The sequence below is a fragment of the Stenotrophomonas sp. ZAC14A_NAIMI4_1 genome (assembly GCF_003086915.1).
Taxonomy (GTDB): domain Bacteria; phylum Pseudomonadota; class Gammaproteobacteria; order Xanthomonadales; family Xanthomonadaceae; genus Stenotrophomonas.
The window spans coordinates 2,635,148-2,748,852 of record NZ_CP026002.1 but is presented as its reverse complement, the minus strand read 5'-3'; the positions used below and the strand labels follow the sequence as shown (position 1 = coordinate 2,748,852).

The window sequence follows — 113,705 nt, the reverse complement described above, 5'->3', positions numbered from 1 at the left end:
AACTGGGATGGACTCGAAGGTCTCCGGGCCGCAACTCGATCATCCCGTCGCGATTGGACTGCTTGATGACCGACCATTGTTTGAGCTCGACGATGATGACGTTCACTGAGCCGTCATCGGCGTGGCCGGTCAGGAGAACGTCAATACGCTTCCGCGACTGAGGCAGGACGAACTCAACCGCAACGCCGATGTCACCGGGAATGGACGGGTGGTTCAGCGCACGTGCGACGTATCTCAGTGATTCACGCCAAGAGCGGATTTCGGACTCACCCACATGGCCCTTGGTGGCCGCCTTGTAGCTGGCGAGGATGACTTCCTCGATCTCCTCGTCGTTGCAATGGCGAAGGAAGGCGTCCTTGTCTGCCTGATAGACGATCATGGCTGAGACAGCTTGTTGTACTTGGTGCTGACGCCCCGCGAAAGATCAACCGGGTACTTGGCGGCATTCATGGCCAGCTTGCTGCTGACAGCTTCATTGAGGTCGATGCCGAGCACGTCCGACAGCCGGATGAGATACAGGGCTACGTCGGCGATCTCTTCTCGAACGGCCTTGGCAGTGGCTTCAGAGGAGGCGGCATTGAACGAGTCGGCCTCCGTCATCCACTGAAAGACCTCGTTCAGCTCTCCAACTTCGCCGGAGAGAGCCATGACGAGGTTCTTCGGGGAATGGAACTGTGCCCAATCACGGGCTTCAGCGAATTCCCGGAGCGCTTGGGCAGCGCCCCGAACCTCGATGAGAGGGTGTTCCATGGCATGGCCCTATACGACAAAATTTGGCCAATTCTACCCATGGAATAGGGGCGCAAGCGACATATGACCCTTGGCACTCAGGCAAAGCGCCCCTGCGCGACATGAGCGCTCCGAGAGCCTTGCCTGGCCCGGGGCTCACCCGGCCCAGTCCCCATCAACGAGCAAAGCTGGAAGCCGGCGCCATGCCGACCGCTCCGAAATGGATCTACAGCGGCTACCAGATGACGGTGATCAGCAACCAGGAAGAAGAGCAGGCCAAGCCGATGCTGGGCGGCGGTGAGATGAAGTTCTACCCGCAGACGGCGTTGGAGCGGGCGGGTGCGCGCTTCAGCAGCAACACCACGCCGTGGACCGGCCACGTGGTGGTGGACCGCGAGCTGATCACCGGCCAGAACCCGGCTTCGGCGCTGGAAGTGGGGCAGCGGTTGGTCGAGCGGCTGAAGTAAGGCGGCTTTTTCATCGCATGTGGCCCGTGGCACCATGGCGCACCGGCTTCGTCCTTGGCACGGGGCCGGCGCGCGTGGCGTGGATCAGTCGTCCCACGCGAGCGGGTGGTCGCCGATGCTGAATGTTGATCCAGGAGTTCTGTGTGCCGAGCACACTGGCAGTTGTTGTGAAAACCGTGGCCGCCGCTGCCCTTGCGGCACTCCCGTTGGTGACCATCTGGTTGATCCATCGGCGTGCGTCAAGGAGAGCCCGCTCCACGTTGGAATCAGGGGGCCGTTTGAATCCCCCCCGCCGGATCTCCGATACCTCCATGACCTTGGTGATGGTGGATGGGAAAGAGGATCGCGAGCACTACTTCTTCGATACTGAATCCTTCTACATGCGGCGGGGGCCCACGCCCACGGCGGTTCCGCTCTCGCAGATCACCTCAGTCACCCGAACATCCGATGTCATCTACGGGCGCTATGTCTGGCAGGTGTGCTTCAGCAAGGCGGCGGAAACAAAGTGCGTCACGTTCACCAACAACCTGACCTTGTTCAACCGCGACTTCCTGCTCTTCCGGGAGGCGGTGCGGAAGGCCAATCCGCTCGCGACCGTTGACCGGGCGGGCCTGCGGTTCTAGCTGCGGGCCGGCGACAGGCAGAGCATCCACGCGTGGCGTGGATCTACACTTGGGCCTCCGTCCTAAGGAATCTCGGCCATGTTCTCTGGAAAAGTCGCGGTGATTACCGGCTCCACCAGCGGTATCGGTCTTGGCATCGCCACGGCGCTGGCGCGGCAGGGGGCCGACATCGTGCTGAATGGCTTCGGTGACGCGCAGGACATCGAACGCATCCGCTCCAGTCTGGAGGCCGAGTTTGGGGTGCGGGTCGCGCACGATGGCGCCGACCTATCCCGTGGCGAGGCGGTGCGGGAGATGATCGCCCGTGCCGTTGCCACGATGGGGCGCATCGACATCCTGGTGAACAACGCGGGCATCCAGCACACCGCGTCGATCGAGGAATTCCCTGTCGAGAAGTGGGATGCCATTCTGGCGCTCAATCTATCGGCGGTGTTCCATGCAACGGCGGCGGCCCTGCCGCACATGAAGCAACAGGGATGGGGGCGCATCATCAACATCGCGTCGGCGCACGGGTTGGTGGGTTCGGTGAACAAGTCGGCCTATGTGGCGGCCAAGCATGGCGTGGTCGGGTTTACCAAGGTGGCCGCGCTGGAAAACGCGGGCACGGGCATTACGGCCAACGCCATCTGCCCGGGGTGGGTGCGGACCCCGCTGGTGGAGAAGCAGATCACCGCGCTGGCGGAGCGGGAGGGAACCGACCAGGAAGCCGCCGCGCGTGAGCTGTTGGCCGAGAAGCAGCCTTCGTTGCAGTTTGTGACGCCGGAGCAGCTGGGTGACATGGCGGTGTTTCTGGCATCGGACGCCGCCGCGCAGATGACGGGCACGGCGCTGCCGATGGATGGCGGTTGGACCGCGCGCTAAGCGTGGCTGCACGGGACGTTAGATTTTCCGCCGGGCATGGCCCGGCGCTACCGGGTGGGGTGGTGGTAGCGCGGGGCCGTGCCCTGCGAGCGCGCAGCGCGGTGGTTTTGATTTTCCGCCGGGCATAGCGCGGCGACGAGTCAGGCCGGCCTGACTTCCCTGCACACCAGTTCGGCCAGCTCGCGACACGCGAAGAACAGGCCCTCCACCACGCCCTCATCCAGATGCCGGCGGGGCGTGGCCATGGTCTTGCAGCGGTTGGCGGCATGCAGCATCTCCACCGCAGTAAGGATGCCTACGGCCGCACGGTCGATGCGCGCGAGGGACTGACGTCGGCCGTCGGACAGGTTTTCCTCCGGCCAGAGCATTCCGTCGGAGCCTTCGCCATCGCGGATGCGGGTGAGGCAGCCCTGGAAGGTGCTGAGATCGGAGGTGGGGTTTTCGTCGTCGTTGACGGTGCCAACAGCATGGAGCGGCGGGTTCTTGCGAGTGGTCATGGCAGTAGCTTCCGTGGCTGTGCTTAACAGCGCCACCGCGCGGAAGCGTGGTGGCGGACGGTGCGTGGCTGCAAACCGGGTAGAGAAACGCCATAGACCGGTGGGTGCGAAGACCCCCACGCACCGCCCGCCATAATGGCAGACGGATTGCCCGCCGGTACCGGTTTCCGGGCGGTACCGGCGGGCAAGCGCAAACTACAGGCGTATCTCTGAAACGGGTTTGCAGACCCGGCCACCCTTTTTCGGTGGCGCGCCATGTTGTCTACGCATGCACGTTCGGTTCAATGAGAAAAATCCGAAGATTTCGGACGAATCGAGCGCGAGCCGCAAATTGTTGCATGCAACTCAGATGGCACATGCGACAAGAGAAGACGCTAGCTCGCCACCTCAGTGGCAGAGTCGACGTCTGGTGACGTAAGCGGCTCGCGAGGGCAAGCAGCGTGTGACGTTTTGCGCTTACGAATAGTTGTATGAAACATTTCAACTGATTGCGTGGATAGCGGACAGCAAAGGCAAACGTGACGTATCCGGCCGATTTCGCGTGCCGGATACGTCATCGGTCTTTCATTCAGCCGCTGCGCTCACCGGGCATGGCCCGGCGCTACCGCGTCCTGGCCATCATCAGAAGCAGCGATCGTCGAGGCCGACTTCATCGCAGCTCTCAGGCGCGCTGCAGCCTCCGCAGCCACGTATCCCACGACTCAAGGCGAACGCGCGGTGAGGTATTCAGCTCGTAGTCCTGCCGCTTTCGGCTTTCTTCCCGATCGTTTTGAGTGCGTCCGCCGATTACAATCGAGCGGATATTGATGTCCTTGTCCGGGTCAACCTGAAGTAGCCCCACCGGACCCAGAAATGCGTTGTAAAGCGGACTGCCGCGCTCCGCTTCCAGCCGGATGCGGTGCAGCTCGCGACGGACGCTGTCGTAGTTCCGGTAGACGACACCTACGCGATCCCGGAGCTGGCCTGCCGCCTCCTGCACCTTGTGGTTGAATGCCTGATAGTGGTTGCTGTTGAGCAGATTGAAATCAGCACCCTTCACCTCGATCAGGATGACATCCATGCGAGAGCGTCCGGTGAACACCGCGAAGTCCACATAGCCGTCGCCGAAGGGGAGCTCTGAAAAACAGATGTACTCCCCTTCGGGGGAGCTCAGACCCTCAGCCATTATGGAAAGGTCCTGCTTGAGCAGTCGCTGGAGCTCGCGCTCGCCACTTCCTGCTTGTACCAGCGCATCTACCGACGCGGCGGAGATCATTCCATCGGAAATCTCCAGCTGCCGCTTCGTGACGTGTGGTGGTTCCGGCCACGGGGATCCGTCAAATGGCCTTCTCGCCAGCCGCAGTGCTTCAGCCGTTCTCACGATGCGCTTGTTGCTGCCTGTGCGCTCTTCAAGTTCATCTGCGCTGCAGCCAAGTGCCGCGATGGCGGCATCTTTCGACAGTGGCTTCCTGTGCGTGCCGCGAGACACATCTACTTGGTCGAAGGTGTCAGTTGTCGCATCGGCCTTTTCGTCGTGCTCGATGTAGATGCTTGCACCGAGGGCCAAGCCACTTTCCTGGACGCGCTTGATGATCGTCTCGATGGCATTCGTGACCGATGCCCCGTCATTGCACTCGCCCAGGTCTGTAATGAGTACGCGCGGGCAACCCTCTACGGCGAATACGCGAAGGCGGCACATTCCCGTCGATTTCGGATGGTTGTCGCCTGCGTAGTTCAGTACCGTGTCTATGACTTTCATACTGATGTCGTGTGCTCTTCCAACGGGGAACTAGACGATAGTGTTGGTTCGCAGCGCTGACAATTGGGAAAAGTCCTGGAGAACAGCAAGCCCGCGTTGGAGAGAAGTTGTTGCTGTGCAGCGTTGATCATTCGCCTTTTCGTTACCGCGTTTTTTTCGGGTGGATGGGATGCGTCGCCGCACCGCCTGACCCATCCGGACGATTTCGCGTGCCGGATGGATCATGGGGGGCTTTGCCGCTGCGTTCGCCGGGCAGGGCCCGGCGCTACCGGTGGGTTGGTCGGGCGCGGCTGGATTTCCCTTACAGATTCGCATCCAGGAACGCGCGGATCACCGGGCCAATCTCGTGCACGTGGCTTTCCAACGCGAAGTGCCCGGTGTCATAGAACCGCACCTCCGCCTTCGGCAGATCGCGCTTGAACGCCTCGGCGCCGGCCGGAATGAAGATCGCATCATTGCGCCCCCACACTGCCAGCAGCGGCGGCTGGCGGTCGCGGAAGTACTTCTGCAGCTGCGGGTACATCACCACGTTGGTGCGGTAATCCAGCATCAGGTCCAGCTGGATATCCAGATTGCCCGGGCGCGCCAGGCGCTCGTTGTCCAGCGTGTAGGTTTCCGGCGCGATGCGCATCGCATCCGGCGCGCCATGGGTGTACTGCCACTGGATGCTTTCCGGGGTGAACATGCCGCGCAGAGCATCGCGGTTGGCCGCGGTCGGCGCGCTCCAGTAGCGCTTGATCGGCTCCCACAGCTCGCCCAGGCCTTCTTCATAGGCGTTGCCGTTCTGCGAAACGATGGCGGTGATGCGTTCCGGGTGCTGGGTGGCCAGGCGCCAGCCGACCGGTGCGCCGTAGTCGAACACCTGGATGGCGTATTGATCGATGCCGACGACTTCGGTGAAGCGGTCGATGGTGTTGGCCAGGTTGGCGAAGGTGTAGGCGTACTTCTCGCGCGGCGGCGCTTCGGTGAAGCCGAAGCCGGGCAGGTCCGGTGCGATCACGTGGTAGCGGTCGGCCAGCATCGGGATCAGTTCGCGGTACATGAAGGACGAGGAGGGCAGGCCGTGCAGCAACAGCACGGTGGGCGCCTTGGGGTTGCCGGCTTCGCGGTAGAACACGCGCACGTCGTCCACCTGGGCATAGTGGAAGGTGACCGCCGGCGCGGCGGCGTGGGCGGAAGCAACGGCGAGGGCACCGGCAAGGCCGGCTGCCAGACGGGCAGGGGTGTTCATGGTGTGGGCTCCTCAGGCGACCTGCTGGAAGGCGTGGCTGCTGCCGCGCGAGATCTTGCCCTGGTCGAACAGGCGCAGGATCGGGAAGTCGACGTCGTTGCGGCCGACCTTCCAGAGGTAGTTGGTGATGAAGTTCAGCGCCAGGTGGCCGAACACTTCCACGATGTCCTCATCGCCCCAGCCGGCGGCGCGCACGGCCTGCAGTTCTTCGTCGGTCACGTCGCCCTTGTGGCGCACCAGCAGCAGCACGAAGTCGAGCAGGGCCTGTTCCTTCGGGTCGGTGGACTTGCCGTGGCGGGCCAGCTCGATGTCTTCCTCGGTGAGCTTCTGCAGCTTGGCGATGGCGGCCAGCAGGGAGATGCAGTACTCGCAGCCGTTTTCTTCGCCGATGGCCAGGCCGATCTTGCGCGCCAGCTGCTTGCTGAAGCGGCCGTCGGTGAGGTTCTGGAACAGCGCCAGGTAGCTGTTCATGGTGGCCGGGGAGTTGGCCAGCGCGGTCATGATGATGGGCAGCTTGCCGAACTTGGCCTTGGTCTGCTCCAGCAGCGGCTGCTGGGCCGGGGTGGCGGTTTCGGGGGTGACGAGGGCGAGACGGGACATGGGTGACTCCTTGAGGGGCTTAGTTCAAATGTACCGAACGGTCGGTACGGAATGAATTGAATCCGAACGATCGGTCCGCGTCAAGCTTGAATTGTACCGAACGGTCGGTTATCGTTCAGGCAGGAGGTGACCCATGCCCCAGGTCAGGAAAATTGATGACGCGGCCCTGCTGGACCGCTTGGCGCTGACGTTCAAGGACGTCGGCTATGAAGGTGCGTCGCTGGCGGTGATTGCCGAGGCGACGGGCCTGAAGAAATCCAGCCTTTACCACCGCTTCCCGAACGGGAAGGAGGAGATGGCGCAGGAAGTGCTCGCCCAGGTGGGGCGCGTGCTGGATGCGGAGATCTTCCCGGTGCTGGCCGGCGATGCGCCGGTGGCGGACAAGCTGGCGCGTTTTGTTACGGCGATGGACGCGATGTACGACCACGGCCGGCAATCGTGCCTGTTGAACATGCTCTCGCCGCCGCGTGGCGTGCAGAACGGCTGTGGCGATGCGATTTCCTCGACCTTCCACCGGCTGCAGGAGGCGCTGGCGGGTGTGGCGCGGCAGCACGGTGTGGGTGATGACGAGGCCGAGCTGCTGGCCGAGCAGATGCTGGTGGAGCTGCATGGCGCGCTGGTGGTGGCACGCGGGATGGATGCGCCGGCGGTGTTTTCGCGGGCGATTGCGCGATTGCCGCGGATTATTCTGGACGCGGTGTGATCCGCCGGGCATGGCCCGGCGCTACCGGAAGGGTATGGCTGTCGAAGGCGCCTGGGGCTAAGGGCCGTAGAGCTTTTCGGGGTCTATTCCGGCCAGGGCCAACACGCGATCGCGCCGCACCTGCTGTACCCATGCCGCGAACAGCTGGGCATTGGTGAACATGTCGGTGTTGCCACACGCGGGGCAGGTCAGCTGCACGTCAGGGCCCATCTGCCGCATGCCACCCGGATCGGAATAGCGCGATTCGTCTCCGCAGTTTGGGCACTTGCAGTTCAGGGCCTCTACGCGGTCGACGGTTCCATCGATGCGCAGCAAAGGGCGGATCCTGAGGATCCGGAACGCGGAAGACGGGGTCATGTGTCGTGCCTGTGATGGGCTAGACACGGGGGGCGAAGAATTCGCACCGCAGAGGAGCCAGATGGGTCCACCATACAGGAAGCGTTGCGCAGCAGGCTCAGATGCACGTCGCACGCTCAACGGCGGGCCACCCTTCGTACAGGTACCTTGTGGCGCGCGCAGGGGACGTCGCCTGCGCCGGATTTCGCTAAGCTGGCCGCATCACACTGGGGCGGGCACGCGTCCATGGACCTGATCCGACTGCTTCGATCGCTTGAGGAGTTCCTCTACGAGCTGGTGGGCTGGCTGGTGTTCTACCCGCGCACGCTGTGGCGGGTGCTGGTGCGGCCGGGGGAGGTGGCGCGTTACACGCGGCGCGAGTTTGCCAAGGATCCGGAACACCGCTTCGCCGATGCGATCAGCCCGGTGCTGATGCTGATCCTGTCGGTGGTGCTGGCGCACGCGCTGGAGATGGCGATGCGCACGGCGCCGCTGTCCCTGTCCGGGCCGCTGGGCAAGTTGCTGTTCTCAAGCGAGCAGGGCCTGCTGCTGACCCGCTCGGCGGTGTTCTGCATCTTTGCGCTGGGCGCGGCGCTGAGTACGTTGTGGCGGCAGCGCCTGCCGATCAACCGCGACACCCTGCGCGAGCCGTTTTCCATCCAGGCGTTCCTGGCGTGCCCGTTCGTGCTGCTGCTGGCGGTTTCGCAGGCGGTGGGTGGGGAAGCGAAAGGCTGGGGCGCGGCCATCGGGGTGGCGGCCGTGGTGTGGTACCTGTGGGCGCGCACGCGCACGTTCGTGGCGTTGAATGACGTGGGTTATCTGCCTGCGGCGGGGTTCGTGCTGGCATCGTTCCTGCTGACCTCGGCGCTGGTGTTGGCGCTGGGGTTTGCGATCGTGATGTAGGCGGTGTCCTGTGGGCTGTAGAGCCGAGCCCATGCTCGGCTCCGTGATGCCGGACGGGGTACGTGTTGCCAGCCATGGGCTGGCACTACTGGGTGGGGCGCGCCGGAGCAGCCGAGCGTTGGCTCGGCTCTACATGGGCGATGCCTGGTTACGCCGCAATCAACAACATCGGGTCGATCAGCGGAATCTCGCGCTTGTCGGGCATGGCGATGCTCTGGCTGCAGAACACATACCCCAGCGGATTGTCGGCCCGTAGCTGCTTGCGTGGCACGCTCTCGATGTCGCCCACTTCATCCACGGCCAGGCCGATCACATCCACCCCGGCGCGCACCAGCGCCATGGCCGGGCAGGTGTAGGTAAACGGTGTCAGCCCGCTGAGGCGGCGCAGATCGGCAACGCACACTGCCTTGTCGCGCACGGTAAGGGTTGGGCGGCCTTCGATGATCGGGCGGTCGAAGGTTTCCGGGCCGCGTATCTCGACCGTGGCCTGCACATCCACGGCAAACCACTGTTCACCGGCCCGTACGGCCAGGTATTCAAAAAAACGACGTGACGGCGAAGCCGGTTGTCCGGCGGAAGGAGAAGACGGCTGCAAGAGAATTCCAGTGGAAGGGGCACTGCTGCGGCGGCGCCATCATGCCGTCTTGGCGAGCTCAACAGTGTAAGCAGATGATGAACATCCGAAATCCTGTTCAGCCAGCACTCGGCTCAGGCCGTAACGTACGGCACCGTCTGCAGCGCAGCCAGATCGGTGGCACTGATCGGGCGCGACAGCGCAAAGCCCTGGATTTCGTCGCAGCCATACGCCTGCAGCAGGGCCACCTGCTCGAACGTTTCCGCCCCTTCGCCCACGGTGTTGTAACCCAGGCCATGGGCCAGGCTGATGACCGCCTGCACCTTCAACTGCGCGCGGGTATCGGTAGGCAGGTCGTCGATCATCGACTTGTCCAGCTTGATCGTGTGGATGGGCAGTTCGGTGAGATAGCCGAAGTTGCTGTAGCCACTGCCGAAATCATCGATGGCCACGCGCACACCGGCTGCGGCCAGCTGTTTCAGCTGTTCACCGGGCAGCGAATCGGCGCGCAGCCATTCGCCCTCGGTAATCTCGATCTCCACGTCGGTGCAGGACAGGCCCTTGCACAGCAGCGTGGCAATGAAGGCGTCGGCCATGCCCTTGCGGGCGACGTCGCGCGCTGAGAGGTTGATGGACAAAGTGAGCGACAGCCCCTCGCGACGCCATTGCGCCAGCTGGTCGAAGGCGTGCTCCAGCACCCAGGTGGTAACCCCGCCCATCAGCGCGGTGCGTTCGAATACGGGAATGAATTCAGCCGGGCTGACTGCGCCCAGCCGCGGATGGTTCCAGCGCAGCAGCACCTCCGCCGCAACCGGGGTGAGGTCTTCGGCGCGGAAACGCGGCTGGTAGACCAGATGGAACTGGTTGTGCTGCAGGGCCTGCTGGCCGTCGGTGGCGAGTTGATAGCTGCGCTGCAGCTTTTCATCGCGGATGGGCGAGTACCAGCAACAGGGCACCTGCCCGGCGAGGGCCGAGTGCGTACCAATCATCATCTTGCGCAGCACATCATCGGCGCTGTCGCGGCCCAGCGTGGCCTCGCACAGGCCGGCATGGAACTGCGGCGCCAGCGGTATGGCGGCAGCCATGAGTGGGCGGATGAGATCGTCATGCAGCAGGTGCACCAGGCGCTCGATGGCATCGCGGTCGGGCAGTTCGACCACGAAGGCGAAACGCGTGGTTTCCACGTGGTAGACCTGGGCCACGCCGTCCAGCGCCAGGTTGAGGCGCACGCCCGCACGGCGGATGAGCGCCTCCAGTGGCAGCATGCCCAGCACCTGGCCGGCCTCGTTGGCCCGCAGCAGGTCCAGCACGTCGATCATGACCCCATAGCACGGCTGCCCCGGCGTGCGCAGGGAACGCGCGGCATAGTCGATGGCGAACTGGTGGCGGTTGGGCAGGCCGCTGACCGGATCGCGACGGCCGCTGAGTGTGCGCAGCTCCAGTTCGTTCATCACCGCCATGCCCAGTGTCTGCAGCTGGCGGCGATCATCGGCGGAGAACTGCCGGGGCACGGTGTCCATCACGCACAGCGCACCGATGGCCACGCCGTTGGCGGCGATGAGCGGGGTGCCCGCATAGAAACGCAGGTGCGGCGGCCCGGCCACCAGCGGCAGGCTGGAAAAGCGCGGGTCTACCTGCAGGTCACTGACCACCAGGCCGGCGGTGGAGCCGATGGTGTGGGCGCAGATGGAATCGCGGATGTGCGATTCGTGCATCGCCAGCCCCTTGCGCGAGATCAGCCGCTGGCGGTCGACTTCGATGAGCGAGACGAAGGCCACTGGCGCGTGGAAGGTGCGTGCGGCCAGATCGGTGAGGCGATCCAGCGAGGCCCCGGCAACGTCATCCAGGACGTCCAGGCTGCCCAGCGTCGACATGCGTTCTTCGGTACGGGTCGGGGCCATGTGCTTTTTCCGGTTGAACGGGAGCGCGAGAGCCGGTCGGGGGTGCAGCAGGCAATGGGGTGTGATGGCAGGGTTGCAGGTACGCGGCGGCGATGCCGTGTAGATGCGGCAAACAGCGCGTCAAGACGGCGGTGGAGGCTGCTGGCTGCGCTTGCGGTAGAGCACGCTCTGGTTGCGGCCGCCGTGCTTGGCGCGGTACAGCGCCTTGTCGGCCTGGCGGATGGCCAGATCGGGGTTGGACTGGGTTTCCGGGTAGTGGCTGACCCCGGCAGAAATCGTGACGTGCCCGACCTTGGCAAAGGCCTGCGCTTCGATGGCGGCGCGCAGGCGTTCGGCCACCTGCAGCGCGGTATCGGCGCTGACCTCGGGCAGCAGCGCCAGGAATTCCTCGCCACCAAGACGGCACAGCACGTCCTGCGGGCGGGCATTGGCGCGCATGCTCTGGGCGACGCCGGCGATGACCTGGTCACCGGCGTCGTGGCCGTGGCGGTCATTGACGTCCTTGAAGTGGTCCACATCGAGGGTGATGACGCCGAACGGCACGCCGGAGGCCGTGAGGGCGCTGAGCGCGCGTTCCAGCCCGCGCCGGTTGAGCAGCTGGGTGAGGGGATCGGTGAGTGCGGCCAGGTCGAGCTTGCCGATGCGATCGCTGAGGTTGCGAAAACTGACCAGCACGGCCTGCTTCAGCTGCGCGGCCTCGAAGTACCAGGAATTGACCGCCTTGACCTGGGAAATGGCGGCGCCGACATCGCCTTCCTGCGCGTGCTGCGCGAGCTGCTGCAGCGGCGAGGCGATGCGGCGCGAGCACAGCCAGATCAGCAGCAGCGAGAGCAGGCCCAGCGGTGCGGCGTTGCGCAGCACGGTGGCGAACAGGCTGCCCATGGGCGCGGTGGCGGCATCGATGGGGCGCTGGGCGACGATGCCCCAGCCGGCAGCGGGTACCGGTGCGAAGCCGGCCAGCATGTGCACGCCGCGGCTGTTGTGCGAATGCAGGGCACCGGCGCTTCCCTGGCTGAGCGCTTCGACAGCGGCGTTGCGGGTGGCGGGCTGGCCGACCCGGTCCGGTTCGGGGTGGTAGAGCAGGGTGCCATCGCGGCTGACCACGTACAGGTACGAGCCATCCTCGTAGGGGTGCGTGCCGAGCAGGGAATGCAGGACGTTCGGGTCGCGCAGGTGGATGGAGGCGGTGATGTAGCCGGCGTAGCCGCCGTCGGCATCGAATACCGGGTGGGAGAGGGTGACGACCAGATTGCCGGTGTGGGCGATGAAGGGATCGCTGACCATCGGCAGCCGCTGCTGCAGTGCCTTGCGGTTGGCGACGCTGGTGAGCGCCTTGCCCTGCAGTTCCGGCAGGGCGGGTGAGGTGCCGACCACCACGCCTTGGGCATCCACCGCGATGACGCTGTTGAAGGCATCGGTCTGCAGCTTGATGCGTTCCACTTCATCATCGTGCGCCGCCGGCTGGTCGAGCCCGCGGCTGAGGCGCTCGGCCCCGACCGCGAGCTGCTGCTGCGCGTTCAGCACGAAATGCTGGGTGGACTGGGCCAGCGAGTGCGCGTAGACCCGGTTGGCTTCCAGGCTCTTTTCGATGAGCTGCTGGCGCTGCACCTGGTAGCTGGCCCACAGCGTATTGCCCAGCATGACCAGCGCCGACAGCGTGGCAAGCGCGAGGATCAGCCGCTGCAGGTTCACCTGCCTGATCGATGCATTCACGCCTGCGCCTCCCTGGCGGCTGGTAGGGGCTCAGGATATAACCGAGGGGGCAGGGGAACCGTGCGCGCGGTCTTCACGCGGCAGCCGGTGGACCTGACCCCGTGCCGACCAACGGTCGGCACCCACCAACCGGTTCAACCATCCGTGCTGCTGCTCAGGGCTTCCCACTGGTCAATGCTGGCGCCCAGGTCCTGCAGCTTGCCGCGCACCAGCTGCACGGCATCGCTGCCCAGCAGCAGGTGGGCGGGTGGCGCGGGGCCGTCGATCAGCTGCAGCATGGCCTGCGCGGCCTTGGCCGGGTCGCCCAGCTGCTGGCCGCTCTTGGCTTCGCGCGCGCTGCGGATGGGATCGAACAGCGCGTCGTAATCCTCGATGGCGCGGGGCGAGCGCACCATCGAGCGGCCGGCCCAATCGGTGCGGAACGAACCGGGCGCGACGGCGGTGACATGGATGCCGAAACCGGCGACTTCCTTGGCCAGCACTTCGCTGATGCCTTCCAGCGCGAACTTGCTGCCGCAGTACCAGGCAATGCCGGGCAGGGTGATGAAGCCGCCCATGGAGGTGATGTTGAGGATGTGGCCGCGGCGGCGCGCGCGCATGTGCGGCAGCACGGCCTTGATGAGTGCGGCAGGCCCGAACACGTTCACTTCGAACTGCTGGCGCAGCTCGGCGAGGGTCGATTCCTCCAGCACGCCTTCGTGGCCGTAGCCGGCATTGTTGACCAGCACGTCGATGGCGCCGATGTCGGCTTCGATGTGGGTGACCAGGGCGGTGATGGCGTCGGCATCGGTGACCTCGAGCAGGCGGGCGAACGCGCGGCCCGGGGCGAGGGCTTCGAAGTCATGACGGGCGGTTTCGTTGCGCACGGTGCCGACGACGCGCTGGCCGGCCAGCAGGGCGTGCTCGGCCAGCGCACGGCCGAAGCCGCTGCTGACGCCGGTGATGAGGAAGAGGCGGGACGTGGTCATGGGGGCGGCTCTCGGTTGGGAGCTTGCACGTTAATTCTTGCACTGCGAGCATCCCAGGCCTAGGCTTCGGCCATTCTTGCCTATTCCTATGAGCTGCCCATGCTTTCTGCGGAACAGACGATGCAGGCGCGCATGGTGGACCTGTTGCGGGCCCTCGCCACGGACGAGGGCTACACGCTGACGGCCCTGCCTGGCGTGCGCCTGCTGCGCTCGAACCGACCGCTGGCGCGGACGCCGGTGCTGTACGACCCGGGCATCGTGATCGTCTGCCAAGGCGTGAAGCGTGGTTACCTGGGTGGGCAGGTGTACCAGTACGACGCGCAGCACTACCTCGCAGTGTCGGTGCCGGTGCCGTTCACCATGGAAACCGAGGCGACGGCCGACGCGCCGCTGCTGGCGATCTACCTGCACCTGGACCTGCAGCTGGCCGCGGACCTGGTGCTGGAGCTGGAGGCGCACGCGGCCCATGCCCCGGCATCGGCGCAGAGCATGATGGCCAGCCCGATGCAGGCGGCGATGCAGGCGACCGTGCTGCGCCTGCTGGAAGCGCTGGGCGATCCGCTGGAAGCGGTGGTGCTGGGCCCGGCGCTGGTGCGGGAGCTGTATTTCCGTGTTCTGACCGGGGCGCAGGGCGGTGCGATGCGTGAGGCGCTGGCGATGCGCGGGCGCTTCGGGCGCATCGGCAGGGTGCTGCGGCATATCCATGCGGCCTACGCGACGGCGCTGGATGTGGAGGCGCTGGCGGTGGAGGCGGAGATGAGCGTGCCGACCTTCCACGACCATTTCCGTGCCATCACCGGTACGTCGCCGATGCAGTACGTGAAGTCCACCCGGCTGCACCAGGCGCGGCTGCTGATGCTGCGGCAGGGCATGACCGCCGAGGCGGCCGCACTGGGCGTGGGCTATGCCAGCCCGTCGCAGTTCAATCGCGAGTTCAAGCGGCTGTTCGGGTTGCCACCGGCGGCCGAGGTGGCACGGATGCGGCGCAGCTTCGCGCTGCCGCCGGCGCCGGTGGACGCGGTGTATGTGTCATCGCATTGAACGCGGGGTAGAGCGATGGGCCTGCACAGCGGCGGCGCGGAGGTGGCCGGCGGCGCGCAGGATGTCGAGGATCTGCGTGGCAATGCCTTCCTCATCCCCCGTTGCATCGATCACATGGCAACGCTGCGGATCCCGCCTGGCCGCTTCCAGCAGACCGCGGCGGATGCGGCCGAAGTTGCGGTGGGCTTCGGCGGGGTCGGTATGCCTTGCCGAGTCACCTTCATCACGACGCCGCATTGCCGCCTCTGCATCCAGATCCAGGATGAAGGTGATGTCGGGACGCGTCTGGCCGATGACATGGCTGGAAACGACATCGAAGAACGGCTCGGCCACGCGGTTCTCGAAGACCTGGAAGGCGAAGGTCGAATCAACGAACCTGTCGCAAACGACCCAAATGCCAGCATCAAGCGCGGGTCGAACCACACTGCGCACATGGTCGTAACGTGCGGCCGACACGAGCAGCGCCTCTTCGTAAGCGTCGAGCGCCCGCTCGCGCTGTTCTACGAGGATCTGGCGTATTTCCCCGCCAATATGGCCTCCGTCCGGTTCTTTGGCGGCGACGACCTGGATGTCGCGTTCGTCCAGCGCTGCTACCAGACGCCTGGCCTGCGTCGTCTTTCCACTGCCGTCTATGCCTTCAAACGTGACAAAAGCCATCGTGTCTGCCCTATAAATCGTTAACGACGGTTTTGAGCATGGCATGAAGCAATCCGCGACAGTGGTGTTTGTATCGGCAGGCATGTCCTCGCCAAAGAAGCGCGACCATGCGCTGGCGCGGCGGCAGCTGTATCTGAACTACGGTGTGCTTTCGCTGGCCACCACGCTGCATGGGGCTGGATACGACACATCTGTGGTGCATGGCGAACATGCAGCGCCCGAAAGCGTGGTTGCAGGGTTGCTGGAATCGGGCCGGCTGCCGTCGGTCTATCCATTGATGCTCTCTCTGCCCAGCTTCCATGCGCTGTCCTGGGCGCGCACGTTCTGCGCGCTGGTCCGGCGCGCGCTGCCGGCGTGCCGCATCATCGTGGGCGGGCGCTGGGTGGTGGGCCCGGACCCCGCGTGGATGCGCAGCAAGCTGCCCGAGGCCGAGCTGTTCGTGCCTGGGCTTGCAGAGCCCTACATCGAGGCGCTGTTGACGGGAGCGCCGATCATGGGCCGCCCGCGCGTGCCGCGCCCCGACCGGCCGCTGCATCACCCGCTGGTGGACGGCTACCTGCGCTACCAACCCAGCGTGGAGGCGTCGCGTGGGTGCGGCATGGGCTGCGGCTTCTGCGAGGAGCGTGACATCCCGGTGGACAAGCTCGGCCCGGCCGAACGGATGTGGGCAAACATGAAGGCCGTGCAGGCGCAGTATGCGGGTGGCGACATCCGGCCGTACCTGCAGGCCTCGATGTTCCTGCCCACCGCGCGCTGGGCGAATGCACTGGCCGAGTGCGTGCAGCGCGACACCGTACGGATTCCATGGCGGACCGAGAGCCGGGTGGATGTGCTGACCGAGAACACCATCGCCGGGCTGGCGGCGGCAGGCATGAAGGTGCTGGACCTCGGCCTGGAGACGGCTTCGCCGCAGCAGATCGTGGCCATGAAGAAATCGCCGCAGCCGGAGCGCTACCTGGAGCGTGCATCGCGGCTGCTGAAAGCGTGTTCGCAGGCAGGCGTGCACGCCAAGGTGAATGTCCTGATCTATGGCGGGGAAACCGCCCGGACCCTGGGCGAGACACGGCAGTGGCTGGATGAGCATGCGGCGCACATTGCTGGTGTTTCAGCGGGGCCGGTGGTGGCCTACGGGCCGCCCAGGACCGCCGATCCGTTTCTGCGCGAACTGGAAGCACTGGGCGCGCGGCCCATTGATGCGGGCAGTGCGCAGGAGACCGGCATCAGCCGCATCCATCCAAGCCGCGAGATCGATGCCATCGACGCGGAGCGGTTGAGCCTGCTGTTGTCGCGTCGCTACATGGATGCAGACCAGTATTTCCGGCTCAAGCAGTTCTCGTATTACCCACGGGACTATGGGAGGAACGACTTCGATCACGACATGGCCCGCTCGGATCCGGACAGGTTGCCCTTCCGGACCGCGGGCGACGCGCCAGCAATGAACCAGAAAACGAGGAGGTGAGTGTGGACACGAGCAAGACCATCAAGGACCCCATCCACGGGGCAGTGAAGTTTGAAAGCGCGGCCGAGCTGGAGCTGAAGAAGCTGCTTTCGGACCCTTATTTCCAGCGGCTGCGACGGGTGAAGCAGCTGGGCTTCTCCGACCACGTGTTTCCCTCCGCCACGCATTCGAGGTTCGCGCACTCGCTGGGCGTGTACGGTGTCGCCAAGCGGCTGTTGGCAGTGGTGGAGCCGAGGGGCGGAAGCGAGGACTGGACGCGGAAGGGAAAAGCCTGCCTCGCGGCGGCGCTGCTGCACGATGTGGGGCACGGCATGTTCAGCCATGCCTTTGAGAATGCGATGGAAAAATTCATCGAGACCCACCCCGAGGTAGGTGAGCAGTTCAAGGACGCGGTCAGTCACGAGAAGCTGAGCCGTCGTATCGTGACCGAAACCACCGTGGCGGAGGTGCTGGAGCGTATCGGCGGCAAGGGCTTCCCCGAAGAAGTGGCCGCCATGATCGAGAAGCAGGACACGGACTGCATCTACACCTCCATCGTCTCCAGCCAGTTGGACGCAGACCGCCTCGACTACGCAAAGCGCGATCCCTACTTCGCGGGGGTGTCCTCCGGCGGCATCGATCTCGACTGGCTGGTGGATCACCTGCGCGTGGGGTCGCATGTTTCCGGCCAGTTCTTCTACGTCGACAGCAAGGCGTTCATCTCGATCGAGCAGTTCATGGTGACCGTGTTCCAGCTCTATCCCACCCTGTACCTGCATCACCGCACGCGTGGGTTCGAGCACATGTTCTCCAGGCTGATGGTGCGCGTGTTCGAACTGATCGGCGAGGGCGCTCCCGAGAAAGCGGGCTTGAGCGACGCCCATCCATTGGTGGATTTCTTCCGCGAACCGGGAAACCTTGAGCACACCCTGGTGCTGGATGACTCGCTGTTCTGGGGCTCGTTGCATCTGTTCCTGGCGGCACCGGATAGGACGGTCAGCCAGCTGGCCAAGCGCTTCGCCGAACGGCGTTCGTACCCCAGGCATGATGTCTGGCGCATCGCCGAAGCCGTCGCGGTGGGGCATCGTGGATACATGGCGCTGTCGGCCAGTGATCGCGTCGGTGTCCTGGACCGCGCCTGTGAAGCGGCCTGTGCGGCAGTCACGGGTGACGCTGGCATCTGGGAGGACTCTTGCGACTACGACAGCTATCCACGCAAGCTGTACACGGAAAAGCGTGTCGACGGTGGCCATCCGCAACAGATCAACGTGGAGCACGGCGGCGTGATTGTGGACATCGCATCGGTGTCACCCATCGTTGCCAGCGCTGCAGCGTTCACCATCCATCGCATCTACTACGACAACGAAGTGGCGGGGCTGGGAGAGCGGCTGCGCTCGGCCATCATCGAGCGGCTTGAGACTGCGGTCGCCGCGCAGATCGAAGGGGTCGGTTCACTCAGCACCCCACCAGCCGATCCGCACTGAGCGCACCGCGGTGCTGGCTGCGGTATTCCGTCGGGCTGGCATCGACCAGCCCGCGGAAATGCCGACGGAAGGATTCCTGTGAGCCGAACCCGGCCTGTTCGGCCACCCACTGCAGCGGGCGGTCGGTGGATTCCAGCAGTTCGCGGGCAAACGCCACGCGCTCGCGGATGAGCCAGTCGATGGGGGACAGGCCGGTGGCTTCAAGGAACTGCCGCTGCAGCGTGCGTTGGCTCAGCGCAGCCTGTTCGGCCAGGCTGGCCAGCGAATGGGTCTCGCGCAGGTTGTGGCGCATCCATTCCATCAGCCTGGCCAGCCGCGTGGGCTCGCCATTGGGAATGGCCCGGCTGACGCGCTGGCTGCGCTCGGCATCACGCCATGGCGCCAGCACCAGGCGTTCGGCCACCAGGTTGGCCACGCGCGCCCCGTAATCCTTGCGCACCATGTGCAGCATCATGTCCATGCCGGTGGCCGAGCCTGCGGAAGTGATGATGTCGCCGGTATCGACGTACAGCACGTCCTCGCGCACGTGGATGCGCGGGAAGTCACACGCCAGCGCCTCGGTCAGCCGCCAGTGCGTGGTGGCCTGGCGGCCATCGAGCAGGCCAGCCCAGGCCAGCACGAACGCGCCTGAGCAGATGGAGGTGATGCGTGCGCCACGCGCGTGGGCGCGGATGAGCGCATCCAGCAGCGCTTGCGGTGGCCGTTCACTGGGCTCGCGCCAGCCGGGGATGACGATGATGTCGGCGTCATCGACGGCATCGAGCGTGCAGGGCAGCTGCACCTGTGCACCGCCGAGCATGCGCAGCGCACCAGGCTCGCCGGCGCAGAGCTGGGTGCGGTACCAGGCCACGCCCAGTTCCGGGCGGATGGGCGCGAACAGGCCGACCGCGCAGCCGAACTCGAACAGCCCCTGGCCGTGGCAGGCCACGATGGCGACGGTGGGCGCGGTCGGGTCGATGCTCATGGCCTGATGCTACCGAGGTGGTTGCGGTGGGCGCAGCGGCGCGCGGGCATGTGGTGATGCCAGTGGGGTATATGGAAGGGGTCGGATCCCGTCCGCAGGAGGGGCTCCGACCCCGCAGGCGCCCCGCGCGCGCGAACCGGGGTCAGAGCCCTTTCCTGCGGAAAGGAATCCGACCCCTTGCGTAAGGTCATTACCAGCGGTCATGTGGCTGGCCGGATATGACGGCTGGGTGACGCGATATCCGCTGTTGCGGCGCTGGCCGGGGTCTTTGAATGGAGGTGTGTCTCCGGCCCACCCCCACGAGCCCCCATGCCTGCCGCCCATTCGCCTGTCCTGAACACCCTCGCTGTCCTGATTGCAGCCACGCTGGCTGCAGCCACCACCCATGCCGCCGAAGCGGATGGCCCCGCAGACGCAGCGACGGCCACGTCCGCCAACCTCGCCGCGTCCACGCTGGATGCCGTCGTGGTGACCGGTTCGCGGAGCAGTACGCGCACCGTCAAGAACAGCTCCACGCCCATCGACGTGATCTCGGCGGAAGACCTGGCCGCCACCGGCCAGGCGAACCTGCTCGAAGCGCTGCAGCGCAGCCTGCCGTCGCTGAGCCAGATCGGTGGCTACCAGAGCGACCAGGAAAGCCTGATCCGCGGCTACCAGCTGCGCAACCTGTCGCCGGGCTACACGCTGGTGCTGGTGAATGGGAAGCGCCGCAATGCCAGCGCCTACGTCAGCGGTGCCAACGGTGGCGGTTACCCCGGCCATGCCTGGGCCGACCTCGCGCTGATTCCGGTGGCGGCCATCGACCATGTGGAAGTGCTGCGTGATGGTGCCTCGGCCATCTACGGTTCTGATGCCATCACCGGCGTGGTCAATGTCATCCTGAAATCGCAGGCGCACGGTGGCGATGTTTCGGTGGAAAGCGGACAGAGCATCGATGGCGACGGCACGCGCACCAGCGTGCGCGCGAACGTCGGCCTGCCGTGGGGTGAGGATGGTTTCGTGAACCTGTCCGGTGAAACCACGCGCCAGCACCACGCCATCCGCACGCGGCGCTACATCGACGGCTACCTGAGCTACCCGGCGGTGGCTGCCAACGGCAACCTGGTCGCGCTGCGGCCGAACAACCAGCTTCCGGCCGGGGCGACGCCGAACCCGGCCGAGGCCACACGTGATGCCGAGGCCAACACCATCCTCAGCTCGCCTTCGTACTCGCTGAAGGCCTTTGCGCTGAACGCCGGCCATGGCCTGGGTGAGAACGCGCAGTTCTACGCCACCGCCACGGCCAGCGACCGCAGTGCACAGGCAATCCAGAACTTCCGCCTGCCGGCCACCATCTTCACCACCTACAAGGCGCCGAGCGTGCTGAGCGTCTGGCCCGATGGCTTCCTGCCCGTGCTGGAAACCAAGGAAAAGCAGTACACCGGCAGTGCCGGGGTGAAGGGCCAGCTGGCGGGCTGGGATTACGACGCCAGCCTGACCGGTAACCGCAGCACGGTACGCACATATACGCGCAACTCGGCCAACTTCTCGCTGCCGTATCCGGGTTCGCCCACCGACTTCTATGACGGCAAGCTGGACTACCAGCAGGGCATCGCCAACCTCGACCTGCGCCGGGGCTTCGACGTGGCGGCATTCGCTTCGCCGCTGGAGGTAAGCGCCGGCGCCGAGTACCAGCACGAGCAGTACGAGCGCGGGGCAGGGCAGTGGGAGTCCTACACCGGCTTCGGCGCGGCGGCCTTTGTCGGCTACTCGACCGCCGATGCGGTGAAGGCCACGCGCAACAGCAAGGCGGTTTACGTGGGGGCGGCCAGCAATATCACCTCGCGCTGGTACCTGGATGCGGCCGCGCGCTGGGAAGATCATTCGGATTTCGGCAGCGTGTCGACCGGGCGGCTGACCACGCGCTTTGATTTCACCGATGCGCTGGGCGTGCGCGCAACGGTCAGCAACGGCTTCCATGCGCCCAGCCTGGGCGCGCAGTTCTACCAGGCCACCGGCAGTTGCCCGTGCGGTACCACGCTGGTGGCGCAGGTTTCATCACCGGCGGCCATCGCGCTCGGCGCAACGCCGTTGAAGCCGGAGAAGGCTACCAACTACAGCCTCGGTGTGACCTGGGAGCCGAGCCCCGCGTTCCATCTGGCGGTGGATGCCTACCAGATCGACATCCGTGGACAGCTGGGCCAGTCCAGCCAGATCGGCTACAACGCGCAGGACCCGGCACGCATCACCGACAACAGCGGTACGGTGCTGACCGCTGCGCAGAAGAACACCATCGATACCCTGCTGGGCACGGCCGGCATCAACATCCTGCCCGGTGATGCCTTCTATGCCAGCTACTTCACCAACGTGGGCGATACCCGCACGCGCGGCGTGGAACTGACCCTGGAAGCGAACCAGGACACGGCGTGGGGCAAGCTGCGCTGGACGTACGCGGCCAACGTGGGCCGCACCACCATCCAGAAGGTCAGCGCCATTCCCGGCGCGCTGCAGGGGCTGCCGAACATCAACCTGCTGACGAAATCCAGCGAGTACGCGCTGCGCTTCCGCACGCCCAGCTACACGCAGGTGGCGGGTCTGGGCTGGCAGAACGGGCGCTGGCGCTCGAACCTGGACTTCACCTACTTCGGCCCGATCAAGCGCCTGAACAACGGCGTGGAATACAAGCAGCCGCCGGTGCTGGTGACCAATCTGTCCGGCGGGGTCGAACTGGGCAGCGGCTGGAGTGCGGTGCTGGGCATCAACAACGTGTTCGACAAGCGCACCCGCAAGGTGCCCGAGTACGCGCGCAGCGCTACCGACGTAGCCAGCATCGAGACCACCTGGGATACCGGCGATGTGCTGAGCACGGTGGGCGCGTTCTGGTACGGGCGGGTCAATTACCGGTTCTGATTCAAGGGCAGTCGAGCATGGCTCGACTCTACAGAAGCGCGGCAGTCGAGCATGGCTCGACGCTACAGAGGAGCATTGCATGTCATCTGCATTGAACGTGGTTGCATTGATTGGTTCGCCGACGAGCTCGGCGACGTCGCGGACGCTGCTGCTGGTGCGGCACCTGCTGGAGGCACTGCAGCAGCGGCTGCATGCCGGCGTGACGCTGGTCGAGCTGGCGCCGATCGCGCGCTCGCTGGGGCAGTCGCTGTCGCGTGCGGAAGCGTCGCCGGAGGTGGAGCAGGCGCTGGCCACGGTGGAATCGGCCGATCTGCTGGTGGTGGCCGCGCCGGTGTATCGCGGTTCCTATCCGGGGCTGTTCAAGCACCTGGTGGATTTCATCGAGCTGGACGCGCTGGTGGACACGCCGGTGCTGCTGGCCGCCACCGGCGGCAGCGAGCGCCATGCCCTGGTGATCGACCACCAGCTGCGTCCGTTGTTCAGCTTCCTGCAGGCACACACGCTGCCGATCGGGGTGTATGCCACGCCGGCCGACTTCGCGGGTGCGCAGGTCAACAGCACGGCGCTGCAGGCGCGCATCGAGCTGGCCGCCGAGCGTGCAGCCGGTCATCTGGCGGTGCAGGCGGTCCTTGCACCGGCACCGCTGCGGCGGATCGCGTGAGCGCCGAACGCGCGGCATAACCGGCGGGATTCTGCTTATGGCCAAGGCGCATCTGCATGGCCGGATGTGACCGCCGATTGTCGCGCGATGGCGCAGAGGCAGCGCCGGTCTTCTCTAGCATCGAACACGAAGCGGCAATGCATTGCCGGACCTGATGAGGACGATACCGTGGCTGTAGACGCAACGCCCAAACCCATCCTGTTCCTGCTCGACCGCGAGTTCGAGGACGGCCAGTTGCCGGGACAGCGGTTCTTCTGCCGCCACAGCCTGTTGCTGGAAGGCGCGCTGTCGAGCATCGGTGGCCTGGACGCCCAGCTGGACGTGCGCCGCATTGGCTTTGCCCGGCCGCGCCGCGAGGTGATCGCGGAGATCGGCGAACAGGACCAGTCGTTGCCCAAGCTGGTGCTGCCGCAGGGCGTGCACAGCGAGCACGCCACTGGCGCGCACCACGAGCGGCAGTACGTCTCCGGTGCCGAACCGATCCTGGCAGCGCTGAACGGCCTGCTAGGCATTCCCGTGGCCCATCCCTGAGCGAGGACGCGCACATGAGCTACCTGACCAGCGTATTGGACAAGAGCCCCGTGGCCGACGGTGGCACGCCCGAGCAGGCGCTGCGCAACAGCCTGCAGCTGGCGCAGCGCGCCGAGCAGCTGGGTTACCACCGCTACTGGTTTGCCGAACACCACGCCGCACCCACCCTGGCCAGCCCGGCGCCGGAAGTGCTGGCAGCCTGGGCGCTGGCGCAGACCCGGCGCATCCGTATCGGCAGCGGCGGGGTGATGCTGCGCCACTACGCGCCGTACAAAGTGGCCGAGAACTTCAACCTGCTGGCGGCGCTGGCACCGGGCCGCGTGGATCTGGGCGTGGGCAAGGCGCCGGGCGGTCTGCCCGCGTCCACGGCCGCGCTGGCGGCGGGCCGGCCGGCCTTCGCGGATTTCGCCCAGCAGCTGCGCGACCTGGAAGGGTATCTGTCGGGAACGCGCGATGACGCACAGGCGCGGCCGCTGCCGCAGGCCACAGCGGAGCGGTTCCTGCTGGGCGCCAGCCCGCAGAGCGCGCGACAGGCGGCCGAGCTCGGTTGGCGCTTCGTCTATGCCGCGCACTTCGATGGCGACCCCTCCCATATCGAGGCCGCCTTTAATGCCTACCGCGCGCTGTCGACGCAGGCACCGCTGCTGGCCACCGTGGCCTTCGCCGCGCCGACCAGCGAAGCCGCTGCACGCCATATCGGTGCGCTGCGCGTCTACAAGCTGCACCTCGGCCCGGGGCAGACGGTGAACCTGCCCAGCCCCGAGGCCGCGGCCGAGTACGCGCGGCAGGTTGGGGTGAGCGACTTCCGCATCGAGGAAACCCGGCCCAGCGTGCTGTCCGGCGATGCCGCGCACGTCCGCGGCGAACTAGACGCACTGCACCGGCGCTTCGGCGTGGGTGAATTCATCCTCGATGCCCCCGTGGCCGACCTGGATGCCCGCCTGACATCCCTTGAACTGCTGTCGCCCGCGCCACGCGCGGCGGTGGCCTGACCTGCAGGAGCGACCCCCATGAGCACCACCCCGCGCCACATTCCGTTCGGCATCATGCTGCAGGGCCCCGGCAGCCACATGCATGCCTGGAAACACCCTTCCAACCCGGCCGACGCCAGCGTCAACCTGCAGTTCTACATCGACATCGCGCGCACCGCCGAGGACAACGGCATCGCTTTCGGTTTCGTGGCCGATGGCCTGTACATCAACGAAAAGTCGATCCCGCATTTCCTCAACCGCTTCGAACCGATCTCGCTGCTGTCGGCGCTGGCCACGGCAACGAAGAAGATCGGCCTGGCCGGTACCCTGTCCACCTCCTACAGCGATCCATTCACCGTGGCCCGCCAGTTCGCCTCGCTGGATCTGCTCAGCGGCGGCCGCGCGGGCTGGAACGTGGTGACCTCGCCGCTGGAAGGGTCGGGCCGCAACTACGGCCGCCCGCACCCGGAACACGCGCTGCGCTACCAGATCGCCGATGAGTACCTGGACGTGGTGCAGGGCCTGTGGGATTCCTGGGACGACGATGCGTTCGTGCGCGAGCGCGACAGCGGCACCTTCTTCGCCCCCGAAAAATTCCGGCGCCTGGACCACAAGGGAAAGTTCTTCCAGGTGGAAGGCCCGTTGAACATCCAGCGGTCGCCGCAGGGGCAGCCGGTGATCTTCCAGGCCGGCTCGTCCGACGATGGCATCGCCTTGGCCGGCAAGTACGCCGATGCGGTGTTCACCCATTCGCCCTCCCTGGACGAGACGCGGGCGTTCACCCAGAAGGTCAAGAACTCCGCCATCGCCCACGGGCGCAGCGGCAACGACGTGAAGATCTTCCCGGGCATCGGCCCGATCGTCGGCCACACGGCGGCCGAGGCCGAGGCCAAATACCAGGCCATCGCAGCGCTGGCGAGCCTGGAGGACGCACTGGCCTACCTGGGCCGCTTCTTCGACCACCATGACTTCAGCCAGTACGATCCGGATGCGCCGTTCCCCGAACTGGGCGACATTGGCAGCAACTCCTTCCGCTCCACCACCGACCGAATCAAGCAGGACGCGCGCGAGCAGGGCCTGACCCTGCGCCAGGTGGCGCTGCAGGCGGTCAGCCCGCGGCCGAACTTCATCGGCACCCCGCCGCACGTGGCCGACGAACTGATCCGCTGGTTCGACGCGGGTGCCAGCGATGGGTTCATCCTGGGTTTCGCCGCGCAACGCGAAGGGCTGGATGACTTCGTGCGGCTGGTGCTGCCGATCCTGCAGGCGCGCGGCTACCACCAGCGCGAACTGGAAGGGCAGACCCTGCGTGACCATCTCGGCCTGCCGCGCAAGGCCAGCCGCCATGCGACCGACGCCGAGCCGGCGCGGAAGGTGGGGTAAGACGATGAGCGGAGACACATCGGTAGCGCCGGGCCATTCCCGGCCGAACTCGCCGGCAACAGGCGTACTGCCCGAAATCGCGGCACGCGCCGAAGCGGCCATCGCCTTGCGGCACGACCTGCATCGCCACCCCGAACTGGCGTTCGAAGAACACCGCACCAGCGCCCGCGTGGCCGAGCTGCTGCAGCAGTGGGGCTATGCGGTGACCACCGGCATCGGTGGCACCGGCGTGGTGGGTACGCTGCAGCGCGGGCAGGGCAGCCGCCGGCTGGGCCTGCGTGCGGACATCGATGCGCTGCCGATCCGGGAAGACTCCGGCCTGGCCTACGCCAGCCAGAATGAAGGCCTCATGCACGCCTGCGGGCATGATGGCCACACCGCCATCCTGCTGTCGGCCGCGCATTACCTGGCCCACCACGGGCGCATCGATGGCACGCTGCAGCTGGTGTTCCAGCCGGCCGAAGAGACCGGGTCGGGTGCCTCGAAGATGATCGAGGACGGCCTGTTCGAGCGTTTCCCGGTGGATGCGATCTATGGCCTGCACAACTGGCCGGGCGTGCCCGTGGGTCATTTTGGTTTCGTCGATGGACCGGCGATGGCGTCGGTGGACTGGGCGCGGTTGAAGGTGATCGGCAAGGGTGGCCACGGCGCCGAGCCGCAGGGCAGCGTCGATCCGATCCTGGTGGCGGCGCACATCATTACTGCGCTGCAGAGCGTGGTGTCACGCAACGTTGACCCGCGACAGATGGGCGTGGTCACCGTGGGCTCGATCCACGGCGGGAAGGCGGCCAACGTGATTCCCGATGTGGTGGAACTGACGCTGACCGTACGCGCCTACCTGCCGGAGGTGCGCGATACCCTGCGCCGCCGGGTGACCGACATCGCCGAGCAGACCGCCGCAGCGTTTGGTGGACGTGCAGAGATCGAGTTCCCGCGCGGCTTCCCCAGCGTCATCAACCACCCGCAGCAGACCGCCTACATCCGCGAGGTCGCGCTGCAGGCGTTCGGCGCTGGGCAGGTCGTTCCCGAATTTGCACCGCGCACCGCCAGCGAGGATTTCGCTTTCCTGCTGCAGGCGCGTCCAGGCAGTTTCGTGTTCGTCGGCAATGGTGACAGTGCGCCGCTGCACAGCCCGCGGTATGTGTTCAACGACGCTGCGATCGCGCCCGCCGCCAGCCTGTGGGCGCGCCTGGCCGAGCACTACCTTTTGGAGGACGCGGCATGAGCGTGCTGTACGACAACGAGCGTTTCCTCTACACCTCGGTGGATGACCCGCTGGCGCGGCCCCTGTTCGATGGCCTGGAACAGGAATACGACAGCCGCTATGCCGACGTGCGACGTCGCATCGGCGGCAGTGCCCGCGAAGAACTGCAGCGCTATCCGGCACAGGCCTTCGCCGCGCCGGTGGGCGCCTTCCTGCTGCTGCTGCGCGATGGCGTGGCGATCTCCGGCGGCGCCTTCATGCCGCACCGCGATGCGCACACCGCCGAGTTCAAGCGCATCTGGACGCTGCCCGGCCTGCGTCGCCAGGGCATCGCCCGCCGCGTGCTGCAGGAACTGGAAGACCAGGCCGCACGCCAGGGCTATCGCCGCGTGTTCCTCACCACCGGCTTCCGCCAGCCCGAGGCGGTGGGCCTGTACCTGGGCCATGGCTACACCGCGCTGTTCGATCTGCAGGCGGACCCGGAAACCATCGCCCATCTGCCGTTCGAGAAGCACCTGCACGCGGCGGCACCATTGCCGCACGCCGACGCGGCCGTGCGGCACGGAGTCCCTGCATGAGCATGCCCTCGACCGCCCTGGACGGCATTGCTGCCCGTCCGACCACGGTACCCTCAACGGCGTTGAAGATCGTTCCGGCGCGCCATCCGCTGCAGACCGTCGGCACGGTGCTGGCGCTGGCACTGATCCTGATCGCGCTGCAGTCGGTGCTGGGCAACCCACGCTGGGGCTGGGGCACGTTCGCCGAATGGTTCTTCGCGCGCCCGGTGCTGGAAGGGCTTGGCCGCACCTTGCTGCTGACTGCGCTGGGCACGGGCCTGGGCTTCGCTCTGGGCACGCTGCTGGCGCTGGCGCGGGTGTCAGGCTCGCCGTTGCTGTCGGCGGTGTCATGGGGCTATGTGTGGCTGTTCCGCTCGATCCCGCTGCTGGTGCTGTTGCTGCTGCTGAACAACCTCGGCTACCTGTACAGCACCATTGAACTGGGCGTGCCGTTCACCGGCATCAGCCTGTTCTCGTACCCGACCACCCAGCTGATCGGGGTGTTCACTGCCGCGGTACTGGGCCTGACCTTGAACCAGGCAGCGTTCTCGGCCGAAGTGATCCGTGGCGGCATCCTCTCGGTCGACCATGGCCAGTACGAAGCTGCGGCCGCGCTGGGCCTGCCGCGCGGCCGCCAGGTCCGCCGCATCATCCTGCCGCAGGCGATGCGCTCGATCCTGCCGGCCGCCTTCAATGATGTGATCGGGCTGGCCAAGAGCACCTCGGTGGTCTACGTGCTGGCGCTGCCCGAACTGTTCTACACCGTGCAGGTGATTTACCGCCGCAACCTGGAGGTGGTGCCGCTGCTGATGGTGGCCACGGTCTGGTACCTGGTCATCCTCACCGTGCTTTCGCTGCTGCAGCGGCGCGTGGAGCAGCGCTTTGCGCGCGGCCAGCTGCAGCGTGAGCGCAGTGTCTCCCGCGTGTCTTCACCGCCACGGCCCGTTGTGCAGCGCGTTGCGCCCGTGGCCAGCCGCCCGCGCATCGCCGCCCAGGTCGAGGCCGGGCAGGGCGCATCGGTCGTGCTGCAGGGCGTGGGCAAGGCCTTCGGTGAACAGCCCGTGCTGGAAGACGTGAGCCTGGAATTGCGCGCCGGCAGCGTGACCGTGCTGATCGGTCCTTCCGGAGCGGGAAAGTCGACCCTGCTGCGGCTGATCAATCACCTGGAACGTGCCGACAGTGGCTTCGTGACGGTCGGTGGCCAGCTGATCGGCTACCGCCGCGACGGTGACACCCTGTACGAACTGCCCGAGCGTGAGATCCGCCGCCGTCGTGCCGAGGTCGGCATGGTGTTCCAGGGTTTCAACCTGTTCCCGCACCTGACGGCGCTGGAGAACATCATCGAGGCACCGATCGCGGTGCGTGGCCTGCCGCGTGCGCAGGCCGAACAGCAGGCGCGTGATCTGCTGCAGCGCGTTGGCCTGGCAGACAAGGCGGACGCTTTCCCACGGCAGCTGTCCGGTGGCCAGCAGCAGCGCATCGCCATTGCCCGCGCACTGGCATTGCAGCCGAAAGTACTGCTGTTCGATGAGCCGACCTCGGCACTGGACCCTGAGCTGGTGGCCGAAGTGCTGAGCGTGATCGAAGAGCTGGCCCGCTCGGGCACCACCCTGGTGATCGTGACCCATGAACTGAGCTTCGCCCGCCGCGTCGCCGATACCGTGGTGATGATGGACCAGGGCCGGGTGATCGAGCAGGGCAATCCCGAGGCGCTGTTTGAACGGCCGCGCCAGCAACGTACCGCCGATTTCCTGGCCAAGACCCTGTAGTTCCCCAAGGAGCACCATGAGCCCTGCAGCATCGCGCCGTCCCTCGCGCAGTACCCTGTTGATCGGCGCCGTGCTGGTCATCGGCATTGCCGGCATCGTCTATTCGCGCGTGCAGGCGCCAGCCGCCGCGCCCGGCGCCAGCGTGACCCTGGCCGGTGCCGATGCGCCTGCCCTGATTGGCACGCCAGACCCGAAGGCGCAGTCGCTGATTCCCGCCAACTACCGTTTCGTAACTCCCGGCACGCTGACCGTCGCGACCCACCCGGCACAGCTGCCGCTGGCTGATTACGGTGCTGACAGCAAGCAGGTGGTGGGCGTGGAGCCGGACATCGCCAAGCTGATTGCCGATGGCCTGGGCTTGAAGCTGGTGCTGGTTCCAGTGGCGTGGGCCGACTGGCCGCTGGGGCTGGAATCAGGCAAGTACGATGCGGTGCTGTCCAACGTGACGGTCACTGAAGAGCGCAAGAAGAAGTTCGATTTCTCCAGCTACCGCTTCGACCTGCTGGGCATCTACACGCGCGCCGATGGACCGATCCGCAAGATCGAGAGGCCGGCCGACGTGGCCGGGCTGAAGGTGGTGGTCGGCGCCAGCACCAACCAGGACCAGATCCTGCGGCACTGGGACCAGCAGAACATCGCGGCGGGCCTGAAACCCGTGGAGTACCAGTACTTCGATGATGCGGTGGTGGGGCGGTTGGCGGTGATCACCGGCCGTGCCGATGTCTCGTTCGAGCCGAACGCCACCGGTGCCTACTCGGCACGTGATGGCAAGGTGCGGCGGGTGGGCCTGTTCCCCGGCGGCTGGCCGGATGCTGCGGCGATTTCGGCGACCACGCGCAAGGGTAGTGGGTTGGCCGATGCGATCACCGCCGCGTTGAACACGCAGATCCGCAGCGGTACCTATGCGCAGGCGCTGGCACGCTGGAACCTGGCCGAGGAGGCCGTACCGCAATCGCAGACCAATCCGCCGGGGTTGCCCAATCTCTGACGCGGGGCCATGCCCGGTGGTTTTCACCAACGCGCCTCCAACGTCCTGAACGGCTTCGCCACGCGCACACCGTCGGCATCGAAGCCGCTGACCAGCCTGCCATCCACCTGTACCGCCTTTGGCATCGTGCGGTCTGGCCACCAGACCTTCACTGCCGTCCCACGGTGCAGACCCTCACCCAGCGTGATCGTCAGCACGCCGTCGCGCTGCCGCGCCTGCATCTGCAACGTGCCGTACGCCGTTGGCAGGCGCTCCACCGCCAGCCCGTCACCGGCCACCCACGACGGCGGCGTGCCCGGCAGCAGTGACAGCGCATCGTCGTCTTCGCGCATCAGCATGCCGAACAGCGTGCGACCGTACTCGGCACCGATCCAGGTGTGTGGCATGTCGCCCAGGTAGCGCGGGAAGCGAAGGCGGGAATGCACGACTTCGGCCAATACCTGCCACTCAAGCGGGCGCCGATCGTGCAGCAGTCCCTGCAGCAGTTCATCGGCCGCTTCTGGCTGGCCCAGATGCACATAGCTCAACACGTTGCGGATTTCATAGGGCGTATAGGCGTACAGCGCGCCGGGCTGGTTGCGCTTGCGCACGTCGTCCAGATAGCGCGCGAACGTAGTCCTCAACGCTTCAGCCGGCAGCACGCTCTGCGCCCCGGTCGGGTCCAGTGCGATCGATACGCCGGTGGGATCGCCATCACCGAGGTCGGCCGAAGATGGAATGAAGTCGATGCCCTTCCACGCCATCGTCGCGCGGATCGAGGCATGCAGCGCGTCGTACAGCAGCCTGTACTGCTCGCGTGCCCACGCGGCTGTTTCATGATCGCCCAGTGCTTCGGCCAGCCATGCACCGTCGTGCCAGCCCTTCAGGCCCCAGTAGTCGTCCCAGTAGCTGTGGGTAGGCGAGGGGTAGCCCTCGTGGCTGATGGATGGAGCGAGGATCCCTGCGAACCGTTCCGGCGCGGGCTGGTCGGCCTTGTAGCCCGGCACCAGCGTGCGCTCGCGCAGTTCCTGCAGGAAGCGCAGCGCTGCTTTCACTTTCGGCAGGTACTCACGCACCGATTCCGGCCCACCATCCAGGCGCGCGACATCGGCAACCAGTGCAACGTACTGGCCCTGGCTGTCGTACTCGATGTCCGAACCGAAGCCGGTGTTGACGCTGCCATCGTCGTTGAGAATCGGCGAGACCAGGCCATTGGCATGCACGCCGTGCGTGCTGTACCAGGCCAGGTAGTCGCGTGCGACGGCTGCTTCGCCCATGCGCAGCAGCACTGCCGAAGTGGCCATGCCGTCGCGGATGAAGGATCGGTTGTAGTTGCGCGGACCGGGTTGCATGGCCGGACCGGTCTGGTTGATCAGCATGTAGGCGGCCTGTGCGCGCAGCATGTCGACCAATGAGGGGTCGGGCAGGCGCAGGCCGACCGTGCCCAGCCGTGCCTGCCAGTCTGCCGATGCCTGCGTGGCCAGCGTCTCGAACGCCGCATTGGCATCGCGTGGGAGCCTGGCCAGGTCCAGCGCTGGTGCCTCGGGCAGCATGCCATTCGCATCCGCTGCGGCAGTACCCAAGGGGAACGCGACCACGATGGCATCGCTGGCGCCGGGCGCGAGCGAGACGTGGTAGTTGAGCGCGGCTGCGGCAAGCCCCTGGTCATCCTGCGCCTGCTGCGCGGCAGGCAGTTGGCCAGCAGCGATGGTGGCGGTGATCTCCGTTGCGCCGTCCTTGCCGAAAGGCGCCACGCCGGACGCCGCTACCGGCGTGAGCGACTGCAGCAGCGTGCGGCCATTGACGCGCACGGTGTGTCCGTCGACGGCCACCTCGCGGATCGGCGAGAGCCCACCGTTCTGCCATGGTGGATTCATCTGCATCGGGCGCACGACCAGGCTCAGCGTGCCGTCGATCGGGGTGCTGCCGGTGTTGTGCAGGCGATGGCGCAGGAAGGTCACCGGCTGCCCATCGCGTTCGATGGCGAACACTTCACTGCGCAGCTCCAGGCCAGGCTGCGGCACCCAGGTGACGGACGGCATCGGCTTCCAGCCATCGCGCAGGGCATGCTGCATCGCCTGGCCGGCGGCGCCCGCGGTATGGCCGTCGGCATTGCGCCAGAGGGGCTGCACCAGCGGCGCGCCCTTGAATGCCTCCAGATTGCCATGCTCGTCGAAGATGGATTTCTGCCTTCCCCCGTGGATGCCGGCTGCGGTCCAGTAGGTCTGCTGCATCTGCAGCGAGGCGGGGAACAACGCGTGCTGGGCGCCGCTGGCGGTGATCTGGTACTGCTTCATCGGCGTCATCACGGCTTTCGGGCCGAGCAGCCGCAGCCGCGCAATCTGCGGTGCAGCGCCGTCCACGCTCAGCCGGAACGCGCGCAGCGGCTGCGCTGTGCCGGCGGTCAGCCAGCTCTGCCGATGGTGGGCTGCCTGCTCATCGTGTGCGAGTTCCTGCCAGTGGCCGTGTGCATCCTGCGCCTGCAGGCGGGCAGGGCCGCGCGCGCCATCGGCCCAGTCGACCACCAGGCCAGCGGTGGATTGGGCCTGCGGCAGCGTGATCTCGAGCACATGGGAACCGCCTTTTCCGCGAGGGATCGCCACGGCGCTGCCGCCTTGCCAGAGTGCGGCTGACTGCGTTGCATCGACACCGCCGATGCGTGCACTGAGCGTGCCGTCCAGCGGCTCCATCTCGAAGATGGAGACGCCCCAGTCGGACGTGCGTTGCGGGCTGGCCAGCCGCAGGTAGCGCGCCTGCCGTGGCGAAAAGTACAGGGTTTCCACATCGCCCAGCGAGTCGGCCATGGTGTATGCGGTCTGCCACTGCGTGCCGTCCACCGAGGTCTGCAGCGAGTAGCCCTCAGGATTGGAGACATCCCAGGTCAGGCGCGCGCCCGCCAGCAGTGCGGGTGCGCCCAGGTCGATCTGGAACCAATGGCCGGGGCTGAAGGCGCCGCCGGTCACGGTCTTCGGGTCGCCGTCGATCAGGTGGCCGATTGCCATGGCCGGCACCTGCTGCGAGGAACTGCTGGCCTGCCATTGGCTGCGCGGGGGAAGGTTCTGGGCCTGGGCGGACGCTGCCAGCGCGGCGAGCAGCAGGGCAGTGGCGGGGCGGCACAGGAAAGGAGGGCGGGAGACCTTGGAGCGTTCGGCGCACAACGTCATTGCGGGCAACCTCGCGGGTTCGGCCGTAAGCGGGCGAGGGATACGCTAGCAAGGGATGTAAGCGGTTACATGACGCGCTGCAATAGCTCTGCGGGGTTGGAGCGGCGTGGCTCAAGGAATCTGCATGCGGGTCCATTCCGGAGCGTTGACGTGTGTGGCTCTGGACGCATGGATGGGACCGGCTATCGTCAGATCGGGTATTGGATTTCATTGGGTTGTCAGTTGACAACTCGCCCACGCCATGTGCAGACTGTGGAGAACAGGGAATGTCTCGAGCGCGTCATCCCGACAAGGACATCGAAGCGGCATTGCAGTTCGCGGAGGATCGAGGGTGGAGGCTTCGCGTGGCAGGCGGCCATGCGTGGGGCCGGATGTATTGCCCCTTCAACGACACCGATTGCCGATGCGGAGAGTTCTGCATCGTGAGCATCTGGAGCACACCCCGCAGTGCAAGCAATCATGCAAGGGCCTTGCGGCGCGTAGTCGAGAACTGCAGCCGTGAACAATGAAATCAGGCTTCGTCAGAAGCGAGGTGATCAATCATGGAATTCAACTTCACGCTGAAGTACCGCTTGCCGGATACCTGCGATGAAATCGATGTCCTCGAGCAGCGCTTGGCTGAAGCCGGGTGTGACGATGCACTTGTGGGCATCGGTCTGCCTGGACGATTTGCGCTTGCGTTCTGCCGTGAGGCGGGCAGCGCGGGGGCTGCCCTGCGTTCGGCGCTGGATGACGCGCAGCGGGCGGTGCCTGGTGCCGAGCTGGTCGAAGTGAGCCCCGACCTGGTGGGGCTCACCGACGTTGCAGACCTGCTGGGAATGTCGCGGCAGAACATGCGCAAGCTGATGCTTGCCAACCCGCAGTCGTTTCCGTCCCCGGTCCATGAGGGGTCGACCTCGATCTGGCATCTCGCCGACATTCTCGGTTGGCTGCGGGCGCGGGGCAGCGCGAAGGTCACCACGGAGATGACCGAACTCGCCGCCGCCGCGCTGCAGCTCAATCTTGCGCGGGAAGGGCGCAGGCTGCAGCCGAAGGCGTAGCGCCGGCCTGGATCGACGCCCACCGCGTTACCGCTGCACCTGCTCCCACCAGCGTGAGCCGGCGTGCGGCGCCTGCATGTCCAAGGCCTCGCCCATGATCGGCGTGGTCACAGCGACGTTCCTGGCCGCCGCCAGTGCGGTGATCCGCTCGAACGGCTGCTGCCATTCGTGCAGGGCAAGATCGAAGGTGCCGTTGTGGATCGGCAGCAGCCACTTGCCACGCAGGTCCAGGTGCGCCTGCAGGGTCTGTTCGGGCTGCATGTGCACGAACGCCCAGCGCTTGTCGTAGGCACCCGTCTCGATCATCGTCAGGTCAAACGGACCGTACTTCTCGCCGATCGCCTTGAAGCCATCGAAGTAGCCGGTATCGCCGCTGAAGAAGATGCGGAAGTCGTCATCCTGGATGACCCACGACGCCCACAGGCTGCGGTCACTGTCGCCGAGGCCGCGACCGGAGAAGTGCTGGCCCGGGGTGGCGGTCAGGCGCAGGCCATTGGCCTCGGTCGACTGCCACCAGTCCAGCTGTTCGACCTTGGCCGCATCCACGCCCCAGGCAATCAGCTGGTCGCCCACGCCCAGCGGCGCGATGAAGCGAGTGGTCTTGCCGGCCAGCTGCATGACCGCTGCATGGTCGAGATGGTCGTAGTGGTTGTGCGAGAGGATCACCCCGGCGATCGGCGGCAGGTTCTCGATGCTGATCGGCGGCGCATGGAAGCGCGCCGGACCCATCCACTGCACCGGCGAGGCACGCTCGGAGAACACCGGGTCGGTCAGCCAGTACTGGCCGCGCAGCTTCAACAGTAGGGTAGAGTGGCCAAGCCGGAACAGGCTGCGATCGGGCGCGGCATCCAGCGCTGCACGGTCCAGTGCCTGCACCGGGATGGGCGCCGTCGGCACGGTGCCCTTGGGCCGGTTGAACAGGAACGTCCACCACAGCTCGGCGCCGACGCGCAGGCCCATCGCCGGTTTCGGCAGGGCGTTGCGGAACTTGCCATCGCTGTACTGCGGTGAATCGGGGAAGTCGGGGAGGAACCAGGACTTGCAGAAGGTATAGGCAGTCACGGCAAGAGTTCCGAACAGGAGGACAAGGAGCAGGCGCTTCATCGGTGACGTCCGCTGGGTACACTGCACAGTGTAGTTTCCGATTTCAGGAAAGTACACCGACCGGTGTAAAATGTGCGCATCCGTTCAGTTTCCTGGTTCCCGCCATGCCCCGTGCCCCGCAACGCCTGACCGACCGCAAACGCGAAGCCATCGTGCGCGCGGCGGTGGAGGAGTTCCGCAGCGCCGGCTACGAGGCGACCAGCATGGACCGCATCGCCACAGCCGCAGGCGTCTCCAAGCGCACCGTCTACAACCATTTCCCCAGCAAGGAAGAACTCTTCGGCCACATCCTGGAAGAACTCTGGGAAAGCAGCATGGCCGCTGTCGTACTTCCCTACCGCGCCGATCTGCCGCTGGACGTGCAGCTCCTGCAGTTGCTGGGGCAGAAGCTGGAACTGCTGGGCGATGCCAACTTCATCGATCTGGCCCGCGTGGCGATGGCCGAGATCATCCACTCGCCGGAGCGCGCGCAGGCCATCGTCTGCCGCATGGGCGAGAAGGAAGGCGGGGTGAGCGCGTGGATCCGCGCGGCCGTCGCCGATGGGCGCCTGCGTGAGGTCGATCCGGAATTCGCCGACCACCAGTTGCAGGGCCTGGTGAAGGGCTTCGCATTCTGGCCGCAGGTGACCATGGGCCAGCCGCCGTTGGGGCCGGCGGAAAGGCGCAAGGTCGCCGAGTCGGCGGTGGCGATGTTCCTGGGCTTCTACGCGCGCTGAGCTGGGCCAGCGGCTGCGACATAACAGCGCATCGCTGTGCAATGACGCAATGTTGTGACGCGATTACCTGCGACCCAGCCTGGCCATCTGCGAAACTCAGGGCAGATACCACGGCCAGCTCGCCCATGTCCTTCGCGTCGTCGCAGCAGATCCATGAAGTACTGCGGCAGTCCTACGGGATCACCGCCACCGCCGTGGTGCCTCGCGCGGTGGGCGCCGATGCCAATGCGGGCGTGTTCCGCATCGACGCGCGCGGCAGTCACTGGTGGTTGAAGAGCCGCAGCTATCAGGTGGCGCCGGAAGTGTGGGAGGGCCTGCACTGGATGCGCGGCACGCTGGGCATCGAGGAAATCGTTGCACCCTGGCCGGCGGTGACCGGTGGCGCGTCGGTGCAGCGTTGGGGCCTGCAGTTCACTCTGTTCCCGTATATCGAAGGGCAATCCGGCTTTGAAGCGCCACTGAGTGCGCGCCAGTGGCAGCGCCTGGGTGAAGTGCTGCGCCGCCTGCATACGGCGGACCTGCCGGCGGCGTTGGCCGAGGGCCTGCCGCGGCAGCCGCTGTCATGCGATGCACTGCATGAGGCCGGACGATGGCTGCAGCAACCGACGACACTGCCGACCGCACAGGACCGCTGGGGCCGGGCCTTTCACGCGGTGTGGGAGCGACATCGTGCACGCATCGCTACGCTGCACGACCGTGCGCAGGGCCTGCAGCAGGCCCTTGCCGGCCGCGTCCCGTGCCTGCGCCTGTGCCATACCGATCTGCACGCGGGAAACGTGTTGATGGGTCACGACGGAGCACTGCACCTGATCGACTGGGACGGCCTTTCGCTGGCGCCCCGCGAACGCGACCTGATGTTTGTCGGCGCGGCGGTGGGCGGCCGTTGGGGGCGTGAGCGCCCGCAGGGGTTTGCCGATGGTTACGGCGATGACCTGGGCGATCCGCAGTGGATTGCCTGGTACCGGCACGTGCGCATCCTGCAGGATCTGGTGGAGTTCCAGCAGATGCTGATGGGGGCGGGGGGCGACTATCGGCCACCGCAGCAGCGGCGGCAGGCGCTGCATCATCTGGGCGAGTTGTTTGCGCCGGGGAATGTGTTCTGCGCGGCCGAACGGGCCTACAGCGCGGTGTAAGGGTGTTCGGCAGGGCTGCGCCCTGCACCTGCTCAATGCAACGTCAACGTCAAAAGCTGGGTTCCTGGGGGATGGCGGGCTGGGTCCGGTGGCAGGGGACGCCGTGAACCCGTCCATGGGGGCTTGGTCGCGCCATCCATGGCGCTCACACCCCTGCCACCGGACCCAGCCCGCCTTCGACAGTTTCCTGCGATCTTTTAAAGCCTGCTGCTGATGGTGGGTGCCGACCGTTGGTCGGCACGGGGTCGGATCCGGAATCAATTTCGATATCTGACAGATTTCATCCACGCATGGCGTGGATCTACTGGGAGGGCGTTCTGCTTTGGTAGGTGTCGACCTTGGTCGACACGGATGAATTCATTCGATATCTGACAGATGTGCCGACCAACGGTCGGCACCCACCAACCGTCACCAGGGAACTGTCGGGGGCGGGGCGGTGTGGGTGGGCAGGACCGTTGGCGCCATGGATGGCGCCATCGAGCCCCCATGGACGGGTTTACGGCGTGTCCTGCCCAGCCACACCGCCCCGCACATCCAGCAGAAACCCAGAGCCGCTCTGGCTTTTGAAGTTGACGTTGATTCTGCAGGTGCAGGGCTGCAAGCCCTGCCCAACAACCCCTTACTCAGCCGGCTTGGCCGCCGCCGTCGCTGCCACGCTCGCGGCGCGCCGTGCCAACACCGCCTCACGGTGCGCGATGTACGCATTCGCCGCCAGGATGATGCCCGCACCAATCAGCGTCCAACGATCCACGCTCTCGTCAAACAGCAGCCACCCGCACAACGTCACCAGCGGCAGCTGCAGGAAGCTGATCGGGGTCAGGGCCGACACTTCGCCCAGGCGCAACGCGCGCGTCCACAGCAGCTGGCCGACCGTACCCATCACGCCGGTCGCCACCAGCCATACCCAGGCCAGCCCGGTGGGCCAGACCCAGACGAACATCGCCGGCACCAGCGACAACGGTACCCAGAACACGTAGGTGTACAGCACCACCGTGTCGGCGCTGTCCACGCGGGTCAGCTGCTTGATCTGGATGGCCACCAGCGAACTGAGCAGCGCCGCGGCCACCGCGATCAGGCTGCCCGCAGAGAAACCCGCAGTGCCCGGCCGGACGATCACCAGCACGCCGATGAAACCCACCACGACGGCAGCCCAGCGGCGCACGCGCACGGTTTCGCCCAGCCACAGCACGGCGGCAATGGTGACGAACAACGGCGTGGAATAGGACAGCGACACCGCCTGCGCCAGTGGCAGGTGGCCGAGGGCCCAGAACGCGCACAGCATCGAGCCCAGGCCGATCGCACTGCGTACGAAGTAGCGCGGCAGCTGCTGGGTCTTCAGCGGTGCGCGGCCCGGGCGCAGCAGCATCGGCAACAGCGCCAGCAGGCCGAAGGCGTTGCGGAAGAACGCCACTTCCTGCGTCGGCACGTAGCGGGTGGCGTAGCGGATGGCCACGGCCATCAAGCCGAAGGCCATCGTGCTGGCGAGCATCAGCAGCGCCGCCCGCGCCGGGGTGGCGAGCGGCGGCCGGGTGCTGGCGTTCACCACTGGGCGCCGAGCAGGCGCGGCTCCGGTTCAATCGGCACGCCGAACTTCTCAAGCACCGATGCGGAAATGCGCCGGGCCAGGGCCAGCAGCTCGGCGCCGCTGGCGTTGCCATGGTTGACCAGCACCAGGGCATGGCTGGGGGCCACGCCGGCGTCGCCGTCGCGGAAGCCCTTCCAGCCGCAGGATTCGATCATCCAGGCTGCCGAGACCTTGCGCTGGTCATCGCGTTCGGCCGGGAACACCGGCAGCTCGGGGAAGTGCTGCTGCAGCACCTCCACCTGTTCCAGTGGCAGCACCGGGTTCTTGAAGAAACTGCCGGCATTGCCGAGCACGTCCGGGTCGGGCAGCTTGCGGCGACGGATGGCGATGACCGCGTTGGCCACGTCCACGGCGCTGGGCAGCTCCACGCCCTGTGCCTGCAGTTCCTCGCGGATGCCGGCGTAATCCATGCGCAGGTCGTGCAGCAGCGGCAGCTTCAGTTCGATGGCGGTGATCAGGTAGCGGTCCGGCTGCTGCTTGAACACGCTGTCGCGGTAGGCAAAGCCGCATTGTTCGTTGTCCAGCCGCACCCAGGCCTGCTCCTGGCAGTCCCAGGCTTCCACGGTCTGGATGAACTCGCCGACCTGTGCGCCATAGGCGCCGATGTTCTGGATGGGCGCGGCACCGGCGGTGCCGGGGATCAGTGCGAGATTTTCCAGGCCGGACAGGCCCTCCTGCAGCGACCACATCACCAGGCCATGCCAGGACACGCCCGCACCGGCGCGGATCACCGCGTGGTCGGCACGGTGTTCCAGGAAGCTGATGTCGCGGTTGCCGAACACCAGCACCGTGCCCGGCAGGTCATCGGCGATCAGCACGTTGCTGCCGCTGCCCAGCACCAGCAGCGGGCCAGTGGCGACGCTGGGCAGGGCCAGCACGTCGGGCAGCAGGGTGGGGTCGTGCAGTTCCAGCAGCTGCGCCGCCTCGGCGCGCACGTGGAAGGTGTTCAACGCCTGCAGCGGGGCATTCGAGGTGAGGGTCCAGCGCAGCGGTGCGGCGGAGGTGTCGTGGCTGTCCATGGGCGCGCTCACAGCGGCGCCACCGCGCCACGGCTGGGCGCTTCGCGGCGGCGACGGATCGCTTCCACGCAATCGGACACCAGCGACGGGCCGCGGTAGATCAGGCCGCTGTAGCACTGCACCAGGGCGGCGCCGGCGGCCATCTTGGCCACCGCGTCGGCACCAGAGAGGATGCCGCCCACGCCGACCAGGGGCACCGACTCGGGCAGGCGCGCGCGCAGGCGACGCAGCACCAGGGTCGACTGGTCCAGCACCGGCGCACCGGACAGGCCGCCGGCCTCGCTGGCCAGCGGATCGCCGGCGATGCCACTGCGATCGATGGTGGTGTTGGTGGCGATCACGCCGTCCACCTGCAGTTCGCCCAGCACGCGGGCGGCGGCGTCGATGTCGCGCTCGCTCAGGTCCGGCGCCACCTTCACCAGCATCGGCACGCGGCGACCATGCTGCGCAGCCAGGGCTTCCTGACGGTCACGCAGCTGGCTGACCAGTTGGCGCAGCGCGGTCTCTTCCTGCAGTTCGCGCAGCCCGGCGGTATTGGGCGAGGAGATGTTGACGGTGATGTAGTCCGCCAACGGGTACACCTTGTCCAGGCAGGTGATGTAGTCATCGACCGCCTGCTCGTTGGGGGTGTCCTTGTTCTTGCCGATGTTGATGCCCAGCAGGCCGCGGCGGTTGCGCGCGCGCTCGACGTTGCGCACCAGCGCATCGACACCGGCATTGTTGAAGCCCATGCGGTTGATGATGGCCTGGTGTGCCGGCAGCCGGAACAGGCGCGGCTTGGGATTGCCGTCCTGCGGGCGCGGGGTGATGGTGCCGATCTCGACGAAGCCGAAGCCCAGCGCGAACAGTGCATCGATGTGCTCGCCGTTCTTGTCCAGGCCGGCGGCCAGGCCGACCGGATTGGGGAAGGTCAGCCCGAACACGGTGCTCGGCATCGGCGCGATGCGTGCGGCCAGCAGCGGCGTGGTGCCGGTGCGGTAGGCCAGGTCCAGTGCGGACAGGCCGAGGCCGTGGGCGCGCTCGGCGTCGAGCGAGAACAGGAAGGGGCGGGCAAGCGAATACATGCGTCGGTTCAGTCCAGCGTGCCGAGGAAGGCTCGGGTTCGATATTCAAAGGCGACCTGTCCATCCACCGCATGGGCGTTGAACAGGTCCTGCAGCGCGGCCAGCATCGGCGCATGGCGCGGGTGTCCCGGCTGCGGTGCGTAGGAAGAAGACAGCAGGCGCCCGCGCAGGGCGTCGAAGTCCAGGTGCTGCAGATTGGGCAGCTCGATCATCCCGCGCAGGCCAGGGCCGAACCAGGCCTGCATGGTGGCATCGTCCTGGTAGCGTTCGGCCACAGCGGTGTAATCGGTACCGTAGTCCAGCAGCAGCTGCTCGTAGCCGATGAGGAACGGGCTGGCATCGAGCAGGCGCGAGTTCCAGTAGACCAGCGCCATGCCACCGGGGCGCAGGATGCGCTGCCATTCGGCGCGCACGGCCACGGTGTCGAACCAGTGGAAGGCCTGGGCGGCACTGACCAGGTCGACGCTGGCATCGGCCAGCCCGGTCGCTTCGGCGCGGCCATCGACGGCGCTGAACTGCGGGTACTGCGGCGCCAGCCACTGTTCGGCAGCGGCGCGCATGGCGGCATTGGGTTCGACCGCGAGCACAGGATGGCCCGCGGCCAGGAAGGCACGACTGGAAATGCCGGTGCCGGCGCCGATGTCGGCAACCCGGGCAGAGGCGGGCACCGCCATCGGGCCGTGCAGCCAGTCCATCAGCGCAGCCGGGTAATCCGGGCGGTAGCGCACATAGTCGGCGACCCGGCTGCTGAAGCGTTCAGTGCTGTCTGACGCGCTCATGGCCGTCAGTTCGACATCGCGGCCAGCCAGGCCAGGCCGCCGAAGAACAGGACGATGACCAGCAGGCCCAGGCCCAGCATGATCACGTTCAACCAGCCCAGGATCAGGCCGGTGAGGGCCAGGCCGTCGCCTTCCAGCTCGGTGGGGCGGCGGCGGATCTCGCCGCGCGCCATGTGCCCGGTGATGATGGCGACGAGGCTGGCTACGAAAGGCAGCACGGTCCAGCTGGCGATGCCCAGCACCAGGCTGAGGACGGCCAGGGCACTTGTCTGTCGGGGTGCCACGCTCATGGGGGTCCTCCTTGGCAGTGCGCACATGATAGTGCCTGCGGGCCGCCAAGCCCATGGGCAGCAGCGCGGCGGCCTGGGTAGGCGTCGACCTTGGTCGACGAAGAGCGCCAACCAAGGTTGGCAGCTACCCGCGCGGAAAACTCAGCCCATCAGCACCTGGCCACCATCCACGTTGAGCACATGCCCGGTGATCCAGCGCGCCAGCGGCGAACACAGGAAGAGCGCGGCATCGGCGATCTCGCGCGGGTGGCCGAAGCGGCCGAACGGGATCCGGGCCAGGGTCGCGTGGTACAGGTCGGGATCTTTCACGCGGCGACGGTCCCACAGGCCGTCGGCAAACTCGATCGAGCCAGGCGCGATGGCGTTGACCCGGATGCGGTCCGCTGCCAGGGCCAGCGCCTGCGACGTGGTGTAGTGCGAGAGCGCGGCCTTGGCCGCCGCATAGGGGGCACCGCCGGGGCGCGGCTGCTGGGCGGCGATCGAGGACAGGTTGAGGATGCAGGCATCGGCCGAAGCCCGCAGCCAGGGCAGCGCGAGGCGCGAGGCACGCACGGCGGCCATCAGGTCGATCTGCAGGCTTGCCGCCCAGCCATCCTCGTCATCGGCCATGCCATAGCCGGTGGCGTTGTTGACCAGCACGTCAATGCCGCCGAGTGCGTCGGCGGCGGCCTGCAGCCAGCCGCCGATCTGGCCGGTGTCGGCCAGATCAGTGGTGAATACGTGCAGGGGCGTGCCGTGTGCCTGGGCATCGGCCTGCAGTGCCTGCAGCCCGGGCAGGCCGCGTGCGCAGACCGACACCGCTGCACCGGCGCCGGCAAATGCCAGCGCCAGTTCACGGCCGATTCCCTTGCTGCCGCCGGCGATGAGCACGCGGCGGCCGCTGAAGTCGAGGGTCGGAGCCCCTGCGGGGATCCGACCCTGGGCAGGGGTCAGATCCCCGCAGGGGATCCGACCTGCAGCCATGTCCGGCATATTCGCCATTACAGGTCGAACTTGATTCCCTGGGCCAGCGGCAGCGAGTCCGAATAGTTGATGGTGTTGGTCTGGCGGCGCATGTAGACCTTCCATGCATCCGAACCCGACTCGCGACCACCGCCGGTGTCCTTCTCGCCACCGAAGGCGCCACCGATCTCCGCACCGGACGTGCCGATGTTGATGTTGGCGATGCCACAGTCGCTGCCGGCAGCCGAGAGGAACTTCTCGGCGGTCTTCAGGTTCTGGGTGAAGATCGAGGACGACAGGCCCTGCGGCACGCCGTTCTGCATGTCGATGGCCTCATCGATGCTGTCGTACGGCATGACGTACAGGATCGGCGCGAAGGTTTCGTGCTGGACCACCGCGTCGCTGTTCTTCAGGCCCGACACGATGGCCGGCAGCACGAAGTTGCCGGCACGATCGATGCGGGTGCCACCGGTTTCGATGGTGCCGCCGGCGGCCTTGGCCTGGGCGATGGCATCAAGGAACTGCTGCACGGCGCCGTCACTGTTCAGCGGGCCCATCAGGTTGGCGGCATCGGTCGGGTCGCCGATCTTGCCTTCCACCTGCTTGTAGGCCTTGACCAGGGTGGCCAGCACGTCGGCGTAGATGGAGCGGTGCACGATCAGGCGGCGGGTGGTGGTGCAGCGCTGGCCGGCGGTGCCGACGGCGCCGAACACGATGCCCGGCACGGCCAGCTTCAGGTCGGCGGTCTCGTCCAGGATGATGGCGTTGTTGCCACCCAGTTCCAGCAGGCAGCGGCCCAGGCGGCGGGCGACCTTCTCATTGACCGTGCGGCCGACCTGGGTCGAGCCGGTGAAGCTGATCAGCGGCACGCGACGGTCGTCCACCATCTTCTCCGACAGGGCGGTGCCGGCGTCGTTGACCAGGAAGAAGATGTCCGGGAAGCCAGCTTCGCGCAGTGCGTCATTGCAGATGCGCATGGAGGCGATGGCGGTCAGCGGGGTCTTGTTGGACGGCTTCCAGATGCAGATGTCGCCGCAGATGGCGGCCAGGAAGGCGTTCCAGCTCCACACCGCGACCGGGAAGTTGAAGGCCGAGATGATGCCGACCAGGCCCAGCGGGTGGTACTGCTCGTACATGCGGTGGCCGGGGCGCTCCGAATGCATGGTGTAGCCGTACAGCATGCGGCTCTGGCCCACGGCGAAATCGGCGATGTCGATCATCTCCTGCACTTCGCCGTCGCCTTCGGGCTTGCTCTTGCCCATTTCCAGGGCAACCAGCGAACCCAGGGCGTCCTTGTGCTTGCGCAGCGCTTCGCCGCACAGGCGCACAGCTTCACCGCGGCGCGGGGCCGGGGTGGTGCGCCAGGTCTTGTAGGCCTCCTGCGCACGGGTAATGACCGTCTCGTACTCGGCCTCGGTGGTGGCGCGGACCTGCGCGATCGGCTCGCCGGTGGTCGGGTTGACCGGGGTGATCAGCTCACCGCCGGTGGCGCTGGACCATTCCCCGTTGCCCAGGTAGGTGCCAGCGTTGATCGCGTCCAGACCAAGGGACTTGAGCAGCTCGGAAGACATGCAGACTCCTGTGTTTCGTTACGTAGTTGGTGCCGCCGCGGGCAGGTGGGGGACGCGGCGGACTGAGCCGGCGATGGTAGCAGAGGGATGTGGCCGGGCTTGGTGCAGTGCGGGGTGGGGACGCCAAAGGCTTGACGGGCCTGCGTCACGATTTCAGAACGGGCCTGGCGAGGCGAAACTGATAAAAATCAGTGCCCTATGTCTCGCTTGCTGTGCGGATCGCGTCAAATGATTGCCAGATGGCGGCTATCTTTTGTGACGGAGTTCGGACACAATCGGGGCGAAGTCAATCAAACCGCAATCAAATGTGTGCACCGGCTGGGGAGATCGGTGCTGCTGGGGATCATGTCCGGATCCGCGGAATCGTCTGAGGAGATGTTTTGTGCTACATGGATCCGTAGAAGGCCTTTCCAGCCACCCCAGCCGGGCGCGCCGCCGCGTAGAGGCCCGCGCTGCACTTGAACTGGCATTGCGCCTGGGCGACCTTGCAGTCGTCCCGCTCACCGCCGTTCTCTCTCATCTCATGTTTTATGGTTCGGCCGTGCCGGACCCGTCCCAGCGTGTCGTATTCGGCGCGCTGCTGCTGAGTGCGATGGTCTGCTTCATGATCGCGCCCGTGTACCGCAACTGGCGCGCACGCGGCCTGATCACCGATCTGTGGGTGCTGTTCCTGGCCTGGTCCGCGTCCTTCGCACTGTTCTCGGTCTATGCGGTGCTTGTCGACATGGCCGGTTCCGTGCCTACGCGCTGGCTGCTCGGCTGGTTCGGTGCGGGACTGATGCTGATGATCGGCACGCGCGTGGCGCTGCGGGTGCAGTTGCATCGACTGCGTTCGCGCGGCCTGGATCGCGAGCGCGTGCTGCTGGTCGGCCTGCGCTCTTCCGGGCTGAAGCTGCACCGCCTGCTGCGCGGCAAGCCCGAGCTGGGCAAGGAAGTGATCGGCTACTTCTCCGCCAAGGGCGATCTGGCGGTCCGTCGCGGTGGCGACGCGCCCCGTTGCCTGGGTGCGCTGGGTGACCTGCCGCGTTACATGGACCAGCATCGCGGTGAATTCGACCAATTGTGGGTGTCGATGACCCCGGGCGACGCCGGTGACATGAAGGCGATGCTGAAGCAGATCGAGCGCTTCCCGGTGCCGGTGCGGCTCATTCCCGACACCACCGGCTGGGGCACGCTGAATCCGGGCGTGCACCAGGTCGGCAACGTGCCGATGATCGGTGTGCGTCAGGGGTTGTCGGACCACAATTTCCGCCTGGCCAAGCGCGTGGAGGACATTCTCGTCGCCGGGCTGGCAGTGATTGCACTGGCGCCGGTGTTTGCGGTGCTGGCGATCGGTGTGAAGCTGAGCTCGCCTGGTCCGGTGCTGTTCCGCCAGCGCCGCCATGGCCTGGGCGGCAAGGAATTCTCGATGCTGAAGTTCCGCTCGATGCGGGTTCATGCGGAAGGTTCCTCGGACAAGATCACCCAGGCCACCCGCAACGATCCGCGTGTCACCCGCTTTGGCGCCTTCCTGCGCCGCAGCAGCCTGGATGAGCTGCCGCAGTTCTTCAATGTGCTGGGTGGCAGCATGTCGGTGGTGGGGCCGCGGCCGCACGCCGTGCAGCACAACAACCATTACGAGCGCCTGATCGACCGTTACATGCACCGCCACTACGTGAAGCCAGGCATCACCGGCTGGGCGCAGGTGCACGGGCTGCGCGGGGAGACCCCCGAACTGCGCTCGATGAAGAAGCGCGTGCAGTACGACATCGATTACATCCGCCGCTGGAGTCCGACCCTGGATGTGCGCATCATTGTGATGACGGCCTTCAAGGTGCTGGGCCAGAAATCGGCATACTAGGCACTGAGGCTGTTGCCGGCGACGCGCCGGCCGCGCCCGCGTGGAAGCGCCCGGTCTGCAGCAGCGGCCGGGCGCTGCGTTTCATGTACCGAAGAACTGATGGAAGCCGTTGTCCGTGTTCAAGAATATTCTGGTTGTGTGTGTCGGCAACATCTGCCGTAGTCCGTCGGCTGAAGTGATGCTGCGTGAGGCAGTGCAGGGCAAGGGCATCACGGTGTCCTCGGCCGGCCTGGGGGCCCTGGTCAACCATGGCGTGGATGCGACCGCACAGGCGCTGTTGACCGAACATGGCCTGGATGGCAGCAGCCATCGTGCGCGGCAGATCGACCGCAGCATCCTGGGGGCCTCGGATCTGGTGCTGGTGATGGAGCGCAAGCATGTCCATCGCATCATCGAGATCGCGCCGGAGGCGTCGGGCAAGACCTTCCTGCTGGGCAAGTGGCAGTCCGACCGCGAGATTCCCGATCCCTATCGCCAGCAAAGGGCGGCATTCGAACACGTCTACACGCTGATGGATGAAGGCGTGAAGAGCTGGGTCCGCTACCTTTGAGTGCCCGCGCCTGCTGAAGGCGCGCTGCAGGCAGAAAGCCGGGAGCCGTCAGGCCCCCGGCTTTTTTCATTCGCCGACGTTGCGCAGGTTGTCGTAGAAGAAGCGCTCGTCGCGGTCACCGGTCATGCCGTACAGGCCGTACTTGCGGCCGAGCATGGCGCCACCGTCGCGGATCAGCGGGTTCCAGTTGAAGGCTGCACGGCCGCGCGTGGAGCGTGGCAGGAAGCCGTCGAGCGGAATGCTGAAGTAGATGCCCTTGTCGAAGCTGCCTTCGCCGAAGTCGCGTGCCGAGACATTGGTCTTGGTCGCATAGGCGCCCATGGTTACGCCGTTGTCGAACACGCGGGCCAGGTCCAGGGTGGCACCCTTGTCGCCGGCCAGGTACTGGCCGACCGACAGCGAGCCGATGACGCGCTGCTGGGCGTCGAACGCATAGTAGAACGTGGCATGGCCGGTGGTGATGCGATAGTCGCGCAGGCCAAAGTGCTGGTCGTAGTCGCGCTGCTGCACCCGGTTGAGGTTGGCGCCCACAGCCCAGCGCTCGCCGCTGGGGCGATACAGCAGTTCGCCGCCGACGCCGGCATACATCCACTCCAGGTAACCGGCGTAGGCAATGCCATACAGGTCCGGCGCCAGTCGCCCGGCTATATTGGCCTGCAGGTTGGGCAGCATCACGTCGGAGGTGGTCAGGTACTGGCGGATGTCGGTGCGCACGCGCGGCAGGCGGCTGGGCGCGTTGTACCTGAACTTGTGGTAGTTGTTGGTGATATCGGCGCTGACGGTGCCGGTCAGCCAGATGTTGTCGCGCAGGAACAGGCTGCCCGTGTAGTTGGCTGCGACCTGGTACAGGATGAAGCCATCGGGGCCGCCCAGGTTCTGCCGGTAGCCGACGTTGAAACCGCCGCCGAAGGGGCTGCGCTTGGGCTTGTACAGCGTCTCCCGCGCGCGCGCGTCGGGTGCCTGCAGTTCCGTGCTCCGGCGCAGGACGTCTTCGCTGACCGTGCCATCCAGGTAGCCGGCGAATGCTTCGCGGTTGATCGACAGATCGGCGATCGGCATGCCCACGCGGGTGGTGCGCAGGGTGAACCAGTCGTAGTCATCGCCGGTCGCATTGGCAAGGATGCGCGTGGCGCGCCCCAGGCCCTTGGCGGCATGCAGGTAGCGGGTCTGGTACCCGTCGATGTACAGCTCGTCGCCGCGGCGCGAAATACGCTCGACACGGAAGCCGGCATTGCGCTGCAGTTCGGCGGTGACCGCTGCCCAGTCGGTGCTGGTGGCGGTTGCGGCACCGGCACCGGAGACGTCGCTGCTGGCGACGGCTGCGCGCTGGTCGGCGATGGCGGCCGCGGGCAGCAGCCGCTGCGGCGGCGGGTCGAACGGCTTCGGTGCTGCAGGCGTGTTGCCCGGGTTGCCGCGCAGGGTGAGCGAGAACATCGCCGCGTCACCACGCTCCCAGGCGGCGGTCAGCTCGACATTCCGGTTCGGGACATAGACCAGGCCCACGTTGATGGGCGTGCGCTGGCGCAGGTTGTTGTCGCGCGGTTCGCGGCGATAGTCGTTGCCGTCGTACTCGACCTTCAGCAGCAGCTCGTCCATCGGCGTCTGGTAGGTAATGCCACCGAAAATGCCGACCGGGCCCTTGAACATGTTGCTGAGGCCGAACTTGCCGGCTTCGGTCGTGCTGCTGATGGCGCCGCGTCGCCGGTTCTTGAACCGGTCATCAATCAGGCCCAGCGGATTGGAGAAGTCTCCCCGGTTGCCGATGTAGCCGGTGGCCAGGCCGATCGATGCGTCGATGGGGCCAAAATTCTTGTTGGCGACCAGATATTCGCTCGAGAAGAAGCCGGTGCCGCCGAAGTCGCGCACGCCGAAGGCCACTTCCGGCAGCATGCGCGACTCTTCCCACAGCCGCAGCTTGAAGTCGATCGACTTGTCCTTGTAGTGCTGGTTGCCGGCATAGCTGCGCCCGTAATACAGGTTGTTGACGTTGATGTAGCGGAAGGAGGCTTCCAGCCACGGGAACGGCTGCAATGTCAGGTTATAGCGCGCGTACGGAGCGTTGTAGGACGCTGTGAAGCTCAGGTCGCCATCGTCGGCCATCCGCGCGGTCGGCGTCTGCAGCAGGCCGATGCCGCCCCACTCGTTGGCAGTGGGCGGCGGCGCTTCCTGGGCATGCAGTGCACAGGACAGCGACAGGGCGAGCGCGCTCAGCGCGAAACGGGCGGGGCGCGCCAGGCGCGCGCGCGTGCAGGGCTGGGTCATCACGGGCTGACAGGCTGGGTGGCGATGAACGCGGCGAAGTCGCTGTTGAACAGCGGATCGAGGCGCTTGAGGAGCGGGGCGCGCAGCGGCACGAACAGCGTGCCGCCGGCAGCAATGGCCTGGGGATCGGCGCGATTCCACAGGGCGATACCCAGCTGCTGGACCCGCCCGTCGGGCTGGATCACGAAGATGTCATTGCGGTCGGCGAGTGCGCTGGGCCGGCAGTCACGCAGGTAGTCGCGTGCATCGCGCTGCGGGACGTGGGGCAGGACGCAGGCTTGCCCGACCGCGCCCATCACGGTGATCGTGCGCGGCTGCTGCGGGAAGCGCAGCGTATCGCCGTTGGCGAGCACCGGATTGTTCGCGGGCTGGACCTGGATCAGGCGCGCGGAACTGGCGATGGGCATGCGCCCGGTGGCCGGATGTGCGTCGAGCCACGCCTGCAACGTCTGCGCCAAGGCCGAAAGCTGTGTGTCGCTGGCCTCTGCCAGCTGCCCGGCACCGTACTGCAGGCCGGCGCGAAGACGCACCTGGTCTTCCATGGCCTGCGGGCGCTCGAAGCTGGTGCCCAGCAGGTAGGCGTCAGCGCTTGGGCGGGCCAGCAGCAGGGCGTCGGCGAGGCGCGCGTTGGCCGGCAGCTCACGCGTGCCAGCCGCCGCGGCCGCGCCTTCGATGCGCACCTCGGTCGCCTGGGCGGCGCTGGCTGCAAACAACGCGGCGATGATCACCGGGCCGGAAAGTCGAAACGTCATGGCTCAGTCCTTGGCCGGGCGATAGGGTTTGAGCTGGGTCAGCTCCGCCACACGGCCGGGCGCCAGATGCTGGCGGCTCTTCCAGATGAAGCCGGTGGCCGGATCGGCCCAGTAGACGTTGCGGCCGTGCATGCCGCCCTGCAGTTGTTCGTCGTAACGCTGCAGGGTGCGGCGCGTGCCGAGGATGTTCACCTCCTCCAGTGCGCCACGGCTCAGGGTGCCGGTCACGGCCACGTCGACCTGGTACGCAGGAACCCAGTCATAGCGACGCTGTACCTTCACCGGCGTGGTCACGCTGCGCAGGTCGTCGAACGGCGAGGGGCCGTCGATGCGCGCGTGCCACTGCTGCCCCAGCCCGCTGCCTCCCAGCAGCAGGCCGTGGCGGTCCAGCTCGAACACGGCGTGCGCGCCGGCGTACCACTGCTGGCGGCCACCATCGACGTAGCCCAGCACGGCGACGGCCACGATGTCAGGTGTGTCCACCTGCAGCTGCGGGAAGCGGTTGCTGGCCACGCCCTCGGCGGTGGCCTGGGCCGGGCGATGGGTGATCAGCCGGAAGGTTTCTGCCGTGGACCGGCTGCCGGTGGTGCAGCCGGTGAACAGCAGGGCGGCGACGACGGCGGGAAGCAGCGCGGCAAGCGCGCGGTGTGCCGGCCGCTGGCTGGCCGCGTCCATGCGCGCCATATCAGTTGTCCCTGACTTCGGTTCCGGTACGCGCTGCGTTGTACAGGATGCTGGTGAACGGCAGCAGCTGGTTCACGAAGCGGTTCCAGCGGCTGACGCCGGCGGCGCCGACGAACACCACGTCGCCCGGCTGCAGGTGGAACTGGCTGCCGGCGGCGAATGCGGTGGGCGAGCGCGCCTCCAGCTGGTAGACCATGGACGGCTCCTGCAGCAGGTCGGTGCTGCCGCGGATGACGTACACGGCGTTGCCGTTGGCGGTCTGCTGCAGGAGGCCGCGTGCACGGCCCAGTGCCTGGTTCAGCGAGACGTCGCCGGTGCGGAAGCTGTAGGCGCCCGGCAGGTTCACCTCGCCCACCACGAAGATCTCCTTGCGATCCAGGTAGGGCACGAAGATGGAGTCGCCATCCTTGAGGAACAGCTGGCGGCCGCCGAACTGACGGGCCAGGGATTCCAGGTTGATGGTGTAGGTGGTGCCGTCACGGCTGAGCTGGATGCCCGACAGGTCTGCCTGGGCACTGTTCAGTCCCGCCTGGCTGATGGCGTCGGCAAGGGTCAGTGGCGAGGTGCCCAGTGCGATGGGCGAGGATCGCTCGGCAGCGCCGGTCACCCAGACGCGCTGGCTGCCGTAGGTCAGGACAGACACATCCACCTGCGGCGATTCCACGTACTGGGCCAGGCGGCGGCTGATCTCTTCGCGGATTTCCACCGGCGACTTGCCCGAGGCCTTGATCTTGCCGATATAGGGGTAGAACAACGTGCCATCGCTCTGCACCAGGCGACCGGCGAGGGCGCCTGCCTGCTGCGAGCCTGCCGGCACGGTCAGCTCCGGGTGATCCCAGACGGTGACATAGAGAATGTCGCCGATGCCGACCTTGTAGGGTTCCGGCTGGTAGTCGAACAGTGCGTTCGGCAGCGATTTCTGCGCCCGCGCGGCATTCTCCTGGGCGATCAGCTTCGGAGTGATGGTGACGATTTCCAGCTGCCCGTCACCGCTGTGGCGGTCAATGGCAACGTCGCCACGGCGCAGGTGCTGGCCCGGTGCAAGCGCGCAGCCGGACAGTGCCAGTGCGGTGAGTGCAGCGGCAAGAAGACGATGGGTGGTGTTGTTCATGAGAATGGGATTCTGGCAGGCATAAAAAACCCCCGCCGGGTCGCGCCCGGCGAGGGCCTGTGTGGTACGCAGTGCGCCGATCAGCCGCCGGTGCCGCCCGTACCACCCGTGCCACCGGTACCGCCGGTGCCACCCGTGCCGCCGGTGCCGGGGCCGCCCGGGCCCGGGCCACCCGGATCGGTGCCGCCGCCGCCATCGTTGCTGCCGCTGGTGCTGTCGCCACCAACGCTGTAAGCCACGGCAGCCGCAGCAACAGCAATCACGGTGGTACCAACCACTGCAGCAGTCGAGACGCCCGCAGCTTCTGCGCCGGCGACTTCAGCGGCGGCTGCTTCCGAGGAGGTTTCTGCGCCGGTGGTAGCCTGCGCTTCCTGCGCGAAACTCATCATCGGGGAGGCGGAAAAGGCCGCCAGTGCCACAACTGCGATCGTCTTCTTGAACATGGGGAGGCCTGCTCCGTCAGGGAAAATTCCACCTGTATGTTCGGTGGATGAACCTTGGCTGTCAAGGTTTAGGGCACGCCATCTCATTGATGGCGTTTGATTGGCGACGAATAACTGCGCAGGTCGTCACGTTCCAGCGCCCGCTCGCGCCCGGACAGCGCCTTCGCGGTGGCCTTCACCATGTCATGCGTATGCAGGTCAGCCATCAGTATCGGCACGGTCGCGCCAGCGACAATGGCCAGCAGCGCAGCGTGCATGCGCGCGGCGACTGCGCCCGCCGGCACCCGAATGCCACGCAGCACCCAGGCGGACGCGGTCATGCCCAGGCCGAGTCCGACGATGATCTCCGACAGCGAATGCGCCCCAAGCGGAACTCTGGACCAGGCGATCGCCACGGCGAGTGCGGCACCCGCGATGGCCCAGGCCCATGGGCGCGGGCTGCGGCCGCTGGCCAGCAGCCAGAACACCGCTGGATAGAGCGTGCTGGACATCGCGGCATGGCCGGAAATGCCGGTGAAATCCAGCGACTCCACGCCCAGCCCCCAGCCCATGAAGGCGATCTTGCTGGCCAGCGTGGCGCTGGCCACCACCGCGATGGCCACTGCCCAGCGCCACAGCAGGCGGCGATGCGTGGACGGGACGAACAGTGCCAGGACGAAGGCAAGGGGAAGCAGGGCGCGACTGTCGCCGATGGCGGACAGGCTCTCCCAGAGGATCATCATGTGGCGGCGGTGCGGGGGCGGGGTGGGGCGGACAGGATAGCGGCGTTGGCTGTTTCGGCGGCTGCCCGTGGCTTGGTCCATTCAGCAAGAAGCGGTATCCTTGCGTGCTGCCAATGGCCCCGTAGCTCAGCTGGATAGAGCGTCCCCCTCCTAAGGGGAAGGTCGCCCGTTCGAATCGGGCCGGGGTCACCAGAATCAATGAGTTGCGTCATTTTCTTCGGGGTGGGCAGCTCTGTTTTGCTGTGAATAGGCCGATTTCTGGCACAGTTGGCACAGTTCAAGAGAGCTGCGCTGATCATGGAAGAACCTGAGAGCTTGGACCTCTACTGCTGCTTGTCGTCTCTCCGTGTGGGAGACCAGGCGTTCGACTTGGGCCATGGGTTGTCGATCAGCCCGAGTTACACCCACGTCATGTCTAGCTCAATGGTTGCCCTTGAACGACCTTCAGCACCGGGTCGGCATCATCCTGGTCCTTGGGTTGCGACCGGGAGCGGCTTCGCTTTCGATTCCGAGGCAGTTCTTTTTATCCCCGCCGGCTACAGGCGTACGAAATCTGACTCCGGAGCCATCGCACGCTACATTGCGGGGCTGCTGCGACTGTGGGTCGATCCTCGGATTCGTTGGACTCTGGTGTCCCACATTCATCCTCACAAGATTGAATGGGCGCCTGAGAAGGAGAGGGTGCACGTTGCTTCTGCTGTCGAGGTGCAGCCTTGGTACTTCGAACTCCATCCGGCGACTGAAAGGGATGCTCTGAAAGATTTGGAGTGGATTCGAGATCATTGGGAGGCCGCAATCGATCTGACTGAATCGAGTGCATCATTCAGCTTAGCGCTGGACGCAATTTCCAATGTTCAATTGATTCACAGCACTGCCCTCGGACTTGTCTCTGTGTGGGGCGCACTTGAAGCTCTCTTCACTGGGGCAAATAGCGAGCTCAGGTTTCGCGTATCAGTGATGATCGCTGCATACCTGAAACCGCCCGGGCCCGAGAGAATCGCCCAGCATAAGCGAGTCATGAAGCTCTATGACGCGAGGTCCGCCGCAGCCCACGGGTCTCCAAAGCATTCCTCGGAGGACTTGCTGGCATCTCTTGAGCTGCTGCGCAAAGTCATCATAAGGATGATCGAATCCAGGCGTGTACCGACCAAGGAAGAGCTCGAAAGCCTTCTGTTTGGTGCATAGGACCAGTCAGTACATGAGCTTTGAGATGGCGCCTGCAGGTGCTCACCCACGCCTGCCAGTTCCGAATCCTTCTTGAACCGGTCCCACACGGTGGCCTTGTCTACCGTGACGATAACCAGAAGATGAGGCGTAGTGGCTGGTAGCCGACTGCTGGCCAGGCCGCTGCAGAACGGTCAAGGGTCGTGAAGGATCCTGGACCGATGTAACGCAGTGTCCCCGCTCGCGCGGGGACGTGTATGGCTGAGGTGCGAACTACTGGCAGACGTACTCTTCGGAGCTGTCGTAGAACCTGTCGTAGAAGTCATCAGGCATGTGGCCGGAGCCGAAGTACACGAGTTCTCTACGGTAGAGGTGGCTTACGCCATAGACACCTGGCGAGCTACAGCTCGCCGGCATTGCACCTTCGTAGGTTTGACCATTGAAGGTGTGGTGTTTCTCCTCGCAGGAGTAGCCACCACCAACGCCTTGGGGGTCCGTCCTGCAGGTGCCGCCGTAGCCCTTCATTTCTTGGAAGCCGGTGTAAGCGTCAGTTGGGCACGAGCCAAAGCCTTCCGGACCCCAATCGCCATACGTGTAGACGCCGCTGGGGCCATCCACCCCTCCTTGGCAAAAGTTTGTATAGGCCACCGGATAAGGCTGGATGGTTTCCGAGTCAACCCACAGAACGCGTCCCGTTGGCACCCACTGACCTGCTACGGCGCTCTGGGCGAAGCCAACCGACAACAGAGCGAGTGATACGCTCAGCACGAAGCGACGCGGCGTGGGGCGGGCAGTCCTGCAATCATTTTGCATTGAATTCACTTCCATCTCTCCATGAGTAAGGTAGTGCTGCACTGCTCCCGCACAGTCGCAATCTCCCCCTGAAGGGCGCAATCGGAGAGTCACCCAGAAGGCTGTAGGGAAAGCCCTAAAGGGACGAGCGATGTGACACACGTCGAAAAGCGATTTGCTCAGGGCTCTTTGACCGACCCGGGAGCAGCAGCAGGCCGGGCGGTTGGAAGAAGCAGCGGCAAGGTCGCCCGTTCGAATCGGGCCGGGGTCACCACGCTTCCGGCGTGGCTCACGCACATCGCGCCGCCGGTCCCCGCATTCATCCGCATCCCATTGCCGGAAATGCGCATCACCCTGCAGAACGGGAACCCTGTTTGCGCTTACGGTGACCCTGCAGCACAGGTTGGCCGTCTTTTCCACGGCAGTAGCCTGCCCGCATTCCTGTCGGCTGGAGTATCCCGTGGACCTGTTGCTCGCCATCGGTGAGGTAGCGCTGGTGTTCGCCTGCCTGCTCGGCCTGGTGCATGTCGCAGACCGGGTCTGGCGCCGCCGGAAGCGCTGAAGGCGGCAGGGCAGGGCTGTCTTCCGGCGGAAATGAATTCGCGCTATCGTCCGAAAATCGTGATGAACATCACACTTGGGGTGTGCCCATGCAAGCACGTCGTTTTCGGTATGCGTACAGGAAAGTCCGCGAGTGGCATGTAGGGGCGGTGCGGGCCGGTTGGCTGGCCCTGCGCTACGGCTTGACCGGTGACACCGGGCGCTTCAATTCGCACGGGGGCTGGCGGGTCAGCCGTCTGCGGGTGGACCGCGAGCGCGACGAAGCGAGCTGAGCGCTCACGTCGCGGCTGCGCTGCATGCACGTGCATTGCACGAGCGCTGCAGCAGGGTGGATGCACATTCCCCACTCTGGATGCGTGCAATGAATACCCCAGGCACTCCCAAGCCCAGCTTTCGCCAGCGGCACGGTCTGTGGATCGTGGCGGGGGTCGCGGCGGTCATCGCCCTGATCCTGGTCACCCAGTACTGGTAACGCTTGGCCGGCCTTTGTAGAGTCGGGCATGCTCGACCCTGCAGGGCCAGATTCCAGCGGAGCGCATGATGCCCTTGCCCGATGTGCTTGCTACGGTGGCCGGTGAGCTGATCCTGGTGCCGGTCACCCTGTTGCCGATCATCAATCCGCTCAGCACGGCGTCGATCTTCGTGTCGACCGTGGGCGGCCGACGGCAGGTGGCCAAGCGCCTGGCCCGTCAGATTGCCTTCAACAGTTTCATCGTGATCGTGGTGGCGATGCTGGTCGGCACTTACGTGCTGTCGCTGTTCGGCATCTCGCTGCCAGTGGTGCGCATCGGTGGCGGCCTGCTGGTGGCGGCCGCGGGGTGGCGCATGCTGGGGGCGCGCGTGGACGATCCGCCCAGCGCGGCGGAGGAGCAGGCCTCGGCGATGGCCGACCCCGAGCTGCAGCGCAAGAGCTTCTTTCCACTCACGTTCCCGCTCACCACCGGGCCGGGCACGATTGCCGCCTGTATCACCCTGGGCACCCATGTCGAATCAGTGACGCCGCTGCACCTGCTGTCGGGCGTGGTTGTTGCCGTGGGCGGGGCACTGCTGGTGGTGTCGGTGATCTACCTGATCCTGCGCAATTCGATCGTGCTGGTTGCCCGGCTGGGGCCGACCGGTGCGGTGGTCATGCAGCAGCTGGTAGCGTTCGTGCTGCTGTGCATCGGCATCCAGCTGATGTGGACCGGCTGGGTGGACCTGAACCAGCAGACCTTCGGGGGATGATCCCGGGCCTGGCTGCGTGGATGCTTCAGCTCTGTTGCAGCAATTCCACCAGCTGGCGCAGCCGGTAAGGCTTGGGCAGGAACTCCACCTGATCGGGCAGCGGCGGCAGCTGCGAGCGTGCATAGCCGGACGACAGGATCATCCGCGCGTGCGGCTGGTCGCGCGCCACGTGTTCGCTCAGCTCGATGCCGGACATGCCATTGGGCATGCTGACGTCGCTGAACACCACGTCGAAGCGCTCCCCGCCCTGCATCAGGGCGACGGCTTCGTGGCCGTCGGACGTGGTTGCCACATCGATGCCGAAATCGCGCAGCGCCAAGCCGATCATCTCGCGCAGATCGGACTGGTCCTCCACCATCAATACGCGGAGCGTGTCATCAGTCATGGGCAGGGTCCTCCATTGCGGGTAGCAGCAGGCTGACCGTGGTGCCGACACCGGGCGTGGTGGACACATCAACGAAGCCGCCGCTCTGGGTAGTAAAACCGAACACCTGGCTCAGGCCCAGACCGCTGCCCTTGCCGATGTCCTTGGTCGTAAAGAAGGGCTCGGTGGCCCGTTCAGCGATGTCCGGGGCCATGCCATGGCCCTCGTCGCAGACGCTTAGTGTCACATATCGACGCTGCAGCGCGGTGTCCGCGTCCGGATCCAGGCGGTGCTCCAGCGCGGTGGCCACCAGGACGCGGCCACCGTCCAGGGTGGCGTCGGCGGCATTGGCCACCAGGTTGGCAAGCGCGGTCTGCAGCTGCAGCGGGTCGGTGCTGAGCAGGGGGAGGCCCGGGGCCAGCTCGGCTTCCACGGTTACGCCGGGTGGGCAGGCGCTGCGCAGGCCGGGCAGCCATTGCCTGATCTGCTGGTTGATGTCCAGCGGCTCGCGGATCAGGGTCTGGCCGGTGCTGAAGGCCAGCAGCTGCCGGGTCAGCAGCGAGCCACGGTCGGTCGCGGCCTGTGCGGTGGCCAGCAGCTCGGCGGCGCGGGCATCGCTGCCAAGCCGCAGCGACAGCAGGTCCAGTGCGTTGCCAACCGTGGTCAGCAGGTTGTTGAACTCGTGGGAGAGGCCGCGGCTGAGCCGGCCCACGGTCTCGAACTGCTGGGTCTGGCGCAGGGCCCGCTGGGCATCGCGCAGCAGGCGCTGGGCCTGCCAGTGCTCGGTGATGTCGCGGGTGATCTTGACGAAGCCGAGCAGCTCGCCGTTCTCGCGCACCGCTTCAATGACGATGCTGGCCCTGAACGATGAGCCGTCGCGGCGCACCCGCCAGCCCTCGCTGGCCACATGGCCGTTCTGTGCGGCCAGGTGCAGCAGCCGCTGCGGTTCGCCTGCATCGCGTTCATCGGCCAGGTAGAAGCGGCTGAAGTGGGTGCCGATGACTTCGTCGGCACGGTAGCCCTTGATCCGTTCGGCGCCCGGGTTCCAGCTGCAGACGATGCCCTGGGGGTCAAGCAGGTACAGGGCATGGTCACGAACGCTGTCGATCAGCAATCGCAGTTGGCGGGACGTGTCCGTCAGCACGGAAGGCGTAGAAGCAAGAGCGTCCACGTAGAAATCAGTTATACCCCTGTAAGGGATGCGACCGTAGGCAGGCAAGCGTGAAGGATTTGTGCACGCGGTGCGTGTGCCATTGGTCGTATGCGGCTGAATGCGACAGGGAGTAACATCATCGACCTTTCGTGCTCTGGAACCGACCCGCATGCGTCCTGGTGCAACAACGCGTGACCGCTGGATCTGGGTGGCTGCCGCCGTGCTGCTGGCTGCGACCATCGGAATGGAGCTGGTGGTTCCGCTGGGCTATGCGGTGTGGCTGCTGTACTTCATGGCTATTGGCGTCACCGTGTTCCAGCGCAGTGCGCGGGCACCGTTCGTGGTGGCGGTGATCGCCTGCGGCCTGTTGGCCATCGGCTACAACGTCGCCCCGGCCAGCACCAACTCCTCGTTCTCGTTCGTCAACCGCACCATTGGCGGCGTCGGTTTCCTGATGATCGCGCTTATCGTCTCGCGCGCCATTACCGCGCGGCGCGAGGCCATGCGGGCGCTGTGGCTGCAGGAAGCGGAAAACGCCGTGTCGATGAGCCTGCGCGGCGACCTGGGCCCGGAGCAGATTGCCGATGCGGCGATGACCAGCCTGGCCGGCCAGCTGCAGGCCGACGTGGGCGTGATGTATCGCATCGAGGGTGGCCGGCTGCAGTTGACCGGCGGCGTCTCGCTGCCCAGCGGGCTGCCGTCCTCGGTCACGTTGCAGGACGGCCTGCTTGGCCAGACCGCACGCGACCAGCAGATCCGCCACGTGCAGGGCGACGACCAGCATGCGTTGCAGCTGCAATCCAGCCTGGGCCAGGTAACGGTGCGCGAGCGCATCCTGGCGCCGATCAGCAGCGACGGCACAGTGGTGGGCGTGGTCGAGCTGGGCCGTTCGCAGGCAGCGGGCCAGCGCACCCTGGATGCGGAGCTGCTGGAACGTTGTGGCGACACGCTCGGCATGGCGTTGCGCGCCTCGTTGCTGCGCGCGCAGCTGGTCGTGCTGCTGGAAGAATCGCAGCGGCAGGGAGAGGAACTGCAGGCGCAGCAGGAAGAGCTGCGGGTGGCCAATGAGGAGCTGGAAGAGCAGAGCCGCAGCCTGATGCAGTCGCAGGGCCACCTGGAGCAACAGCAGGCCGAACTGGAACAGAGCAACGTGCAGCTGGAAGAGCGCACCCACGAGCTGGAGGCGCAGAAGCAGGCGCTGCTGGTGGCGCAGGGCCAGCTGGTACGCAACAGCAACGAGCTGGCCGCGACCTCGCGCTACAAGTCCGAGTTCCTGGCCAACATGTCGCACGAGCTGCGCACGCCGCTGAACAGCTCGCTGATCCTGGCCAAGCTGCTGGCCGACAACAAGGACGGCACGCTGACCGAGGAACAGGTCAAGTACGCCCGCGCGATCCTGTCGTCCAACAACGACCTGCTGGCGCTGATCAACGACATCCTCGACCTGTCGCGTATCGAAGCCGGCCATGTCGAACTGGCCGACGAAGTGGTGGTGGTCGACAGCGTGCTGCAGCGCCTGCGCGAGACGTTCGAGCCGATGGCGCGGCAGAAGGGCCTGGCCCTGCAGATCGAAGCCGATGCGTTGGCGCCCACGCAGCTGGTGGCCGACAACCAGCGCATGCAGCAGATCCTGAAGAACCTGCTGGCCAACGCGCTGAAGTTCACCGAACACGGCAAGGTCAGCCTGCATGTGCGCGCCGCCGGCAATGGACGCATCCGCTTTGAAGTCTGTGATTCGGGTATCGGCATCGCCCGTGACCAGCTGCAGGTGATCTTCGAAGCGTTCCGCCAGGCCGACGGCAGCACCCGCCGCCGCTACGGTGGCACCGGGCTGGGCCTGTCGATCTCGCGCGACCTGGCCGTGCGCATGGGGGGCGACATCCAGGTGGACAGCGAGCCGGGCCGCGGCAGCTGCTTCATCCTGGAACTGCCGCTGCAGGGCGCGCCGGCCAGCGAAGTGCCGGCAGAGCAGGGCGAGAGGGCGCCGGTGCTGATGGCGTCGGTGCAGAACGTGGCCGCTGCCGCGCCTCTGGCCATGGCCGCCGCACCGGCGATGGCCAGCGCCAGCGGCAGCGTCGCCGATGATCGCAGCCGTCGCCAGCGTGCCGGACGGCTGATCCTGGCGGTGGAAGACGATGCCAGCTTCGCCGAGGCGCTGGTGTCGCTGGCGCACGAACTTGATTTCGACTGCGTGGTGGCAACGACGGCGGAAGAGGCGTTGACGCTGGCCAGCGAACTGCGCCCGAACGGCATCCTGCTGGATATCGGCCTGCCGGACGTATCCGGCTTGAGCGTGCTCGAACGCCTCAAGCGCAACCCGGAAACCCGCCATATTCCGGTGCATGTGGTATCGGCCATGGACCGCAGCCAGGTCGCACGCGAGCTCGGCGCGATTGGTTATGCGGTGAAGCCGGCGACCCGCGAGCGGCTGGCCGCAGCCATCGAGCAGCTGGAACAGACCAGCCAGCGCGACGTGCGCCGCCTGCTGATCGTCGAGGATGACAGCGACCTGCGCCGCAACCTGGAGCTGCTGCTGGGCCGCGACCAGCTGCAGATCGTCGCGGTAGGTACCCTGGCCGCCGCAGTGGAGCAGCTGAGCACGGTCACGTTCGACTGCATGGTGATGGACCTGTCGCTGCCCGATGGCAGCGGTTACGACCTGCTGGAACACATGGCCGGCAATGATGAGGTCGGCTTCCCGCCGGTGATCGTCTACACCGGCCGCGCGCTCAGCCGCGAGGAAGAGCAGCGCCTGCGCCGCTATTCCAAGAGCATCATCATCAAGGGCGCTCGCTCGCCCGAACGCCTGCTCGACGAGGTGACGCTGTTCCTGCACAGCGTCGAGGCCAGCCTGCCGAGCGACCAGCAGCGCCTGCTGCGCGAGGCCCGCCGCCGCGACACCGTGCTCGATGGCCGCACCGTGCTGTTGGCCGAGGACGACGTGCGCAACATCTTCGCCCTCTCCAGCGTGCTCGAACCGCTGGGCGTGACGCTGGAGATCGCGCGCAACGGGCAGGAGGCGGTCGACCGCCTGGCCCAGCGCGAGGTCGACCTGGTGCTGATGGACATCATGATGCCGGAGAAGGATGGCCTGACCGCAATGCGCGAGATCCGGGCACAGCGCCACCTGCAGGACCTGCCGATCATCGCGCTGACCGCCAAGGCCATGCCTGATGACCGCGAGCGCTGCCTGCAGGCCGGTGCCAACGACTACATCGCCAAGCCCATCGACGTGGACAAGCTGGTGTCGCTGTGCCGGGTCTGGTGCTCGCGCCAATGAACGAACAGGCGCTGTTCGACCTGGAGCTGAAGGTCCTGCTGGAGGCGCTTTACCAGCGCTACCACTACGATTTCCGCAGCTATGCGGTGTCTTCGCTGCGGCGGCGCATCCGCCAGGCGATGCAGCGCTACGACTGCGAGCGCCTGGTTGACCTGCAGCACCGCCTGCTGCACGAGCCGGACCTGTTCGCCCAGGCGATGCAGTTCTTCACCGTGCAGGTCTCGGAGATGTTCCGCGACCCGGCCTACTTCAAGCAGCTGCGCGAGCAGGTGGTGCCGGTGCTGCGCACCTACCCGTCGGTGAAGCTGTGGGTGGCCGGTTGCAGTACCGGTGAAGAGGTCTGGTCGCTGGCCATCTTGCTGCACGAGGAAGGACTGCTGGAGCGCAGCATCGTCTACGCCACCGACATCAATCCGGCGGCGCTGGCCACGGCCGAAGCCGGCGCCTACAGCATCGACCGCCTGGCGCAGTTCAGCCGCAACTACCTGGCTGCCGGTGGCACCGGCTCGCTGTCGGACTATTACGCGACCGCCTACGACGGTGCGGTGTTCGACCGCCAGCTGCGCCGCAATGTGGTGTTTGCCGACCACAGCCTGGCCACCGACACGGTGTTTTCCGAAGTGCACCTGGTGTCCTGCCGCAACGTGCTGATCTATTTCAACCGCGACCTGCAGGACCGCGCGGTGGGCCTGTTCCGCGAGGCGCTGGTGCATCGTGGCTTCCTCGGCCTGGGCAGCAAGGAGTCGCTGCAGTTCGGTCGCCACCATGATGCGTTCGAAGCCTGCTCGCGCGAGCACCGGCTGTACCGGAAGGTGGTGTGATGACCGCCCCGCGCCCGCACCTGCTGGTGGTCGGTGCCTCTGCCGGCGGCGTGGCGGCACTGCAGGCGCTGCTGGGCGCGTTGCCGGCCGGCCTGCCGATACCGGTGCTGGTGGTGCTGCACCTGCCGCGCGACCGCAGCAGCCGCATCGCCGAGGTGCTGGCGCCGTACTGCGCGCTGGATGTGCGCGAAGCCGAGGACAAGCAGCCGTTGCAGGCTGCGACGGTGACCTTCGCCGCCCCCGACTACCACCTGCTTGTGGAAGACGCGCAGACCATCGCACTGTCGATGGATGAGCCGGTGCTGTTTTCGCGCCCGGCCATCGATCCGCTGTTTGAGTCTGCCGCGGCCATTTTCGGGCCGCAGCTGCTGGCGGTGCTGCTGACCGGCGCCAGCAGCGATGGCAGTGAAGGCGTGGCTGCGGTGCGATCGGCCGGTGGCCGCGCCTGGCTGCAATGCCCCGAGGAGGCTGAAGCATCGATGATGCCGGCCTCCGCCCTGCAGCACGCCGGCGCTGACGCCGTGCTGCCTCTTGAATTGATGTGCCGTCGCTTGAAGGAGTTGTTCGCATGAACCTGCTGCCACCGGACCCTGCGCAGTCGCAGACCCCGGTCAACCTGCTGATCGTCGATGACGTGCCGCAGAACCTGGTGGCCATGCAGGCGCTGCTGCGCCGCGAGGGCGTCAACCTGCTGCTGGCTGGTTCGGGCGCGCAGGCGCTGGAACTGCTGCTGGAACACGAGGTGGCGCTGGCGCTGCTGGACGTGCACATGCCGGAGATCGATGGCTTCACCCTTGCCGAGCTGATGCGTGGCTCGCAGCGCAGCCGCGATGTGCCGATCATCTTCCTGACCGCTTCGCCGGATGACCCGGTGCGCGCGTTCAAGGGCTACGAAAGCGGTGCGGTTGATTTCCTGCACAAGCCGGTGGCGCCGCAGGTGATCCTGAGCAAGGTCAATGTCTTCATCGAGCTCTACCAGCAGCGCCAGCTGCTGAAGTCGCGCAACGACGCGCTGGAGCGCGCATTGAAGTTGAACGAGACGATGGCGGCGGTGCTGACCCACGACCTGCGCACGCCGCTGTCGGCCATCCTGTTGTGCGCCGACAAGCTGTCGCTGGAGCTGCCGCCGGGCAACACCAGCGCGCAGCAGACCCTGCAGCACCTGGAAGCCAGCACCGTGCGCATGGCGCGCATGGTCGAGCAGCTGCTCGATTTCTCGCGCATCCGCAGCGGTGGCCTGCGCCTGGAAGCCAGTGCCTGCGACATGGAGGAGCTGGCCCGTGCCGTGATCGCCGAGGCCGGCAGCGCGCACGGCAGCGATCGCATCGCGTTCGATGCAAACGGTGATGCCACGCTGCACGGCGACATGGATCGCCTTGGGCAGGTGGTGGCCAACCTGGTAGGCAACGCCATCACCCATGGTGGCAAGGACGTGGTGCGCGTTGCCGTCGATGGCAGCGATACGCGTGTGGTGACGCTGCGCGTGCGCAATGCCGGGCATATCGAGGAAGCGCTGCTGCCGCGCTTGTTCGAGCCGTTCAAGGCGAGCTTCCACCAGAGCAAGGGGCTCGGCCTTGGCCTGTACATCGTCGACCAGTTCGTTGCTGCTCATGGCGGACGCCTGAGTGCGCGCAACGAGCAGGGCCAGGTGGTGTTCGAAGCGGTGCTGCCGCGCCACGCCGATACCCGCATTGGCCGTTAACTGAATTCTTCAGGCAGCGCCGGAGCGAACTGAGACGGGCTCGTCCGTAGCTGCTACCGTGGCGACTCACGTTGCCAAGGATGCTTCATGCCATTACGCGCCATTGCCTACGTCAGCCAGGCCCGGCCGGACCTTTCCGCCGAACGCCTGCAGACGTTGGTGAACGATGCCACCCGGTTCAACCGGATGGCCGGGGTGACGGGCGTGTTGCTGCACGATGGACAGGGTTTCCTGCAGTACATTGAAGGCCCGCCCGATGGCATCGACTCGGTGTACGAGCGCATCCTGCAGGCAGGCAGCCATGTGGACATCGTCGAACTGGCGCGCGGGCGACTGGGCCAGCGCCAGTTCCCGTACTGGTCGATGCGCGCGTTGCCGGTCGATGCGTTGAAGCTGCGCCAACTGGCCACCAGTGACTGGTCCGGGTTCTCGCGCACCGTGGAGGGCGATCCTGCGGTGCCGACCGCGGTGGATCTGTTGAGCGCCATCGTGCAACCGGTGCTCAGCACCGGGTAGCGTCGAGCTTCACTTCGCTGTCACCCGTAGCGGGTTCCCATCGGGCTTCCTGGGGAAGGGAGCACGTCATGAAGCGGATGAAATGGCAGGGCAGGGCGGCGCTGGCCATGGTGCTGGCGGCAGCAACGGTGCCGGCGTGGGCCTGCACGCGCGCGGTCTATCTGGGCGACAACGGCGATGTGATCACCGCCCGCTCGATGGACTGGAAGGTGGACGTGGCCACCAACCTCTATGTCCTGCCACGTGGCATCGCGCGCACCGGCCAGGCCGGGCCGAAATCGGCGAAATGGACCGCGCGCTACGGCAGCGTGGTCGCCACCGGCTACGACGTGTCCACCACCGACGGCATGAACGAGAAGGGCCTGGTCGCCAACCTGCTGTGGCTGGTCGAATCGGAGTACCCGCAGCAGCGCGGCAACAAGCCGGGGCTGGCCATCTCGCTGTGGGCGCAGTACGTGCTGGACAATTTCGGCAGCGTGGCCGAGGCGGTGGCTGCGCTGGAGCGCGAGCCGTTCGCCATCGTCACCGACAAGGTGCCCGGCGAGGATCGCCAGGCCACCCTGCATCTGTCGCTGTCCGATGCAAGCGGCGACAGTGCGATCGTCGAATACATCGGTGGCCGCCAGGTCATCCACCATGACCGCCGCTACCAGGTCATGACCAACTCGCCGATCTTCGACCAGCAGCTGGCGCTCAATGCGTACTGGAAGGAGATCGGCGGTACGGTGATGCTGCCGGGCACCAATCGCTCGGCAGATCGCTTCGCGCGCGCGTCGTTCTACATCAACGCCATTCCCAAGGCCGAAGACCCGGTGGAGGCGCTGGCCAGTGTGTTCAGTGTGATCCGCAACGTATCGGTTCCCTTCGGCATCACCACGCCGGATCAGCCGAACATCTCGTCCACCCGCTGGCGCACGGTGGCCGACCACAAACGCCGCCTGTATTTCTTCGAATCGGCGCTGACGCCCAATACGTTCTGGGTGGATCTGAACAAGGTCGATTTCGGCGGCCAGGTCCTCAAGCTCGACCTCGGCCCGGACCAGCGCAACACCTTCGCCGGTGATGCGCTGTCCCGGTTCGTACCGAGCAAGCCGTTCGCTTTCCTCGGCACCGACGGCTAGGGCGCGCGCTTGCTGTCCTTCGGATAGACCGCCAGGATGTCGCAGCCTGGACGGGCAAAGCTGGGGGTGTAGGAGCGCCCGTCTCCTTCGATTCCTGACGGCATCAGGACGATGCGATCGCGGGGATTGCCGCAGATCAGGCCGTTCTGCAGGCCGGACTGGAAGTCCACGTCAGTGGCACCGGCAAGGATCGAGCAGCTGCTGGCCAGTTCCAGGTGGTAATAGCGGTGGCCACCGTTGCGGCGAGGGTTGGTTTCCACCATCACGCCTTCCGGGGTCTCACTCCAGCCGCGCACATTGCGGGTAGCGAAACAGACCGCGGACGAGGTCTGGAAGGTGTGCGGGGTATCGCCGCTGCGGCCGCCCCGGCCTTTCGCGGTCACGTTCACGCCGGGCAGGGTGGCCGCGTACTGGCGGCTGCTTTCGTGGGCAATGGCCGCGAAGCTGCGGTTGTCGATCGGCGTGACCGCGCTGACCGCGCAGGTGCGGCCGTCGACCACCACCTGTTCGCCGGCCTTGCCGCAGGCCCAGCCCTGAGGCGCTTCCAGCCTGAGGGTGTCCGCCTCGTTCACGCCTGGGCAGGCGGCGGAGAAATCAATGCGGAAGGCGCGGCCCTGTCCATCGGCAACGGCGATCGCGCCGGGCGTGTCCTGCTCCACCTGTTGTACATCGCGTGCGTCCAGGCAGTCCGGTGCGGGTGGTGTGCGCGCTTCCTGCGCGTGCAGCGGCGCGAGGGTCGTGCTGGCGAGGGCCAGTGCAATCAACTGCGGTCGGATATTCATCATGCAATCCATGCCGGGTGAACATGCCCGAACATAGCACGCGGTCCTGTCCCGCTTGATGACCGCGTTGCAGGCGGGCCTGCGCACGCGCACACTGCCGCCATGGGCGCCATCTTCCACCTCCGGCACTACGGCCAGTCAACGGGCCTGGACCGCCACGACTACGCGCAGTGGGTCCTGCCACTGCAGGGCGAGCTGCAGTTCGAGCTGGAAGGTCGAGGTGGCCGGCTGGATCTGCTGCAGGGCGCATTCGTGGCCGCCGGCGAGGCGCACGACCAGATGGCGCACGGGCCGAACGGTTTCGTGATCGTCGATTGCGGCCCGGGCGTGCTCGATGACCTGACCCAGGAACACCTGTGGCGGCAGCGCTGGCTGCACCTGCCGCTGTCGCTTCGCCAGCGCCTGGCCCAGGTGAACGGCGGTGGTGCCATGCCTGGGCTGCTGCCCGAATTGCTGCGCGTGTTTGCCCCGGCCGGCAGTGGTGCGCGGCTGCAGGGGCTGTGCGCGGCCGTGCACGCCGAGCCCGGGCAGGGGTGGCCGGTGGCGCGCATGGCGTCCTTTGTCGGCGTCAGCGAAAGCCGGCTGCATGCACTGTTCCAGCGCGAATTCGGGGTCAGCCCGCAGGCCTGGCTCAGCGCGGGCCGGCTGCGCTGGGCCAAGCATGCGTTGCTGACCAGTGCGGCGACGATCAGCGATATCGCGCTGGCGGCGGGCTATTCCGAGCAGAGTGCACTGACCCGTGCGCTGCGCCGCGAGACCGGCCTGACCCCGAGCGCCTGGCGGCGCGGTGAAGCGCTTCTGTAGAGTCGAGCTTGCTCGACTGATTTACCGCCGCGTTTGTAGAGTCGAGCCATGCTCGACTGAACGCAGTCGAGCAAGCTCGACTCTACGAACAGATTGGGCAGTAGCCTCGGTCAAGACGCCGTGCCGGTCGCCACCTACACTGCGCGGCCAGTTCCCTCCCCCGAAGCAACTGACATGCGCAACAACCCGATGGCCCTGGGCATCGCCAATGGCGTTGCCGCTGGCGCGCTGTGGGGCGTGGTCTTCCTCGCCCCCGCCGTGCTGCATTCCTTCAACGCGCTGCAACTGTCCGCCGGCCGCTACCTGGTCTACGGACTGATCGCGGTGATCCTGCTGCTGCCGCGCTGGAAGCGGTTGGCGCCGCAACTGGGGCGCGCCGAATGGATCGGCCTGCTCTGGCTCAGCCTGGCCGGCAACCTGGTCTACTTCCTGCTGCTGGCCACGGCCGTGCAGTGGGCCGGTGGCGCGGCGGCCTCGCTCATCGTCGGCCTGATACCGGTGGTGGTGACCCTGGTGGGCGTGCGCGAAAAGGGCGCCGTGCCGCTCAAGCAATTGCTGCCCGCATTGGGCTTGTGCGTGCTGGGCGTGGCTTTGGTGGGCTGGGAGTCGCTGATGTCCGAGCATCTGGCCACGCCCTGGCGGCAGCGCCTGATCGGCCTGCTGTGCGCCTTCGGTGCGCTGTTCTCCTGGGCGCTGTACTCGGTCGGCAACAGCCGCTGGCTGGCCCGCCGCGCCGATCTGTCCAGCCATGACTGGTCGCTGCTGACCGGCGTCACCACCGGTGGCCTGTCGCTGCTGCTGGTGCCGATGGCGTTCATCGGCCAGACCGCGGGCCACACGCCTGCGCAGTGGACCCTGTTCTGGGTGATCAGTGCCGGCGTTGCGGTCATCGCTTCGATCATCGGCAACGCGTTCTGGAACCGCGCCAGCCGCCTGCTGCCGCTGACCCTGACCGGGCAGATGATCGTGTTCGAAACGCTGTTCGCGCTGCTCTATGCCTTTGCGTGGCAGTGGCGGTGGCCGAGCCTGCTGGAGGCGCTGGCGATCGTGTTCCTGGTTGCCGGTGTCCTGTTGTGCGCGCACGCCCACCGCGCACCACGTGCAATCGCCGAACATGCCGGCTGATTGCCAGCGTCAAGCGCTCTGATGCGTGCTTCGTCTCAATTGCAACCAAATGGCTGCACGTTGGGCGATGATCGAAACAAACGATTTTTGCATCGCAGCACTTGACAGGGCCCCGGCGCACGGTGTTTTCTGTGCGCCATGGTCTTCGATGCCGCCCTCGCCAGCCTGATTGCCCCCGCCACCGCGGGCGGTTCGACTGCGCAGGTCACCATCACCACCATTATTATCACCACCGCCACCACTGCCCTGGTGCGGCCCGTCGTCTTCGTGTAACTCCCGAAAACAACGGCCCCGCACCATCCAGGTGACGGGGAGACCCAACACCTGCATGCGACGGGGCCTCCTACCGAGGTCTGCATGTCTTCCCACGCCCCCGCCCATCCCGCTGCCCCGGCCGACCTGGCCGCACCGTCCACTGTCGTGCACAAGTTCGGTGGCACCTCGGTGGCCAGCGCCGAACGCTACCGCCATGTGGCCGGCCTGCTGCTGGCGCGGGCCGAGCCGCTGCAGGTAACCGTCGTTTCGGCGATGAAGGGTGTCACCGATGCGCTGATCGAGCTGGCCCAGCTGGCGGCGCGTGGCGACGCCGGCTGGCGCGAAGCCTGGCATGCGCTGCGCGCGCGCCACCGTGGCGCCGCCGTGGCCCTGCTCGGCGAGCAGGTGGGCGAGACCGTTGAATGGATCGACGTGCGGTTCGACCAGCTGGCCGAAGTGCTGGGTGCGCTGGCGGTGATCGGCGAACTGCCGCGCGAGGTGCTGGACCGCGTGCAGGGGCTGGGCGAAGTGTTCTCCGCGCAGTTGCTGGGCACGCACCTGCAGGCGCTCGGCGAGGACTGTGCAGTGCTGGACGCGCGCGATGTGCTGGTGGTCGGGCACGGCGAGCTGGGCGTGGACGTGGACTGGGAGGCCAGTGCCGATCGCCTGGCGAAATGGCGCCTGCAGCACCCGCAGTCGCGCGTGGTCGCCACCGGCTTCGTCGCCCGTGACCGCGAGAATCGCATCACCACGCTGGGCCGCAATGGCAGCGACTACTCCGGCGCGATCTTCGCCGCGCTGTTCAACGCCGATGAGCTGCATATCTGGACCGACGTCGACGGCGTCCTCTCGGCCGACCCGCGGCTGGTGCCGGAGGCAGTCCAGCTGGAGGCGCTGAGCTACGACGAGGCCTGCGAGCTGGCCTACTTCGGGGCCAAAGTCGTGCACCCGCAGACGATGTCGCCCGCCATCCGCCTCGGCCTGCCGATCTTCATCCGCAACACCTTCCACCCGGCGCACCCGGGTACGCGCATCAGTGCCCAGCGCTCGCCGCGCGGGCCGGTGAAGGGCCTGACCCTGAGCCCCGATCTGGCCCTGCTGAATCTGGAAGGCACCGGCCTGATGGGCGTGCCCGGCACGGCCGAGCGGGTCTTCTCGGCACTGCGCCAGGCGCAGGTGTCGGTGGTGATGATCTCGCAGGGGTCGTCCGAACATTCGATCTGCTGCGTGGTGCGGGCCGGTGAAGCTTCGCGAGGCCGTGAGGCGCTGCTGCAGGCCTTTGCCCACGAACTGGCGGTGGGCCAGGTGCAGCGCGTGCAGGTCGGCGAGGGCGTCAGCGTGCTGGCTGCCGTCGGTGATGGCATGGCCGGTCAGCCCGGCGTGGCCGCGCGCCTGTTCGAGGCCCTCGGCCGTGCCCAGGTGAACATCCTGGCGATCGCCCAGGGCTCGTCCGAGCGCAACATCTCGGTGGCCGTGGCCAGTGTCGATGCAACGCGTGCCCTGCGTGCCGCGCATGCCGGCTTCTGGCTGTCGCCGCAGACGTTCGCGGTGGGGGTGATCGGGCCGGGCAATGTCGGCGCCGCGCTGCTGGACCAGTTGCTGGCCGCGCGCCCGCAGCTGCTGGCCAAGGCCAACGTCGATCTGCGCCTGCGTGCGCTGGCCTCGCGCTCGCGCATGCGCCTGGAAGCCGATGTCCTGCACGCCGACTGGCGGCAGGCGCTGCACGACAATGGCCAGGCCAGCGACCTGGACGCGTTCACCGAACACCTGCTGGCCGCGCACCTGCCGCATGCAGTGGTGATCGACTGCAGTGGCAGCGCCGAAGTGGCCGAGCGCTACGAGGGCTGGCTGGCGGCTGGCATTCATGTGGTCACTCCCAACAAACAGGCCGGCTCGGGTCCGCTGTCGCGCTACCAGCGCATCCATGCCGCTGCCGCCGCCAGTGGCGCGCGCTTCCGCTACGAGGCCACCGTCGGTGCCGGGCTGCCGGTGATCACCACGCTGCGCGACCTGGTCGACACCGGCGATGAAGTGCTCGCCGTGGAAGGCATCTTCTCCGGCACGCTGGCCTGGCTGTTCAACCGCTTCGATGGCAGCCAGCCGTTCTCCGAGCTGGTGGCGCAGGCACGTTCGATGGGCTACACCGAGCCGGACCCGCGCGACGATCTGTCCGGCGTGGACGTGGCCCGCAAGCTGGTGATCCTCGCCCGCGAGGCCGGCCATGCGCTCAGCCTGGAGCAGGTGCAGGTGGAAAGCCTGGTGCCGGCGTTGCTGCGCGATGGCAGCGTGGATGACTTCATGGCCCGCCTGGGCGAATCCGATGCCAGCCTGCTGCAGCGCCTCGAGGATGCGCGGGCGCGTGGTGCGGTGCTGCGCTATGTCGCCCGGCTCGGCGCAGACGGTGCGTCGGTGGGGCTGCAGGAGCTGCCGGCGGACCACACCTTTGCCAACCTGCGCCTGACCGACAACGTCGTGCAGTTCCGCACGCGCCGTTACTGCGACAACCCGCTGGTGGTGCAGGGGCCGGGCGCCGGGCCGGAAGTCACTGCTGCCGGTGTGTTTGCCGACCTGCTGCGCGTGGCGGCCGGCGAGGGGGCGCGGCTGTGATTGCACGCGCATTCGCCCCCGCGTCGGTGGCCAACGTGGCGGTGGGCTTCGACATCCTCGGCCATGCGATCGCCGGTATCGGCGATACCGTGACGGTGCGCCGCATCGATGAACCGACCGTGCGCATCGACGCCATCCGCGGCAGCGTGGTGGACCTGCCGCTGGACGCGCCGGGCAATACGGCCGGCGCGGCGCTGATCTCCCTGCGCGAGGGTCTGGGCCTTTCGTATGGCTTCGCCATCGAGATCGACAAGGGCATCCCGTTTGGCTCGGGCATGGGCGGTTCGGCGGCCTCGTGCGTGGCTGCACTGGTGGCCGCCAACGCGCTGCTGGACACGCCGCTGCCAACCGAGGCGCTGTATCCACACGCACTGGATGGCGAGGCAGTGGCCAGCGGCGGCCGCCACGGTGACAACGTCGGCCCGCTGCTGCTGGGCGGGCTGGCGCTGTGTACGGCCGATCGCCTGGTGTCGATTCCGGTCCCCGCCCACTGGCACAGCCTGCTGGTGCATCCGCATGCCGTGCTCGAAACCCGGCGCGCGCGGGCGGCACTGCAGGGCAGCTATGCGCTGGCCGAGTTCGTGGCGCAGAGCGCCAACCTGGCGCTGGTGCTCAGTGGTTGCCATCGCGCCGATGCGGCCCTGGTGCGTGCCGGCCTGCGTGACGTGCTGGTGGAGCCGCGCAGGGCCGCGCTGATCGCTGGTTTCGAGGCCGCGCGCGATGCTGCGCTGGCAGCCAATGCGATGGGCGCGGGCATCTCCGGTGCCGGCCCGAGTGTGTTTGCGTGGTTTGAAGAGGCCGACCAGGCCCATGCCGCAGTGGCGCCCGTTCGTGCGGCCTTCGCCGCCGCCGGTTTCGACAGCGATGCCTGGGTTTCCCCGCTGGACGCTGCTGGAGCGCGACTGTGCTGAATCCTTCCCCCTTGCTGGATACCGAGCTCATGCAATTCGTTTCGACCCGTGGTCACGCGCCCGCTGTTGGGCTGAGCGCCGCCATTGCCGCCGGCCTGGCGCCGGATGGCGGCTTGTACGTGCCTGACGTGCTGCCGCCGCCGCGCGACCTGCATGCCGGTGCGACCCTGGCCGACACCGCGACCGAGTTGCTGGCGCCGTTCTTCGAAGGCGACCCGCTGCAGGCGGCATTGCCAGAGATCTGCCGCGACGCCTTCGATTTCCCGGTGCCGCTGCGTCCGCTGGGCCGCGACGGCGACCATGTGCTGGAGCTGTTCCATGGCCCGACCGCCGCCTTCAAGGACATCGGTGCGCGCTTCCTGGCCGGCATGCTGTCGCGCCTGCAGGCGGGCAAGGCCCGTGACCTGACCATTGTCGTGGCGACGTCGGGCGATACCGGTGCTGCCGTTGCGGCGGCGTTTCACCGGCAGCCGGGCGTGCGGGTGGTGGTGCTGTATCCCGATGGCCGTGTTTCACCGCGGCAGGCGCACCAGCTGGGCTGCTTCGGCGACAACATCCAGGCGCTGCGCGTGGCAGGTTCGTTCGACGACTGCCAGGCGATGGTCAAGCAGGCACTGGCCGATACGGACCTGCAGGCACAGGTGCCGCTGAGTTCGGCCAACAGCATCAGCCTGGGCCGGCTGCTGCCGCAGATGAGTTACTACGCGCATGCTGCGCTGACCCATCACGCGCGCACGCGGCGCCGCCTCAACCTGGTGGTGCCGACCGGCAACCTGGGCAATGCGATGGCGGCCGTGCTGGCGCGTGCGCTGGGCGTGCCGATCGGGCAGATCGTGCTGGCCACCAATGCCAATGCGGTGCTGCCGGCGTACTTCAATGGTGGCGCGTACCAGCCGCAGGCCAGCGTCGCGACCGTCGCCAACGCGATGGATGTGGGGGCGCCGAGCAACTTCGAGCGCCTGCGCTGGCTGTATGCCGATGACGATGCCGAACTGCGTGCCGCGTTCCGGGCATTCGCGGTGGACGACGTGACCATCCGCGCGACCATTGCCAGTGCGCATGCCAGCAGCGGCGAACTGTTCTGCCCACACACCGCCACTGCGGTGAAGGTGCTGCAGGATCTGCGCGCGCGCGGTGCCAAGGGGGACTGGGCGGTCGTGTCCACCGCGCACCCGGCCAAGTTCGAGGCAGTGGTGGAGCCGCTGATCGGCGAAGCCGTGGCTGTGCCGCCGGCGCTGGCGGCGCTGCTGCAGCGGCCGGCGCATGCCGAACCGTTGGCGGCCGATTACGACGCCCTGCGCGAGGTGTTGCTGCGTCGGTAGCGCCGGGCCACGCCCGGCGGGTAGTGCCGGCCGCTGGCCGGCAACGCCGTGAACTGCGAAACGGTCAGGCCAGGCCTTCGCCCGCCAGCTCGCGCAGCCCGTCCTCGTCGAGGATCTCCACCACGCTCAGATGGGGCAGGGCGATCAGGCCCTGCTGGCGCAGCTTGGTGAAGGTGCGGCTGACCGTTTCCATGGTCAGGCCCAGGTGGTCGGCGATATCGCCGCGGCCCATCGGCAGCGACACGCGCAGGCCATCGCCACCCAGCTTGGCCTCGCGTGCAGCCAGGCGCAGCAGGAAGTCGGCCAGCTTTTCCGCCGGCTGCAGGCGGGCCAGTGCCAGCGCGGCGTCCTGCGCGGCATCCAGTTCCTGGCAGGCGCGCTGCAGCAGTTTGCGCTCCAGGTGCGGGTAGCGCCCGCGCAGTGCCTTCATCTGCGGCAGGGCCACGCGGCAGACGCGGCTGTCGGCGATGGCTTCGATATCGTGGCGATGGTGGTCGCTGCCGCTCAGGCCCAGGTAGTCGCCGGGCAGCACGAAACCGTTGATCTGGCGGCGGCCATCGGCCAGCGTGCGCACCAGCCGCAGCGCGCCGGCCGTCAATGTATAGACATGCTGGCGCTCTTCGCCGGTGCGGGCCAGGGTTGCGCCGATGGCCACCTGCTGCGACACCGTCACCTGTTCCAGCGCCTGCACTTCATCGGGCGACAGCGCCGAGCAGACCGCCAGGTGGCGGACCGAGCAGTGCAGGCAGTCCAGCGTGGTGCAGGACGGCGCGGCGGAGTCGTGGGCGGCGGACGGGGCGCCGGAAGGCCGGGACATGGTGCGGGGGCGTATCACGGGCGGGAGGGGGCTTTATGATACTTCATGCGGCCTTATGGCCCCTGATCGGCGGCTGAGCGATGCGGGGCGGTAGAATGTCGCCCCCTCCCACGTCCCCGTTCCTGCAGGAGTTCCGCCCGTGATCAAGCCCCGTACCCCGCCCGGCACCCTTGAACTGTTGCCGCGCGAGCAGGTTGCGTTCCAGCGCATGCTGGACGTCATCCGCCGCAACTACGAGCGCTTCGGGTTCCTGCCGGTTGAAACGCCGGTGTTCGAGCTGTCCGACGTGCTGCTGACCAAGTCCGGTGGCGAGACCGAGCGCCAGGTGTACTTCGTGCAGTCCACCGGCGCGCTGGCCAATGCCGCTGAATCGGGTGACCGTTCGCTGCCGGAGATGGCGCTGCGCTTCGACCTGACCGTGCCGCTGGCGCGTTACGTGGCCGAGCACGAGCACGAGCTGACCTTCCCGTTCCGCCGCTACCAGATGCAGCGCGTGTACCGTGGCGAGCGTGCCCAGCGCGGCCGTTTCCGCGAGTTCTACCAGTGCGACATCGACGTGATCGGCAAGGACAGCCTGAGCGTGCGCTATGACGCTGAAGTGCTGGCCGTCATCCACGCCGTGTTCTCCGAGCTGCGCATCGGTGATTTCAGCATCCAGTTGAACAACCGCAAGCTGATGCGTGGTTTCTTCGAAAGCCTGGGCGTGGCGGAGGGCGAGCGCCAGCTGGCCGTGCTGCGCGAGGTGGACAAGCTGGACAAGCGCGGCGCCGATTACGTGCGCGAGACGCTGGTGGGCGAGGGCTTCGACATTCCGGCCGAACAGGTCGAGAAGATCCTGGCGTTCGTTGCTGTGCGTTCGAAGGGCCATGACGATGCGCTGGCGCAGCTGTCTGCGCTGGAAGTGGGCGCGGCATCGTCGGAAACCCTGCGCACCGGCGTTGCCGAACTGCGCGAAGTGCTGCAGCTGGTGCAGGCGCTGGGCGTGCCGGAAACCGCGTACTGCCTGAACTTCTCCATCGCCCGTGGCCTGGATTACTACACCGGCACCGTCTACGAGACCACGCTGACCGACCACCCGCAGATCGGCTCGATCTGTTCGGGCGGCCGTTATGAAGACCTGGCCAGCCACTACAGCAAGTCCAAGCTTCCGGGCGTGGGCATCTCCATCGGCCTGTCGCGCCTGTTCTGGCAGCTGCGCGAAGCCGGCCTGATCGATGGCATCGAAGCCAGCAGCGTGCAGGCACTGGTGGCATTGATGGACGAGCAGGGCATGGCGCAGTCGCTGGACATTGCCCGCCGCCTGCGCAGTGGTGGCATCAACACCGAAGTGCAGATGGAGCCGAAGAAGATCGGCAAGCAGTTCCAGTACGCGGCCAAGGCCGGCATCCGCTTCGTGGTCCTGGCTGGCGAAGACGAACTCGCCCGTGGCGTGGTGGCGGTGAAGGACCTGGTGCGCGAGCAGCAGTTCGAAGTTTCCCGCGATGATCTGGCCAGCACCCTGCAGGTCGAGCTGGAACAGTCCAAGGTCATGGCGTGATACGGGCCGCCGCAGGGGCGCTGAGCGTGCTCCTGCTGGCGGGTTGCCAGAGTGATCCCGCGCTGCATAGCGCCCGGATCGGGAAGGCGCAGTACCGGTTGCAGGTCGATCGTTGCCATGTGATCGACCGCGCGCAGCTTGAGGCGGACTTGCGGGCCCTGGCCTCGGGGGCGTGTCCTGCAGGCGCAGGGGCGTTGGAGAACATCCAGCCCCTGCCGAGCCGGCAGGGCAGCCTGTTCGGGGAGTGCCTGCGGCGCGGCGCGCTGCAGGCGGAGGTCCGCTGCCAGCCCTGAGCGGCGCCAGCGGCGTGATTTCAACGTAGAACGCCCACCTCCCGGTGGGCGTTTTCGTTTCCGGGAAGGCAGTCGAGCATGGCTCGACTCTACAAAAGCCGGATTCGGCCCCGCCATCCCTCGGTAACCCAGCTTCTACCGCTGAGGCTGCCGGCCAGCGGCCGGCACTACCGGGGGTTCAGGGATTCCACGATTTGACGCACTGCGCAAGAATGCGCTAATGTACTAACACGCTATTACATTGATGCAAGAAATCCGCCCGTGAAAGCCCGCCCCGACATCACCGCCAAAGACCCGCAGGCCGACCTGGAAGCCTTGGCCCAGGCCTTTGCTGCCCTGCGCGAACCGGCCCAGGTCGAGGCCTTCCTGCGTGACCTCTGCACCCCGGCCGAGCTGGAAGCCATGGCCGACCGCTGGAAAGTGGTGCCGCTGCTGCAGCAGGGCGTGCCTTACCGCGAGATCCACGAACGCACCGGCGTCAGCGTGACCACCACCGGACGGGTCGCACGCACGCTTGAGCATGGCCATCGAGGCTATGCCGCTGCCATCGACCGCCTTGCTTCGCGCTGACCCGCGCCCCGTACCGAACTTCGAGACCTCCCCCATGAGTGCAACCCAGGCAGCGCCGGCGCGAGACCGGCTGCGTATCGCCATCCAGAAGAGTGGCCGTCTGGCCGAACCCGCCCGCAACCTGCTCAGCGCCTGCGGCCTGAGCTGGCGCGAGAGCCGCGACAAGCTGTTCTGCTTCGGCGAATCGCTGCCGGTGGACCTGCTGCTGGTGCGCGACGACGACATTCCCGGCCTGATCGCCGATGGCGTCTGCGACCTTGGCATCGTCGGCCGCAACGAACTGGACGAACAGGCCGCCGCGCGCCGCCAGATCGGCCTGCCCGACGCCTACCAGGCCCTGCGCGGGCTCGGCTTCGGCCAGTGCCGGCTGATGCTGGCCGTGCCCGAGGAATGGCAGTGGGAAGGTCCGGCGCAGCTGGCCGGCACCCGCATCGCCACGAGCTACCCGGCCATCCTCAAGCAGTGGCTGGCCGAGCAGGGCGTGGACGCACAGGTGGTCGAGCTCTCCGGTTCGGTGGAAATCGCCCCGCGCCTGGGCACCGCCGAACTGATCTGCGACCTCGTGTCCAGCGGCGCCACCCTGCGTGCCAACCAGCTCACCCCGGTGCACAACCTGCTGGACAGTGAAGCCGTGCTGGCCGGTGCGGTGCGCGTGCCCGACGACGCACGTGCCGGGCTGCGCAGCATGCTGCTGCGGCGCCTGGACGGGGTGGTGCAGAAGCAGGACCGCAAGCTGCTGATGTTCCGTGCCAGCGAAGACCGCGTGGATGCGTTGGCGCAACTGCTGGCCGATGCCGAACCGTTGGTGCGTTTGCCTGCAGATGGCGGTGCACTGCGCCTGCAGACCATGTGCCCGGGCCCGTTGACCTGGCAGCGCATGGAAGAACTGGAGCGCGCCGGCGCACAGGGCCTGATGGTATTGAGCGTGGAGCGGTCGCTGGCATGAATCGTCTGATCTGGTCGCAACTTGATGAAGCCGCGCGCAGCGCGGCGCTGACCCGCCCGGTGCAGACCGTGGCACAGCAGACCCGCGATGCCGTGGCCGCGCTGATCGCACAGGTGCGCGCGCAGGGGGACGAGGCGCTGCGCGCCATCACCGCCCGTTTTGATCGGGTCGAACTGTCGTCGTTTGAAGTCAGCGACGCCGAATTTGCCGCCGCCGAAGCCGCCGTTCCGGCCGAGCTGCGCCAGGCCATGGTCGAAGCCGCCGAGCGCATCACGCGCTTCCACGAGGCGGGCATGGGCAAGGGATATTCGGTGGAAACCGCGCCCGGCGTCGTCTGCGAACGCATGCTGCGGCCGATCGGCCGCGTCGGCCTGTACGTGCCGGCCGGCAGTGCGCCGCTGCCGTCCACCGCGCTGATGCTGGGCGTGCCGGCGCAACTGGCCGGCTGCCCGCAGGTCGTGCTGTGCACGCCGCCGCGCACCGATGGCACGGCCGATCCGGCGGTGCTGGTGGCTGCGCGCCTGACCGGCGTGCAGCGCGTGTTCAAGCTGGGCGGTGCCCAGGCCATCGCTGCGATGGCCTACGGTACGGCCAGTATTCCGGCCTGCGACAAGCTGTTCGGGCCGGGCAACAGCTTCGTCACCGAAGCCAAGCAGCAGGTCGCACAGGACGGCGCCGCCGCCATCGACATGCCGGCCGGTCCTTCGGAAGTGCTGGTCATCGCCGATGCCGGTGCCAATCCGGCGTTCGTGGCGGCTGACCTGCTGTCGCAGGCCGAGCACGGCCCGGATTCGCAGGTGCTGCTGCTGACCGACGATGCCGCGATGGTCGCTGCGGTCGAGGCCGAAGTGGAGCGCCAGGTCGCGCTGCTGCCGCGCCAGGACATCGCACGCCAGGCCTTGTCGGCCTCGCGCCTGATCCAGGTGGATGCGCTGGCGGATGCCTTCGCGATCAGCAACCGCTACGCCCCCGAGCACCTGATCCTGGCCCTGCGCGCGCCGCGCGACTGGCTGGGCCAGGTGCAGGCCGCCGGCTCGGTGTTCCTTGGCGATTACACCCCCGAGGCACTGGGCGACTACTGCAGCGGCACCAACCACGTGCTGCCCACTGCCGGTGCCGCACGCGCCTACAGCGGCGTCAGCGTCGCCAGCTTCCAGAACCTGATCAGCGTGCAGAGCGCCAGCGCCGCTGGCCTGGCCGCGATCGGCGGATGCGCGCGCATCATCGCCAGCGCCGAAGGCCTCGACGCACACGAACGTGCGGTGGCTCTGCGCATGGAGGCCGCGGCATGAGCGCCGGCATCGAAGACGTGCTGGCGCTGGTGCGCCCGGACCTGCAGGCGTTTGCCGGCTACAGTTCGGCACGCAGCGCCGCCGTGCAGGGCGAGGTCTGGTTGAACGCCAATGAATCGGCCTGGGCCAACCCGGCTGATGCTGCTGGCAGCAGCCGGCGCTACCCCGAGCCGCAGCCGCTGGCGCTGCGCGAAGGCCTGGCGGCGCTGTATGGCGTGCAGCCGCAGCAGTTGCTGGTCGGCCGTGGCAGCGACGAGGCCATCGATCTGCTGGTGCGCGCCCTGTGCGTGCCGGGTCGCGATGGCGTGCTGGTGACCTCGCCGGTGTTCGGCATGTATGCCGTCTGCGCGCGCCTGCAGGGTGCGCCGTTGATCGACGTGCCGCTGGTCGATGGCGAGGACGGCCTGCGCGCCGATCTCGATGCGGTCATCCGCACGGCACGGGAGCAGGCTGCGAGGCTGGTCTTCCTGTGCGCGCCCTCCAACCCGGCGGGCAGCGACATCAGCCTGGCCGAGATCGAACGCGTGGCGACTGCACTCCGTGGGCAGGCGCTGGTGGTGGTTGACGAGGCCTACGTCGAGTACGCGCAGCGTGCCTCGGCGACCACGCTGCTGGACGCGCATGCCAATCTGGCAGTGCTGCGTACCTTGTCCAAAGCGCACGCACTGGCAGCGGCACGCATCGGCACCCTCATTGCCGCGCCGGAGCTGATCGCCGTGCTGCGCCGTTGCCAGGCGCCATATCCGGTGCCGACGCCGTGTGCCGAGCTGGCCGTGCAGGCGCTGCAACCGGCCGCCCTGGCGCGTACCGCCGAGCGCGTGGCCACGGTCATCGCCGAGCGCGAGCGCCTGTCTGCCGCCTTGCCGGACCTGCCCGGCGTGCGCCGCGTGTACCGCTCGTCCGGCAATTACCTGCTGGTCCGCTTTGCCGATGCGCAGGCCGCCTTCGATGCGCTGCTGGCTGCCGGAGTGGTGGTGCGTGACCAGCGCGCCGCGCCGCAGCTGGGCGATGCGCTGCGCATCAGCATCGGCAGCCCCGAAGAGAACGACCGCGTGCTCGCGGCCCTGTCGGCCCGGAGGGCTGCTGCATGACCCCCATCCTGTTCATCGACCGCGACGGTACCCTCATCGAGGAGCCGGCCGACTTCCAGATCGACGCCTACGAGAAGCTGCGCTTCGTGCCGCACGTGATCCCGGCGCTGCTGAAGCTGCGCGACGCCGGTTACCAGTTCGTGATCGTCACCAACCAGGATGGCCTGGGCAGCGAAAGCTATCCGCGCGCCAGTTTCGACGGCCCCAATGACCTGATGCTGCAGATCTTCGAAAGCCAGGGCATCCGCTTCCGTGACGTCCTGGTGGACTGCAGCTGGCCGCAGGACAACGCGCCCACCCGCAAGCCGGGCATCGGCCTGATGACCGCCTACCTGCAGGACCGCAGCATCGACTGGGCGCGTTCGGGCATGGTCGGCGACCGCATCACCGATCTGCAGTTCGCCGACAACCTCAACATCCGCGGCTTCCAGCTGCGCACCGAGCAGTTCGGTGGCGAATGGGACTGGGCGGGCATCGCCCACGCGCTGGCCGACGCACCGCGTACCGCCGTGGTCCAGCGCAACACGAAGGAAACGAAGATCCGCGTCGAACTGGACCTGGACCGTGCTGGCGATGCCCACATCTCCACGGGCCTGCCGTTCTTCGACCACATGCTGGAACAGATCGGCAAGCACGGCGGCTTCGCCCTGGACATCCAGGCCGAGGGCGACCTGCACATCGACGAGCACCACACCATCGAAGACACCGGGCTGGCCCTCGGCCAGGCGCTGCGCGAGGCGCTGGGTGACAAGCGCGGCATCGGCCGCTACGGCTTCACCCTGCCGATGGACGAGACGCTGGCCAGCGCCGCGCTGGATTTCAGCGGCCGGCCGTACTTCGTGTTCGAAGGCGAGTTCAAGCGCGAGCGGGTGGGTGACATGCCGACCGAACTGGTGCCGCACTTCTTCCGTTCGCTGTGCGATGCAAGCGGGCTCAATCTCAACCTGCAGGTGCGTGGCGACAACGACCACCACAAGGTGGAAGCCTGCTTCAAGGCGCTGGCGCGCGCACTGCGCCCGGCCCTGGCCCGGCAGGGCACCGCGCTGCCGACCACCAAGGGGGCGCTGTGACTGAAGTCGCTCTGATCGATGCCGGCGGTGCCAATCTCGGTTCGGTGCGTTACGCACTCGAGCGGTTGGGCGCGAGCGTGCGCCTGGTGCGCGATGCCGATGGCCTGGCCGGCGCGCAGCGGGTGATCCTGCCGGGCGTCGGTGCCGCCGCACCGGGCATGCAGCGCCTGCATGCACAGGGGCTGGTCGAGCCGCTGCGCCGCCTGGAGGTGCCGCTGATGGGCATCTGCCTGGGCATGCAGCTGCTGTTTGAACGTTCAGAGGAAGCCGGCGTGGACGCCCTGGGATTGATTCCCGGCGTGGTCCGCAAGCTGGTGCCGGCCTGTGGCATCCGCGTGCCGCATATGGGCTGGAACCGGCTGCTGGCGCTGCGCGCCTCGCTGCTGCTGCAGGGCGTGCCGGACCGATCCAGTGCCTATTTCGTGCACAGCTACGCCGCGCCGCTGAACGCCCATACCGTGGCCGCCTGCGACCATGGTGGCCTGTTCACTGCCGTGATCGAGCAGGGCCGCTACTTCGGCGCCCAGTTCCACCCCGAGCGTTCCGGCGATACCGGTTCGCTGATGCTGCGCAATTTCCTTGAGGGCACTGCTGCATGAGTTTCACCGTCTACCCCGCACTGGATATCCGCGAAGGCCGCGTGGTGCGGCTGCGCCAGGGCGACTACGCGCAGGAAACCTCCTACGGCGACGACCCGCTGCCGCGTGCGCAGGCCTTTGCCGCGCAGGGCGCGCAGTGGATGCACCTGGTCGACCTGGACGCTGCGCGTGCCGGTGGCTACACCCTGGCGCCGCTGCTGGCGGCGATCCGCCAGCACACGCCCCTGCAGGTGCAGACCGGTGGCGGGGTGCGTGGCCGTGACGACGTGGCACGCATCCTCGATGCCGGCGCCAACCGCGTGGTGGTCGGCTCGCTGGCCGTACGCCGCCCCGATGAAGTGCTGGGCTGGCTGGACGAGTTCGGCGCCGAGCGCATCACCGTTGCCCTGGATGCCCGCCAGGACGCACAGGGCCAGTGGCAGCTGCCGGTCCACGGCTGGACCGAGAACGCCGGTGTGACCCTCGATGACCTGGCCCAGCGCTACGCGCGGGCCGGCATGCGCCACCTGCTGTGCACCGACATCGCCCGCGACGGCATGCTGGCCGGCCCCAACATCAGCCTCTACACGCACCTGTCGGCGCTGCTGCCGGGCGTGGCGGTGCAGGCCTCCGGTGGCATCCGTGACGTGGCCGACGTGGCCGAAGCACGCGCTGCCGGCTGTGGCGGTGCCATCCTCGGCAAGGCGCTGCTGGAACAGCGCATGGACCTGGGCGAGGCACTGGCATGTTGAGCCGTCGCATCATTCCCTGCCTGGACGTGCGCGATGGCCGCGTGGTCAAGGGCGTGCGGTTCCGCGACCACGTCGACATGGGCGACATCGCCGAGCTGGCCCAGCGCTACCGCGACCAGGGGGCCGACGAGCTGGTGTTCTATGACATCGGCGCCAGCCCCGAGGCACGCTCGGTGGACGTGGCCTGGATCGAGCGCATCGCGCGCCTGATCGACATCCCGTTCTGCGTGGCCGGCGGCATCGACAGCGTTGAAACCGCGCGCCGGGTGCTGTTCGCCGGTGCGGACAAGGTGTCGATCAATTCGCCCGCACTGGGGCGCCCCGAGCTGATCAGCGAGCTGGCCGGCGAATTCGGCGTGCAGTGCGTGGTGGTCGGCGTCGACTCGGTGCGCGAGGCCGACGGCCAGTGGCGCGTGCGCCGCTTCACCGGCGACCCGAGCAAGACCCAGGCCGTGCCGCTGCGCACCCTGGACTGGATCGCCGAGGCGCAGCGCCGCGGTGCCGGCGAGATCGTACTGAACTGCATGGACAGCGATGGCGTGCGCCGTGGCTACGATGTTGAACAGCTGCGCCAGGCGCGGGCCGTGTGCAACGTCCCGCTCATCGCCTCCGGTGGTGCCGGTGCGATGGAGCACTTCGCACAGGCCTTCGACCAGGCCGACGTGGACGGTGCGCTGGCCGCCAGCGTGTTCCACAGCGGTGCCATTGCCATTGCGGATTTGAAGCGCTACCTGCGCGAACAGCAGATCGAGGTTCGAGATGTCTATTGAAGTACGCCCGTCGCCGCAGGCGCTGGAATCGCTGGACTGGGCCAAGGGCGATGGCCTGCTGCCAGCGGTGGTACAGGATGCCGACACCCTGCAGGTGCTGATGCTGGGCTATGTCAACGCCGAGTCGCTGCACATCACCCAGGTCACCGGGCACATGACCTTCTACAGCCGCAGCAAGCAGCGCCTGTGGACCAAGGGCGAGCAGTCCGGCCACGTGCTGGCGGTGCAGTCGATCAGCGTGGACTGCGATGCCGACACCGTGCTGGTGCTGGCCCGTCCGGCCGGCCCGACCTGCCACACCGGTGCCGAAAGCTGCTTCGATGGCGCGCCGAAGGACTTCCTGGGCGGCCTGGGCCAGCTGGTGGCAGTGCGCGAAGCACAGCGCCCGCAAGGCAGCTACACCACGTCGTTGTTCGAAGGTGGTATCCGCCGGATCGCGCAGAAGGTGGGCGAGGAGGGCGTGGAAACCGCGCTGGCTGCCGTCGCCCAGGATGACGAGGCCCTGCTGGGCGAGTCGGCCGACCTGCTGTACCACCTGCTGGTGCTGCTGCGCGCGCGTGGGCTGTCGCTGGATGATGCGCGGGCGGTACTGGAAATGCGCCATCGTTGAGCGGTAGTGCCGGCCGCTGGCCGGCAACCACCGGGCGACACCGCGTGCGCGATGTCATCAACGGAATCTACAATGGGCGGTCTTTCTTCCCCGGACCGCCCCCATGAAACTGCCCGCCGCCTGGCTGTGCTGCCTGTTGCTGACTTCGCCGGCCTGGGCCGCCGACACGGTGGTCAGCGGCAAGGTCTATCTTGAACGCGACGGCAAGCCCGGCCGCGGCGCGACCGACCCGGGCCTGGCCGGCGTGCAGGTCTCCAATGGCGAAACCATCGTCAAGACCGCCGCCGATGGCAGCTACAGCCTGCCGGTGCGCGACGGGCAGACGGTGTTCGTGATCAAGCCGGATACGTACTCGTTCCCGAAGGCGGCCGATGGCCTGCCCACGTTCTGGCGCCACTACCGCCCGGATGGGTCGCCGGCGCTGAAGTACGGTGGCATCGCCGCCACCGGGGCAGTGGACCGCAACTGGGATTTCGCCCTGCAGTCCGACCGCCATGACAGCCGCCGCGGCTTCCAGATGCTGGTGTTCACCGATTCGCAGACGGCCACCCTGAAGGACATCGGTTACTACCAGCAGTCCATCGTGGCACCGCTGGTGGGCCAGACCAAGGCGCGCCTGGGCACCACCCTGGGCGACATCGTCAACGACGACCTGGGCCTGTACCCGGCCATCAACAAGGTCACCACCCAGCTGGGCGTGCCGTGGTTCCATGTGCCGGGCAACCATGACCTGGATTTCGACGCCGCCAACGACGACCACTCGCTGGACAGCTGGCGCAACATCTACGGCCCGGACACCTATGCGGTGGAGGAGGGCGGCGCCAGCTTCGTGTTCCTGGATGACGTGGTATACGACCCCAACGCCAAGCCGAAGTACGTCGGTGGCCTGCGCGAAGACCAGTTCGCCTTCCTCGCCGGCTACCTGAAGGGCCTGCACAAGGACCGCCTGCTGGTGCTGGGTATGCACATCCCGTTGTTCGATGCCGCACCCGGTCGCGAGACGTTCCGCCATGCCGACCGCCAGCGCCTGTTCGACCTGCTCAAGGATTTCCGCAACGTGCTGGTGCTGAGCGGCCACAGCCACACCCAGCAGCACGTCTACCACGGCAAAGCCGAGGGCTGGCAGGGTGAGAAGCCGCTGCATGAGTACAACGTCGGTGCCAACTGTGGCGCGTTCTGGTCGGGCGTGAAGAACGCGGCGGGCGTGCCGGACAGCACCATGAGCGATGGCACGCCGAAGGGCTATGCGCTGCTGGACGTGGCCGGCAACGGCAGCTATCGCCTGCAGTACCGCGTGGCCGGTGCCCCGGCCAGCGACCAGATCGGCCTGCATGCGCCGAAGGTGCTGCGCCAGGGCGCCTACCCGGCGTGGGGCGTGTACGCCAACGTCTACATGGGCGAGGACACCAGCGTGGTCGAGTTCCGTGTCGACGGCGGCGCGTGGCAGCCGATGAAACAGGTCAGCCAGCCGGATCCGCGCCTGCTGGTCGAGAACGTGGCCGATGACACGGCCGATGCGCTGCGCGGCTATGATCGATCGCCGGAGGCCACCGCATCGCCGCACCTGTGGCGTGGCGCCCTGCCGACCAGCCTCGAGGTGGGCAGCCACAAGGTGGAGGTGCGCTCGACCCAGCCTGACGGTGCGGTGTTCACCGCCACCACCCGTTACAGCCTGCAGGCGGCGCAGCCCTGATGCGGCCCGGGCCGGGTGCAGGATCGACTGCACCCGGTCCCACAGCGTTGGCAAAGCGCGGTCAATGCCTGAGAATCGACACGATTCAATCGATTCAAGCAGGCCAGTGTGAACGTTGCAGCAGCGTCCCCGGTTATTCCCGATCTGGCCAGCAACACCGCTGGCAACAGTGCCATCCGCGGCGGTGACTCGCGCAGCCTGGTGGTGGCCGATGTCGGCGGCACCTTTGCCCGCCTGGCGCTGGCCGAGACCATGCCGGGCCAGACCCCGCGGCTTGGCAGCTACCGCACCTACGCCTGTGCCGATCATCCGAGCCTGGCCGCGATCCTGGCCGATTTCACCGCCAGCCTGGCGCAACCGGTCGGTACGGCCGTGGTGGCCATCGCCGGACTGCTCGATGGCGATGTGCTGATCAACGCCAACCTGCCGTGGACGGTCTCGCTGTCCACCACGCGGGCGCAGTCCGGCCTGCAGGAACTGCAGCTGATCAACGATTTCGAGGCAGTGGCGCTGGCCATTCCCTACCTGCAGGCCGACACGCTGGTGCCGTTGAACGGTGATGCGGACCCGGCGCAGGCGTTCCCCGCGCTGGTGCTGGGCGCAGGCACCGGCCTGGGCGCTGCGCTGCGCTTTGCCGATGGCGAGCGCCCGGTGCTGGCCAGCGAGATCGGCCACGCCGCACTGGGCGCCGGAAATGCGCTGGAACTGCAGGTGCTGGGCCAGCTGCTGCAGCGCTGGCCGCATGTGGACAACGAGCGCGTGCTGTCCGGCAGTGGCCTGATGAACCTTTACCCGTGCCTGTGCGAGCTGCGGGGCGTGACGCCGCAGTGGACCAGCACCGAGGCCCTGATCGGTGCGGCCCGCAGCGGCGAGGATGCACTGGCGGTGGATACCCTGCAGGTCTTCTGCGCGTGGCTGGGCAGCCTGGCCGGTGATGCGGCCATCGCCGTGGGTGCGCGCTCGGTGTACCTGGCCGGTGGCATCTCTGCCCATGTGCAGGATTTCCTTGCCGATGGCCGCTTCCGCGAGCGCTTCCTCAACAAGGGTGTATTGACCGACGTGCTGCGGCAGGTGCCGGTGTGGCGCGTCGAGCATGGCCAGCTGGGCGTGCTGGGCGCAGCCGTCTGGCACGCCGCGCGCAGGCCGGCATAGCAACCAAGAAGGCGGCTGGCAGCCTGCCGGCGGCGGATCGGACGACGGAGGCGAACATGGTGGATCGCAGGCAGTTCCTGCAGGCCGGAGCACTGGCCGCAGGCATGGCGGCAATGCCGGGCGTGCAGGCACGCACGCAGGGCGGAGCGAAGGTCGTTTCAACCTGGGATTTCGGCGTCCCCGCCAACCAGGCGGCGTGGAAGGTGCTGGGCGACGGCGGCAGCGCACTGGATGCGGTGGAAGCCGGCGCACGCTGGGCCGAGAGCGAGCTGTGCAACCCCACCGTCGGCCATTGCGGCAATCCTGATCGCGACGGCGTGCTGAGCCTGGACGCCAGCATCATGGATGGCGACGGCCGCTGCGGTGCGGTTGCCGCGCTGGTGGACATCCTGCACCCGGTGTCGGTGGCCCGCAAAGTGATGGAGAACAGCCCGCACGTGCTGCTGGTGGGCGAGGGCGCGCAGCAGTTCGCGGTGCAGCAGGGTTTCGAGCGCCAGCACCTGCTCACCCCGCAGGCCGAGGCGGCCTGGCGCGAGTGGCTGAAGACCGAGAAGTACCAGCCGCAGATCAACGCCGAACGCCGCGGCCTCCCTGGCAACAGCGACAACCACGACACCATCGGCATGCTGGCGCTGGACGCCAGGGGCAACCTCGCCGGCGCCTGCACCACCAGCGGCATGGCCTGGAAGCTGCACGGGCGGGTCGGCGACAGCCCGATCATCGGTGCCGGCCTTTACGTGGACAACGAGGTGGGCGCGGCCACGGCCTCGGGCGTGGGTGAAGAGATGATCCGCAATGCCGCCTCGTTCCTGGTGGTCGAGCTGATGCGCCAGGGACGCACGCCTGCACAGGCCTGCCGCGAGGCGATAGACCGGGTGGTGCGCAAGCGCCCTGAGGCAAGCAGAACGCTGCAGGTCTGCTTCCTGGCAATGAACAAGCAGGGCGAGGTGGGCGCGTACGCGCTGCATCGCGGCTTCGTCTACGCGGTGTGCGATGCGCAGCGCCACGATGACCTGCGCGATTCGCCGTCGATCTACACGAGCACCCAGGCGTGAGCGCGCGCCTGGGGTTGGAGATCGCCAGCAACTCGGTGGCCTCGGCGCTTGCCGCGCAGGCCGGTGGTGCAGACCGCATCGAACTGTTCGACAACCTTGCCGAGGGCGGCACCACGCCGTCGTTTGCCAGCATCGCCATGGCCCGCGAGCGGCTGACCATTCCGCTGTTCGTGCTGGTGCGCCCGCGGGCCGGTGATTTCCATTACGACGCACTGGAAACCGAGCTGATGCTGCGTGACATCGCCCAGTGCCGGGCGCTCGGCTGCGATGGCGTGGTGGTTGGCGCACTGGATGCGCAGGGCGATATCGACCTGCCGTTGTGCCGTGAGCTGGTGCAGGCCGCCGGGCCGCTGCAGGTCACCTTCCACCGCGCGTTCGATGCGACCCGTGATCTGTCCACGGCGCTGGAGCAGGTGGTCGGCCTGGGTTGCCAGCGGGTGCTGACGTCGGGCGGGCAGGTCAGCGCCGAGGCGGGCGGCAAGGTGCTGGCCTCGCTGGTGGACCAGGCCGCGGGCCGCATCAGTGTGATGGCGGGCGCGGGCCTGGTCCCGTCCAACGTGGCTGCCGTGGCCCGGCAGACCGGCTGCACCGAACTGCACGCCTCGGCCAAGGGCCTGCGTCGCTCGGACATGCAGTTCCAGAACCCGGTGCTGCGCGGGCTTGACCCGGATTGGAGCCAGACCAGCACCGCGACGGTGGCGGCGTTGCGCAAGGCGCTGGACGCCGCGCGGTAACCCGCTTTTCATGTAGCGTCGAGCCATGCTCGACGGCTGTTCGACGACCGGTCGCGCGTGGCTCGACGCTGCAAAAAGCAGTCGAGCATGGCTCGACTACAAAAAGCAGTCGAGCATGGCTCGACTCTACATGTCGTGCGCCGGTCGAGCACAACAAAAAACGGCAGCCACCTGTAAAAGCGTGGCTGCCGTGGAGGACCGTTGTGCGGAACCTTAGAACTTGTAGGTGGCGCCGAAGTAGATCTGTCGGCCCGAGTACAGGTTGGAGATCAGGCGGGACTGGGTGTCGCTGCCCAGGTAGATGCGCTGCTCGGACTTGGTGGCGTTGAGCACCGAGGCGGTGAAGGTCAGCGCTTCGGTGAAGTTGTAGGCCACGTTCAGGTCCAGCTGGTCGTACGGTTCGGTGTACTGGGTCATGCCGTTGACCAGGCCGCCGACCACTTCACCACGACGGTTGTACGAGGCACGGGCCAGGAACCGGTCGGTTTCGTAGAACACCGTCAGGTTGGCCTGGTTCTTGGCGCTGCCCACCAGCGGCGATGCGCCGAGATTCTCGCCATTGAGCTCGATCGAGGCCAGGTTGGTGTCGTTGTAGGTGTAGTTGGCCTGCACGCCCAGGCCGAAATCGAAGGTGTACTGGCCGTACACTTCCACGCCCTGCGACACCGCGTCACGGCCGTTGGCCTGGGTGCTGTAGTTCTGCACCGTCACCATCTCTCCGCCGACTTCCATCTGCACGTCACGCACGATCGGCACGGTGAAGTTGCTGATGTCCTTGCGGAACAGGCCGACGCCGGCGACCGCGCCCGGCATGAAGTACCACTCCACGCCGAGGTCGTACTGGGTGGCCTTGAAGGCTTCGAGGTTCTTGTTGCTGCCGCTGCCTGCCCAGCCTTCGGTCGGTGCACCGCCCGCAACGCGGCGGTCATTGACGTACTCCGGGCTGTAGTAGCTCAGGCTGCCCGGTGCGGCGATGCTGGTGTAGCTCGGGCGAGCCACGACCTTCGACGCTGCACCACGCAGGATCAGGTTGTCGGTGATGTCCCAGGCGATGTTGAAGCTGGGCAGCACGTCGGTATAGGTGCGGTCCGAGCCGATCAGCTCGAAGCTCTTCTCGCGGGCCAGGTTGTCGGGCAGGCGCACGAAACCACTTTCGCAGCCGTAGGTGGGGTAGGCCGCTGCCGCCGGATCATCGCAGGACATCGGTGCGCCGGAGGCGTTGTCCAGGAAGTAGTCGTTGAAGCGTTCGATGGAATCGCTGGACTGGGCGAACTGCTCGGTACGCACCACGCGCACGCCGACGTTGCCGCGCAGGCGTTCGGTACGGAAGTTGGCCTGGAAGTAGCCCGAGTAGATCTTCTCGTTGACGTTGTAGACGAAGTCGTCCTCGACGCGGTTGTACGACTGGCCGTAGGTATTGTTCAGGTGGTCGATGTAGGCCGGGAAGTTGATGCCCGGGAACACGTTCGCGTTGAAGCCACCGGCGATGCCGCTGATCGGGTTGGACAGGAAGAAGCCCGGCTGGGCGATGCCGGCCGTGTTGTCACAGCCCGCCTGGTAGCGGCTGTCGTAGTCGGTCGGGTCGGCGCCCTGGCACACCCAGTAGGTGTTGCCGGTGTTGCGGTGGACCTTGCCGTCACGGTACTTGGCGCCGAACTGGATCGAGTCCAGCCAGCCGCTTTCGAACATCTTGGTGACGTCGGCCTGGAAGTGGTTCTGCTTGACTTCGGTCTGCATCCACGACGAATCGGTCGAGCCGGTGTCGACCTCGGCGATGCCATTCATCAGCACCTCCTGCAGGTTCGGCGAGACGGTCAGCGTCGGCGTGCCGGTCAGGTCCCATGCGGTGTACTGGTTGCCGGACTCCCACACGCCGTTGACGCGGCGGCGCGGCTTGGCCGACATGCGGAAGTTCATCGATGGGCCACCCTCGGACCAGGTGCGGCCACCGCTGAAGGAGGCCTTCCACAGCGGGCTGATGTCCCAGTCGATGGTCAGGTCGGCCGTCTGCGACAGCGCCTTTTCGCGGCTGTAGCCACCGGTCAGCTGCGGGGTCGGAATGGTGCAGTCGTCCGGTCCCCAGCCACCCGGGGCCAGGCCGGCGGCGGCGGCTTCGTCTTCGCTGCAGTAGTAGGCCTTGCCCGGCAGCTTCTCGAACTGCGCACCGGTGACCACCGTGCCGCTGGGATCGAAGGTCAGGCCGTTGAGCAGGCGCCCGCCGGCCCAGTTGCCGTCACCGTTGTAGCGCGCCATGTTCCATTCGGGAACCTTCAGCATGTTCTGCGAATAGTCGCCGTCCAGCTGGAAGCGGAAGTAGTTGGCGGTCAGGGTCAGGTTGTCGATCGGCTTGAACTGGAACGTCAGCTGGCCGCCCTTGCGCTCGCGCTTCTCTTCCTTCACGGCGAAGTTCACCGAGGTGGGCATGAAGAAGTCGCTGTAGTTGTGGCCGAACTGGTCGTTGAAGCCGGAGTTGCCCCACCAGTAGTTGATGCCGCCCTGGGTGAGGGCGTTGCCGTTGACATCACGCGCGTCGACGTCGGTGCCGTACCACTGGTAGTTCTCGGTGCTCACTTCCATGGTGCGGCTGGTGCGCTTCTGCTGGGTCACGCCGACCAGCACGCCGAAGCGCTCGTCCTTGCTGTGCCAGGAGTACAGCGCCGACGCCTGCGGGTCGACGTCCTGGTGGGTATCGGACGAGACGCCCTCCAGGGTGACGTAGCCGGAGTTGGATTCCATTTCCAGCGGGCGGCGGGTGTGCAGGATGACCGTGCCGCCGATGCCGCCTTCGTCGATGCGTGCTTCCGGCGACTTGAACAGCTCTGCGCTGGACAGCATGTTCGACGGCAGCAGGGTGTAGTTGAACGAACGGCTGGCCTCGTCATTGGTTTCGGAGGTGGCGATGTAGTTGCCGTTCAACTGGGTCAGGGTGAGATCCGGGTCGAGGCCACGCACGCTGACGCTCTTGCCTTCGCCGCCGTCGCGGGTGATGACCACGCCCGGCACGCGCTGCAGCGAATCGGCGACGTTCTTGTCAGGGAACTTGCCAACGTCTTCGGCGGTGATGACTTCAACCACGGCATTGGCGTCGCGCTTCTGCTGCAGGCTCTTCTCGATGGCGTAGCGGTAGCCGGTGACCTGGACGCTGTCCAGGGTGGTGGCATCACTGCTGCCGGTGGTCGGCTGTGCGGTGGCCTGCTGGGCAGCGGCGCCGAGGGGCGCGACGGCTGCGGCCAGTGCCAGCGCGACGGCGAGCGACAACGTGTCGCGGCCGTGCGTACGAGTTGAATGCTTGATTGCCATCTCTCCCTCTCTCCTGGATTGATCCGGTGACTGACGCGGAACTTGAATCGATCTAATGTGTGATGCCGATTTTGCTTGAGCCGCGCGGTCGCCTGGTGCGCCGCGCTGGTGCTCGGGTACGTACTTGTTCCGGTCCCCAACGCCGGGCCACCCCCTGAATCCGCTTGGATCGATCTAAGCGATGGCGGGGCGATTTTTAGCATGGCTGGAGGGGTTGCGCATGCTGCTGCGCAATATTGCAGTGACGTGTCTGCCGAATGATGATTCGCTGAAATGCACTGGAATCGTTTACATGCGCAAAAGGGGAGGGTGGTTCGGCAGGGCTTGCAGCCCTGCACCTGCTTCAAACAACGTCAACATCAAAAGCGGCTCTGGGTTGCTGCTGGTTGGGCGGCGCGGTGTGGGCTGGCAGGACACGCCGTAAACCCGTCCATGGGGGCTCGATGGCGCCATCCATGGCGCCAACGGTCCTGCCAGCCCACACCGCACCACCCCCGACAGGTTCACGCGGCTGTTGGTGGGTGCCGACCGTTGGTCGGCACATCCATCAAATATCGAAATTCATCTGGGGTCAGAGCCCGTTGCGTAGCAACGGGATCCGACCCCGAGCTCTGACAGATCGCAGAGAACTGTCGAAGGCGGGGTGGGTCCGGTTGAGGGGGTGTGAGCGCCATGGATGGCGCGACCAAGCCCCCATGGACGGGTTCACGGCGTCCCCCTCAACCGGACCCACCCCGCCAGCCCACAGGAAATCAGCCTTTGACGTTGACGTTGCCCTGGCTCGCAGCAGGTGCAGGGCTGCAAGCCCTGCCACGAAAACCCCCTTTTTTGCTGCGGCGCAGAATGCATGGATGGGCGCTCCCTGCTTTACTTCAATCGATCTAAATCCGCCGGGGTGCGGATTTGTACCGATGGAAACGAGGAGTTCGGCCCACCGTGGCCGGCGCCCCGCTGCCGCCCTGCCGCCAAGGAGTCCTGTCCGTGACCAGGTTGTCCCGCCGTCTGTCCGCCCGCCGCTCGCCGGCACTGTCCCATCGCCCGCTGGCGCGTATCGCCTGCCTGCTGGCATTGGCCGTCACGCCCTGGCTGCAGGCCGCACCGGCCGCGCTGGAGCGCGAGGTCAATACCTTCATCGGCAGCAAGGATGACGGCAACACCTTCCCCGGCGCCTCGGCCCCCTTCGGCCTGATCCAGGTCAGCCCGATCGGCAGCCACTATTCCGGCTGGCGCTACGACGACGAAAAGATCCGCGGCTTCGGCCATTCGTTCCTGTCCGGCGCCGGCTGCTGGGAGCAGGGCGGCCAGGTCTCGATCCTGCCGGTCACCGGCAGCATCGGTCCGGGCGGCGATTTCGATACCGGCAACCCCAAGCAGTTCGACCACAAGGCCTACGCCTCGGCCTACACGCATGATGGCGAGGTCGGCCAGGCCGGCTACTACAAGGTGCGGCTGACCAGCTACGGCGGCATCGACGCCGAAGCCACCGCACGTACCCGCGCCGCAGCCGAGCGCTACACCTTCAGCCAGCGCAGTGGCGACGGCCACGTCATGATCAACGTCGGCCAGGCCAACGAGCGCCACTCGGTCATCGGCAGCGTGGTCGATGTGGTCGGCGACCGCGTGGTGGAAGGCAAGCTGGTCACCAAGAGCTTCTGCGGTGGCCACCAGTACACCACGTGGTTCCGCGTCGAGTTCGACCGTCCGTTCAAGGCGCATGGCACCTGGGGCGAAACCGGTGGCCTGCCCAACGCGCGGCACAGCATGGAAGGCGAGCAGAAGCCGAATGGCGCCTGGCTCACCTTCGACCTGGCCAAGGGCCAGTCGGTCACTGCGGTGAGTGCGATCTCACACGTCGATGCCGAAGGCGCACGTACCAACCTGCGCGCCGAGGGCATGCAGGGTGGGGCGCTGATCGCTTTCGACAGGATGCGTTCGCTGTCCCAGCAGGCCTGGCGCGAACAGCTGGCGCGGGTGCGCGTGCAGGGCGGCAACGGCGATGACCGCACCGTCTTCTACAGCGCGATGTACCACGCGCTGCTGCAGCCGCTCACCGGCAGCGATGCCGATGGCCGCTACCGTGGCTACGACGATGGCATCCACCGCGCCGATGGCTGGACCTACTACGAGTACTTCTCGCTGTGGGATACCTACCGTGCGCAGAACCAGTGGCTGGCGCTGACCCGCCCGGACGTGGCCCGCGACATCGGCCGCACCCTGCTGGCCATCGACGAGCAGGGCGGCTGGCTGCCGCGCTGGGGCTACGCCAACTTCGAAACCAACATCATGACCGGCGACCCGGTCACGCCCTTCATGGTCGACCTGTGGCGCTTCGGTGCGCTCAAGGGCCGTGAATCGCAGGCCTGGGATGCGCTGCGCCGCAATGCCTTCGGTACGCCGCCGCTGAACTCGCGCATGGCCGGCCGTTCGGGCAACCCGACCTATCTGGACAAGGGCTACGTGGTCTATGACCGCGCGTTCCCGTCCAAGGGCATGGACGTCGATCCGCACCACGGCGGTTCGGCAACGCTGGAGTACGCCGTTGCCGATTGCGCGCTGTCGCAGATGGCCGATGGCCTGGGCCATGCCCAGGATGCGGTGACGCTGCGCGAGCGCGGCCGCAACTGGCGCAAGGTGTGGGACCCGCAGGTGCGTGATGCCGAGACCGGCTTCACCGGCTTCCCGCGCCCGCGCACCGAAGACGGGCAGTGGTACACCCCGGCCGATGGCCACTACAGCCCGCGCTCGCACCACGGGTTCCATGAAGGCACCGCGTGGCAGTACCAGTGGCTGGCGCAGCAGGACGTGCCGGGCCTGGTGGACGCGATGGACGGCCGCGAACAGGCCGGCCGCCGCCTGGATGCGTTCTTCGCGATGGACGCGCTGCAGGCCGACCCGCTCAACGCCGCCCGCAAGGAGTGGGTGGTCGGCCCGTACAGCTATTACAACCAGTTCCGCTACAACCCCAACAACGAGCCGGACCTGCACTCGCCGTGGCTGTACACGCTGATCGGCCAGCCGTGGAAGACCGCCGCCGTGGTGCGTGCCGCGCAGCAGCTGTTCACCAATGCGCCCAACGGCGTGACCGGCAACGATGACCTGGGCACGATGTCGGCCTGGTACCTGTTCAGCGCTATCGGCGTGTACCCGGCGGTGCCGGGGAGCGGCGAGTTCCTGCTGCACACCCCGCGCTTTGCCAAGGTGGAAGTGGACATGGGCAACGGCCGCACCCTGCGCATCGACGCACCGGGCGCCGACGGCCGCCGCCTGCAGTACGTGCAGGGCGTGCAGGTCGATGGCCAGGCCCATGCGCCGGTGTGGCTGGACTGGAACCGCCTGCAGCAGGGCCCGCGCGTGCGTTTCGCCCTCGACGGCCAGGCGCCGACGCAGGGCTGGGGCACCGCGGTGGCCGATCTGCCGGTCTCCTGGTGCGCCGCACCAGGCAGCCAGCTGCGATGATCGGCGCTGTGCCGTTCGAGGCAACCCAGCGAACGGCACGGCACGACAGCGTCACGATCCATTAGGCTTGAGGCTCCAGCGGAGTCCGGGAAGACGATGAACGACAACGGCGGCAGTTCCAGCAAGCGTTCCGGCAAGGCGGTGACGGTGACCGACATCGCCCGTGCCATCGGCGTTTCGCGCGCGACCGTGTCGCTGGTGCTGCGTGGCAGCCCGCTGGTCAACGTCGATACCCGGGCCAAGGTCGAGGCCGAACTGCGCCGCCAGCGCTATGTCTACAACCGTGCCGCGGCCAACCTGCGCCGGCGCACTTCGTCGAGCATCGCGCTGGTCATCAACGATCTGTCCAACCCGTTCTTCGCTGAATTCGCCTCCGGGGTGGACGAGGCGCTGGGCGGTCGCGGCTACGTCACCCTGCTGGGCAGCACCGGCGAATCGCCCGAGCGCCAGCAGGCCGTGCTGTCCACGCTGATGGAACACACCCCGGCCGGGTTGATCCTGTCGCCGGCCGAGGGCAGCGATGCCACCCTGGTACGCCAGGCGCTGGGCGCCAACGCCAACGTGCTGCTGTTCAACCGCGAACTGGACGGTGCCGACTGGGACTTCCTGACCCTGGACAACCAGCACGGCGCTTACCTGGCCACCCGCCACCTGATCGAGCGCGGCCATCGCCAGATCGCGTTCTTCGGTGGCCATGCCGATTCCAGCTCGTGCCACCAGCGTCGCGCCGGTTTCCAGCAGGCGCTCGCCGAGGCCGGGCTGACGCTGCCGCCAGGCTGGATGATCGAATCGGCGCCGAACCGCCTGGAAGCCGCTGCGCGCACCGACGAACTGTTCGTCGATGGCCACCGGCCGAGTGCAGCGGTCTGCTACAACGACACGGTCGCGCTGGGGCTGATGCTGGGCCTGAACTCGCGCGGCATCCGCCCCGGTGGCGATTTCGCGGTCACCGGGTTCGATGACATTTCCGAAGCCTCCGTGGCGGTGCCGCCGCTGACCACCCTCACCGCCGACCCGCGCGAACGTGGCCGGCAGGCGGCCGCACTGCTGCTGCAGCGCCTGGATGACCCGGATGCGCCGCCGCAGCGCACGGTCGCCCCGGTGCAGCTGCGCATCCGCGAAAGCAGCGCCGCCCGGCCCAACTGATTCCCTTCAACGCACACTCCTTCCACGCAACAACGACCTTCCGCGCATCGAGGCGCGAACCGCATGCCGATCTCCGCAACGCCCCGCCCATCGGGTTCCCCCGGCAACGCACCGGCCGTCACCAACGGCAAGGCACTGGCCGTGGTCACCACCATCTTCTTCATGTGGGGCTTCCTTACCTGCCTCAATGACATCCTGATCCCGCACCTGAAGGCAGTGTTCGAGCTGAACTACGCCAAGGCGATGCTGGTGCAGTTCACCTTCTTCGGCACCTACTTCCTGATGTCGCTGCCGGCAGGCCGCCTGGTGGCGGCGCTGGGTTACAAGAAGGGCATCGTGGCCGGCCTGGTGATCGCCGGCATCGGCGCGCTGGGCTTCTGGCCGGCGGCAGAGCTGCGCGAATATGGCGCCTTCCTGGGTGCGTTGTTCGTGCTGGCCACCGGCATCACCGTGCTGCAGGTCGCCGCCAACCCCTATGTGGCGCTGCTGGGTCCGGAACAGACCAGCTCCAGCCGCCTGACCCTGGCCCAGGCGCTGAATTCGCTGGGCACGGCCATCGCGCCGATCTTCGGCGGCATGCTGATCCTGTCCAACACGGTCAAGAGCGCCGATGAACTGAAAGCGCTGCCGGTTGCCGAACAGCTGGCCTACCGCACCGCCGAAGCACAGGCCGTGCAGGGCCCGTACGTGGGCCTGGCGGTGGCGCTGGTGCTGCTGGCGCTGTTCGTGTTCCTGTTCCGCCTGCCGGCGCTGAGCGATGCGACCGAACAGGCCGACCAGGGCCATCACCACAGCTACTTCGATGCACTGCGCAAGCGCCACCTGCTGCTGGGCGTGCTGGGCATCTTCTTCTACGTCGGCGCGGAAGTGTCGATCGGCAGCTTCCTGGTCAACTACCTCTCGATGCCGAGCATCGGCGGTTTCAGCGAACAGCAGGCGACCCATTACGTGTCGGCTTACTGGACGATGGCGATGATCGGCCGCTTTGCCGGCTCGGCCCTGCTGGCGCGCTTCTCGCCCAGCCGCCTGCTGGCGATCTTCGCGCTGGTCAACGTGGGCCTGCTGGCAACGACGATGATGACCTCCGGCAGCGTCGCGCTGTACTCGGTGGTGGCGATCGGCCTGTTCAACTCGATCATGTTCCCGACCATCTTCGCGCTCAGCATCGAGCGCCTGGGCCCGCTGACCAACAAGGGCTCCAGCCTGCTGATCATGGCCATCGTCGGCGGTGCCGTGGTGCCGTACCTGCAGGGCGTTCTGGCTGACCACATCGGGGTCCAGGCCAGCTTCATCCTGCCGCTGCTGTGCTATGGCTACATCATTTTCTACGGTCTGGTCGGCGCTCGTACGCCGGCCTCCGCAACGCAGGGAGGCTGAGTCCAGAATGGGTGCCATTGTCTGCTTCGGCGAAATTTTGATCGATCTACTAGCGCAGCCGCCGGCTTCGGCCGACACCCCGCGCGCGTTCCTGCAGTACGCCGGCGGTGCGCCGGCCAACGTGGCCGTGGCTGCCGCGCGGCTGGGTGCGAAGACCCAGTTCGTGGGCATGCTCGGCCGCGACATGTTCGGTGACTTCCTGGCCGAGAGCCTGGTCGAGCACGGCGTCGGTACCGACTACATCGTGCGTACCGATGCGGCCAAGACCGCGCTGGCCTTCGTCGCGCTGGATGCCGCAGGTGAGCGCAGCTTCAGCTTCTACCGCCCGCCGGCGGCCGACCTGCTGTTCCGTGACAGCGATTTCCAGGCCGCGTGCCTGGACAACGCGCAGTGCTTCCACGTCTGTTCCAACAGCCTCACCGAAGCGGCCATCGCCGAGGCGACCTTCGCCGGCATGGACCGCGCCCGCGCCGCCGGCGCGGTGGTCAGCCTGGACCTCAACCTGCGCCCGGCGCTGTGGCCGGCCGATGTCGATCCGACGCCGTGGCTGTGGCAGGCGCTGGAGCGCGCCGACCTGGTCAAGCTCTCGCGCGAGGAACTGGACTTCCTGGCCGCGCCGCACGGTGCCGAGGGCGACCAGATCGTCCTGCAGCGCCTGCTGGCTGCGCAGGCACGCTGGGTCATCGTCACCGATGGCGCCGCCACGCTGCACTGGTACACCCGTGAGCAGCAGGGCCAGGTCACCAGCTTCAACGTGGCCACGGTCGATACCACCGCCGCCGGCGATGCCTTCGTCGGTGGCGTGCTGGTCGGCCTGCTGGAGCGGGGCGGGGCCGGTGCGGGCTTCGCCGCGTTCTGCCAGGACCCGCAGGCCATCGCTGCCACGCTGCGCTTCGGCGCTGCGGTCGGCGCACTGGCTGTTACCCGCAAGGGCGCGTTCGCCGCGATGCCCTCGCTCGATGAAGTGCAGCAGCTGCTGCAGGCACAGGACCTTCCCGCATGAGCACCTCGCCCGATTTCCGTTCGCCCGCGTTCCTGCGCACACACATCGCCGACACCCTGGCGTTCTACCACCCGCGCTGCATCGATCCGAACGGCGGTTTCTTCCACTACTTCCGTGATGACGGCAGCATCTACGATGCCAGCCACCGCCACCTGGTGAGCAGCACGCGTTTCGTCTTCAACTACGCGATGGCCTACCGCGAATTCGGCAATGCCGAGTACCGCGAGGCGGTCGAGCATGGCGTGCGCTACCTGCGCGAGGTGCACCGCAACCCGGCCACCGGCGGCTATGCCTGGACCCTGCGCGATGGCAAGGTCGAGGACGACATGAACCACTGCTACGGCGTGGCCTTCGTGCTGCTGGCCTACAGCTGTGCGCTGAAGGCCGGCGTCGAGCAGGCCCGCGCGTGGATGGACGAAACCTGGCAGCTGCTGGAAGCACGCTTCTGGGAGCCGCAGCACGGCCTGTACAAGGACGAAGCCGATGGCCAGTGGAACTTCACCGGCTACCGCGGGCAGAACGCCAACATGCACATGTGCGAGGCGATGCTGGCCGCGTTCGAGGCCAGTGGCGAGCAGCGCTATGTCGAGCGCGCGCTGCAGCTGGCCGACAACATGACCCGCCGCCAGGCCGCCAAGGCCGGCGGGCTGGTCTGGGAACACTATGACGTGAACTGGGAGATCGACTGGGATTACAACCTGGACAATCCGAAGCACCTGTTCCGCCCGTGGGGTTTCCAGCCCGGCCACCAGACCGAGTGGGCCAAGCTGCTGCTGATCCTTGACCGCCACGTGCAGGCCGACTGGCTGGTGCCGACCGCGCAGCATCTGTTCGACGTGGCCGTCGAGCGCAGCTGGGACGTGGCACGCGGTGGCCTGTACTACGGTTTCGCGCCGGAATCGCGCCGCCAGCCGGGCATGGACGGCGCGCCGATCGGCGGCGACAGCTTCGTCTGCGACGACGACAAGTACTTCTGGGTGCAGGCTGAGACGCTGGCCACCGCGGCGCTGATGGCCAAGCGCACCGGCGATGACCGCTACTGGCAGTGGTACGAGCGCATCTGGGCGTATTCGTGGGAGCACTTCGTCGACCACCAGTACGGCGCCTGGTTCCGCATCCTTGATGCCGACAACCGCAAGTACAGCGACGAGAAGAGCCCGGCCGGCAAGGTGGATTACCACACCATGGGCGCGTGCTACGAAGTGTTGAACGTCGTTCGTTGATGAAGGTTCGCCGGGCATGGCCCGGCGCCACCGGATGCCACCAGGAGCATCACGTGCATCGTCTTTCCCTCGTTGTCCGTCTGCTCCTGCTGCTGGTCGTGGCGGCTGCATTCCCTGCCGCCGCCGCGCCGTTGCAGGCGCAGTGGGAATTCCGCCTGCTGCCGGGCGATGCTCAAGGTGCCGCCCACCCCGGGCTTCAGCAGTGGCGTGCGGCCACGGTGCCTGGCAGCGTGCACACCGACCTGCTCGCCCACGACCTGATCCGCGATCCCTACGTGGGCGCGGCCGAGGCGGAGCTGCAATGGATCGGCCTGGCCAGTTGGGAGTACCGCGCACGCTTCGACGTGGATGCGGCAACCCTGGCCAAGCCCAATGCCGAACTGCGCTTCGACGGGCTGGACACCTACGCCGAGGTCACCCTCAACGGCAAGCCGTTGCTGCGCGCGGACAATGCACACCGCGCCTGGCACGCGCGGGTGGAAGGGCGCCTGCAGGCCACGGGCAATGAACTGCTGATCGTGTTCCGCTCGCCCATCCGCACGCTGCTGCCCAGCGTACAGGCGATGCCGCACAGGATCGCCGGCAACTATCCCTCGCCCTATGGTGATGAGCCGAAGGACGCGATGGTCGGCAACTTCGCACGCAAGCCGGCCTATCACTTCGGCTGGGACTGGGGCCCGCGCTATGTCACCGCCGGGGTCTGGCGTGGCGTGGACCTGCAGGCCTGGGATACGCACCGGCTGACTGACCTGGCCGTGCGCACCGATGCACTGGACAGCCGGCAGGCGAAGCTGGCGGTGCTGCTGCAGGTGGAGCAGGGCAATGCCGCCGGTTCTGCCGTGGTGGATGTGGACGTGCGCGACCCCGAGGGCCGCAGCGTGGCCCAGGTACAGCGTACGGTGCTGCTGAAACCGGGCGCGAACACTGTCGAGATTCCCGTTGAACTGGCTGATCCGCGGCGCTGGTGGCCGGTGGGCCATGGCGCGCAGGACCGCTACAGCGTGCAGGCACGCCTGGAGGGCGGGCGTTCCGCTGAGCTGGCGCGCGAACAGCGCATTGGCCTGCGCACCGTCGAGCTGCGCCGCGAGGAAGATGGCAAGGGTGGCCAGGGTTTCGCCTTTGTCATCAACGGCGTGGAGATCTTCGCCAAGGGCGCCAACGTCATTCCGTTCGATGCGTTCCCCGCCCGCGTTGATCCCGCGCGGCTGCGCCAGGTGGTGACCGCCGCGCGCGACGCCAACATGAACATGCTGCGCAACTGGGGCGGTGGCTACTACGAGGACGACGCGTTCTTCGACATCGCCGACGAGCTGGGCCTGCTGGTCTGGCAGGACTTCATGTTCGGCGGCGGCATGCAGCCCGGCTACGATCCCGCGTTCCGGGCCAGCGTGGTGGCCGAGGCGCGCGACAACGTTCGCCGCCTGCGGCACCACCCCAGCATCGTGCTGTGGTGTGGCAACAACGAGGAAGAAACCGCCTGGAAGGACTGGGGCCACGGCCGTGACCTGAAGGCGGCCGACCCGGCATTCGCAGTGAAGGTATGGCAGGGCTATGTGGACCTGTTCGGCCATGATCTGCGCCAGGTCGTGGGTGAGGAGGGCCTGGGCGTGCCGTACTGGTCCAGCTCGCCCAGCAACGACCTGGACGAGAAGGCCAACGACTCCACCCGGGGCGACAAGCACTATTGGCAGGTCTGGGGCAATCCGGCGCTGCCGGTGCAGGCGTACCTGCATGAGACCCCGCGCTTCATGTCCGAGTACGGCCTGCAGGCCTGGCCGGCGGTGGCGACGGTGGACCAGATCGCGAGCCGTGACGAGCAGGGCATCGACAGTCCGGTGATCCGTGCCCACCAGAAGTTCATGGCAGGCGAGGGCAACAGCCGGCTGCTGCACTACATCGCGCTGGGCTATGGCACGCCGAAGGACTTCGAGGATTTCGTCTACCTCAGCCAGGTGATGCAGGCCGATGGCATTGCCCTGGCGGCATTGCACCACCGCGCATCGCGGCCGTACACGATGGGTTCGCTGTACTGGCAGCTCAACGACGTGTGGCCGGGTGCATCGTGGTCCAGCGTCGATTACTACGGGCGCTGGAAGGCGCTTCATTTCGCCGCACGGCGCTTCTTCGCGCCGGTGACCGTGGCAGCGCTGCGTGATGAGGGCAGCACGCGGGTGCGGCTGATCAACGATGGTGCGGCGGTGCAGGCGGGCTGGCGGCTGCGGGTGATGGACGTGGACGGCAAGGTACTGCGCCGCCGCGACGTACCGGTGAGCCTGGCCGCGGCGGGCGTCACCCGCGTGGGTGACTTCGCCGATGCCGAATTGCTGGCAGGCGCAGACCCCAAGCGCACCGTGGCGGTGTTCGAGCTGCTGCAGGAGGGCAAGGTGAGTGCACGCCAGGTGGTCGGCTTCGTGGAGGCCAAGGACCAGGTACTGCCGCGACAGGCTTTGAAGGCGGTGCTGGCCATCGACGGCGACCATTACCGGTTGCGGCTGCAGAGCGCGGCCTACGTGCGCGCGGCGTGGATCGACTTCGGCGCGCTGGACGTGCAGGTGGAAGACAACCTGCTGGACCTGTTGCCGGGAGAGACCCGTGACATCGCCGTACGCGGCCCGGTGGACCTGGCGACGCTGCGCGAAGCACTGAAGATCAAGACCCTCAACGATCGTTGAGGGCCGCACCGCTCTGGTAGGTGCCAACCTTGGTTGGCACACCCAGAACTGCCAACCAAGGTTGGCAACTACCAAAGCCGGTGCCCGTTAGCGCCGGGACCGGCCCGTTGCTGTGGTAGGTGCCAACCTTGGTTGGCACGCTCTTGCCCCACGCAGCGAACGCCAACCAAGGTTGGCATCTACCGGAGCGCGTGCCCGGTAGCGCCGGGCCATGCCCGGCGAGCGCAGCGGGCCGCGCTTACAGCTGGATCTGCTGGAAATGCTCGACGCGGTCGTGGCCGTTGGTGGCCTGGCCGGTGCGCGGCATCGGGTAGTCCTCCAGGCGGTCGATCAGGCGCGTCTGCAGGCCAGCCTCGCGGGCGGCATCCAGTTCTTCCACCACGTCCGACAGGAACAGGATCTCACCGGCCGGCACGCCGATCGCCTGCACGATGTTGCGATAGCTGTCCGCCTCGCGCTTGCCGCCGATCTCGGTATCGAACCAGCCCGACACCAGCGGGCTCAGGTCGCCTGCATCGCTGAAGCCGAAGAACAGCTTCTGCGCCGGCACCGAGCCGGAGGAGTACACGTACAGCGGCAGGCCCGAGGCATGCCAGCCCTTCAGCACCGGCGCCACTTCCGGGTAGAAGTGCGCGGTGTAATCGCCGCGACGGTAGCCGGCATCCCAGATCAGGCCCTGCAGGGCCTTCAGCGCCGTGTGCTTGCGGTCCTGGTCGATCCACCCCTGCAGCGTCTCGGCTACCAGGCTGTCCTGGCAGGCGCCACCGATCTCGGTGGCCACCGCATCCAGCCAGCGGCGCACCTCCGGCTGCTGGCCGTGTTCGGCCACGAAGGCCGGCAGGGCCTGGCGGGCATAGGGGAACAGCACGTTCTTGACGAACGAGATGCTGCTGGTGGTGCCTTCGATGTCGGTCAGGATGACGCGGGGCTGCATGGATCAGGACGCCTGGGTGGGAACGTAACGGGGGAATTTCTGCGCGATGTCGGTGCCGGTGAAGTGACCGACCCAGCCGTCCGGCTCGGTGAAGAAGCGGATGGCCACGAAGCTCGGCTCATCGCCCATGTCGAACCAGTGGGTGGTGCCGTCGGGCACGGCGATCAGGTCATCCTTCACGCACTCGATCTCGTACACCTTGTCACCCACGTGCAGGGTGAACAGGCCCGATCCTGCAACGAAGAAGCGCACCTCGTCTTCCTTGTGGAAGTGTTCGTCGAGGAACTTCTTGCGCAGTTCGGCGCGGTTCGGGTTGTCCGGGGCGATCGACGCCACGTCCACGCTCTTGAAGCCGCGCTCGGCGACCAGTCGGTCGATGTCCGCACGGTAGGCGGCGAACACTTCGTCCTGGCTGGCGCCCGGGGCGACCGGCGCGGTGGCCTGCCAGCGCTCGAAGGTGACGCCGATCTTCTGCAGCTCGGCCGCGATGATCGCGCCGTCCTGGGAATCCAGCAGCGGTGATTCGGGATGGGTGTCGTCGTAGATGCGCAGTCGGCTCATGGCGGCAGCTTGAACGTCTCGGGGGGAAGACAGGGTAACAGGGTGGTGAAGGGCGGCAGATTCCGGATTGGAATCTGCACCCCGGCGCCGGTTCAGCCGCGCAGCTTGCGCAGTTCCAGCTCGCAGTGGAACAGGAACTCGAAGGCTTCCATGTGGCGGCGCGCTTCGGCCATGTCGCGGCCCCAGGCATACAGGCCGTGGCCGTCGATCAGGTAGCCCCACAGCGGCTGGGTATCGAGCAGGGCATCGACCTGCGCCGAGAGCACGTTCATGTCCTGGGTATTGGCGAACACCGGCACGTCGATGGCCATTTCGTGGGTGCTGTTGCCGGCGAAGGCCTTCAGCAGCTCGTAGCCTTCCAGGCGGATGTGGCCCTGCGGCGCGTACAGGCGCGAGGCGATGGTCTGCACCGGTGAATGGGTGTGCAGCACGCAGCCGATTTCCGGGAAGCGGCGGTACAGCTGGGTGTGCAGCAGGGTCTCGGCGGACGGGCGCAGCGGGCGGCCGACGGCGAGGCCGTCGAAGTCCACCACCATGATGTCGTCCTCGATGAGGCGGCCCTTGTCCTTGCCCGAGACCGTGATTGCGGCGTGGCGGTCGTCCAGGCGGTGGGAGAAGTTGCTGCTGGTGGCCGGGGTCCAGCCGGCGTGGGCCAGTTCGCGGACGTTGTCGATCAGCAGCTGGGCCAGTTCGCTCAGGCGCGCGGTGTCGTAGGGGAAGGTGGGGGCGTTCATGCGGTCGATTTTACTGGATTCGGCCAACGGCTGAGCCCCTCGTGGCGGGATGGTCGGGTTGATTCCTTGGGTGGGCCGGCCGGGGTGGGCTGGCGGGACACGCCGTGAACCCATCCATGAGGGCTCGTAGGCGCCATCCATGGCGCCTGCGGTCCCGCCAGCCCACCCCGGCCGGCCACGGACAGGTTCCGTGCGCGCCAGCCACGGAGTGAAGAAGGAAAGGCTGAAGCGGGTCGCGGCGCTGCGCTTGCTCGGAGCGGAGCATGGCTCCGCTCTACAGAAGATTCATTCCCCAGATGGACTTCATCCACGCATGGCGTGGATCTACCGGACGTGCCGGGAGAGTGTCGAAGGCGGGGAGGGGTGAGGTTGCGGGGGCGTGAGCCGCATGGATGCGGCGACCGAGCTTACAGGGACGTACTTGCAGCGTCCCCCGCAATCTCACCCCTCCCCGCCAACCCCTCAACCCAGCTTTTGCCGTTGCTCCGGCTCCAGCGGGTGCAGGGCCGCAGGCCCTGCAATACAAAAAACCCTTACTGGCCCCGCAGGCGGCTGTGCTTGAAGCCGTAGCAGAAATAGATCACGAACCCGACGAACGTCCACACACCCATCAGCATCCAGTTGTGCATCGTCATCGCCGACAGCAGCGCCATGCAGCTCAGCACGCCCAGGGTGCAGATCAGCCACGCCATCGGCATGCGGAATGGACGCGGCAGGTCCGGCTGGGTGCGGCGCAGGATCAGCACGCCCGCACACACGGCCGCAAACGCGATCAGGGTGCCCATCGAGGTCAGTTCACCCAGGATGTCCAGCGGGAACAGCGCCGCCAGCAGGGCGATGCCGATGCCGGTGATGACCGTGTTGATGTGCGGGGTGCGGTACTTCGGGTGGATCTTGGTGAACACCGGCGGCAGCAGGCCGTCGCGCCCCATGATCATGAAGATGCGCGGCTGGCCGATGATCATCACCAGCACCACCGAGGACAGGCCGACCAGGGCGCCGACCTCGACCACCCAGCGCAGCCAGCCCAGCTGCGGGTGCGCCGCCACGGCGGTCACCACCGGTTCGTCGGTGCCCAGCAGCTGGTACGGCACCAGGCCGGTCATGACGGCGGCCATGGCGATGTACAGCACCGTGCAGATCACCAGCGACAGCATCATGCCGATCGGCATGTCGCGCTGCGGGTTCTTCGATTCCTGCGCCGCCACCGACACTGCCTCGAAGCCGATGTAGGCGAAGAACACCATGGCCGCGCCGCGCAGCACGCCTTCCATGCCGTACTTGCCCGGGCCTTCGTTGGCCGGGATGAACGGGGTCCAGTTGCTGGTGTCCATGTACTTCCAGCCGACCACGATGACCAGCACGATCAGGCCGGTCTTCAGCACGACCATCGCCATGTTCATCGCCGAGGACTTGCTGATGCCGACGTAGCACAGCCAGGTCAGCAGCAATACCAGGATGGCGGCGGGCAGGTTGGCGATGGCGCCGGTGGGGCGCAGCTGCGCGTCCAGTGGTGCACTGACCAGCGCCGCTGGCAGGTGGATGTCGAACTGGCTGAGCAGGCTGAGGAAGTAGCCGGTCCAGCTGACCGCCACCGCCGAGGCCGATACGCCGTACTCGAGCACCAGCATCCAGCCGATGAACCAGGCCGAGAGCTCGCCGAAGGTGGCGTAGGTGTAGGTGTAGGCGCTGCCGGACACCGGCACCATCGAGGCGAACTCGGCATAGGCCAGCGCGCAGAAGGCGCAGCAGACCGCGGCCAGCACGAAGGACAGCATGATGGCCGGGCCGGCATGGTTGGCCGCGGCCTGGCCGGTGATGACGAAGATGCCGCCGCCGATGACCGCGCCGATGCCCAGTGCGGTCAGGCCCCAGGGGCCGAGGTGGCGGCGCAGGCTCAGGCCGTTGGCGTCTTCATGGGCGGCATGCGGGTGCTTGGTGGCCCACAGTTGCTTGAACATGTGTGTCGATCTTTTCGAAGCGCGCCGCGGATGGCGCGCGGGGAGAAACGGACGGGCCGGCGCGAGGCCGGCCCGTAGGCACATCAGGGAGACTTGGCCAGCTTGCTGTTGCGGATGCCGTAGCCGAGGTAGATCACCAGGCCGAGCAGGGTCCAGCCGACGAACAGGTGCCAATGCACCACGAACGCCTGCCAGAACAGGAACAGGCAGGTGGCCGCGCCCAGCGGGCAGATGATCCACACCGCCGGCACGCGGAACGGGCGGTGCAGCTCCGGCTTGCTGTAGCGCAGGACCAGCACGCCGATGCAGACGGTGGCGAAGGCCAGCAGGGTGCCCATCGAGACCAGTTCACCCAGCACGTTCAGCGGCACCAGGCCGGCCAGTGCAGCGGCGATCACGCCGACCACGATCGTGGCCCAGTACGGGGTACGGAAGCGGGCGTGGACCTTGCCGAAGAACTTCGGCAGCAGGCCGTCGCGCGAGATCGTGTAGGCGATGCGGGTCTGGCCCATCATCATCACCAGGATCACCGAGGACAGGCCGGCGATGGCGCCGATCTCGACGGCGGTCTTCAGCCACGCCAGCTGCGGGAAGCCTTCCAGCGCGGTGGCGACCGGCTTGTCGGTGCCCAGCAGGTGGTACGGCATCATGCCGGTCAGCACCGCGCAGACGATGATGTAGACGATGGTGCACACGGCCAGCGAGCCGAGCAGGCCGATCGGCATGTTGCGCTGCGGGTCCTTGGTTTCGCCGGCGGCGGTGGAAACCGCGTCGAAGCCGATGTAGGCGAAGAACACGATGGTCGCGGCGCGGAAGATGCCGCTCCAGCCGAACTCGCCCGGCCCGGTGTTTTCAGGAATGAAGGGGTGCCAGTTGCCCGGATCGATGTGCGCCGCGCCGATGCCGATGAACAGGCAGATGACGGTGACCTTGATGGCCACGATGATCGCGTTGACGAAGGCGGACTGGGTGACGCCGACATACAGCAGGCCCGACACCGCCGCGATGATCAGCACCGCCGGCAGGTTGAACAGCTTGCCGGAGGCGACGAACTCGCTGCCGGTCCAGGCGATCGGCGCTGCACTGAGCGCGTCCGGGAACGGCATGTTCAGCGTGCTGGTGACGAAGCTGATCAGGTAGGCCGACCAGCCCACCGCGACCGAGGCCGAGGCGAACAGGTATTCCAGCACCAGGCACCAGCCGATGAACCAGGCCATGCCTTCGCCGAGGGTGGCGTAGGAGTACGAGTAGGCGCTGCCGGAGACCGGCATCATCGCCGCGAACTCGGCGTAGCACAGGCCCGCCAGCGCACAGGCGAAGCCGGCGATGACGAACGAGAGCATGACCGCCGGGCCGGCGTGGTTGGCCGCGGCCTGGCCGGTCAGCACGAAGATGCCTGCGCCGATCACCGCACCGATGCCGAGCATGATGAGGTGTTTCGCCGTGAGGGTCCGTTTCAACGTGGCTTCGCCGTCCAGGCTGCCTTCGATGGGTTCGCCAGCATCGACGTGCCCGGCCGGTTGGACCGGCTTGACCCTCAACAGTGCTTTCAGCATGCAGAACTTTCCTGATGATCGGATTGGGGCCGCCGATGCGTTGCCGGCGGCCTGGAATGGTGAAGGCCGCGCGAACGGCCCGCTGTACCTTAGCCAAAGCTGAAGCCACCGCACAAGCGCAATCGCAACAATGACCGGCGATAATGGGCAGTATTTTTCCGATTGCCCCGCATTCATGAATCAACCTGCCGAATCCCTTGCCGCGCTTGATGTTCAGCTGCGTGGCCTGCTGCATGACTACGCCCGCCGGGAGCCATCCCACGACGCGCTGGCTGCCGAATTCAGCACATTGATTGACGATCCGCAGGATCCTTTCTGTCGTGAACGTCTGGCCGGGCACTTCACGGCCAGCTGCTGGCTGGTCAGTGCCGACGGCCAGCGCCTGCTGCTGACCCACCATCGCAAGCTGCAGCGTTGGCTGCAGCTGGGCGGCCATGCCGATGGCGACCGCGACCTGGGGCGGGTGGCGCTGAAGGAAGCGGAAGAGGAATCCGGCCTGGCCGGCCTGGTGCTGGATGATCCGGCCATCTTCGACCTGGACAAGCATTGGATTCCCGAACGCACCGACGTGCCGGGGCACTGGCACTACGACGTGCGTTTCGTGATCCGTGCCGTGGGGGGCGAGGCGTTCGTGCTCAGCGAGGAATCGCTCGACCTGGCCTGGCGCCCGGTGGCCGAGGTTGCCGAAGATCCGGAATCGGACGCATCAATGCAGCGCATGGCCCGCCGGTGGTTGGCGCGCTGATGTTTTCCGACGCCTGTGCGGCATTTATTGCGGCTCATGCCTGTGGTGAGGCGAAGCAGAGTGCGGCACTCGCGATGATCAGGGCTGCATTGCCAGTCATCACATCCATCGAGTGGGAGCGCGTGCCATCGCGCCTGGAGGTCCCCGGGGTTGGGCGGGAGCGGCTGGTGCAGGAGTTGAGCGCCATTGCAGATGCTGTTGGTTTGCCAAGCGAGGCTGCGTTGACGGTTGTCCAGGTGGATGGGGCGGTACCTTCGCTGGGTAGCCGCCTGCAGGACTGGCTGGTTCATGCCGAGGAGCTGGATTTCGCCGATACGCTGTTCCTGTCGATGGAAGACAGGGTTCTGATCCATTGGTCCTTCTACAAGGATCTTTACGCCGTAAGGTTCTGAGGTTTCTCATCCACGCATGGCGTGGATCTACTGCGGGATCGCGCGAAACGCCAGTAGATCCACGCCATGCGTGGATGGCGCGATGCCGGAAGCAATCCGCCGGGCCATGCCCGGCGAACATTCGATCAATACAGAATGCGGGTGCGCAGGGTGCCCGGAATGGCAGCCAGTTCGTCACGCACCGCGCCGGCCTGTTCCTCGCTGGCGGTGATGTCGATGACCACGTAGCCCACCTTCGGGTCGGTGCGCAGGAACTGGCCGTCGATGTTGACGTTGTGGCGCGAGAAGATCTCGTTGACCTTGGACAGCACGCCCGGCACGTTCTGGTGGATGTGCAGCAGGCGCAGGCTGTCGGCGTGCTCTGGCAGGGTCACTTCCGGGAAGTTGACCGCCGACAGGGTGCTGCCGTTGTCGCTGTAGCGCACCAGCTTGGCCGCCACTTCAATGCCGATGTTGTCCTGCGCTTCCAGGGTGCTGCCGCCCACGTGCGGGGTCAGGATGACGTTGTCGTGGCGGGTCAGCGGCGATTCGAAGATATCGCCATTGCCCTTGGGCTCGACCGGGAACACGTCCAGGGCCGCGCCGCCGATATGCCCGCTGGCAAGGGCCGCGTCCAGTGCGTCGATATCGACCACGGTACCGCGCGCGGCATTGATCACGTGCGCGCCACGGCGCGTCTTCGCCAGCTCGGTGGCGCCGATCATCCACTGCGTGGACGGGGTTTCCGGCACGTGCAGGGTGACGATGTCGGCGCGCGCCAGCAGGTCGTCCAAGCTGGCGGCGGCACGGGCATTGCCCAGCGACAGCTTGGTTTCCACGTCGTGGAAGATCACCTGCATGCCCAGCGACTCGGCCAGCACGCCGACCTGGGTGCCGATGTGGCCGTAGCCGATGATGCCCAGCGTCTTGCCACGCACCTCGTGGCTGCCGCTGGCCGACTTCGACCAGCCGCCACGATGGCACTCGGCGTTCTTCTGCGGGATGCCGCGGGTCAGCATGATCGCTTCGGCGATGACCAGCTCGGCCACGCTGCGGGTATTGGAATAGGGGGCGTTGAACACCGGGATGCCGGCCAGCTCGGCCGCGTCCAGGTCGACCTGGTTGGTGCCGATGCAGAAGCAGCCCACCGCGATCAGGCGCTTGGCCTCGGCCAGCACCTCGGCGCTGAGCTGGGTGCGCGAGCGGATGCCGACGATGTGTGCCTCGGCGATGCGGGCCTTCAGTTCGTCCTCGGGCAGCGCCTTGCTGTGCGCTTCGATCTGGCTGTAGCCGGCGGCGCTGAACACCTCCACGGCGGTCTGGCTGACCCCCTCCAGCAACAGCACGCGGATATCCTGCTTCGGGAACGAGGTCTTCTTCGGCGACATGGTGCGGCACGGCCAGTGGGACAGGGGCTGACCACTATGCCAGATCGGCGGGGCCATGGTGCAGTGCGGAAATAGTTGCATCCGTAGCCATTCCGGGTGATTGCCGGGGCTGGACGCTGGCCCGCGGCGCTGGCACGCTTGCCCGTTCTTCACGCACCGCGCTGGACCGTCATGACCGATTCCCGCATCGCCTCGCTGCAGCAGGCCTGTCCCGGCCTGAAGCTGAAGACCGACCCTGCCGACCTGGAGCATTACGGCCGCGACTGGACCCGGCGCTGGACCCCGGCGCCACTGGCTATCGCCCTGCCGGCATCGGTGGAGGAGGTGCAGGCCGTGATGCGCTGGAGCGCGGCGGAGGGCGTGGCGGTGGTGCCTTCCGGCGGCCGCACCGGCCTGTCCGGCGGCGCCGTGGCGGCCAACGGCGAGCTGGTGCTGAGCCTGGAGCGGATGAACAAGGCGCTGGCCTACGATGCGGTCGACCGCACCCTGGTGGTGCAGGCGGGCATGCCGCTGGAGGCGCTGCACAACGCGGCGCTGGACCATGGCCTGATCTACCCGGTGGATTTCGCCGCGCGCGGCTCGTGTTCCATCGGCGGCAACATCGCCACCAATGCAGGCGGCATCCGCGTGATCCGCTACGGCAACACCCGCGAATGGATCGCCGGGTTGAAGGTGGTCACCGCCAGTGGCGAACTGCTGGAGCTCAACAAGGGCCTCATCAAGAATTCCAGCGGCTACGATTTCCGCCAGCTGATGATCGGGTCCGAGGGCACGCTGGGCGTGATCGTCGAGGCCACGGTGAAGCTGACCGATCCGCCGCCGGGCAGCAACGTGATGCTGCTGGCGGTCCCGAGCTTCGACGTGCTGATGCAGGTGTTTGCGGCGTTCCGCGCACGCCTGCAGCTGCAGGCGTTCGAGTTCTTCACCGAGCGCGCGCTCGAGCATGTGCTGGCCCACGGCGCGCAGGCCCCGTTCGACGAGGTGCACCCGTATTACGTGGTCACCGAATTCGCCGCCAACGATGAGGCGCAGGAAGCGGCGGCCATGGCGGCCTTCGAGGACTGCATGGGCAACGGCTGGGTCAGCGACGGCGTGATCAGCGCCAGCGATGCCCAGGCGGCGCAGCTGTGGCGCCTGCGCGAGGGCATCACCGAAGCGGTGGCCCGCTACAAGCCGTACAAGAACGATGTCTCGGTGCGGATCTCGGCGATGCCGGCGTTCCTGGCCGAGACCCAGGCCTTGATCGGCGAGGCGTATCCGCACTTCGACGTTGTCTGGTTCGGCCACATCGGCGATGGCAACCTGCATATCAACGTGCTGAAGCCGGACGACACCAGTGATGCCGATTTCGTGACCCAGTGCGAGCACGTGACCAAGCTGCTGGCGCAGGTGCTGGCGCGCTTCGATGGCAGCATTTCGGCCGAACATGGCATCGGCCTGGTCAAGAAGGGCTACCTGGACAGCACGCGCGGCCCGGCGGAAATCACGCTGATGAAGGCGGTCAAGCGCGCCTTCGATCCCGAAGCGCGGCTGAATCCAGGCAAGCTGTTCGACGCCTGATGCAGGCAAAGACTTCACACAACCATTACGCTCCCTGCAACTCCACTGATGGCTTGACCACGATGACCCGTCCGCTCCTGCTGCTCGCCCTGCTGTCCTTGCCGCTGGCCGGCTTCGCTTCCAGCTTCGCTGGCACCTCTGCGGGTTCGGCCACCGGCGCTTCTTCCGGTTCCTCGGGCAGCAGCTCGGGTGATGACAAGGTGGTGCTGGCTGCGCGCGATGATGCTGCCGCATTCGTGGCCAGCGATGGCCAGATCCGCGGTGCGCGCCTGCAGGCGGCGCTGGTGCACCTGCGCGAGCAGGATGCCGCTGCCCAGCAGCAGAGCGATCTGCAGCTGGCCCGCGCGCTGCTGGCCCGCTGAACCGGCCTTCCGGTAGTGCCGGCCGCTGGCCGGCAACTCCATGACGTCTGTACGGAACGCAGCCACGCAGGGCGTGGCTCTACTGCTGATCGCGCACGCCGCGCATGCGGCCGATCGCCTGCAGCTTGATCCCGCTGGACTGAGCGAGCCGCAGCAGCAGCTGGCCCGGCAGACGCTGGACGACGTGCAGGCACTGCTGCCGGACGGCCTGCTGCGCGCGCTGCCTGCGCAGGTACGGGTGTCGTGGCGCGACGATCTGCCCGGACAGGTGCACGGCCGCGCATTCGCCGGACGCATTGCGCTGCGCCTGGATCTGCTGGATGACAGCCAGGCGGGGGCGCGCCGTGCGCGTCGCAGCGCGCTGGTCCATGAGCTCACCCATGTAGCAGACCGCGGTGGCGCGAACTGGTCGCACAGCGCGCGCTGGCGTGATCTGGCCGGTTGGCAGCGCAGGCCCTGGCACCTGGGGCGCGGCGACAACCACTTCAGCGACCGCAGCCCGGATCGCTACGAACTGACAGACCCGGCTGAATACCTGGCGGTGAATGCCGAGCGTTTCGTGCTCGACGCCGAGTTCGCCTGCCGCCGTCCCGCCTTGGCGCAGTGGTACCAGCAGCATTTCGGCACGCCGCCCTCACTCCCAACGGCGCAGTGCGACGGCACGGTGCCGCTGCTGCAGGCTGAGGCGGAGGAGGGCGCGGCGTCGTTGCTGCAGCTGGATCCTGCCCGCGTCTTCGCCGTGGATTACCTGTTCGCCGAGG

The 113,705-nt window shown here is 66.9% G+C and carries 104 protein-coding genes, 2 tRNA genes and 1 pseudogene (2 of these 107 running past the window's edge); 67 read left to right on the top strand and 40 right to left on the bottom strand.

Translation table 11 applies throughout. The features are described 5' to 3' along the window. Together C1926_RS12435 and C1926_RS12430 are read right to left on the bottom strand one after the other, a co-directional pair. Positions 1-379, bottom strand: partial view of a DUF2075 domain-containing protein gene (locus C1926_RS12435; protein WP_108759408.1) — the beginning only. It extends 1,505 nt beyond the left edge of the window; the window shows 379 of its 1,884 coding nt (coding positions 1-379); the start codon lies at positions 377-379; its stop codon lies beyond the left edge, outside the window. Continuing rightward, positions 376-750 carry a nucleotide pyrophosphohydrolase gene (locus C1926_RS12430; RefSeq protein ID WP_108759407.1) on the bottom strand — a complete coding sequence of 125 codons (375 nt, stop codon included), beginning with the start codon at positions 748-750 and terminating at the stop codon, positions 376-378. The genes C1926_RS12435 and C1926_RS12430 overlap by 4 nt, the downstream gene beginning before the upstream one ends. A gap of 161 nt (positions 751-911) precedes the next feature. On the opposite strand from C1926_RS12430, the pseudogene C1926_RS12425 reads away from it, so the two are divergent. The 3 genes and pseudogenes from C1926_RS12425 to C1926_RS12415 all read left to right on the top strand — a co-directional run. Further along, positions 912-1,196 (top strand): annotated as a pseudogene (locus C1926_RS12425) (type 1 glutamine amidotransferase domain-containing protein); the annotation flags it as partial. A 311-nt stretch (positions 1,197-1,507) separates the two neighbouring features. After that, positions 1,508-1,819, top strand: coding sequence for a hypothetical protein (locus C1926_RS12420; protein WP_108759406.1), 312 nt, complete (start codon positions 1,508-1,510; stop codon positions 1,817-1,819). A gap of 78 nt (positions 1,820-1,897) precedes the next feature. Continuing rightward, positions 1,898-2,680 (top strand): 3-hydroxybutyrate dehydrogenase, encoded by a 783-nt coding sequence (locus C1926_RS12415; RefSeq protein ID WP_108759405.1) that lies wholly within the window; start codon positions 1,898-1,900, stop codon positions 2,678-2,680. Between the two features lie 140 nt (positions 2,681-2,820). Here the strand turns inward: C1926_RS12415 and C1926_RS12410 are convergent, their stop codons facing one another. The 4 genes from C1926_RS12410 to C1926_RS12395 form a co-directional block, all read right to left on the bottom strand. Next, positions 2,821-3,177, bottom strand: a complete 357-nt coding sequence (locus C1926_RS12410) for a hypothetical protein (protein WP_108759404.1) — start codon at positions 3,175-3,177, stop codon at positions 2,821-2,823. Positions 3,178-3,838: 661 nt separating this feature from the next. Beyond that, the gene (locus tag C1926_RS12405; protein ID WP_108759403.1) at positions 3,839-4,915 is read right to left on the bottom strand and encodes a Shedu immune nuclease family protein; all 1,077 of its coding nucleotides are present in this window, start codon (positions 4,913-4,915) and stop codon (positions 3,839-3,841) included. A 301-nt stretch (positions 4,916-5,216) separates the two neighbouring features. Beyond that, positions 5,217-6,146 (bottom strand): alpha/beta hydrolase, encoded by a 930-nt coding sequence (locus tag C1926_RS12400; protein WP_108759402.1) that lies wholly within the window; start codon positions 6,144-6,146, stop codon positions 5,217-5,219. Between the two features lie 12 nt (positions 6,147-6,158). Next, positions 6,159-6,746 (bottom strand): carboxymuconolactone decarboxylase family protein, encoded by a 588-nt coding sequence (locus tag C1926_RS12395; protein WP_108759401.1) that lies wholly within the window; start codon positions 6,744-6,746, stop codon positions 6,159-6,161. A gap of 133 nt (positions 6,747-6,879) precedes the next feature. Here C1926_RS12395 and C1926_RS12390 point away from each other — a divergent pair, with 133 nt between their 5' ends. Beyond that, positions 6,880-7,449, top strand: a complete 570-nt coding sequence (locus C1926_RS12390) for a TetR/AcrR family transcriptional regulator (RefSeq protein ID WP_108759400.1) — start codon at positions 6,880-6,882, stop codon at positions 7,447-7,449. Between the two features lie 57 nt (positions 7,450-7,506). On the opposite strand, the gene C1926_RS12385 is transcribed toward C1926_RS12390, so the two are convergent. Then, the gene (locus C1926_RS12385; RefSeq protein WP_108759399.1) at positions 7,507-7,806 is read right to left on the bottom strand and encodes a hypothetical protein; all 300 of its coding nucleotides are present in this window, start codon (positions 7,804-7,806) and stop codon (positions 7,507-7,509) included. A gap of 225 nt (positions 7,807-8,031) precedes the next feature. On the opposite strand from C1926_RS12385, the gene C1926_RS12380 reads away from it, so the two are divergent. Continuing rightward, positions 8,032-8,688 (top strand): permease, encoded by a 657-nt coding sequence (locus tag C1926_RS12380; protein ID WP_108759398.1) that lies wholly within the window; start codon positions 8,032-8,034, stop codon positions 8,686-8,688. Between the two features lie 148 nt (positions 8,689-8,836). Here C1926_RS12380 and C1926_RS12375 read toward each other — a convergent pair whose 3' ends face one another. From C1926_RS12375 to C1926_RS12360, 4 genes are all read right to left on the bottom strand, one after another. Further along, positions 8,837-9,283: a chemotaxis protein CheW gene (locus tag C1926_RS12375; RefSeq protein ID WP_301554034.1), complete on the bottom strand. Its 447-nt coding sequence runs from the start codon at positions 9,281-9,283 to the stop codon at positions 8,837-8,839. Positions 9,284-9,396: 113 nt separating this feature from the next. Continuing rightward, a complete protein-coding gene (locus C1926_RS12370) occupies positions 9,397-11,163 on the bottom strand; it encodes a sensor domain-containing phosphodiesterase (protein ID WP_254057260.1) in 1,767 nt (588 codons plus the stop codon). Positions 11,164-11,283: 120 nt separating this feature from the next. After that, positions 11,284-12,876 carry a sensor domain-containing diguanylate cyclase gene (locus C1926_RS12365; protein ID WP_254057259.1) on the bottom strand — a complete coding sequence of 531 codons (1,593 nt, stop codon included), beginning with the start codon at positions 12,874-12,876 and terminating at the stop codon, positions 11,284-11,286. Between the two features lie 134 nt (positions 12,877-13,010). Next, positions 13,011-13,844: an oxidoreductase gene (locus C1926_RS12360; protein ID WP_108759396.1), complete on the bottom strand. Its 834-nt coding sequence runs from the start codon at positions 13,842-13,844 to the stop codon at positions 13,011-13,013. A 99-nt stretch (positions 13,845-13,943) separates the two neighbouring features. Here C1926_RS12360 and C1926_RS12355 point away from each other — a divergent pair, with 99 nt between their 5' ends. Then, on the top strand, positions 13,944-14,885 hold the full coding sequence (locus tag C1926_RS12355; RefSeq protein WP_254057258.1) for an AraC family transcriptional regulator: 942 nt from the start codon (positions 13,944-13,946) through the stop codon (positions 14,883-14,885). On the opposite strand, the gene tmk is transcribed toward C1926_RS12355, so the two are convergent. Beyond that, positions 14,874-15,542 carry a dTMP kinase gene (gene tmk, locus C1926_RS12350; RefSeq protein ID WP_159095099.1) on the bottom strand — a complete coding sequence of 223 codons (669 nt, stop codon included), beginning with the start codon at positions 15,540-15,542 and terminating at the stop codon, positions 14,874-14,876. The genes C1926_RS12355 and tmk overlap by 12 nt on opposite strands. 145 nt (positions 15,543-15,687) lie before the next feature. Between tmk and C1926_RS12345 the strand changes: the two genes are divergently transcribed. Both C1926_RS12345 and C1926_RS12340 read left to right on the top strand, forming a co-directional pair. Further along, on the top strand, positions 15,688-17,001 hold the full coding sequence (locus C1926_RS12345; RefSeq protein WP_216822013.1) for a radical SAM protein: 1,314 nt from the start codon (positions 15,688-15,690) through the stop codon (positions 16,999-17,001). A gap of 2 nt (positions 17,002-17,003) precedes the next feature. After that, on the top strand, positions 17,004-18,464 hold the full coding sequence (locus C1926_RS12340; protein WP_216822012.1) for an HD domain-containing protein: 1,461 nt from the start codon (positions 17,004-17,006) through the stop codon (positions 18,462-18,464). Here the strand turns inward: C1926_RS12340 and ftrA are convergent. After that, the gene (gene ftrA, locus C1926_RS12335; protein ID WP_108759392.1) at positions 18,436-19,428 is read right to left on the bottom strand and encodes a transcriptional regulator FtrA; all 993 of its coding nucleotides are present in this window, start codon (positions 19,426-19,428) and stop codon (positions 18,436-18,438) included. The two genes, C1926_RS12340 and ftrA, sit on opposite strands and share 29 nt — an antisense overlap. A gap of 309 nt (positions 19,429-19,737) precedes the next feature. Between ftrA and C1926_RS12330 the strand changes: the two genes are divergently transcribed. The 9 genes from C1926_RS12330 to C1926_RS12290 all read left to right on the top strand — a co-directional run bounded on the left by C1926_RS12330 (position 19,738) and on the right by C1926_RS12290 (position 30,381). Then, positions 19,738-22,317, top strand: coding sequence for a TonB-dependent receptor (locus C1926_RS12330; protein WP_108759391.1), 2,580 nt, complete (start codon positions 19,738-19,740; stop codon positions 22,315-22,317). 79 nt (positions 22,318-22,396) lie between these two features. Next, complete coding sequence (msuE, locus tag C1926_RS12325; protein ID WP_108759390.1) at positions 22,397-22,978, top strand: FMN reductase; 582 nt, start codon at positions 22,397-22,399, stop codon at positions 22,976-22,978. Positions 22,979-23,146: 168 nt separating this feature from the next. Next, positions 23,147-23,509 (top strand): DUF3088 family protein, encoded by a 363-nt coding sequence (locus C1926_RS12320; protein ID WP_079221655.1) that lies wholly within the window; start codon positions 23,147-23,149, stop codon positions 23,507-23,509. 14 nt (positions 23,510-23,523) lie between these two features. Beyond that, the gene (locus C1926_RS12315) at positions 23,524-24,501 is read left to right on the top strand and encodes an MsnO8 family LLM class oxidoreductase (RefSeq protein ID WP_108759389.1); all 978 of its coding nucleotides are present in this window, start codon (positions 23,524-23,526) and stop codon (positions 24,499-24,501) included. Between the two features lie 18 nt (positions 24,502-24,519). Then, on the top strand, positions 24,520-25,863 hold the full coding sequence (locus C1926_RS12310) for an LLM class flavin-dependent oxidoreductase (protein ID WP_108759388.1): 1,344 nt from the start codon (positions 24,520-24,522) through the stop codon (positions 25,861-25,863). Between the two features lie 4 nt (positions 25,864-25,867). Then, positions 25,868-27,088, top strand: a complete 1,221-nt coding sequence (locus tag C1926_RS12305) for a M20 aminoacylase family protein (protein WP_108759387.1) — start codon at positions 25,868-25,870, stop codon at positions 27,086-27,088. Between the two features lie 5 nt (positions 27,089-27,093). After that, positions 27,094-27,645, top strand: coding sequence for a GNAT family N-acetyltransferase (locus C1926_RS12300; RefSeq protein WP_108760686.1), 552 nt, complete (start codon positions 27,094-27,096; stop codon positions 27,643-27,645). Beyond that, the gene (locus C1926_RS21925) at positions 27,642-29,393 is read left to right on the top strand and encodes an amino acid ABC transporter permease/ATP-binding protein (RefSeq protein WP_108759386.1); all 1,752 of its coding nucleotides are present in this window, start codon (positions 27,642-27,644) and stop codon (positions 29,391-29,393) included. The genes C1926_RS12300 and C1926_RS21925 overlap by 4 nt, the downstream gene beginning before the upstream one ends. 16 nt (positions 29,394-29,409) lie before the next feature. Continuing rightward, positions 29,410-30,381 carry an ABC transporter substrate-binding protein gene (locus C1926_RS12290; protein ID WP_108759385.1) on the top strand — a complete coding sequence of 324 codons (972 nt, stop codon included), beginning with the start codon at positions 29,410-29,412 and terminating at the stop codon, positions 30,379-30,381. 23 nt (positions 30,382-30,404) lie between these two features. Here C1926_RS12290 and C1926_RS12285 read toward each other — a convergent pair whose 3' ends face one another. Continuing rightward, complete coding sequence (locus C1926_RS12285) at positions 30,405-33,524, bottom strand: discoidin domain-containing protein (RefSeq protein ID WP_108759384.1); 3,120 nt, start codon at positions 33,522-33,524, stop codon at positions 30,405-30,407. Between the two features lie 266 nt (positions 33,525-33,790). Here C1926_RS12285 and C1926_RS21810 point away from each other — a divergent pair, with 266 nt between their 5' ends. Together C1926_RS21810 and C1926_RS12275 are read left to right on the top strand one after the other, a co-directional pair. Continuing rightward, positions 33,791-34,033 (top strand): hypothetical protein, encoded by a 243-nt coding sequence (locus tag C1926_RS21810; RefSeq protein WP_108746557.1) that lies wholly within the window; start codon positions 33,791-33,793, stop codon positions 34,031-34,033. A gap of 33 nt (positions 34,034-34,066) precedes the next feature. Beyond that, positions 34,067-34,564: a DNA-binding protein gene (locus tag C1926_RS12275; protein ID WP_108759383.1), complete on the top strand. Its 498-nt coding sequence runs from the start codon at positions 34,067-34,069 to the stop codon at positions 34,562-34,564. Positions 34,565-34,591: 27 nt separating this feature from the next. Here the strand turns inward: C1926_RS12275 and C1926_RS12270 are convergent, their stop codons facing one another. Next, the gene (locus C1926_RS12270) at positions 34,592-35,668 is read right to left on the bottom strand and encodes an MBL fold metallo-hydrolase (RefSeq protein WP_108759382.1); all 1,077 of its coding nucleotides are present in this window, start codon (positions 35,666-35,668) and stop codon (positions 34,592-34,594) included. Positions 35,669-35,772: 104 nt separating this feature from the next. On the opposite strand from C1926_RS12270, the gene C1926_RS12265 reads away from it, so the two are divergent. Together C1926_RS12265 and C1926_RS12260 are read left to right on the top strand one after the other, a co-directional pair. Then, positions 35,773-36,384 (top strand): TetR/AcrR family transcriptional regulator, encoded by a 612-nt coding sequence (locus C1926_RS12265; protein WP_108746559.1) that lies wholly within the window; start codon positions 35,773-35,775, stop codon positions 36,382-36,384. 125 nt (positions 36,385-36,509) lie between these two features. Further along, positions 36,510-37,517, top strand: a complete 1,008-nt coding sequence (locus C1926_RS12260) for an aminoglycoside phosphotransferase family protein (RefSeq protein ID WP_108759381.1) — start codon at positions 36,510-36,512, stop codon at positions 37,515-37,517. Between the two features lie 619 nt (positions 37,518-38,136). Here the strand turns inward: C1926_RS12260 and C1926_RS12255 are convergent. From C1926_RS12255 to C1926_RS12225, 7 genes are all read right to left on the bottom strand, one after another. Continuing rightward, the gene (locus tag C1926_RS12255) at positions 38,137-39,006 is read right to left on the bottom strand and encodes a DMT family transporter (RefSeq protein WP_079225199.1); all 870 of its coding nucleotides are present in this window, start codon (positions 39,004-39,006) and stop codon (positions 38,137-38,139) included. A gap of 50 nt (positions 39,007-39,056) precedes the next feature. After that, on the bottom strand, positions 39,057-40,121 hold the full coding sequence (gene murB / locus C1926_RS12250; protein ID WP_108759380.1) for a UDP-N-acetylmuramate dehydrogenase: 1,065 nt from the start codon (positions 40,119-40,121) through the stop codon (positions 39,057-39,059). An 8-nt stretch (positions 40,122-40,129) separates the two neighbouring features. After that, positions 40,130-41,185, bottom strand: a complete 1,056-nt coding sequence (locus C1926_RS12245) for a quinone-dependent dihydroorotate dehydrogenase (RefSeq protein ID WP_108759379.1) — start codon at positions 41,183-41,185, stop codon at positions 40,130-40,132. Between the two features lie 8 nt (positions 41,186-41,193). Then, entirely contained in the window at positions 41,194-41,964 is a 771-nt protein-coding gene (locus C1926_RS12240; RefSeq protein ID WP_108759378.1) for a class I SAM-dependent methyltransferase, read from the bottom strand. Between the two features lie 5 nt (positions 41,965-41,969). Then, positions 41,970-42,254, bottom strand: a complete 285-nt coding sequence (locus C1926_RS12235; protein ID WP_108746562.1) for a DUF4190 domain-containing protein — start codon at positions 42,252-42,254, stop codon at positions 41,970-41,972. A gap of 141 nt (positions 42,255-42,395) precedes the next feature. Continuing rightward, positions 42,396-43,235: an SDR family oxidoreductase gene (locus C1926_RS12230; protein WP_108759377.1), complete on the bottom strand. Its 840-nt coding sequence runs from the start codon at positions 43,233-43,235 to the stop codon at positions 42,396-42,398. Beyond that, positions 43,235-44,767 carry an aldehyde dehydrogenase family protein gene (locus tag C1926_RS12225; protein ID WP_079221672.1) on the bottom strand — a complete coding sequence of 511 codons (1,533 nt, stop codon included), beginning with the start codon at positions 44,765-44,767 and terminating at the stop codon, positions 43,235-43,237. Before C1926_RS12225 ends, C1926_RS12230 begins: the two co-directional genes overlap by 1 nt. Before the next feature lie 382 nt (positions 44,768-45,149). Between C1926_RS12225 and C1926_RS12220 the strand changes: the two genes are divergently transcribed. Further along, positions 45,150-46,607, top strand: a complete 1,458-nt coding sequence (locus C1926_RS12220; protein ID WP_108759376.1) for an undecaprenyl-phosphate glucose phosphotransferase — start codon at positions 45,150-45,152, stop codon at positions 46,605-46,607. Positions 46,608-46,722: 115 nt separating this feature from the next. Beyond that, positions 46,723-47,157: a low molecular weight protein-tyrosine-phosphatase gene (locus C1926_RS12215; RefSeq protein WP_079225201.1), complete on the top strand. Its 435-nt coding sequence runs from the start codon at positions 46,723-46,725 to the stop codon at positions 47,155-47,157. A 66-nt stretch (positions 47,158-47,223) separates the two neighbouring features. Here the strand turns inward: C1926_RS12215 and C1926_RS12210 are convergent, their stop codons facing one another. The 6 genes from C1926_RS12210 to C1926_RS12185 all read right to left on the bottom strand — a co-directional run bounded on the left by C1926_RS12210 (position 47,224) and on the right by C1926_RS12185 (position 53,131). Then, positions 47,224-49,419, bottom strand: coding sequence for a YjbH domain-containing protein (locus tag C1926_RS12210; RefSeq protein ID WP_108759375.1), 2,196 nt, complete (start codon positions 49,417-49,419; stop codon positions 47,224-47,226). Continuing rightward, positions 49,419-50,171, bottom strand: coding sequence for a capsule biosynthesis GfcC family protein (locus C1926_RS12205; RefSeq protein WP_108759374.1), 753 nt, complete (start codon positions 50,169-50,171; stop codon positions 49,419-49,421). The genes C1926_RS12210 and C1926_RS12205 overlap by 1 nt, the downstream gene beginning before the upstream one ends. A gap of 3 nt (positions 50,172-50,174) precedes the next feature. Further along, positions 50,175-50,846, bottom strand: a complete 672-nt coding sequence (locus C1926_RS12200) for a YjbF family lipoprotein (protein WP_254057257.1) — start codon at positions 50,844-50,846, stop codon at positions 50,175-50,177. Between the two features lie 10 nt (positions 50,847-50,856). Continuing rightward, positions 50,857-51,966 carry a polysaccharide biosynthesis/export family protein gene (locus C1926_RS12195; protein ID WP_108759372.1) on the bottom strand — a complete coding sequence of 370 codons (1,110 nt, stop codon included), beginning with the start codon at positions 51,964-51,966 and terminating at the stop codon, positions 50,857-50,859. An 80-nt stretch (positions 51,967-52,046) separates the two neighbouring features. Then, positions 52,047-52,409, bottom strand: a complete 363-nt coding sequence (locus tag C1926_RS12190) for a hypothetical protein (RefSeq protein WP_108759371.1) — start codon at positions 52,407-52,409, stop codon at positions 52,047-52,049. 83 nt (positions 52,410-52,492) lie between these two features. Further along, positions 52,493-53,131, bottom strand: a complete 639-nt coding sequence (locus C1926_RS12185) for a phosphatase PAP2 family protein (RefSeq protein ID WP_108759370.1) — start codon at positions 53,129-53,131, stop codon at positions 52,493-52,495. Between the two features lie 115 nt (positions 53,132-53,246). Between C1926_RS12185 and C1926_RS12180 the strand changes: the two genes are divergently transcribed. Both C1926_RS12180 and C1926_RS12175 read left to right on the top strand, forming a co-directional pair. Further along, positions 53,247-53,323: transfer RNA gene (locus C1926_RS12180), tRNA-Arg, on the top strand. Between the two features lie 438 nt (positions 53,324-53,761). Then, a complete protein-coding gene (locus C1926_RS12175; RefSeq protein WP_216822011.1) occupies positions 53,762-54,316 on the top strand; it encodes a HEPN domain-containing protein in 555 nt (184 codons plus the stop codon). Positions 54,317-54,568: 252 nt separating this feature from the next. Here C1926_RS12175 and C1926_RS12170 read toward each other — a convergent pair whose 3' ends face one another. Next, on the bottom strand, positions 54,569-55,123 hold the full coding sequence (locus tag C1926_RS12170; protein WP_108759368.1) for a hypothetical protein: 555 nt from the start codon (positions 55,121-55,123) through the stop codon (positions 54,569-54,571). A 159-nt stretch (positions 55,124-55,282) separates the two neighbouring features. Here C1926_RS12170 and C1926_RS21500 point away from each other — a divergent pair. The 3 genes from C1926_RS21500 (at position 55,283) to C1926_RS12160 (ending at position 56,872) form a co-directional block, all read left to right on the top strand. Further along, positions 55,283-55,361, top strand: a tRNA-Ser gene (locus C1926_RS21500). A 648-nt stretch (positions 55,362-56,009) separates the two neighbouring features. Further along, positions 56,010-56,120, top strand: a complete 111-nt coding sequence (locus C1926_RS21710) for a DUF3827 domain-containing protein (RefSeq protein ID WP_216822010.1) — start codon at positions 56,010-56,012, stop codon at positions 56,118-56,120. A 68-nt stretch (positions 56,121-56,188) separates the two neighbouring features. Continuing rightward, complete coding sequence (locus tag C1926_RS12160; RefSeq protein WP_108760685.1) at positions 56,189-56,872, top strand: MarC family protein; 684 nt, start codon at positions 56,189-56,191, stop codon at positions 56,870-56,872. Between the two features lie 25 nt (positions 56,873-56,897). On the opposite strand, the gene C1926_RS12155 is transcribed toward C1926_RS12160, so the two are convergent. Both C1926_RS12155 and C1926_RS12150 read right to left on the bottom strand, forming a co-directional pair. Continuing rightward, positions 56,898-57,257: a response regulator gene (locus C1926_RS12155; protein WP_108746572.1), complete on the bottom strand. Its 360-nt coding sequence runs from the start codon at positions 57,255-57,257 to the stop codon at positions 56,898-56,900. After that, positions 57,250-58,380, bottom strand: coding sequence for a PAS domain-containing sensor histidine kinase (locus C1926_RS12150; protein ID WP_108759367.1), 1,131 nt, complete (start codon positions 58,378-58,380; stop codon positions 57,250-57,252). Before C1926_RS12150 ends, C1926_RS12155 begins: the two co-directional genes overlap by 8 nt. A gap of 178 nt (positions 58,381-58,558) precedes the next feature. Between C1926_RS12150 and C1926_RS12145 the strand changes: the two genes are divergently transcribed. The 6 genes from C1926_RS12145 (at position 58,559) to C1926_RS12120 (ending at position 65,829) form a co-directional block, all read left to right on the top strand. Continuing rightward, positions 58,559-61,669: a response regulator gene (locus C1926_RS12145; RefSeq protein WP_108759366.1), complete on the top strand. Its 3,111-nt coding sequence runs from the start codon at positions 58,559-58,561 to the stop codon at positions 61,667-61,669. Next, complete coding sequence (locus C1926_RS12140) at positions 61,666-62,490, top strand: CheR family methyltransferase (protein WP_108759365.1); 825 nt, start codon at positions 61,666-61,668, stop codon at positions 62,488-62,490. The genes C1926_RS12145 and C1926_RS12140 overlap by 4 nt, the downstream gene beginning before the upstream one ends. Next, positions 62,490-63,062 (top strand): chemotaxis protein CheB, encoded by a 573-nt coding sequence (locus C1926_RS12135; protein ID WP_108746575.1) that lies wholly within the window; start codon positions 62,490-62,492, stop codon positions 63,060-63,062. The genes C1926_RS12140 and C1926_RS12135 overlap by 1 nt, the downstream gene beginning before the upstream one ends. After that, a complete protein-coding gene (locus C1926_RS12130; protein WP_108759364.1) occupies positions 63,059-64,192 on the top strand; it encodes a hybrid sensor histidine kinase/response regulator in 1,134 nt (377 codons plus the stop codon). Before C1926_RS12135 ends, C1926_RS12130 begins: the two co-directional genes overlap by 4 nt. An 87-nt stretch (positions 64,193-64,279) precedes the next feature. Beyond that, positions 64,280-64,708, top strand: coding sequence for a BLUF domain-containing protein (locus C1926_RS12125; protein ID WP_108759363.1), 429 nt, complete (start codon positions 64,280-64,282; stop codon positions 64,706-64,708). Positions 64,709-64,776: 68 nt separating this feature from the next. After that, positions 64,777-65,829, top strand: a complete 1,053-nt coding sequence (locus tag C1926_RS12120) for a linear amide C-N hydrolase (protein ID WP_108759362.1) — start codon at positions 64,777-64,779, stop codon at positions 65,827-65,829. On the opposite strand, the gene C1926_RS12115 is transcribed toward C1926_RS12120, so the two are convergent. Further along, positions 65,826-66,611 carry a DUF6491 family protein gene (locus tag C1926_RS12115; RefSeq protein ID WP_254057256.1) on the bottom strand — a complete coding sequence of 262 codons (786 nt, stop codon included), beginning with the start codon at positions 66,609-66,611 and terminating at the stop codon, positions 65,826-65,828. The two genes, C1926_RS12120 and C1926_RS12115, sit on opposite strands and share 4 nt — an antisense overlap. A gap of 102 nt (positions 66,612-66,713) precedes the next feature. Between C1926_RS12115 and C1926_RS12110 the strand changes: the two genes are divergently transcribed. The 6 genes from C1926_RS12110 to thrC all read left to right on the top strand — a co-directional run bounded on the left by C1926_RS12110 (position 66,714) and on the right by thrC (position 73,635). Beyond that, positions 66,714-67,415: an AraC family transcriptional regulator gene (locus C1926_RS12110; RefSeq protein ID WP_108759360.1), complete on the top strand. Its 702-nt coding sequence runs from the start codon at positions 66,714-66,716 to the stop codon at positions 67,413-67,415. A gap of 174 nt (positions 67,416-67,589) precedes the next feature. Next, positions 67,590-68,540: a DMT family transporter gene (locus tag C1926_RS12105; RefSeq protein ID WP_108746578.1), complete on the top strand. Its 951-nt coding sequence runs from the start codon at positions 67,590-67,592 to the stop codon at positions 68,538-68,540. Between the two features lie 138 nt (positions 68,541-68,678). Further along, positions 68,679-68,813 carry a hypothetical protein gene (locus tag C1926_RS21920; RefSeq protein ID WP_301554033.1) on the top strand — a complete coding sequence of 45 codons (135 nt, stop codon included), beginning with the start codon at positions 68,679-68,681 and terminating at the stop codon, positions 68,811-68,813. 84 nt (positions 68,814-68,897) lie between these two features. Next, a complete protein-coding gene (gene thrA / locus C1926_RS12100) occupies positions 68,898-71,402 on the top strand; it encodes a bifunctional aspartate kinase/homoserine dehydrogenase I (protein ID WP_108759359.1) in 2,505 nt (834 codons plus the stop codon). Further along, entirely contained in the window at positions 71,399-72,313 is a 915-nt protein-coding gene (locus C1926_RS12095; protein ID WP_108759358.1) for a homoserine kinase, read from the top strand. Before thrA ends, C1926_RS12095 begins: the two co-directional genes overlap by 4 nt. Before the next feature lie 29 nt (positions 72,314-72,342). Beyond that, positions 72,343-73,635 (top strand): threonine synthase, encoded by a 1,293-nt coding sequence (gene thrC / locus C1926_RS12090; RefSeq protein WP_108760684.1) that lies wholly within the window; start codon positions 72,343-72,345, stop codon positions 73,633-73,635. A 64-nt stretch (positions 73,636-73,699) separates the two neighbouring features. Here the strand turns inward: thrC and C1926_RS12085 are convergent, their stop codons facing one another. Continuing rightward, the gene (locus C1926_RS12085) at positions 73,700-74,452 is read right to left on the bottom strand and encodes a helix-turn-helix domain-containing protein (protein WP_108746581.1); all 753 of its coding nucleotides are present in this window, start codon (positions 74,450-74,452) and stop codon (positions 73,700-73,702) included. Between the two features lie 139 nt (positions 74,453-74,591). Here C1926_RS12085 and hisS point away from each other — a divergent pair, with 139 nt between their 5' ends. The 15 genes from hisS (at position 74,592) to C1926_RS12010 (ending at position 88,595) form a co-directional block, all read left to right on the top strand. Next, positions 74,592-75,989 carry a histidine--tRNA ligase gene (hisS, locus tag C1926_RS12080; RefSeq protein ID WP_108759357.1) on the top strand — a complete coding sequence of 466 codons (1,398 nt, stop codon included), beginning with the start codon at positions 74,592-74,594 and terminating at the stop codon, positions 75,987-75,989. 26 nt (positions 75,990-76,015) lie between these two features. Continuing rightward, complete coding sequence (locus C1926_RS12075) at positions 76,016-76,282, top strand: hypothetical protein (RefSeq protein ID WP_254057255.1); 267 nt, start codon at positions 76,016-76,018, stop codon at positions 76,280-76,282. A gap of 261 nt (positions 76,283-76,543) precedes the next feature. Next, positions 76,544-76,852 carry a YerC/YecD family TrpR-related protein gene (locus tag C1926_RS12070; RefSeq protein WP_079221701.1) on the top strand — a complete coding sequence of 103 codons (309 nt, stop codon included), beginning with the start codon at positions 76,544-76,546 and terminating at the stop codon, positions 76,850-76,852. 34 nt (positions 76,853-76,886) lie between these two features. After that, complete coding sequence (gene hisG / locus C1926_RS12065) at positions 76,887-77,798, top strand: ATP phosphoribosyltransferase (protein WP_108759355.1); 912 nt, start codon at positions 76,887-76,889, stop codon at positions 77,796-77,798. Then, positions 77,795-79,090 carry a histidinol dehydrogenase gene (gene hisD, locus C1926_RS12060; protein WP_108759354.1) on the top strand — a complete coding sequence of 432 codons (1,296 nt, stop codon included), beginning with the start codon at positions 77,795-77,797 and terminating at the stop codon, positions 79,088-79,090. The genes hisG and hisD overlap by 4 nt, the downstream gene beginning before the upstream one ends. After that, entirely contained in the window at positions 79,087-80,181 is a 1,095-nt protein-coding gene (hisC, locus tag C1926_RS12055) for a histidinol-phosphate transaminase (RefSeq protein ID WP_108759353.1), read from the top strand. Before hisD ends, hisC begins: the two co-directional genes overlap by 4 nt. Further along, a complete protein-coding gene (gene hisB / locus C1926_RS12050; protein ID WP_108746583.1) occupies positions 80,178-81,251 on the top strand; it encodes a bifunctional histidinol-phosphatase/imidazoleglycerol-phosphate dehydratase HisB in 1,074 nt (357 codons plus the stop codon). Before hisC ends, hisB begins: the two co-directional genes overlap by 4 nt. After that, a complete protein-coding gene (gene hisH, locus C1926_RS12045; RefSeq protein ID WP_108759352.1) occupies positions 81,248-81,850 on the top strand; it encodes an imidazole glycerol phosphate synthase subunit HisH in 603 nt (200 codons plus the stop codon). Before hisB ends, hisH begins: the two co-directional genes overlap by 4 nt. After that, entirely contained in the window at positions 81,847-82,581 is a 735-nt protein-coding gene (gene hisA, locus C1926_RS12040; protein WP_108759351.1) for a 1-(5-phosphoribosyl)-5-[(5-phosphoribosylamino)methylideneamino]imidazole-4-carboxamide isomerase, read from the top strand. The genes hisH and hisA overlap by 4 nt, the downstream gene beginning before the upstream one ends. Continuing rightward, complete coding sequence (hisF, locus tag C1926_RS12035; RefSeq protein WP_108746585.1) at positions 82,575-83,351, top strand: imidazole glycerol phosphate synthase subunit HisF; 777 nt, start codon at positions 82,575-82,577, stop codon at positions 83,349-83,351. The genes hisA and hisF overlap by 7 nt, the downstream gene beginning before the upstream one ends. Next, positions 83,341-83,961, top strand: coding sequence for a bifunctional phosphoribosyl-AMP cyclohydrolase/phosphoribosyl-ATP diphosphatase HisIE (hisIE, locus tag C1926_RS12030; RefSeq protein WP_079221709.1), 621 nt, complete (start codon positions 83,341-83,343; stop codon positions 83,959-83,961). The genes hisF and hisIE overlap by 11 nt, the downstream gene beginning before the upstream one ends. A gap of 103 nt (positions 83,962-84,064) precedes the next feature. Next, on the top strand, positions 84,065-85,654 hold the full coding sequence (locus tag C1926_RS12025) for a calcineurin-like phosphoesterase family protein (RefSeq protein WP_108759350.1): 1,590 nt from the start codon (positions 84,065-84,067) through the stop codon (positions 85,652-85,654). 144 nt (positions 85,655-85,798) lie between these two features. Next, positions 85,799-86,806, top strand: coding sequence for a glucokinase (locus C1926_RS12020; protein WP_174214127.1), 1,008 nt, complete (start codon positions 85,799-85,801; stop codon positions 86,804-86,806). 56 nt (positions 86,807-86,862) lie between these two features. Next, the gene (locus tag C1926_RS12015) at positions 86,863-87,861 is read left to right on the top strand and encodes a N(4)-(beta-N-acetylglucosaminyl)-L-asparaginase (protein WP_108759349.1); all 999 of its coding nucleotides are present in this window, start codon (positions 86,863-86,865) and stop codon (positions 87,859-87,861) included. Then, entirely contained in the window at positions 87,858-88,595 is a 738-nt protein-coding gene (locus C1926_RS12010) for a copper homeostasis protein CutC (protein ID WP_108759348.1), read from the top strand. Before C1926_RS12015 ends, C1926_RS12010 begins: the two co-directional genes overlap by 4 nt. A 213-nt stretch (positions 88,596-88,808) precedes the next feature. Here the strand turns inward: C1926_RS12010 and C1926_RS12005 are convergent, their stop codons facing one another. Continuing rightward, complete coding sequence (locus tag C1926_RS12005; protein ID WP_108759347.1) at positions 88,809-91,895, bottom strand: TonB-dependent receptor; 3,087 nt, start codon at positions 91,893-91,895, stop codon at positions 88,809-88,811. A gap of 220 nt (positions 91,896-92,115) precedes the next feature. Between C1926_RS12005 and C1926_RS21495 the strand changes: the two genes are divergently transcribed. The 7 genes from C1926_RS21495 to C1926_RS11970 all read left to right on the top strand — a co-directional run bounded on the left by C1926_RS21495 (position 92,116) and on the right by C1926_RS11970 (position 102,772). Next, complete coding sequence (locus C1926_RS21495) at positions 92,116-92,319, top strand: hypothetical protein (RefSeq protein ID WP_159095097.1); 204 nt, start codon at positions 92,116-92,118, stop codon at positions 92,317-92,319. A 578-nt stretch (positions 92,320-92,897) separates the two neighbouring features. Beyond that, a complete protein-coding gene (locus tag C1926_RS11995) occupies positions 92,898-95,351 on the top strand; it encodes a GH92 family glycosyl hydrolase (RefSeq protein WP_108760682.1) in 2,454 nt (817 codons plus the stop codon). A gap of 96 nt (positions 95,352-95,447) precedes the next feature. Further along, on the top strand, positions 95,448-96,497 hold the full coding sequence (locus C1926_RS11990) for a LacI family DNA-binding transcriptional regulator (protein WP_108759345.1): 1,050 nt from the start codon (positions 95,448-95,450) through the stop codon (positions 96,495-96,497). 63 nt (positions 96,498-96,560) lie between these two features. Continuing rightward, positions 96,561-97,874, top strand: a complete 1,314-nt coding sequence (fucP, locus tag C1926_RS11985) for an L-fucose:H+ symporter permease (RefSeq protein ID WP_079221716.1) — start codon at positions 96,561-96,563, stop codon at positions 97,872-97,874. A 7-nt stretch (positions 97,875-97,881) separates the two neighbouring features. Further along, entirely contained in the window at positions 97,882-98,877 is a 996-nt protein-coding gene (locus C1926_RS11980; RefSeq protein ID WP_079221717.1) for a carbohydrate kinase, read from the top strand. Beyond that, positions 98,874-100,100 carry an AGE family epimerase/isomerase gene (locus C1926_RS11975; RefSeq protein WP_108759344.1) on the top strand — a complete coding sequence of 409 codons (1,227 nt, stop codon included), beginning with the start codon at positions 98,874-98,876 and terminating at the stop codon, positions 100,098-100,100. Before C1926_RS11980 ends, C1926_RS11975 begins: the two co-directional genes overlap by 4 nt. A 53-nt stretch (positions 100,101-100,153) precedes the next feature. After that, positions 100,154-102,772, top strand: coding sequence for a glycoside hydrolase family 2 protein (locus C1926_RS11970; RefSeq protein WP_108759343.1), 2,619 nt, complete (start codon positions 100,154-100,156; stop codon positions 102,770-102,772). A 238-nt stretch (positions 102,773-103,010) separates the two neighbouring features. Here the strand turns inward: C1926_RS11970 and mtnC are convergent, their stop codons facing one another. The 5 genes from mtnC to C1926_RS11945 form a co-directional block, all read right to left on the bottom strand. Further along, entirely contained in the window at positions 103,011-103,706 is a 696-nt protein-coding gene (gene mtnC / locus C1926_RS11965; RefSeq protein WP_108759342.1) for an acireductone synthase, read from the bottom strand. A gap of 3 nt (positions 103,707-103,709) precedes the next feature. Continuing rightward, the gene (locus C1926_RS11960; protein WP_079221721.1) at positions 103,710-104,267 is read right to left on the bottom strand and encodes an acireductone dioxygenase; all 558 of its coding nucleotides are present in this window, start codon (positions 104,265-104,267) and stop codon (positions 103,710-103,712) included. Positions 104,268-104,359: 92 nt separating this feature from the next. Then, positions 104,360-105,001, bottom strand: a complete 642-nt coding sequence (locus C1926_RS11955; protein WP_108760681.1) for a methylthioribulose 1-phosphate dehydratase — start codon at positions 104,999-105,001, stop codon at positions 104,360-104,362. A gap of 533 nt (positions 105,002-105,534) precedes the next feature. Further along, positions 105,535-106,962, bottom strand: a complete 1,428-nt coding sequence (locus tag C1926_RS11950; protein WP_108759341.1) for an amino acid permease — start codon at positions 106,960-106,962, stop codon at positions 105,535-105,537. 83 nt (positions 106,963-107,045) lie between these two features. Continuing rightward, positions 107,046-108,518, bottom strand: coding sequence for an amino acid permease (locus tag C1926_RS11945; RefSeq protein ID WP_108759340.1), 1,473 nt, complete (start codon positions 108,516-108,518; stop codon positions 107,046-107,048). Between the two features lie 130 nt (positions 108,519-108,648). Between C1926_RS11945 and C1926_RS11940 the strand changes: the two genes are divergently transcribed. Together C1926_RS11940 and C1926_RS11935 are read left to right on the top strand one after the other, a co-directional pair. Then, positions 108,649-109,263, top strand: coding sequence for an NUDIX hydrolase (locus tag C1926_RS11940; protein WP_108759339.1), 615 nt, complete (start codon positions 108,649-108,651; stop codon positions 109,261-109,263). Next, positions 109,263-109,655, top strand: coding sequence for a hypothetical protein (locus C1926_RS11935; RefSeq protein ID WP_108759338.1), 393 nt, complete (start codon positions 109,263-109,265; stop codon positions 109,653-109,655). The genes C1926_RS11940 and C1926_RS11935 overlap by 1 nt, the downstream gene beginning before the upstream one ends. A gap of 125 nt (positions 109,656-109,780) precedes the next feature. On the opposite strand, the gene serA is transcribed toward C1926_RS11935, so the two are convergent. Beyond that, positions 109,781-111,022 carry a phosphoglycerate dehydrogenase gene (serA, locus tag C1926_RS11930; protein WP_108759337.1) on the bottom strand — a complete coding sequence of 414 codons (1,242 nt, stop codon included), beginning with the start codon at positions 111,020-111,022 and terminating at the stop codon, positions 109,781-109,783. Positions 111,023-111,193: 171 nt separating this feature from the next. Here serA and C1926_RS11925 point away from each other — a divergent pair, with 171 nt between their 5' ends. The 3 genes from C1926_RS11925 to C1926_RS11915 form a co-directional block, all read left to right on the top strand. After that, a complete protein-coding gene (locus C1926_RS11925) occupies positions 111,194-112,582 on the top strand; it encodes an FAD-binding oxidoreductase (RefSeq protein WP_108759336.1) in 1,389 nt (462 codons plus the stop codon). Positions 112,583-112,644: 62 nt separating this feature from the next. Next, positions 112,645-112,944, top strand: a complete 300-nt coding sequence (locus C1926_RS11920; protein WP_079225213.1) for a DUF2388 domain-containing protein — start codon at positions 112,645-112,647, stop codon at positions 112,942-112,944. A gap of 40 nt (positions 112,945-112,984) precedes the next feature. Further along, positions 112,985-113,705, top strand: the 5' portion of a protein-coding gene (locus C1926_RS11915; RefSeq protein WP_108759335.1) for a DUF4105 domain-containing protein. 1,076 nt of this gene lie beyond the right edge of the window; 721 of the gene's 1,797 nt are visible here — the first part of the coding sequence; it begins with the start codon at positions 112,985-112,987; its stop codon lies beyond the right edge, outside the window.

Excerpts from the sequence above, each read along its gene's own strand:
- C1926_RS11925 (WP_108759336.1), top strand. The coding sequence starts at position 111,194 with ATGACCGATTCCCGCATCGCCTCGCTGCAGCAGGCCTGTCCCGGCCTG.
- C1926_RS12170 (WP_108759368.1), bottom strand. The coding sequence starts at position 55,123 with ATGGAAGTGAATTCAATGCAAAATGATTGCAGGACTGCCCGCCCCACG.
- C1926_RS12310 (WP_108759388.1), top strand. The coding sequence starts at position 24,520 with ATGAGCACCACCCCGCGCCACATTCCGTTCGGCATCATGCTGCAGGGC.
- serA (WP_108759337.1), bottom strand. The coding sequence starts at position 111,022 with ATGTCGCCGAAGAAGACCTCGTTCCCGAAGCAGGATATCCGCGTGCTG.
- C1926_RS12135 (WP_108746575.1), top strand. The coding sequence starts at position 62,490 with ATGACCGCCCCGCGCCCGCACCTGCTGGTGGTCGGTGCCTCTGCCGGC.
- C1926_RS12415 (WP_108759405.1), top strand. The coding sequence starts at position 1,898 with ATGTTCTCTGGAAAAGTCGCGGTGATTACCGGCTCCACCAGCGGTATC.
- C1926_RS21925 (WP_108759386.1), top strand. The coding sequence starts at position 27,642 with ATGAGCATGCCCTCGACCGCCCTGGACGGCATTGCTGCCCGTCCGACC.
- C1926_RS12200 (WP_254057257.1), bottom strand. The coding sequence starts at position 50,846 with ATGGACGCGGCCAGCCAGCGGCCGGCACACCGCGCGCTTGCCGCGCTG.
- C1926_RS12410 (WP_108759404.1), bottom strand. The coding sequence starts at position 3,177 with ATGACCACTCGCAAGAACCCGCCGCTCCATGCTGTTGGCACCGTCAAC.
- C1926_RS12265 (WP_108746559.1), top strand. The coding sequence starts at position 35,773 with ATGCCCCGTGCCCCGCAACGCCTGACCGACCGCAAACGCGAAGCCATC.
- C1926_RS21495 (WP_159095097.1), top strand. The coding sequence starts at position 92,116 with ATGCTGCTGCGCAATATTGCAGTGACGTGTCTGCCGAATGATGATTCG.
- fucP (WP_079221716.1), top strand. The coding sequence starts at position 96,561 with ATGCCGATCTCCGCAACGCCCCGCCCATCGGGTTCCCCCGGCAACGCA.
- murB (WP_108759380.1), bottom strand. The coding sequence starts at position 40,121 with ATGGACAGCCACGACACCTCCGCCGCACCGCTGCGCTGGACCCTCACC.
- C1926_RS12360 (WP_108759396.1), bottom strand. The coding sequence starts at position 13,844 with ATGACCACGTCCCGCCTCTTCCTCATCACCGGCGTCAGCAGCGGCTTC.
- C1926_RS12145 (WP_108759366.1), top strand. The coding sequence starts at position 58,559 with ATGCGTCCTGGTGCAACAACGCGTGACCGCTGGATCTGGGTGGCTGCC.
- C1926_RS12225 (WP_079221672.1), bottom strand. The coding sequence starts at position 44,767 with ATGTCTTCCGAGCTGCTCAAGTCCCTTGGTCTGGACGCGATCAACGCT.
- C1926_RS12385 (WP_108759399.1), bottom strand. The coding sequence starts at position 7,806 with ATGACCCCGTCTTCCGCGTTCCGGATCCTCAGGATCCGCCCTTTGCTG.
- C1926_RS11960 (WP_079221721.1), bottom strand. The coding sequence starts at position 104,267 with ATGAGCCGACTGCGCATCTACGACGACACCCATCCCGAATCACCGCTG.
- C1926_RS12025 (WP_108759350.1), top strand. The coding sequence starts at position 84,065 with ATGAAACTGCCCGCCGCCTGGCTGTGCTGCCTGTTGCTGACTTCGCCG.
- C1926_RS12285 (WP_108759384.1), bottom strand. The coding sequence starts at position 33,524 with ATGACGTTGTGCGCCGAACGCTCCAAGGTCTCCCGCCCTCCTTTCCTG.
- hisF (WP_108746585.1), top strand. The coding sequence starts at position 82,575 with ATGTTGAGCCGTCGCATCATTCCCTGCCTGGACGTGCGCGATGGCCGC.
- C1926_RS12185 (WP_108759370.1), bottom strand. The coding sequence starts at position 53,131 with ATGATGATCCTCTGGGAGAGCCTGTCCGCCATCGGCGACAGTCGCGCC.
- C1926_RS12130 (WP_108759364.1), top strand. The coding sequence starts at position 63,059 with ATGAACCTGCTGCCACCGGACCCTGCGCAGTCGCAGACCCCGGTCAAC.
- C1926_RS12355 (WP_254057258.1), top strand. The coding sequence starts at position 13,944 with ATGCTTTCTGCGGAACAGACGATGCAGGCGCGCATGGTGGACCTGTTG.
- C1926_RS12390 (WP_108759400.1), top strand. The coding sequence starts at position 6,880 with ATGCCCCAGGTCAGGAAAATTGATGACGCGGCCCTGCTGGACCGCTTG.
- hisD (WP_108759354.1), top strand. The coding sequence starts at position 77,795 with ATGAATCGTCTGATCTGGTCGCAACTTGATGAAGCCGCGCGCAGCGCG.
- C1926_RS12330 (WP_108759391.1), top strand. The coding sequence starts at position 19,738 with ATGCCTGCCGCCCATTCGCCTGTCCTGAACACCCTCGCTGTCCTGATT.
- C1926_RS12245 (WP_108759379.1), bottom strand. The coding sequence starts at position 41,185 with ATGTATTCGCTTGCCCGCCCCTTCCTGTTCTCGCTCGACGCCGAGCGC.
- C1926_RS12290 (WP_108759385.1), top strand. The coding sequence starts at position 29,410 with ATGAGCCCTGCAGCATCGCGCCGTCCCTCGCGCAGTACCCTGTTGATC.
- hisC (WP_108759353.1), top strand. The coding sequence starts at position 79,087 with ATGAGCGCCGGCATCGAAGACGTGCTGGCGCTGGTGCGCCCGGACCTG.
- C1926_RS11975 (WP_108759344.1), top strand. The coding sequence starts at position 98,874 with ATGAGCACCTCGCCCGATTTCCGTTCGCCCGCGTTCCTGCGCACACAC.
- C1926_RS12140 (WP_108759365.1), top strand. The coding sequence starts at position 61,666 with ATGAACGAACAGGCGCTGTTCGACCTGGAGCTGAAGGTCCTGCTGGAG.
- C1926_RS12315 (WP_108759389.1), top strand. The coding sequence starts at position 23,524 with ATGAGCTACCTGACCAGCGTATTGGACAAGAGCCCCGTGGCCGACGGT.
- C1926_RS12120 (WP_108759362.1), top strand. The coding sequence starts at position 64,777 with ATGAAGCGGATGAAATGGCAGGGCAGGGCGGCGCTGGCCATGGTGCTG.
- C1926_RS11990 (WP_108759345.1), top strand. The coding sequence starts at position 95,448 with ATGAACGACAACGGCGGCAGTTCCAGCAAGCGTTCCGGCAAGGCGGTG.
- tmk (WP_159095099.1), bottom strand. The coding sequence starts at position 15,542 with ATGGCTTTTGTCACGTTTGAAGGCATAGACGGCAGTGGAAAGACGACG.
- C1926_RS12015 (WP_108759349.1), top strand. The coding sequence starts at position 86,863 with ATGGTGGATCGCAGGCAGTTCCTGCAGGCCGGAGCACTGGCCGCAGGC.
- C1926_RS21920 (WP_301554033.1), top strand. The coding sequence starts at position 68,679 with ATGGTCTTCGATGCCGCCCTCGCCAGCCTGATTGCCCCCGCCACCGCG.
- C1926_RS12255 (WP_079225199.1), bottom strand. The coding sequence starts at position 39,006 with ATGCTCGCCAGCACGATGGCCTTCGGCTTGATGGCCGTGGCCATCCGC.
- C1926_RS12400 (WP_108759402.1), bottom strand. The coding sequence starts at position 6,146 with ATGAACACCCCTGCCCGTCTGGCAGCCGGCCTTGCCGGTGCCCTCGCC.
- C1926_RS12110 (WP_108759360.1), top strand. The coding sequence starts at position 66,714 with ATGGGCGCCATCTTCCACCTCCGGCACTACGGCCAGTCAACGGGCCTG.
- C1926_RS12005 (WP_108759347.1), bottom strand. The coding sequence starts at position 91,895 with ATGGCAATCAAGCATTCAACTCGTACGCACGGCCGCGACACGTTGTCG.
- thrC (WP_108760684.1), top strand. The coding sequence starts at position 72,343 with ATGCAATTCGTTTCGACCCGTGGTCACGCGCCCGCTGTTGGGCTGAGC.
- C1926_RS12160 (WP_108760685.1), top strand. The coding sequence starts at position 56,189 with ATGCCCTTGCCCGATGTGCTTGCTACGGTGGCCGGTGAGCTGATCCTG.
- C1926_RS12105 (WP_108746578.1), top strand. The coding sequence starts at position 67,590 with ATGCGCAACAACCCGATGGCCCTGGGCATCGCCAATGGCGTTGCCGCT.
- C1926_RS12190 (WP_108759371.1), bottom strand. The coding sequence starts at position 52,409 with ATGTTCAAGAAGACGATCGCAGTTGTGGCACTGGCGGCCTTTTCCGCC.
- C1926_RS12370 (WP_254057260.1), bottom strand. The coding sequence starts at position 11,163 with ATGGCCCCGACCCGTACCGAAGAACGCATGTCGACGCTGGGCAGCCTG.
- C1926_RS12430 (WP_108759407.1), bottom strand. The coding sequence starts at position 750 with ATGGAACACCCTCTCATCGAGGTTCGGGGCGCTGCCCAAGCGCTCCGG.
- C1926_RS12395 (WP_108759401.1), bottom strand. The coding sequence starts at position 6,746 with ATGTCCCGTCTCGCCCTCGTCACCCCCGAAACCGCCACCCCGGCCCAG.
- hisIE (WP_079221709.1), top strand. The coding sequence starts at position 83,341 with ATGTCTATTGAAGTACGCCCGTCGCCGCAGGCGCTGGAATCGCTGGAC.
- C1926_RS12085 (WP_108746581.1), bottom strand. The coding sequence starts at position 74,452 with ATGTCCCGGCCTTCCGGCGCCCCGTCCGCCGCCCACGACTCCGCCGCG.
- C1926_RS11955 (WP_108760681.1), bottom strand. The coding sequence starts at position 105,001 with ATGAACGCCCCCACCTTCCCCTACGACACCGCGCGCCTGAGCGAACTG.
- C1926_RS12275 (WP_108759383.1), top strand. The coding sequence starts at position 34,067 with ATGGAATTCAACTTCACGCTGAAGTACCGCTTGCCGGATACCTGCGAT.
- C1926_RS11935 (WP_108759338.1), top strand. The coding sequence starts at position 109,263 with ATGTTTTCCGACGCCTGTGCGGCATTTATTGCGGCTCATGCCTGTGGT.
- C1926_RS12270 (WP_108759382.1), bottom strand. The coding sequence starts at position 35,668 with ATGAAGCGCCTGCTCCTTGTCCTCCTGTTCGGAACTCTTGCCGTGACT.
- C1926_RS11950 (WP_108759341.1), bottom strand. The coding sequence starts at position 106,962 with ATGTTCAAGCAACTGTGGGCCACCAAGCACCCGCATGCCGCCCATGAA.
- C1926_RS12240 (WP_108759378.1), bottom strand. The coding sequence starts at position 41,964 with ATGAGCGCGTCAGACAGCACTGAACGCTTCAGCAGCCGGGTCGCCGAC.
- C1926_RS11940 (WP_108759339.1), top strand. The coding sequence starts at position 108,649 with ATGACCGGCGATAATGGGCAGTATTTTTCCGATTGCCCCGCATTCATG.
- C1926_RS21810 (WP_108746557.1), top strand. The coding sequence starts at position 33,791 with ATGTCTCGAGCGCGTCATCCCGACAAGGACATCGAAGCGGCATTGCAG.
- hisB (WP_108746583.1), top strand. The coding sequence starts at position 80,178 with ATGACCCCCATCCTGTTCATCGACCGCGACGGTACCCTCATCGAGGAG.
- C1926_RS12420 (WP_108759406.1), top strand. The coding sequence starts at position 1,508 with ATGACCTTGGTGATGGTGGATGGGAAAGAGGATCGCGAGCACTACTTC.
- C1926_RS12195 (WP_108759372.1), bottom strand. The coding sequence starts at position 51,966 with ATGAACAACACCACCCATCGTCTTCTTGCCGCTGCACTCACCGCACTG.
- C1926_RS11920 (WP_079225213.1), top strand. The coding sequence starts at position 112,645 with ATGACCCGTCCGCTCCTGCTGCTCGCCCTGCTGTCCTTGCCGCTGGCC.
- mtnC (WP_108759342.1), bottom strand. The coding sequence starts at position 103,706 with ATGCAGCCCCGCGTCATCCTGACCGACATCGAAGGCACCACCAGCAGC.
- C1926_RS12125 (WP_108759363.1), top strand. The coding sequence starts at position 64,280 with ATGCCATTACGCGCCATTGCCTACGTCAGCCAGGCCCGGCCGGACCTT.
- thrA (WP_108759359.1), top strand. The coding sequence starts at position 68,898 with ATGTCTTCCCACGCCCCCGCCCATCCCGCTGCCCCGGCCGACCTGGCC.
- ftrA (WP_108759392.1), bottom strand. The coding sequence starts at position 19,428 with ATGAGCATCGACCCGACCGCGCCCACCGTCGCCATCGTGGCCTGCCAC.
- C1926_RS12405 (WP_108759403.1), bottom strand. The coding sequence starts at position 4,915 with ATGAAAGTCATAGACACGGTACTGAACTACGCAGGCGACAACCATCCG.
- C1926_RS21710 (WP_216822010.1), top strand. The coding sequence starts at position 56,010 with ATGAATACCCCAGGCACTCCCAAGCCCAGCTTTCGCCAGCGGCACGGT.
- C1926_RS11945 (WP_108759340.1), bottom strand. The coding sequence starts at position 108,518 with ATGCTGAAAGCACTGTTGAGGGTCAAGCCGGTCCAACCGGCCGGGCAC.
- C1926_RS12205 (WP_108759374.1), bottom strand. The coding sequence starts at position 50,171 with ATGACGTTTCGACTTTCCGGCCCGGTGATCATCGCCGCGTTGTTTGCA.
- C1926_RS12305 (WP_108759387.1), top strand. The coding sequence starts at position 25,868 with ATGAGCGGAGACACATCGGTAGCGCCGGGCCATTCCCGGCCGAACTCG.
- C1926_RS12235 (WP_108746562.1), bottom strand. The coding sequence starts at position 42,254 with ATGAGCGTGGCACCCCGACAGACAAGTGCCCTGGCCGTCCTCAGCCTG.
- C1926_RS12210 (WP_108759375.1), bottom strand. The coding sequence starts at position 49,419 with ATGACCCAGCCCTGCACGCGCGCGCGCCTGGCGCGCCCCGCCCGTTTC.
- C1926_RS12380 (WP_108759398.1), top strand. The coding sequence starts at position 8,032 with ATGGACCTGATCCGACTGCTTCGATCGCTTGAGGAGTTCCTCTACGAG.
- C1926_RS12260 (WP_108759381.1), top strand. The coding sequence starts at position 36,510 with ATGTCCTTCGCGTCGTCGCAGCAGATCCATGAAGTACTGCGGCAGTCC.
- hisA (WP_108759351.1), top strand. The coding sequence starts at position 81,847 with ATGAGTTTCACCGTCTACCCCGCACTGGATATCCGCGAAGGCCGCGTG.
- C1926_RS11980 (WP_079221717.1), top strand. The coding sequence starts at position 97,882 with ATGGGTGCCATTGTCTGCTTCGGCGAAATTTTGATCGATCTACTAGCG.
- C1926_RS12230 (WP_108759377.1), bottom strand. The coding sequence starts at position 43,235 with ATGGCGAATATGCCGGACATGGCTGCAGGTCGGATCCCCTGCGGGGAT.
- C1926_RS12155 (WP_108746572.1), bottom strand. The coding sequence starts at position 57,257 with ATGACTGATGACACGCTCCGCGTATTGATGGTGGAGGACCAGTCCGAT.
- hisG (WP_108759355.1), top strand. The coding sequence starts at position 76,887 with ATGAGTGCAACCCAGGCAGCGCCGGCGCGAGACCGGCTGCGTATCGCC.
- C1926_RS12115 (WP_254057256.1), bottom strand. The coding sequence starts at position 66,611 with ATGAATATCCGACCGCAGTTGATTGCACTGGCCCTCGCCAGCACGACC.
- msuE (WP_108759390.1), top strand. The coding sequence starts at position 22,397 with ATGTCATCTGCATTGAACGTGGTTGCATTGATTGGTTCGCCGACGAGC.